At 33.3% G+C, this 115,343-nt stretch carries 86 protein-coding genes and 1 tRNA gene (2 of these 87 running past the window's edge); 61 read left to right on the plus strand and 26 right to left on the minus strand.

What is annotated here, in order from left to right; genetic code table 11:
* Positions 1-1,327, minus strand: partial view of a DUF5689 domain-containing protein gene (locus NBT05_RS04955; RefSeq protein ID WP_265772345.1) — the 5' portion only. The gene continues 77 nt to the left of window position 1, outside the view; the window shows 1,327 of its 1,404 coding nt (coding positions 1-1,327); it begins with the start codon at positions 1,325-1,327; its stop codon lies off the left edge, out of view.
* A 10-nt stretch (positions 1,328-1,337) separates the two neighbouring features.
* Positions 1,338-4,187 (minus strand): TonB-dependent receptor, encoded by a 2,850-nt coding sequence (locus NBT05_RS04960; RefSeq protein WP_265772347.1) that lies wholly within the window; start codon positions 4,185-4,187, stop codon positions 1,338-1,340.
* A gap of 116 nt (positions 4,188-4,303) precedes the next feature.
* Here NBT05_RS04960 and NBT05_RS04965 point away from each other — a divergent pair, with 116 nt between their 5' ends.
* Entirely contained in the window at positions 4,304-5,356 is a 1,053-nt protein-coding gene (locus NBT05_RS04965; RefSeq protein WP_265772348.1) for an endonuclease/exonuclease/phosphatase family protein, read from the plus strand.
* A gap of 285 nt (positions 5,357-5,641) precedes the next feature.
* Here NBT05_RS04965 and NBT05_RS04970 read toward each other — a convergent pair whose 3' ends face one another.
* Both NBT05_RS04970 and NBT05_RS04975 read right to left on the minus strand, forming a co-directional pair.
* Positions 5,642-5,926, minus strand: a complete 285-nt coding sequence (locus NBT05_RS04970) for a hypothetical protein (RefSeq protein ID WP_265772349.1) — start codon at positions 5,924-5,926, stop codon at positions 5,642-5,644.
* 116 nt (positions 5,927-6,042) lie between these two features.
* Positions 6,043-7,911 carry a cation:proton antiporter gene (locus NBT05_RS04975; protein WP_265772351.1) on the minus strand — a complete coding sequence of 623 codons (1,869 nt, stop codon included), beginning with the start codon at positions 7,909-7,911 and terminating at the stop codon, positions 6,043-6,045.
* Positions 7,912-8,187: 276 nt separating this feature from the next.
* Here NBT05_RS04975 and NBT05_RS04980 point away from each other — a divergent pair, with 276 nt between their 5' ends.
* From NBT05_RS04980 to NBT05_RS05005, 6 genes are all read left to right on the plus strand, one after another.
* Positions 8,188-9,045, plus strand: a complete 858-nt coding sequence (locus NBT05_RS04980) for an MBL fold metallo-hydrolase (RefSeq protein WP_265772353.1) — start codon at positions 8,188-8,190, stop codon at positions 9,043-9,045.
* Between the two features lie 4 nt (positions 9,046-9,049).
* On the plus strand, positions 9,050-10,735 hold the full coding sequence (locus NBT05_RS04985; RefSeq protein WP_265772354.1) for a S8 family peptidase: 1,686 nt from the start codon (positions 9,050-9,052) through the stop codon (positions 10,733-10,735).
* Between the two features lie 4 nt (positions 10,736-10,739).
* Positions 10,740-12,569: a M1 family metallopeptidase gene (locus NBT05_RS04990; protein WP_265772355.1), complete on the plus strand. Its 1,830-nt coding sequence runs from the start codon at positions 10,740-10,742 to the stop codon at positions 12,567-12,569.
* Positions 12,570-12,646: 77 nt separating this feature from the next.
* Positions 12,647-13,018: a ribonuclease P protein component gene (rnpA, locus tag NBT05_RS04995; protein WP_265772356.1), complete on the plus strand. Its 372-nt coding sequence runs from the start codon at positions 12,647-12,649 to the stop codon at positions 13,016-13,018.
* A gap of 62 nt (positions 13,019-13,080) precedes the next feature.
* Entirely contained in the window at positions 13,081-14,706 is a 1,626-nt protein-coding gene (locus NBT05_RS05000) for a S41 family peptidase (RefSeq protein WP_265772357.1), read from the plus strand.
* Between the two features lie 205 nt (positions 14,707-14,911).
* Complete coding sequence (locus tag NBT05_RS05005) at positions 14,912-16,621, plus strand: kelch repeat-containing protein (protein WP_265772358.1); 1,710 nt, start codon at positions 14,912-14,914, stop codon at positions 16,619-16,621.
* Between the two features lie 9 nt (positions 16,622-16,630).
* Here NBT05_RS05005 and NBT05_RS05010 read toward each other — a convergent pair whose 3' ends face one another.
* The 3 genes from NBT05_RS05010 to NBT05_RS05020 form a co-directional block, all read right to left on the minus strand.
* Complete coding sequence (locus NBT05_RS05010) at positions 16,631-17,077, minus strand: GNAT family N-acetyltransferase (protein ID WP_265772360.1); 447 nt, start codon at positions 17,075-17,077, stop codon at positions 16,631-16,633.
* Between the two features lie 25 nt (positions 17,078-17,102).
* Entirely contained in the window at positions 17,103-17,537 is a 435-nt protein-coding gene (rpiB, locus tag NBT05_RS05015; protein WP_265772361.1) for a ribose 5-phosphate isomerase B, read from the minus strand.
* 563 nt (positions 17,538-18,100) lie between these two features.
* The gene (locus NBT05_RS05020; protein WP_265772362.1) at positions 18,101-18,283 is read right to left on the minus strand and encodes a hypothetical protein; all 183 of its coding nucleotides are present in this window, start codon (positions 18,281-18,283) and stop codon (positions 18,101-18,103) included.
* Between the two features lie 471 nt (positions 18,284-18,754).
* Between NBT05_RS05020 and rnr the strand changes: the two genes are divergently transcribed.
* The 3 genes from rnr to NBT05_RS05035 are packed head-to-tail and all read left to right on the plus strand — an operon-like array spanning position 18,755 to position 22,386.
* Positions 18,755-20,950, plus strand: a complete 2,196-nt coding sequence (gene rnr / locus NBT05_RS05025) for a ribonuclease R (RefSeq protein ID WP_265772363.1) — start codon at positions 18,755-18,757, stop codon at positions 20,948-20,950.
* Positions 20,951-20,969: 19 nt separating this feature from the next.
* Positions 20,970-21,668: a head GIN domain-containing protein gene (locus tag NBT05_RS05030; protein ID WP_265772365.1), complete on the plus strand. Its 699-nt coding sequence runs from the start codon at positions 20,970-20,972 to the stop codon at positions 21,666-21,668.
* 34 nt (positions 21,669-21,702) lie between these two features.
* Entirely contained in the window at positions 21,703-22,386 is a 684-nt protein-coding gene (locus tag NBT05_RS05035; protein ID WP_265772367.1) for a LysE family translocator, read from the plus strand.
* Between the two features lie 14 nt (positions 22,387-22,400).
* On the opposite strand, the gene NBT05_RS05040 is transcribed toward NBT05_RS05035, so the two are convergent.
* Positions 22,401-22,471: transfer RNA gene (locus tag NBT05_RS05040), tRNA-Cys, on the minus strand.
* A gap of 52 nt (positions 22,472-22,523) precedes the next feature.
* Positions 22,524-22,880: a dihydroneopterin aldolase gene (folB, locus tag NBT05_RS05045; protein ID WP_265773213.1), complete on the minus strand. Its 357-nt coding sequence runs from the start codon at positions 22,878-22,880 to the stop codon at positions 22,524-22,526.
* A 78-nt stretch (positions 22,881-22,958) separates the two neighbouring features.
* Here folB and NBT05_RS05050 point away from each other — a divergent pair, with 78 nt between their 5' ends.
* Together NBT05_RS05050 and NBT05_RS05055 are read left to right on the plus strand one after the other, a co-directional pair.
* Positions 22,959-25,010, plus strand: coding sequence for a glutamine--tRNA ligase/YqeY domain fusion protein (locus tag NBT05_RS05050; RefSeq protein ID WP_265772368.1), 2,052 nt, complete (start codon positions 22,959-22,961; stop codon positions 25,008-25,010).
* 14 nt (positions 25,011-25,024) lie between these two features.
* Positions 25,025-25,573, plus strand: a complete 549-nt coding sequence (locus NBT05_RS05055; RefSeq protein WP_265772370.1) for a GNAT family N-acetyltransferase — start codon at positions 25,025-25,027, stop codon at positions 25,571-25,573.
* A gap of 55 nt (positions 25,574-25,628) precedes the next feature.
* Here the strand turns inward: NBT05_RS05055 and NBT05_RS05060 are convergent, their stop codons facing one another.
* Positions 25,629-26,138 (minus strand): hypothetical protein, encoded by a 510-nt coding sequence (locus tag NBT05_RS05060; RefSeq protein ID WP_265772371.1) that lies wholly within the window; start codon positions 26,136-26,138, stop codon positions 25,629-25,631.
* On the minus strand, positions 26,135-27,085 hold the full coding sequence (locus tag NBT05_RS05065) for an SPFH domain-containing protein (protein ID WP_265772372.1): 951 nt from the start codon (positions 27,083-27,085) through the stop codon (positions 26,135-26,137). Before NBT05_RS05065 ends, NBT05_RS05060 begins: the two co-directional genes overlap by 4 nt.
* 202 nt (positions 27,086-27,287) lie before the next feature.
* Here NBT05_RS05065 and NBT05_RS05070 point away from each other — a divergent pair, with 202 nt between their 5' ends.
* Positions 27,288-28,106 (plus strand): glycosyltransferase family 32 protein, encoded by an 819-nt coding sequence (locus tag NBT05_RS05070; RefSeq protein ID WP_265772373.1) that lies wholly within the window; start codon positions 27,288-27,290, stop codon positions 28,104-28,106.
* Positions 28,107-28,109: 3 nt separating this feature from the next.
* On the opposite strand, the gene NBT05_RS05075 is transcribed toward NBT05_RS05070, so the two are convergent.
* On the minus strand, positions 28,110-28,277 hold the full coding sequence (locus tag NBT05_RS05075) for a hypothetical protein (RefSeq protein ID WP_265772374.1): 168 nt from the start codon (positions 28,275-28,277) through the stop codon (positions 28,110-28,112).
* A complete protein-coding gene (gltX, locus tag NBT05_RS05080) occupies positions 28,261-29,796 on the minus strand; it encodes a glutamate--tRNA ligase (RefSeq protein WP_265772375.1) in 1,536 nt (511 codons plus the stop codon). Before gltX ends, NBT05_RS05075 begins: the two co-directional genes overlap by 17 nt.
* Before the next feature lie 324 nt (positions 29,797-30,120).
* On the opposite strand from gltX, the gene NBT05_RS05085 reads away from it, so the two are divergent.
* The 5 genes from NBT05_RS05085 to NBT05_RS05105 all read left to right on the plus strand — a co-directional run bounded on the left by NBT05_RS05085 (position 30,121) and on the right by NBT05_RS05105 (position 37,967).
* Complete coding sequence (locus NBT05_RS05085; protein WP_265772376.1) at positions 30,121-33,657, plus strand: DUF4175 family protein; 3,537 nt, start codon at positions 30,121-30,123, stop codon at positions 33,655-33,657.
* Complete coding sequence (gene ybeY, locus NBT05_RS05090; RefSeq protein ID WP_265772377.1) at positions 33,650-34,072, plus strand: rRNA maturation RNase YbeY; 423 nt, start codon at positions 33,650-33,652, stop codon at positions 34,070-34,072. Before NBT05_RS05085 ends, ybeY begins: the two co-directional genes overlap by 8 nt.
* A 27-nt stretch (positions 34,073-34,099) precedes the next feature.
* Positions 34,100-35,971 carry a tRNA uridine-5-carboxymethylaminomethyl(34) synthesis enzyme MnmG gene (gene mnmG / locus NBT05_RS05095; protein ID WP_265772378.1) on the plus strand — a complete coding sequence of 624 codons (1,872 nt, stop codon included), beginning with the start codon at positions 34,100-34,102 and terminating at the stop codon, positions 35,969-35,971.
* 381 nt (positions 35,972-36,352) lie between these two features.
* The gene (locus tag NBT05_RS05100) at positions 36,353-37,222 is read left to right on the plus strand and encodes a class I SAM-dependent methyltransferase (RefSeq protein ID WP_265772379.1); all 870 of its coding nucleotides are present in this window, start codon (positions 36,353-36,355) and stop codon (positions 37,220-37,222) included.
* 205 nt (positions 37,223-37,427) lie between these two features.
* Complete coding sequence (locus NBT05_RS05105; protein WP_265772380.1) at positions 37,428-37,967, plus strand: OmpH family outer membrane protein; 540 nt, start codon at positions 37,428-37,430, stop codon at positions 37,965-37,967.
* An 89-nt stretch (positions 37,968-38,056) separates the two neighbouring features.
* On the opposite strand, the gene NBT05_RS05110 is transcribed toward NBT05_RS05105, so the two are convergent.
* Complete coding sequence (locus NBT05_RS05110) at positions 38,057-39,022, minus strand: hypothetical protein (protein WP_265772381.1); 966 nt, start codon at positions 39,020-39,022, stop codon at positions 38,057-38,059.
* Positions 39,023-39,694: 672 nt separating this feature from the next.
* Here NBT05_RS05110 and NBT05_RS05115 point away from each other — a divergent pair.
* From NBT05_RS05115 to NBT05_RS05130, 4 genes are read left to right on the plus strand one after another with little or no spacing between them, the layout of a single operon-like run.
* Positions 39,695-41,782 (plus strand): gliding motility-associated C-terminal domain-containing protein, encoded by a 2,088-nt coding sequence (locus tag NBT05_RS05115; RefSeq protein ID WP_265772382.1) that lies wholly within the window; start codon positions 39,695-39,697, stop codon positions 41,780-41,782.
* A gap of 5 nt (positions 41,783-41,787) precedes the next feature.
* Positions 41,788-45,645, plus strand: coding sequence for a PorP/SprF family type IX secretion system membrane protein (locus NBT05_RS05120; RefSeq protein ID WP_265772383.1), 3,858 nt, complete (start codon positions 41,788-41,790; stop codon positions 45,643-45,645).
* A 29-nt stretch (positions 45,646-45,674) separates the two neighbouring features.
* Positions 45,675-57,215: a T9SS type B sorting domain-containing protein gene (locus NBT05_RS05125; protein ID WP_265772384.1), complete on the plus strand. Its 11,541-nt coding sequence runs from the start codon at positions 45,675-45,677 to the stop codon at positions 57,213-57,215.
* 1 nt (position 57,216) lies between these two features.
* Positions 57,217-58,197 carry a type IX secretion system membrane protein PorP/SprF gene (locus NBT05_RS05130; RefSeq protein WP_265772385.1) on the plus strand — a complete coding sequence of 327 codons (981 nt, stop codon included), beginning with the start codon at positions 57,217-57,219 and terminating at the stop codon, positions 58,195-58,197.
* Positions 58,198-58,205: 8 nt separating this feature from the next.
* Here the strand turns inward: NBT05_RS05130 and NBT05_RS05135 are convergent, their stop codons facing one another.
* Positions 58,206-59,360 (minus strand): ATP-binding protein, encoded by a 1,155-nt coding sequence (locus NBT05_RS05135; RefSeq protein ID WP_265772386.1) that lies wholly within the window; start codon positions 59,358-59,360, stop codon positions 58,206-58,208.
* Positions 59,361-59,545: 185 nt separating this feature from the next.
* Between NBT05_RS05135 and NBT05_RS05140 the strand changes: the two genes are divergently transcribed.
* The 3 genes from NBT05_RS05140 (at position 59,546) to NBT05_RS05150 (ending at position 63,765) form a co-directional block, all read left to right on the plus strand.
* A complete protein-coding gene (locus NBT05_RS05140) occupies positions 59,546-60,733 on the plus strand; it encodes a phosphoglycerate kinase (protein ID WP_265772387.1) in 1,188 nt (395 codons plus the stop codon).
* 210 nt (positions 60,734-60,943) lie between these two features.
* Positions 60,944-62,527, plus strand: coding sequence for a lytic transglycosylase domain-containing protein (locus NBT05_RS05145; RefSeq protein ID WP_265772388.1), 1,584 nt, complete (start codon positions 60,944-60,946; stop codon positions 62,525-62,527).
* A 254-nt stretch (positions 62,528-62,781) separates the two neighbouring features.
* Positions 62,782-63,765, plus strand: coding sequence for a DUF4837 family protein (locus tag NBT05_RS05150; RefSeq protein WP_265772389.1), 984 nt, complete (start codon positions 62,782-62,784; stop codon positions 63,763-63,765).
* A gap of 169 nt (positions 63,766-63,934) precedes the next feature.
* On the opposite strand, the gene NBT05_RS05155 is transcribed toward NBT05_RS05150, so the two are convergent.
* A complete protein-coding gene (locus NBT05_RS05155) occupies positions 63,935-64,126 on the minus strand; it encodes a twin-arginine translocase TatA/TatE family subunit (protein ID WP_322874198.1) in 192 nt (63 codons plus the stop codon).
* Between the two features lie 478 nt (positions 64,127-64,604).
* On the opposite strand from NBT05_RS05155, the gene NBT05_RS05160 reads away from it, so the two are divergent.
* From NBT05_RS05160 to NBT05_RS05275, 25 genes are all read left to right on the plus strand, one after another.
* Positions 64,605-65,474: a M23 family metallopeptidase gene (locus NBT05_RS05160; RefSeq protein WP_265772390.1), complete on the plus strand. Its 870-nt coding sequence runs from the start codon at positions 64,605-64,607 to the stop codon at positions 65,472-65,474.
* Between the two features lie 6 nt (positions 65,475-65,480).
* Entirely contained in the window at positions 65,481-66,977 is a 1,497-nt protein-coding gene (locus NBT05_RS05165; protein ID WP_265772391.1) for a GH3 auxin-responsive promoter family protein, read from the plus strand.
* 197 nt (positions 66,978-67,174) lie between these two features.
* A complete protein-coding gene (locus tag NBT05_RS05170; protein ID WP_265772392.1) occupies positions 67,175-68,839 on the plus strand; it encodes a DUF6909 family protein in 1,665 nt (554 codons plus the stop codon).
* 9 nt (positions 68,840-68,848) lie between these two features.
* Complete coding sequence (locus tag NBT05_RS05175) at positions 68,849-69,835, plus strand: hypothetical protein (protein WP_265772393.1); 987 nt, start codon at positions 68,849-68,851, stop codon at positions 69,833-69,835.
* A gap of 124 nt (positions 69,836-69,959) precedes the next feature.
* Positions 69,960-71,006 (plus strand): hypothetical protein, encoded by a 1,047-nt coding sequence (locus NBT05_RS05180; RefSeq protein ID WP_265772394.1) that lies wholly within the window; start codon positions 69,960-69,962, stop codon positions 71,004-71,006.
* Positions 71,007-71,019: 13 nt separating this feature from the next.
* Positions 71,020-72,225: a glycosyltransferase family 4 protein gene (locus NBT05_RS05185; protein ID WP_265772395.1), complete on the plus strand. Its 1,206-nt coding sequence runs from the start codon at positions 71,020-71,022 to the stop codon at positions 72,223-72,225.
* A 24-nt stretch (positions 72,226-72,249) separates the two neighbouring features.
* On the plus strand, positions 72,250-73,500 hold the full coding sequence (locus NBT05_RS05190) for an oligosaccharide flippase family protein (RefSeq protein WP_265772397.1): 1,251 nt from the start codon (positions 72,250-72,252) through the stop codon (positions 73,498-73,500).
* A 343-nt stretch (positions 73,501-73,843) separates the two neighbouring features.
* A complete protein-coding gene (locus tag NBT05_RS05195; RefSeq protein WP_265772399.1) occupies positions 73,844-75,166 on the plus strand; it encodes a hypothetical protein in 1,323 nt (440 codons plus the stop codon).
* Positions 75,129-76,085 (plus strand): hypothetical protein, encoded by a 957-nt coding sequence (locus NBT05_RS05200; RefSeq protein ID WP_265772401.1) that lies wholly within the window; start codon positions 75,129-75,131, stop codon positions 76,083-76,085. The genes NBT05_RS05195 and NBT05_RS05200 overlap by 38 nt, the downstream gene beginning before the upstream one ends.
* Positions 76,075-76,614 (plus strand): acyltransferase, encoded by a 540-nt coding sequence (locus NBT05_RS05205; protein ID WP_265772402.1) that lies wholly within the window; start codon positions 76,075-76,077, stop codon positions 76,612-76,614. The genes NBT05_RS05200 and NBT05_RS05205 overlap by 11 nt, the downstream gene beginning before the upstream one ends.
* On the plus strand, positions 76,604-77,755 hold the full coding sequence (locus NBT05_RS05210) for a glycosyltransferase family 4 protein (RefSeq protein ID WP_265772403.1): 1,152 nt from the start codon (positions 76,604-76,606) through the stop codon (positions 77,753-77,755). Before NBT05_RS05205 ends, NBT05_RS05210 begins: the two co-directional genes overlap by 11 nt.
* Positions 77,756-78,324: 569 nt before the next feature.
* Positions 78,325-79,041 (plus strand): O-antigen ligase family protein, encoded by a 717-nt coding sequence (locus NBT05_RS18445; RefSeq protein WP_416346192.1) that lies wholly within the window; start codon positions 78,325-78,327, stop codon positions 79,039-79,041.
* 131 nt (positions 79,042-79,172) lie between these two features.
* Positions 79,173-79,904, plus strand: coding sequence for a glycosyltransferase family 2 protein (locus NBT05_RS05215; RefSeq protein WP_265772404.1), 732 nt, complete (start codon positions 79,173-79,175; stop codon positions 79,902-79,904).
* Between the two features lie 98 nt (positions 79,905-80,002).
* Positions 80,003-81,373, plus strand: a complete 1,371-nt coding sequence (locus NBT05_RS05220; protein ID WP_265772405.1) for an exopolysaccharide biosynthesis polyprenyl glycosylphosphotransferase — start codon at positions 80,003-80,005, stop codon at positions 81,371-81,373.
* 161 nt (positions 81,374-81,534) lie between these two features.
* Positions 81,535-82,560, plus strand: a complete 1,026-nt coding sequence (gene rfbB, locus NBT05_RS05225) for a dTDP-glucose 4,6-dehydratase (protein WP_265772406.1) — start codon at positions 81,535-81,537, stop codon at positions 82,558-82,560.
* A gap of 70 nt (positions 82,561-82,630) precedes the next feature.
* Positions 82,631-83,500 carry a glucose-1-phosphate thymidylyltransferase RfbA gene (gene rfbA / locus NBT05_RS05230; RefSeq protein ID WP_265772408.1) on the plus strand — a complete coding sequence of 290 codons (870 nt, stop codon included), beginning with the start codon at positions 82,631-82,633 and terminating at the stop codon, positions 83,498-83,500.
* Entirely contained in the window at positions 83,497-84,042 is a 546-nt protein-coding gene (gene rfbC, locus NBT05_RS05235; protein WP_265772409.1) for a dTDP-4-dehydrorhamnose 3,5-epimerase, read from the plus strand. The genes rfbA and rfbC overlap by 4 nt, the downstream gene beginning before the upstream one ends.
* Positions 84,039-84,893 carry a dTDP-4-dehydrorhamnose reductase gene (rfbD, locus tag NBT05_RS05240; protein WP_265772410.1) on the plus strand — a complete coding sequence of 285 codons (855 nt, stop codon included), beginning with the start codon at positions 84,039-84,041 and terminating at the stop codon, positions 84,891-84,893. The genes rfbC and rfbD overlap by 4 nt, the downstream gene beginning before the upstream one ends.
* A 106-nt stretch (positions 84,894-84,999) precedes the next feature.
* A complete protein-coding gene (locus NBT05_RS05245; protein ID WP_265772412.1) occupies positions 85,000-86,130 on the plus strand; it encodes an oligosaccharide flippase family protein in 1,131 nt (376 codons plus the stop codon).
* A 181-nt stretch (positions 86,131-86,311) separates the two neighbouring features.
* Entirely contained in the window at positions 86,312-87,493 is a 1,182-nt protein-coding gene (locus NBT05_RS05250; RefSeq protein WP_265772413.1) for a polysaccharide pyruvyl transferase family protein, read from the plus strand.
* Position 87,494: 1 nt separating this feature from the next.
* Positions 87,495-88,703, plus strand: coding sequence for a Coenzyme F420 hydrogenase/dehydrogenase, beta subunit C-terminal domain (locus tag NBT05_RS05255; protein WP_265772414.1), 1,209 nt, complete (start codon positions 87,495-87,497; stop codon positions 88,701-88,703).
* A gap of 3 nt (positions 88,704-88,706) precedes the next feature.
* Positions 88,707-89,717: a glycosyltransferase family 2 protein gene (locus NBT05_RS05260; RefSeq protein ID WP_265772416.1), complete on the plus strand. Its 1,011-nt coding sequence runs from the start codon at positions 88,707-88,709 to the stop codon at positions 89,715-89,717.
* A gap of 283 nt (positions 89,718-90,000) precedes the next feature.
* Complete coding sequence (locus NBT05_RS05265; RefSeq protein ID WP_265772417.1) at positions 90,001-91,005, plus strand: hypothetical protein; 1,005 nt, start codon at positions 90,001-90,003, stop codon at positions 91,003-91,005.
* Positions 90,998-92,140, plus strand: a complete 1,143-nt coding sequence (locus NBT05_RS05270; protein WP_265772419.1) for a glycosyltransferase — start codon at positions 90,998-91,000, stop codon at positions 92,138-92,140. The genes NBT05_RS05265 and NBT05_RS05270 overlap by 8 nt, the downstream gene beginning before the upstream one ends.
* A gap of 45 nt (positions 92,141-92,185) precedes the next feature.
* Complete coding sequence (locus NBT05_RS05275; RefSeq protein WP_265772420.1) at positions 92,186-93,409, plus strand: O-antigen ligase family protein; 1,224 nt, start codon at positions 92,186-92,188, stop codon at positions 93,407-93,409.
* Positions 93,410-93,532: 123 nt separating this feature from the next.
* Here NBT05_RS05275 and NBT05_RS05280 read toward each other — a convergent pair whose 3' ends face one another.
* The 3 genes from NBT05_RS05280 to NBT05_RS05290 form a co-directional block, all read right to left on the minus strand.
* Entirely contained in the window at positions 93,533-94,264 is a 732-nt protein-coding gene (locus NBT05_RS05280) for an FkbM family methyltransferase (protein ID WP_265772421.1), read from the minus strand.
* A gap of 331 nt (positions 94,265-94,595) precedes the next feature.
* A complete protein-coding gene (locus NBT05_RS05285; RefSeq protein WP_265770344.1) occupies positions 94,596-95,438 on the minus strand; it encodes an IS3 family transposase in 843 nt (280 codons plus the stop codon).
* Complete coding sequence (locus NBT05_RS05290; protein ID WP_265770345.1) at positions 95,438-95,833, minus strand: transposase; 396 nt, start codon at positions 95,831-95,833, stop codon at positions 95,438-95,440. Before NBT05_RS05290 ends, NBT05_RS05285 begins: the two co-directional genes overlap by 1 nt.
* 107 nt (positions 95,834-95,940) lie before the next feature.
* On the opposite strand from NBT05_RS05290, the gene NBT05_RS05295 reads away from it, so the two are divergent.
* The 7 genes from NBT05_RS05295 (at position 95,941) to purD (ending at position 105,036) form a co-directional block, all read left to right on the plus strand.
* Complete coding sequence (locus NBT05_RS05295) at positions 95,941-97,056, plus strand: glycosyltransferase (protein ID WP_265772422.1); 1,116 nt, start codon at positions 95,941-95,943, stop codon at positions 97,054-97,056.
* Entirely contained in the window at positions 97,053-98,366 is a 1,314-nt protein-coding gene (locus NBT05_RS05300) for a UDP-glucose dehydrogenase family protein (protein WP_265772423.1), read from the plus strand. The genes NBT05_RS05295 and NBT05_RS05300 overlap by 4 nt, the downstream gene beginning before the upstream one ends.
* A gap of 143 nt (positions 98,367-98,509) precedes the next feature.
* Positions 98,510-99,484 (plus strand): UDP-glucuronic acid decarboxylase family protein, encoded by a 975-nt coding sequence (locus NBT05_RS05305; protein WP_265772424.1) that lies wholly within the window; start codon positions 98,510-98,512, stop codon positions 99,482-99,484.
* Between the two features lie 2 nt (positions 99,485-99,486).
* A complete protein-coding gene (locus NBT05_RS05310; RefSeq protein WP_265772426.1) occupies positions 99,487-100,833 on the plus strand; it encodes an exopolysaccharide biosynthesis polyprenyl glycosylphosphotransferase in 1,347 nt (448 codons plus the stop codon).
* A 19-nt stretch (positions 100,834-100,852) separates the two neighbouring features.
* Positions 100,853-102,205 carry an exopolysaccharide biosynthesis polyprenyl glycosylphosphotransferase gene (locus NBT05_RS05315; RefSeq protein ID WP_265772427.1) on the plus strand — a complete coding sequence of 451 codons (1,353 nt, stop codon included), beginning with the start codon at positions 100,853-100,855 and terminating at the stop codon, positions 102,203-102,205.
* Between the two features lie 222 nt (positions 102,206-102,427).
* A complete protein-coding gene (locus tag NBT05_RS05320) occupies positions 102,428-103,708 on the plus strand; it encodes an O-antigen ligase family protein (RefSeq protein WP_265772428.1) in 1,281 nt (426 codons plus the stop codon).
* Positions 103,709-103,764: 56 nt separating this feature from the next.
* The gene (gene purD, locus NBT05_RS05325) at positions 103,765-105,036 is read left to right on the plus strand and encodes a phosphoribosylamine--glycine ligase (RefSeq protein ID WP_265772429.1); all 1,272 of its coding nucleotides are present in this window, start codon (positions 103,765-103,767) and stop codon (positions 105,034-105,036) included.
* Between the two features lie 14 nt (positions 105,037-105,050).
* Here purD and NBT05_RS05330 read toward each other — a convergent pair whose 3' ends face one another.
* Positions 105,051-105,281, minus strand: a complete 231-nt coding sequence (locus tag NBT05_RS05330) for a DUF6341 family protein (RefSeq protein ID WP_265772430.1) — start codon at positions 105,279-105,281, stop codon at positions 105,051-105,053.
* A gap of 178 nt (positions 105,282-105,459) precedes the next feature.
* On the opposite strand from NBT05_RS05330, the gene NBT05_RS05335 reads away from it, so the two are divergent.
* Complete coding sequence (locus NBT05_RS05335; RefSeq protein WP_265773215.1) at positions 105,460-106,314, plus strand: DUF6427 family protein; 855 nt, start codon at positions 105,460-105,462, stop codon at positions 106,312-106,314.
* A gap of 84 nt (positions 106,315-106,398) precedes the next feature.
* Here NBT05_RS05335 and NBT05_RS05340 read toward each other — a convergent pair whose 3' ends face one another.
* The 4 genes from NBT05_RS05340 to NBT05_RS05355 all read right to left on the minus strand — a co-directional run bounded on the left by NBT05_RS05340 (position 106,399) and on the right by NBT05_RS05355 (position 109,671).
* Positions 106,399-107,199 carry a hypothetical protein gene (locus tag NBT05_RS05340; RefSeq protein WP_265772432.1) on the minus strand — a complete coding sequence of 267 codons (801 nt, stop codon included), beginning with the start codon at positions 107,197-107,199 and terminating at the stop codon, positions 106,399-106,401.
* Positions 107,196-108,290 (minus strand): grasp-with-spasm system SPASM domain peptide maturase, encoded by a 1,095-nt coding sequence (gene gwsS, locus NBT05_RS05345; protein ID WP_265772434.1) that lies wholly within the window; start codon positions 108,288-108,290, stop codon positions 107,196-107,198. Before gwsS ends, NBT05_RS05340 begins: the two co-directional genes overlap by 4 nt.
* A 155-nt stretch (positions 108,291-108,445) precedes the next feature.
* On the minus strand, positions 108,446-109,375 hold the full coding sequence (locus NBT05_RS05350) for a hypothetical protein (protein WP_265772435.1): 930 nt from the start codon (positions 109,373-109,375) through the stop codon (positions 108,446-108,448).
* Between the two features lie 41 nt (positions 109,376-109,416).
* A complete protein-coding gene (locus NBT05_RS05355; protein WP_265772436.1) occupies positions 109,417-109,671 on the minus strand; it encodes a hypothetical protein in 255 nt (84 codons plus the stop codon).
* Positions 109,672-109,868: 197 nt separating this feature from the next.
* Between NBT05_RS05355 and NBT05_RS05360 the strand changes: the two genes are divergently transcribed.
* Both NBT05_RS05360 and NBT05_RS05365 read left to right on the plus strand, forming a co-directional pair.
* A complete protein-coding gene (locus NBT05_RS05360; protein WP_265772437.1) occupies positions 109,869-110,474 on the plus strand; it encodes a DUF4254 domain-containing protein in 606 nt (201 codons plus the stop codon).
* A gap of 130 nt (positions 110,475-110,604) precedes the next feature.
* Positions 110,605-111,609 carry a glycosyltransferase family 9 protein gene (locus NBT05_RS05365; RefSeq protein ID WP_265772438.1) on the plus strand — a complete coding sequence of 335 codons (1,005 nt, stop codon included), beginning with the start codon at positions 110,605-110,607 and terminating at the stop codon, positions 111,607-111,609.
* Positions 111,610-111,735: 126 nt separating this feature from the next.
* On the opposite strand, the gene NBT05_RS05370 is transcribed toward NBT05_RS05365, so the two are convergent.
* Together NBT05_RS05370 and NBT05_RS05375 are read right to left on the minus strand one after the other, a co-directional pair.
* A complete protein-coding gene (locus NBT05_RS05370) occupies positions 111,736-112,788 on the minus strand; it encodes a ferredoxin--NADP reductase (protein ID WP_265772439.1) in 1,053 nt (350 codons plus the stop codon).
* Positions 112,789-112,858: 70 nt separating this feature from the next.
* A complete protein-coding gene (locus NBT05_RS05375; protein WP_265772440.1) occupies positions 112,859-113,974 on the minus strand; it encodes a DegT/DnrJ/EryC1/StrS family aminotransferase in 1,116 nt (371 codons plus the stop codon).
* A gap of 436 nt (positions 113,975-114,410) precedes the next feature.
* Between NBT05_RS05375 and NBT05_RS05380 the strand changes: the two genes are divergently transcribed.
* Positions 114,411-115,343, plus strand: the start of a protein-coding gene (locus NBT05_RS05380; protein ID WP_265772441.1) for a tetratricopeptide repeat protein. Its footprint extends 1,761 nt past the window's final position; the window shows 933 of its 2,694 coding nt (coding positions 1-933); it begins with the start codon at positions 114,411-114,413; its stop codon lies beyond the right edge, outside the window.

Here is a 115,343-nt window from a genome sequence, read left to right on the forward strand (position 1 = left end):
CAATTTGTATTTTACCAGTCAAACAGGAAATTGAAATGGGACCTACCGATTCAAATGTTCCAAAACCTTCCGGGTTTCCATCGGGAATGACGGCATCCAACAAGGTCCATTGTGTAGTGGTAATGTCACCGGTAAATTGAGTTGTAATATAAGGTGTCAGAATATTTCCGTTATCAAAACTAGCTTGTATATCCAATATAATATATGCGTTTGTAGTGCCTTCCAAATTAATTTCAGGAGTTACCGCCCAAACTTCAAAATCCGTTTCTTTTGAGTTAAAACCTGATATTTCTAAATAAGAATTACCGCTAAACGAACCGGTATCATATGCTAATTTGCCATCTTTAATATTTCTATTTAACCAACCTTCTTTTAGCAAGCTGTCTATCGATTTTTTAGTGAAATTTTCTTCGTATAAAACATTTTTTGCTACGCTACTATCGGGACAAATCAATACATCCGGGTCACATCGGTTTTCATCGGATAAATGTAGGTCGGTAGGGGTATTAATTTTTATATTATAAACTTCCCCAAAAAAGTTTCGGGTCAAAATTCCGATAACAGAACCTTTCTTTGTTGGAAGGGTCAAAGCCTTAAAATCTGAAAATGTACTGGAACTAACTATGGTTTTTTTATCAGACTCGCAATGTTCCAGGATGCGTTCTCCGTTAAATTCATCTCTGGCTTCTGCAGCATAGGTAAAGATATGGTCTGACCTTACTTGTTTTCGATTAAATTGTACATTTTCTAATTGAATAAAAGTACATAACGGATTCTTATCAAAATCCTCTATTTGAATAGTTTTAGGTTCAATAAGCCCAACTTTTGAGGAGCGTATGATAATTTCTTCTTTTAAAAACTGTGAGATTTTGTTAATTCGGTTATTTTCTAAAATTCCCAAAGTGGGTATTCCATTTTCTATACCTAAGGAAAGGTTATTTAATTTGATGTAAATTTTCCTTCCTTTTTCATACGAAATATATAGAGGACTATCATCAATCAGAATACGCAACCCAGCGTTGGGATTGGCAGGTGTACTCTGAACATATAATTCTTCAAAAAAGTTACCGGCAGCATCATCTGATATTACGTAAGCTTGTAAATACCAAGAAGAATCCGAAAAGGTAAGCGCACTATTTCCTAAATTCACTTCTTGTTCTAACGAACTGAGCAGTGATTTAATTTCTACAATTTCTCCTTCAATTACAGGTTCTTCAATGACCAAAGGTGGAATTTCAAATTCGGTTTGATCCGTACAAGAAAGTAATCTGCTTATTAGTAGCAGTAATATAAAAATTCGTGTAATATTAAGTAATTTCTTAATCATAGTTTGATTGTTAAAAACGAACATAAACGTTGGCAAAATAGGTACTACCATACCCGTAAAAGTATTTGTTACCAAAGAGAGGTGTTTTACGGTTTGCCTCTTCTAAAGCGGTTCTATAACTCACTCTCCGAGATTGTTCATAACCCCCACTTCGGTAGCTTTTGTTTAAAAGATTAGAAACTGTTAGAAAAAACCCTAAATAGTACTGCTTTATACGCCAGGACTTCCCTCCCACCATATTTACCGTCCAGTAATCCGGTAATTTTTCTTGTTGTAAAAAGGATTTAGTAGTAGCTTCTTCATAATCATTAAAAACAGTATTCGACACCGGATCCAAATTAAAGTTGGTTGTTCTTTTTAAAGCACTTGGGGCTACAAAAGAATTTCTAAAATAGTTAGTTGTCATCCCTATCCACCAAAATTTCGGGTCTCTGTAATCAAAACCTACCTGATAAGCTTCCTGAGGTCCTCTGGCAATTTTGTAATTTTTAAGAAAGACTTTACCTACTTTAAAATTCCCCTGGTCAATAGCGACTTGAAGATCAGGATTGTTCTGATACGTAAAACTTCCGATAGCAGCAACGGATTTTAAAGTAAGGGTAGGAACTATTTGGTAAGAGATGCCTAGTTCTAATCCACTATGTACTTTGTGAACTTTTGTCAAACTTTCTTGTACAAAAGCGGCGGTTTCAGCTAGTTCTTTGATAGCTAAAGTTTCAGTAAAATAGAAATTATTTTTAGTTGCATCTTTTATAATCGTATGATATCCGGTCAATTGTAATTTGACTAATGGAGATTGTAAAAAGTAACTACCTTCCATAGCCAAATTTGTCTCGGGTTGTACTTCTGATAATATATGATTGCTTTTACGAATATTAGTAAAGGTTTGCTGTGCCGTAGGTTTTTGTTGTAAATACCCGGCATTTACCTGAACCGAATGACGCCCGTTGATTTGATAAGCAATTCCAGCTTTAAAGGATGGGTGGAAAAAAGAAACTTTTTTGCTTTCACCCAAGGATTGATCTCCCGGAAAATACCCGTTTTCAAAAATTCCGTTACGGCGGTAAACCGTCTGATTAAAGTTGGCTCCTAGGAATGTAGCAATTTTTCCCAGGCGAATTTCAGTCTGTAAAAAAGAGTTATATTGACTTGCATGTAGTTCATAATGATATTTAAACCGTTCTCCTTCTCCAACTACTCTGTTTTGATTTTGTAGATCGCTTTGCGCTTTTGACAACAAATTTTCCTGGTCAGTATTCTTGTCATCTAAAGCAAAAACATTTAGGTCTAAGTATGGGTTTCCCCCTAATAAGCTTTCAACTTTAGCAAAATTGGTGCTTTTCACTCGGCCATAAGACAATCCCCCTAAAAATCTGATATGATCTTTTAATTGATAGGTAAAATTTGAATTTATATCAAGTTGTAAGTCTTCTTTTTGATCATTATATAAAACATAGATAGCATTGTTATTCTTTTGCGCCTGCAATTGATTAGTTTCTATGATTTTATCCCAATTAACTTGTCCGTTATTTTGAAAAAAATTTAGAGCCTGCAATACCTGATGATCATTAAATAAGGTGGTTGAAGTATTACCGAAGAAACTTGGTAAATTAGCCTGATGCACCGGATTGGTATGTACTGACCTGCTTCCTCCCACTACAAAATTTTGATCATCGGTAGTGATTAGGTTTACCCCGGTATTATCGATTCGAGAGTCTTTTTGAATTCCTTTTCTTAATGCTACCGTAGATTGTAGTTGTAGCTTGTGCTTTGCTTCGTAGTTATAAGTTAAAAAAATACTAGGTTCTTCAATACTCCTGGTTTTTGAATTTTTAATTTCACCATTAAAGAATCCCCAGTTGGGATTATAGGTATTTCCTTTAAGATCAAACACTTCTTTAGTGAGTGCACTACTACGACCTCTGCTATTTGGAGTATACCAGGTTGCTAATTGTAAACTATGTTTATTTTTCCACTGATTTTCTACCGAAGCAAAAACAGCATTCGCATCATAAGGAGTACCTTCTACAAACCCTTGTTCCGCAAATCTTTTGGATATGGTAAATGCATAGGCCCATCCGGAAGCAGATAATCCGGAAACATAGGTTCCCATAATTCTATTACGATAAGTTCTGTTTGAAGAGGCATACGATACCCGCCCTCCTTCTCTAAGTTGTGAAGGAGATAAATTGATGGTAGTAATTCCGGCTAAATTTCCAGGATGATTTTCAGCGGTACTTAATCCTAGCTGATTATGCTGATTGCGTAAAACATCATTGATACCTCCCCAAGCGCTCCATTGTGGTCGATTATCATAAATTTTAGTCATAATAACACCATTAAAGCTAAGTGTATGGTAACCAGCATCTAGTCCCCTAGGACGAAAGAAAGCACTACTAAAGTCATATGCGGCAGCCCGGCTAAACACATCTTGGGAAGATTGTAAAAGACCGCCGTTAAAATAGGAAATATCGTTTTCCTCGTTTTCAATAGCATCATCGGTCAAAATAATTAAACCATTATCATTTTGTGCTAATGTTGAGTCTGACTGTAAATAGATTTGAGATAACGCAATAGGTGCATTCGTAAAAACTAGGGGGTATTTTTTAGTCAAAAAACCAGGTTTTTTGACCAATAGAATATGTTGTCCAAACAGTTGGCTAGAAAAGGTCAATAAAAAATTGCCATTCGTATCTGTTAGCGTTTGTAAATCAGTACCTTTTACGACTACCTCTACATTTTTAATAGGTAATTGTGTGGTTTGATTGAGTACTGTTCCGTATAAAGCTTGTGACTCTTCAAATTGTTGTGCTATACCGAAGCTAACGGTAAAAAGTGCAATAAAGAAATAAGTATTCATATTCCATACTGCCCAATTTTAAGAATACTTTGTGAAGTTATTTCCCAGCACAAAATTACACTTTATACGTAATTTACCAAATTTAAAATGTATTTTTATCCGAAATTAAGTTAAAAGTGTCCCCGAAATTAGTTTCTATTATTTGTTTAATCGTCGTAAAATTCGCGGCTATAAGCCAGCGTGAACATGCTTATCGGATTCATACCGTAGCATTTTATAACCTGGAAAACCTTTTTGATATCTACGATAATCCTATCACCTTTGATAACGACCGAACCCCCGAAGGTACGGATCACTGGACGCTAGAAAAATATCAGCATAAAGTAACAAACCTGGCAAAAGTCATTTCAGAAATCGGGGTAGAAAAGGCACGAAATAGTCCTATTTTGATAGGTTTGGCAGAAGTTGAAAATCGGAAGGTATTAGAAGATCTAGTAAATGAGCTAACTTTAAAACCTTTTCAATATCAGATCATACATTATGACTCTCCGGACCGCAGGGGGGTTGATGTAGCTTTGTTATACCAACCTAAGTATTTTAAATTCAAAAAATCCCGTACGTACGAACTAAAGTTGTATGATGAAAATGATCTTTCTAAACGCATTTATACACGGGATCAGTTGGTTGTCAGTGGATACTTAGAAAATGAACTGATCTATATTATTGTGAACCATTGGCCTTCCAGAAGGGGTGGTGAAGCGCGGAGTAGTTATAAACGAGAACAAGCTGCCCGATTGAACCTTCGGATTATGGACTCTATTTTTGACATAGATCCTTACGCCAAAATTATTACTATGGGCGACTTTAATGATGATCCCAATAATAAAAGTATTACTAAAATCCTAAAAGCTAAATACAATAAAAACAATGTTAGGCTTCGCGAATTGTATAATCCGATGGCAAAACTTCATAAAAAGGGTATTGGTTCCCTAGCTTATGGAGATAGTTGGAACCTTTTTGATCAATTAATTTTTTCCAAAAGTTTTGTTGACAAAGATTTTACTACCTATCAGTTATATAAAACTGCCATTTTTAATCCTTTGTACTTATCTAATACTTCCGGAAAATATAAAGGCTATCCTTTTCGAAGTATGGTTGGACATCGTTTTACCGGAGGCTATAGCGATCATTATCCAGTGTATTCGTATTTAATTAAGCGGGTGGATTGAATTTTTAGTTGATTAGGCAGAAGGCACTAGGCAAAAGTTTATTTGTTGTTATTAGTTATTTGGTTATTAAGTTACTAAGTTATTGAGTTTATACTTCACTAAACTCGGAAGGTCAAAAGTTGTGGAACGAACTAAGGGCTGAGGCTCTCGAAGCCCGATTACAACTACATCCGAATAAACCCCAAAGGTTTTGAAAACCTTTGGGGTTTTAAGCTTTAAGTTATCTTAAAATCAAAAAGCGACCTAAATTTCAAGTCGCTTTTTAATTTACAATTCGTACAAAGACTATTTCACTTGTCCAAAAACAGAAGCGCTACATTGAGTATCAGCAAACTCTTCAAAGGTCTGACCTTCTGGAATATCAATATCTTCTTCACTTTTACCTAATCCCGGTATCTCTGCAGAAACCTTAGCAGTTCCATTGCCATTATCACAAATAGTACTTTTGATTCCTAATACTTCACATTCTTCGCAACCCGCTTTTGCTCCATCATCTTCATCATCATCTCCACAAGAAGTGAATCCTAGAGTTACAACTACAAATAAAGCAGGTAAAATAAATTTTTTCATAATTTGGGGTTTTTAGTTTATTTTTCAGATGCGAATATATAACTAAAAACTAATCGTTAACAATAAATTATGTTAAAATTGAGTATTATGTCGTGTTTTAATGTTCTTTATCTGATTTATGAATCTAACACCTCCGTAGTAACTACTCTTTGAACATCTTCTACATCTATAGGTTTTCCTATGTAAGCCAAGAAACAATTTTCGGTAACTTTAACTTTATACTTTTTCTTTTTACTAGCAGATAGAATAGTAATCTTATCGCCTTCTTTTATAAAAAGTGGTACCATTTCTTCATTCTCATAAGATAAACTGAGCAAAGACTTATAATGCTGTTCGTCATCTATTTTAATTTCTAGTATTCCCGGATATTTTTCCGTTAAATCTACTAATCGGTTATAGTCATCCGTATGAGAAAATAAAGCTTCGGCAGGATTCTTAGTAGAATCGTTCATTTCTTCTTTACTAATCAATCGAAACGAACCGTTTTCTCCAAATTGTTCCCTAAATTTATCAATGGCAAACTTGTTGATTTCGCTATTTCCGGTAAGTGCCATTAAATATCCTACATCGTTTAGTTCTATATTATCTTTTAACTGATCATTATAGATACTGGCTTCAATAGCTTCTAGTCCTAAATTTTTTGCCTTTTTTACATTGTTCTTATTACTATCAACTAAAACTACATGACGGTTATTCTCTTCAAGATATAAAGCAATCATCCGAGAAAGCTTAGAGGCGCCGATCATTAAAATCCCGTTAGATTTATATAGAAACACACCTACCAATTTGGCAAACAATCGTGCGGTCGTTGCATTTAGCAGTACCGTACCTAAAACGATCATAAATACCAGTGGCGTAATATATTCCGCTCCCGGTTCTCCTTCCTGTGCCAGGCGTAACCCAAATAAGGAGGCGATACCTGCTGCTACAATCCCTCTGGGACCTACCCACGAGATAAAAAGTTTTTCTTTATAGGTTAAACCGGAATTGATCGAACTTAGAAAGACACCTAGCGGTCGTACAATAAAAACAACGCAGGCAAATAATAAAGCGGCTTCCCAATTATAAACCCGGTATAAATCTACCATATTCATATTTGCAGAAAGCAATATAAATAATATGGAAATTAGCAATACACTTAGCGATTCTTTAAAATATAAAAGTTCATCCAGATTAGGTAATTCCATATTTCCCAAGACCATACCCATAATTACTACAGATAGTAATCCGGATTCATGAGCAAAAGTATCAGATAATACAAAAACACCTAAAACTGTTGCCAGCGTAAAAACGTTTAACAAGTAATGCGGAATTACTTTTTTCTTAATGCAAAAAGCCAACCCATGAGCAAAGGTAAATCCAAAGGTAAATCCAAACAACACAATTTTACCAAATTCAAGCAGTGCTGTTTGTGTAAAGGCCTGCCCCTCTCCTACACTAATAAATTCAAAAACCAATACAGCAAACAATGCTCCGATCGGGTCAATTAATATCCCTTCCCACTTTAACACCGCAGAAATATCTTTTTTTAACGGTATATTTCGTAAAATAGGCGTGATTACCGTTGGACCCGTCACAATAATTAATGCTGAGAATAAAAAGGAAATCGGCCAACTTAAATCAAAAATAAAATGAGCAGCAAATCCAGCTCCAAAAAAAGTGATAATTACAGCAACTGTAATTAACTTTAGAATTACCGGTCCTACGTTAAGTATCTCGCCCCTTCTTAATGTAAGACCTCCTTCAAATAAGATTATGCTAATTGCCAGCGATACGAAATAAAATAAACTTTGACCCGGAAATAAACCGTTTTCTCCATTCCAGATCGGTTGGATTAATTTAGTACCATCTTCTGTATATAACGTAGAGATAGGTCCAACTAGTAAACCTATTAATATTAAAGGTAAAATCGCCGGAATTTTAAATTTCCAGGCAACCCATTGTGCTAATATTCCTAGAATGATAATTCCTGATAATTCTACCATAAATCAGAATTTTAAAATTAATTCAGGAAGATATTGTTTTTTTGTCTTTCTTCCGACTTTAATTGCCATCATTTTGTACTTATTCCGTCTCACGGTTATCAATTAGATCACGGTAGTGTAGAATACTTCTGAAATTTGTTAAAAGGCTTACAAATTAATTTCATTCCATCTACTTTTTTCTATTTTGCACGAATTTCGATAATTATACCTATAAAACGTAGTATTTTTATTGTTCTTAAATGAAAATCAGAAAAATTTTATAATCTTTAAGGGTAAATGAAACTATATCCCATTGAAGCCGGAAACTTTAAGCTTGACGGAGGTGCTATGTTTGGCGTAGTTCCCAAAAGCATTTGGCAAAAAACTAATCCCGCAGACCAAAATAATCAGATACCCCTGGCTACCCGGTGCCTATTGATAGAAAATGGTGATCAGCTTATCCTGATTGATACCGGTATGGGCAATAAACAATCCGAAAAATTCTACGGGTATTACCACCTTTGGGGAGACTTTTCTTTACTGTCCTCTTTAAAGAAAGCTGGTTTTCATCCTGATGATATTACGGATGTGTTCCTAACCCACTTACATTTTGATCATTGTGGGGGTGCTATTATAACTAATAATAACGGTAGTTTACAGCCATTATTTAAAAATGCGAAGTACTGGAGCAATCAGGCACATTGGCAGTGGGCAATAGCACCTAATCCACGGGAAAAAGCTTCTTTCTTAAAAGAAAATATTTTACCCATAGAAGAAAGTGGTCAATTACATTTAATTGATCCAGTTAAAGGTAGTTTTATCGAAAACACGGCATTGAACTTTGGTGTGACTTTTGTTAATGGTCATACGGATAAGCAAATGTTGCCTCATATTCAGTATAAAGATAAAGTAATTGTTTTTGTAGCAGACTTATTACCTACGGTGGGTCATATTCCATTACCCTATGTGATGAGTTACGATATTCGACCTTTAGTAACAGTTGATGAGAAAAAAGAATTTTTAGAAAAAGCTGCGGATCAAAATTGGTATTTATTTCTTGAACATGATGCGCACCACGAAATTATAACGGTAAAACGAACCGATAGAGGAATACGCTTACATGAAACCTATACTTGTAACGAAATATTTAATTAAAACTATGAATTTTAGAGAGTCCATAAAAAGATATATTTTACTTAGTTTACTTACGTTAGCTTTAATTGGTTGTGGGTCACCTGCAATCATTTCTACTCCTATTGAGAGCATTGATAATATTCCGCTTAAAATAACCCCCTTAACTTCACAAGAACTTAAAACTTGGGGAGCCGGAGATCTTATCAAAGATACCATTCCGGGAATGAGTGTAGACCGGGCTTATAAAGAAATTTTAAAAAATAAAAAAGGGCAAACCGTTATCGTGGGTGTCATTGATAGTGGTACTGATATTGAGCACGAAGACCTAAAAAATGTGATTTGGACAAATTCCGGCGAAATTCCGGGAAATAATAAGGATGATGACAATAATGGGTATATTGATGATATTCACGGATGGAATTTTTTAGGCGATGCTGAAAATGAAAACCTGGAATACACGCGTATTATTAAAAAGCTAGGGTCAAAATTCGAAGGAAAAAATATTTCTTCCATTAACCCTGAAGATACTGAAGATTACCAATTATATATCGAAGCTAAAGCAAAACATGCCGAAGAGTTCCAGGAAGCCTCCGCCAGAAAAGAACAATATGAACAAATCTATGAGCAAACTAAAGGCTCTCATGAAAAAGTGACTAAACTCTTAGGTAAAGAAGATTATACCCTGGAAGAACTGAAACAAGCTTATCCTAAAGAACCGGAAATGCAACAACATGTAGGTTTATTAATGCAGATGTATGGATTTTTAGAACCTGGTGAAAGCATTCCTGACTTTTTAAAAAATATTAAAGAAGGAATTACTCATTTTACTGAGCAATTGGATTATAATTTAAACCTGGATTTTGATGGTCGTGCAAAAGTGGGTGATGACGTAGAAGATATTACAGACATAACTTATGGTAATGCTAATGTGATGGGTCCGGATCCTAAAAAGAAAGGTATTAAGCATGGAACTCATGTGGCTGGCACTATTGCAGCAGAAAGAAATAATGGTATAGGAATGGATGGTATAGCTAAAAATGTGAAAATTATGGCGATCCGGGCGGTACCTAATGGAGACGAATACGATAAGGATATTGCCCTAGCAATTCGCTATGCCGTTGATAATGGTGCTAAGGTGATTAATACTAGTTTTGGTAAATATTTTTCAACGCATCCGGAATGGGTCTATGACGCTATAAAATATGCCGCAGAAAAAGATGTATTAATCGTAAATGCTGCGGGTAATGAGAGTGAAGATTTAGATAAAACGGCTGTTTATCCTAATGATCAAACATCGAATACTTCTGAAATTGCTGATAATTTTATTACTGTAGGTGCTTTAAATTACGAGTATGGATCCGGGCTGGTAGCTAATTTTTCAAATTACGGAAAATCAAACGTGGATGTTTTTGCACCTGGAGTCAAAATATGGGCAACAACACCTAATAATTCTTACGAATTTATGCAAGGTACGTCTATGGCTACTCCATCAGTTGCCGGTATTGCTGCATTGATCCGATCATATTATCCTAAGTTAAAAGCTTCACAAGTAAAAGATATCATTATTAATAGTGGTATTTCTACCAAATCGAGAGTGATGGTAGGTGGTGATTTATCCGAAGCCAAAGTTTTTAACGAATTATCAAAATCTGGTAAAATGGTGAATTTGTATAACGCCCTTATTCTAGCAGGAAAAACCTCAAAATCATAAGTATATGAACAAATTTTCATTTTTTATATGTATTATTTGTATACAAGTATGGGGTCAGAATAATACATCCTACTGGCAACAACATGTGGATTATCAAATGGATGTAGAGGTAAATGTTGAAAATTATACTTATACGGGTAATCAAAAGTTGGTGTATACAAATAATTCGCCAGATACGCTTACTACTGTTTTTTATCACTTGTACTTTAACGCCTTTCAACCTGGTAGCGAAATGGACGTAAGATCTTTATCTATTACTGATCCGGATGCCAGAGTACGAGATCGTATTAGCAAACTAAAACCGGACGAATACGGATACTTGGAAATTGAGAGTATACAACAGGATGGAAAGGTGCTGAAGCCTGAGGTATCCGGAACTATACTAGAAGTTCCATTAAACCAACCTATTTTACCAGGCCAAAAGACAGAATTTACTCTGGGTTTCAAAGGACAAGTACCTTTACAAATACGTAGGTCAGGACGAAATAATAAGGAAGGGGTTGCTTTGTCGATGACGCAATGGTATCCTAAAATGGTCGAATATGACTTTGAAGGATGGCATCCCAATCCTTACATCGGAAGAGAGTTTCATGGAGTTTGGGGTAATTTTGATGTAAAAATTACTATTGATTCCTCTTATATTTTAGGAGGGTCCGGATACCTGCAAAACGCAAATGAAATAGGTGAGGGGTACGAAAAAAATGGTGTTAAGGTCAAAAAGAAAAAAGGAAAAACCCGTACCTGGCATTTTATTGCCCCAAATGTTCACGATTTTGCCTGGGGAGCAGATCCTGAATTTTTACACGATAAAATTACCGCTACAAACGGAACGGAACTCCACTTTTTGTATAAAAATGATGATAAAATTATCGAGAACTGGAAAAAATTACAACCCTTAACCGTCAAGCTTCTTGATTATTTTAATAAAAACATTGGTACTTATCCCTATAAGCAGTATTCGGTGATCCAGGGTGGCGACGGAGGTATGGAATATGCAATGTGTACCCTAATTACCGGTAATAGAAAATTTGGTAGTCTGGTGGGTGTTACCGCACATGAACTGGCGCATTCCTGGTTTCAACATATTTTAGCAACAAACGAAGCTAAACATGAATGGATGGATGAAGGTTTTACTACCTATATTTCAACACTGGCTATGGACGAAGTAATGAAACAAAATAAACCGGATCCGTTAGCAGAGATGTACCAAGGCTATATTAAATTAGCTACCTCAAATGTAGAAAAACCTCAGACTACTCATGCAGATCGCTATGATACTAATTTTGCCTATGGTACTTCTGCGTATAGTAAAGGAGGTGTATTTTTAGCACAATTAGGATATGTGATAGGAGAAGAAAATCTTAAAAAAACTATTAAACAGTATTTTAATACCTGGAAATTTAAACACCCTACGCCTAATGATTTTAAGCGTATTGCAGAAAATATTTCGGGTATGCAATTGGATTGGTACTTAACGGATTGGACAAAAACGACTAATGTGATTAATTACGGGATTCGTTCTGTAACAAACAATCAGGATCAGGCGATTGTTACCTTAGAACGTATTGGTTCTATGCCTATGCCTATTGATATCATGGTAACCTATCAGGATGATAGCCAAGAATATTTTTACATTCCGTTGCAAATGATGAGGGGACAAAAAACAAATCCTTTTCAAAATACGAAGAGAACGGTTCTTCCGGATTGGGCCTGGGCATATCCCGATTATCAATTTAACATTCCAACTTCTGTTGATAATATTAAAACAATTGAAATTGATCCGTTACATAGAATGGCAGATGTACATAAAGCTAATAATAAGGCTGTTCAATAGCTTTTGGTCATATCTATAACCATTTATAATTTAAGGACTTGCAGATTATACTTAGATTGTTTTAAAATTTTTCCTGAATGAAAGCTACTTTTTCTAAAAAAGAAAAATTAAAAAGTACTAAAGAAATTGAGCTTCTGTTTCAGGAAGGACAAAGTTTAAAAAAATTTCCGGTGCTTTTGGTATATCGGGAAAGTTCAGATGGTAAAGAAATTGGTATTAAAGCAGCGGTTTCGGTAAGTAAAAAGAAATTTAAAAGAGCCGTAGACAGGAATCGTATTAAACGCTTGTTACGAGAAGCATACCGATTACAAAAAGCAGAAGTTTTAAACGAATGTACCAGAAGTTATTCGCTTATGTTAATTTATATTGGTAAAGAAATGCCCGATTATCATTTTCTATCAAAAAAGATAAATTTTCTTTTAAATGCTTTTGCAGAAAAAGTAAAGTAAAGACTTTTTAGTATCTTACTGTATAATTTAAATAACTTCAATACTTCCATACGAACTGTAATATGAAAAAGAAGATAGTATTGCTTTCCGCCATAGTTGGTATAGCGATCTCCACGGTAAGTTTTAAATCCGATTTTTTTGAAATTGCCAAACAGATAGAAATTTTTACTACCATGTTTAAAGAAATAAACATGAACTATGTAGACGAAACTAATCCGGCAGAACTGATTGAAACGGCTATTAATGCCATGCTAGATGACCTGGACCCATATACCAAATATTGGAATGAACAGGATGTAGAAGCTTCTAAAATTAGAAATGCCGGAGAATATACCGGGATAGGAGCTACGGTAAATACTACCAAGGATAAAATTGTGATCGTTGAACCCTATAAAGATTATCCTACGGACAAAGCCGGGTTAAAAGCCGGAGATGAAATTATCAAGATTGGAGATATCACTGTTTCGGATTTTAAAGAGGATGCCGGAGAGCTATTAAAAGGAGCTAGCGGTACCACTGTAGACATTACTTATATCCGACAAGGTGAAACTAAAAATACGGTATTAACCCGAGAAGAAATTGAAGTAAAAGCAGTTCCATTTTACACCTTGCTGGACGATAATACTGCATATATTGTGTTATCCAAATTTAATAGTAAAGCTTCTAGTGAAACTATTGAAGCCCTTAATGATTTAAAAGCAAAAGGGGCAGATAAAGTAATTTTAGACCTACGAGGTAATCCGGGAGGTTTGTTAAGTGAAGCTATTAATGTAACTAATATCTTTGTACCAAAAGGAGAACTGATTACTACTACTAAATCTTCTATAGAAAAATATAACAAAGAGTATTTTACAAAAAATAAGCCTATAGATACCGAAATTCCACTCGTTGTGTTAGTAAATGGTCGAAGTGCTTCTGCTAGTGAGATCGTCTCAGGAGGTATACAAGATTTAGATAGGGGAGTGGTGATTGGTGCCAGAAGTTTCGGAAAAGGCCTGGTACAACGCCCAAAAAAGCTTACCTACGGAACTCAGATTAAAATTACTATTTCCAGGTATTATACACCATCCGGAAGATGTATACAAGCCTTAGATTATTGGAACCGGGATAAAAATAACGAAGCTACCCGAATACGGGAACAGGACTTTAAGGCTTTTACCACTAAAAACGGAAGAACTGTTTATGACGGGGGAGGCATCCAACCGGATATTGAAATGGAAACGTCAAAATATAGCAATATCACCAATACCTTATTAGGTTCCGAAGCTATTTTCAATTTTGCCACTAAGTACTATTATAGCCATCCGAACATGACTATGGATAAATTTAAATTTACCGATAATGATTATCAAAAGTTTAAAGAATTTGTCAAGAATGCTAATATCAAATACGATACTAAAACGGAAAAAGCTTTAAAAGATGCCTTTGAAATTTCCAGAAAAGAAAAGCTAGACCAGGCGGTTAAAAAGCAATACGATGCACTATTAGCTACCATTAAAAGTACTAAAGAAAAAGATTTGGATACGTATAAAAAAGAAATTAGTACGTTGTTACAAGATGAAATTATTAAGCGTATTGCCTATCGAGAAGGTTTGTATACGTATTATGTAAAAAATAACCCCGAAATTAAAAAGAGTAAAGAAGTTTTAAGTGATGCGAATACTTATCAGAAAATTTTAAAGGGTTAAAATAAAGTCAAACCAAATCTATCATTACTCTTATGTTGAATAGATAGCTATTTGCTATGATGTAAGAATAGAAAAGTATAAAGAATTTTGATTTATTGGAAGCAGATACTTTGATAAAAATATTAGATCTAATTTTGAAATAGATGAAAAAAAACAATTGATTTAGTTTATGTTCTCTAACCCAAAATATCTTAATTTTCGGTATATGTCGTATAGGATTTTACATACCAGTATACTTTTTTGCTTTGTAGTAAGTGTTCAGTTTCAGGTATTAGCTAATCAACATTATTTAAAAGAAAGTAGTCGTTTCTATATATCTCAACAGGTAAAAACGCAAAATTTTGAAATAGAAGAAGGTAGTACTTCCGGTACCTTCATTGATAATATAAAATTGGAAGATCAGAAAATTACTGCTGTTTCTTTTATCCTTCAGCAAGCCGAATTTCTAGGAATTTCTCAATTTCCTAAAGGGGATTCTGAAGATGATCCGGAGTTTGATTCCATGCAAGTAGTGAAGGTAGATGCTACTTCAGGTGAAATTAAAGTTGATAACCCCAAGTATTTGTTAGCAGTTTTAAGTCCGTTATTTTTAAATGTTCAAATTACAGATTCGGAAGGAAAACAATATGACGCTGAGATTAATATTACCATTAACGATAAAGAAGTTGCAATCTTCAAAGAATACGAATTGAACTGGTCGCGCTTAGCCGACCATCCTAATGAGTTGTTTGAAGGTGCCGGAGGTTTTGTTAATAGTACCTTTTATACCTTTGGTAGTTTTACCCGTCGTTTTTCTCCGCGACCGGATGTACATGGTTACAATATTGATTTAAATTCCTGGATTCCTTTTAAAAATATGCCCCCGATGGCTGATGATTCTGGTAGCGGAGGGGCTACTCATATGGGATGGACGCATGATACTAACGGAAACATATACATTGCTGCAGGTTTTGCGGCAAATGCTTCTGGAACCGGGCAACAATTTGGGTCTAAACGGGTATATAAGTATGAAACTTCAACGGATGAGTATCAGGAATTACCATCGCTACCTATTGATCGATCGGCAGGTGCTTTACACTATGTTAATAACCGGTTGTTCTATATAGCAGGTACTAATAAGCCCAGAAATACAGATCAAGGTGATGTATTAGTTTTAAACCTGAACGATACGGAAAAAGGCTGGGAGTACCGTTCACCCATGCCCAATCCCAGGCATCATAGTGGTTCTGTACTCTTAAATGGAATGATCTATATGCTAGGGGGGCAAAAAGAACATGATGGTAAATTAGTACCACAAGATGATGTACATCGTTATGATCCGGAAACTGATACCTGGAGTTTTGTCACTGATATGCCCCAGGCCTTCAATCATATCCATGCTTCCACTTTTACTTATAAAGATTATATTTTTACGGTTGGAGGTCAGATTGAACATAATAAGGGAGGATATAGAGAAGTGTATGCGTATCAACCTTCTCAAAATGTTTGGGTACAATTTTCAGACCTACCTGTAGCCAGGTACGCCATGGTGGCAGATACTTTTGATGACCAAATTTATGCGGTAGGGGGTAATTTTTCAAAAAATATGTATGTAGCTTCTCTACCTGAAGCATTTATAAATCAAACCTTATCAACTCTTGAAACCACCCGTTCTACAATTACTATTTATCCCAATCCTGTAGAAACTGTACTTTCGGTTGATTTAACGGAGCAAAATCAATTAGGCATCAAAAAAATCAGTATTTCTGACCTGCAAGGAAAACAAATAACACTTCCCATCGAATTATATAAGCAAAATAAAGCTGTCGACGATCGTATTTATATAAACCTTCAAGATTTAGCTTCCGGGATGTATATTTTAGGAATTACTACTAAAACTGACCAGTTATATTATTCTAAAATTCTTAAAAAGTAACGTTCAATTTTAATCTTTATTCATTCTAATATGAGGAATACCATCTTCCAGGTATTCCTGAGAAACCTGTTTAAAACCTAAGGAAGCATAAAAATCATATAAATAACATTGTGCTGAAATAGTAATAGGTTGCTTACCAAATAAGTCATAAATACTTTGTATACTAGCATTCATAATTTCTTTTCCGAATCCGAATTTTCTTTTGTTCGGATCCACTACAACCCTTCCAATACTCGCTAAATCCGAGTAATCTCCCGGTTTAAAAATACGGGTATAAGCTGCTAATTCGTTCTGATAGTAACCAATAATATGTACCGCTTTTTGATCTTTATTATCCATGTCCTGGTATACACAATCCTGTTCAACTACAAATACTTCGGTCCTTAGTTTTAATATTTGATATAACTCTTCAAGTTGTATTTCACCAAAGCTTTTTATTTGAGTTTTTAAGGACATAGGTAAGTCAGATAGAATTTATAAGTTAAAGGCAGGAAGTAATCTTATCAACCCGATTTTGATGACGGCCACCTTCAAAATCAGTCGTTAAAAATGTTTCTACCATCTGTAAAACCTGTGGTATTGCGGTAAAACGAGCTGGAATGCATAAAATATTGGCGTTATTATGTTGCCGGGTTAAAGCAACAATCTCATTCGTCCAGCATAATCCTGCGCGGACTTCGGTATATTTATTTGCGGTCATACAAACACCATTACCACTTCCACAAATTAAAATTCCATAAGCTACTTTTTGATCCTGTACATCTTTTGCCACCGGATGCACAAAATCCGGATAGTCTACGCTTTCTGAACTATTTGTTCCATAATTAGTAACTTCATACCCTTTTGAATGTAAATACTCCACAATACTATCTTTATATTCCGTACCCGCGTGGTCGTTACCTATAGCGATCTTCATAATATTTTCAATTTATCTGCAAATATACTATAAAGGTTTTAGGTTAAATATTGGTAACAGTTCTACATGCACAATTGTTTCTGTTGACAAGTTGTTCTTAACCTAAGAGCTGTTTTGTTTATATCTTTTATTTAAAAATGAAAAGGTTTTTTGGAAATGAACATAATTATATTAGGTATAAAAAGGATCGATTTATCCGGTTCTTTTTACTTCTAATTATTGAAATGTTATTAGGTAAGGTAGAAGCATTATTCACATTAAAAATTGAAACTATTTATGACAAACTATTAATCAAATAGCTTTATCAACAATTGTTGATTATAATCTATATTACACAGATAATAAGTGTTTTAAAACATGTATAACCTGTTTATAAGAATGTAAAAGAACTAGGTAACTTAAAATCCAAGATTTTTGATAAAAAGATATACCGCTATTAACACTATATTATCATCATCATTTTTAATTTTTTTAAAAAGAAAGAAAAAGAATATATAGTAATAAGTGTTGATAAGATTAAAAGGTAGATGAAATTTGATTTTAAGAAAGTAACTTATATGTACCTACTTTTCAATCTGAAAAACCTTAGGATCCGATGTGCTATTAGAATCTTCTGTCATAGTCAATCTGGTTGAAGTTTCCTGATTGATAGTTTTATTAATATTCTTAGAGAAAATAAAAAAGCCTGCTAAAAAGATAATAGCAAAAAGGAATATAATTTTATGTATTTTCTTTACTTTCTTCATATACCAGCAAAGCAATGTACCAAATGCTTATAACAAATTTAAGTATTTTTTAAGAAACTAAACGTTCTTATGTAACATTCATGGAATTATTTTAATTTTAACTTTAAAATTGTGGTAAAAATAATTGAAGTATAAGAAATTTAGAAAGTGTCAAATTTGGTAGCAATAGGCTTTCGGTTTTCTTACTTTTAAATTTCATATTTATAATTTCAAATTATATTTTAATGGTCTACTTCTTCACTATTACTAACTTTTCTCATATTAAAATTACTTCTGTTTATAGCATGAATCTATCAATTATTACTCCTATATATAACTTAAATTCCCCCACTTCAGTTACATAAAAAAATGTTAAATAACTTCCTTTATTAGATTTAAAGCTCGTAAGTAAAGAGTACTTTAAAAGAAAGAAACCTTTAAAAACCCGTCCTTCTGAAATTTAGCTGTAATTTTATAGCATATAAATTATGAATGAGAAGAAAGAACAATAACCGGAAAAGAAGAAGTTCATCAAAAATTGAAAATATCACCTTAAGTATTCTTAAAGTCTTAAGAAACGAACCTGACAAAAGTTTTAACTATAGACAACTTGCTGCTAAATTTGGCGTAGATGATGCCAGCAGTAGAAATCAAATTATTAAAAAATTGGCGCAGCTTGCAGCAAAAAAAGAAATTACCGAAGTCGATCGGGGTAAATTTCAGATAGTTGCTAATAGAAATACATATCAAGGAGTCTTGGATATGAATTCCAAAGGGAACGGATATGTAAAAATCGAAGATTTTGAAGATGATGTTTTTATACCAAAAAATTGTTTAAATAAAGCCTTACACGGAGATCAAGTTGAAGTATACCTCTACAAACGAAGGCGAAAAGGAAAAAGTGAAGGCGAGATCACCCGAATCATCGAAAGGAAAAAGAATGAATTCGTAGGAATTATTGAAATACAAAAGAAGTACGCTTTTGTAAGTATTCAAGATCCTAAAATGTACACAGATATCTTTGTAGCAAAAAATAAAATTGGAGAGGCTAAAGATGGGGATATGGTACTGGTACGCCTTGACGAATGGCCCGATAAAGCTGACTCTCCTTTTGGTACCGTGCTTAAATTTTTGGGTATTCCCGGAGAACAGCAAACCGAAATGCACGCCATATTAGCGCAATACGGTTTGCCTTATGAATTTCCGGTGGAGGTAGAAGCTTTTGCCGATGAAATTGATACTTCTATAAAAGAGGACGAAATAAAAAAACGTAGGGATATGCGTAAAACCCTTACGTTCACCATTGACCCTAAAGATGCTAAAGATTTTGATGATGCTTTGTCTTTTGAAATTTTAGATAACGGAAATTATGAAATTGGGATTCATATTGCCGACGTTTCCCATTATGTAAAGCCCGGAACCATTTTGGATGAGGAAGCCTATGAACGGGCAACCTCAGTATATCTTGTAGACAGGGTTGTACCCATGTTACCGGAAGTTCTTTCCAATAATGCCTGTTCACTACGGCCGAATGAAGAAAAATATACGTTTTCCGCAGTGTTTGAAATTAGTGAAAATGCAGCGATTAAAAAACAGTGGTTTGGGAGAACAGTAACCTACTCGGATGCCAGGTTTGCTTATGAAGAAGCACAAGAAATTATTGAAACCGAAAATAATCAAATTTCAACAGAAGTTTCGATAACGGGTAAAGCTTATCAAACTGATCAAAAAATCGCGGATGCTATTCTTAAAATGAACCGGATTGCAAAAATCCTTCGTAAAAAAAGAATGCAGGAAGGGGCAATTTCTTTTGATAAGGTTGAGGTTAAGTTTAATCTGAACGAAGAAAATAATCCAACTGGGGTATATTTTAAAACATCAAAAGATGCTAATAAGCTAATAGAAGAGTTTATGCTATTAGCAAACCGAAAAGTAGCCGAATTCATTGGTAAACAAGATCCTAAAAAGACGTTTATTTACCGGGTTCATGATGAACCAAACGATGAGAAACTAGCTGATTTGCAAAGTGTTATTAAAAAATTTGGGTATAGCTTGAACTTGAAAGATAGAAAGAGCACCACGAAATCTTTAAACGGTTTGTTAAAAGATGTGATTGGGACTAAAGAGCAAAACCTGGTAGATACGCTGGCCATACGTAGTATGAGTAAAGCAGAATACACCACTCATAATATTGGACATTACGGATTGGCTTTTGATTACTATTCACATTTTACGTCTCCGATCCGACGCTACCCGGATGTTATGGCACACCGATTGTTACAACATTATCTAGATAAAGGTAAATCTGCTCCCGAAGAGGTGTACGAAGAAAAATGTAGCCATTCAAGCGACATGGAAAGCCTGGCTGCTAATGCTGAACGCGACTCTATTAAATACATGCAGATCAAGTTTATGATAGATCATAAAGATGAAGTTTTTCTAGGGGTAATTTCCGGAGTAACGGAGTGGGGAATTTATGTAGAAATCATTGCCAATAAATGTGAAGGTATGATTCGTTTAAAAGATATGAAAGATGATCATTATGTGTTTGAAGCTTCTGATTTTTCGGTGATTGGGCAACGTTCTAAAAAGGTTTATCAGCTTGGGGATGAAGTACAGGTAAAGGTAAAAAATGCAGATCTGGTAAAACGTCATTTGGATTTTATCATCATTCCGGAAGAAGATTAGTAATTAAATAAGGGCAACAATGAATACAGTAAAAGCTTCGACAAAGTTAAATATCCTATTTTTTATATATACGCTTATCATCACATCAGCTTCTGCACAAAAAGCTATAAATAGGGAAGTAGATGATTTTTATGAAGTAAAAGTCTTTGACCGTATAGAAGTTATCCTGGAGCAAGATATTGAAAACGGAGCTTCTATTACCGGAAGTAAAAAAGATGAGGTGGTTATGGTCAATAATGACGGGGTTTTAAAGATTAAAATGAACCTGGGACATATCTGGGACCCTAGTAATACTAAAGTAAAACTGTATTACAAATCCATACGCGTAATTGATGTAAATGAAGGGGCTTCTATCACTAGCAATACAATTATTGAAGAGGATAACTTGACGATAAGAGCACAAGAAGGTGGTAAAGTAAGAGCTGAAATCAAAACAGATAAACTGGACGCCAAAGCGGTAACTGGAGGCGAATTACAATTAAAGGGCTTAGCAAAAATACAAAAGGTTTCCGTACAGGCAGGAGGGCAGTACTTATGTAAGTATTTAGATACTGAAAACACCGAAGTAAAAATAAGTGCCGGAGGATTTGCAGATGTAAAAGCCTCTGAATTTGTAAAAGCCAATACCACGGCAGGGGGTGTCATTGAAATTTATGGAAATCCCAAAGAAATTGAACGTAAAAAGGTTTTTGGTGGAAAAATCATTGAAAAAAAATAAGTTGTTTCCTTAAATTTGTATAAATCCACCTGTCATGCTACAAGATATACAAGGAGCTATTGTTTTAGGAATTCTTCTTGCTTTCCTGATTGGCCCTGTATTTTTTGTTTTGTTAGAAACAGCTGCCCTTAAAGGATTTAGAGCAGCGATAGCCGTAGATCTCGGAGTTATTTTTGCAGATATCATTTTTATCCTGTTAGCTTACTTCGGAACCAGTAAGATTTTAGAAAAAATTAAAGATGATCCGGCTTTATTTATTTTTGGTGGCATGTTATTAGCTACCTACGGGGTTATTTCTTTTCTGAAAGAACGTAAAAATTACAACCGGGTAAGAGATACCAGTGTGGAAATCATCAATAAAAATAACTACATCAGATTGTTTATAAAGGGTTTCTTACTCAACTTTATTAACATTGGGGTTTTAGCTTTTTGGATTGGTATCGTGGTGGTAGCCGGGCCACAAATGGATATGAATACCAATCGGATTATCTTCTTCTTCTGTTTAGTATTAGGAACTTATTTTGTAGTAGATATTATTAAAATTTTACTGGCCAAACGTTTAAAAGAAAAATTAACTCCTAAACGAATCTACTTTGTTAAGAAAATAGTAAGTGTGGTAATGATTATTTTTGGTGGTTTTTTAATTGCCAAAGGTCTGATTCCGGATACGATGGAGAAGAAATTACAAGATCGATTTGAACAAATACGACCGGAATAATAAGAAAGTTGTAGAGGTGTCGAGCGGATTCGAACCGCTGTAGATGGTGTTGCAGACCACTGCCTAGCCACTCGGCCACGACACCCTTTTTCAACTAAGGGCAAAAGTATAAAAAATAATGACTTCGTACGGTCAATTTATCTTTTTTTCACTCTTTTGATCGTAACCATTTCTACATTGCCCCCTATAGGTGGGTTAATTTTTGAAACTTTAATGGTCACTTTGGTGATTAATTTCAATTCCTTTAGGATTCGGTTTAAAATACGTTCAGCTACATGTTCCAGTAGTTTGGACCTTATCGCCATTTCTTCCTTTATGATATAATTTAAATGTACATAATCCACCGTATCAGCAAGTTTATCAGAAACGGATGATTTCGATAGATCCGCTTTTATCTTTAAATCCACCCGGTAATCCGAACCTATTTTCTTTTCTTCTACCAGGCAACCGTGGTAAGCATAGACTTTGATATTTTGAAGAAGTATGGCACCCATTTTTTCTACAAATATACTAGATAACATAAGTTGTGCAAGCTTAAAATAATAGGTAATTTTGTGGCTTATACATCATTTATGGCTACCGAAAAACCGTTGAATTTTATAGAACATATTATTGAAGAAGACCTGAAGCTGGGAATGACTAAGGAAGCCCTTCGTTTTCGGTTTCCTCCGGAACCTAACGGATATTTACATATTGGTCATACCAAAGCCATTGGTATCAGCTTCGGACTGGGAGTAAAGTACAATGCCCCGGTAAACTTACGATTTGATGATACCAATCCTGCTAAAGAAGAACAAGAATACGTAGATGCAATCAAAGAAGATATCAGCTGGTTAGGCTATCAATGGGAAAAAGAATGTTATTCTTCAGATTATTTTCAGCAATTATACGATTGGGCAGTGCAATTAATCAAGGAAGGAAAAGCCTATGTAGATTCACAAACCGCTGAAGATATTGCCGAACAGAAAGGAACCACTACCGAACCCGGGGTAAATAGTCCGTATCGAGATCGATCAGTTGAAGAAAATATCAGGTTGTTAGACGAGATGAAGAAGGGGATGTATGAAGAGGGAGCGCACGTGTTACGAGCTAAAATTGATATGGCGGACCCAAATATGTTAATGCGTGATCCCCTAATGTACCGAATCCTTAAAAAAGAACACCATAGGACCGGAGATCAATGGTGTATCTATCCTATGTACGACTGGACACATGGGGAAAGCGATTACATCGAACATATTTCTCATTCCTTATGCTCGTTAGAATTTAAGCCACATAGAAAACTATACGACTGGTTTTTAGACCAGGTATATACCGGAAACTCTATCCGTCCGAAACAACGGGAATTCGCACGTTTAAACTTGAATTATACCATCATGAGCAAGCGTAAATTGCTAAGATTGGTAGAAGAAAATATTGTTTCCGGGTGGGATGATCCCCGAATGCCAACCATCTCAGGATTACGGAGAAGAGGCTACACACCAGATGCTATTAAAAATTTTGTGGAGGCCGTAGGTGTTGCTAAACGCGAAAATAGTATTGACGTTTCTTTGTTAGAGTTTCATATTCGGGAAGACCTAAACAAGAAAGCACCTCGGGTGATGGTCGTTCTTGACCCAATAAAATTAGTAATTACGAATTACTCGGATGGTCAGGAAGAGTGGTTACAAGCAGAAAATAACCCGGAAGATGAGGTGCAAACCTACCGGGAAGTTCCTTTTTCTAAAGAATTATATATCGAAAGAGAAGACTTTAAAGAAGAAGCTAACCGAAAATTCTTTAGGCTTACAATCGGAAAAGAAGTGCGCCTCAAGAATGCCTATATTATCAAAGGGGAGAAGGTGGTTAAAAACGACCAGGATGAGATCATTGAAGTTCATTGTACCTACGATCCAGAAAGTAAATCCGGAAGCGATACAGCGGCTGCAAAACGTCAGGTAAAAGGAACGCTACATTGGGTAAGTATACCACATGCCATACCTGTTGAAGTCCGTTTATATGATCGGTTGTTTAAACATGAATCTCCGGATAGCGATCCTGATCATGACTTTTTTCATTATTTAAACCCTGATTCCCTATCTGTAATTATCGGTTATGCGGAACCTAGCTTAAAAGAAGTAAAGCCACTGGAGCAATTTCAGTTTCAACGATTGGGTTATTTTAACGTAGACCCGAATACTACTGAAGATCATATTGTTTTTAATAAAACCGTAGGATTACGGGATACCTGGGCAAAAGTAAAACCTAAAGAAAACACTGTTCAAAAAAATACAAATAAACCGAAGTCAAATCCACAACAACCTGTTTCAAAAATAAGCACGCTAATCAAAGCTGGAAAGAAGTATACCAACCTTCCTGAAGAGAAGCAACTGAAACTTCGTAATCAAATTGTGAATGATGTTAAGGAAATAGAATTCTACGAACTAGAATCCTTATATAATACTTCGGTTAAAAAAACAGGTACCCGGATTGCCACGGTAATTGCTCTGGATGCCAAATTAGATATGGAAAATAATACACCAAACGAGGTAGCACAAGATTTTCTTAAAACAGCAGCTTCAGATAATCATGAATTGTTGGTAATAGAAGCAAAAAGGGTTTTAGAAAAGCATAAAATTTCGTAAAATAAGTGTAAACTATGAAATTGGAGGTAAAAGAAGCAGAAATAAATGATTTTGAACGAATTATTTCTTATTTCCATACGTCAAATAATGCTCATTTTAAGCTAATGGGGGCGGACAAATTGAAATTGCCAAACCCTGAAGATTGGAATACTATCTTAAAATCAGAATGTAAAAAACCGAACACCGAAAAAAAATTATATTATATAATCTGGTTATTGAACAACCAACCCATTGGACATAGTAACATTAATAATATTAATTACCGGAAAGAAGCTAATATGCATTTACATGTTTGGGAAGAGGAAAATAGAAGTAAAGGCTTAGGCTTTCAATTTTTAGAAAAGACTATTCCATATTATTTTATAAACTTTAAATTACAAAAACTACTTTGCGAACCTAACGCATATAATAAAGCGCCTAATAAGACTCTTATAAAATTGGGATTTGACAAAATCAAAACTTATGAAACCATTCCCGGATCTATAAATTTTAAACAGGATGTTACCAGGTATGAGCTAACCCATGATAGATTTAAGGAAATATGGGGAAGTAGTGGTATTTAATATTGAATCCTGATTTTTGTAGCGCAGCGATCCTGGTTCTAATAACCAAATGTTACTATTCCTCAATCACTTGTTCATCTTCCGGAATTTCTAACGAAGTTTTAAAGTCAGAAAATAGATTCTGAGTTTCCGGGTCTTTGGTAAGCTTTGAGGATTCTATAAAATTCCATTGTTGGTTACCATCATCATAAAATCCAATCATGGCGCTTTTTATGGCTACGATTTGATTAGAAGCACTCATTCGTATCTGATTTTTAACCAGGCATCGATATTCACCTTGCTCTTTTACGAGTTCAGAAACTTCAGTTACCTCAGACTTTTCAATACGAATATGACCTTCTTCCATCGCTTTAAACACATCCGTAATTAGGCCTTTCAGTTCTTTTTTACCGTATTTTTTTAGAATTTTAGGATGTGTAAAGCGCAATAGGGTAGGGGCATCCTGGTCGATGGTGGCATCTAATACCTGCTGAGCCTGTGATTGTGCTAGAGCCTTTAAGTCCTCCTTATTTTGAGCGTATGTGCTATGATAAGCTAATAATAGTAATAATAGTATTATTCTCATTCTTCTTCCCTTTTAGGCTTGGTATGTCCTATTCCTTTTTTTGCGTTTTGTTTTCTCATTTCTTCCCCAATTTGGTTAGAAGCGGTAAAAGAAGCAATCATATTATTTAACATATCACTTCCTGCCTGTGGAGAATTCGGTAATAAAATAAGATTGCTGTTCGTTTCTTCTCCTATAGATTGTAAAGTGTCGTAATGTTGCGTAACTACAATAAGAGCAGATGCTTCCTGAGAATTGATTCCTACATTATTTAATACATCCACACTTTCTTCCAGTCCGCGCGCAATTTCTCTTCGCTGATCCGCAATACCTTGTCCTTGTAAACGCTTACTTTCTGCTTCTGCACGTGCTTTGGCTACAATTTTAATTCGTTCTGCTTCTGCTTCATATTCCGCAGCTACTTTTTCACGTTCGGCGGCGTTGATACGGTTCATTGCTTCTTTCACTTGTAAGTCCGGGTCAATATCTGTTACTAGTGTTTTAATAATATCATAGCCATAATTTACCATGGCTTCGTTTAATTCCTGTTTAACTGCAATGGCAATATCATCCTTACGTTCAAAAACATCATCTAATTTCATTTTAGGAACTTCAGCACGTACCACATCAAAAACATAAGAAGTAATCTGGTCATTAGGATTTTCTAATTTGTAAAAAGCATCGTATACTTTCTCTTTAATCACCTGGAACTGTACGGATATTTTTAGGCGTACAAAAACATCATCCTTAGTTTTAGTCTCAACAATCACATCTAGCTGTTGAATTTTTAGGTTAATTCGCCCCGCAATCCGATCAAATACAGGTATTTTAAAATGCAACCCGGAATTACGAATGCTATGAAATTTTCCGAAGCGTTCTACAATTGCTGCTGTTTGCTGTCTTACGGTAAATATTCCGGACAAAAGAATAATAATAGCAAATATGACAAAAGGTATAAATACAAACATAAAATTAAGTTATTGATAATTAATTTAATCTTTGAGTAAGATACTTAATATTTGGGTGTAAAACAGCAACTTTCCGGATTCAAAAAGATATCTTTTAGCTGGAAAACTAAATTATAAAGTTCAATTCTGTAAATACGTTACAAACTCGTCTAAAAGGGAAAGATAGAATTAGTTCATTACTTTAGTCACACAAAACTTACCAATGGTTGTAAAGTTAGATTTATCAAAGCACGAACCCATTCCAAAAGTGATTCACATCAGTTGGAAAACCAAGGATATTTTACAAAATCAAAGTCCGGTTATTTTAAATGGTTTAATCAATCTTAAAAACCTAAACCCGGAATATTCATTTGAGATCAGTGACGATCAGGATATTGAACATTACTTGAAAAACCAATTAGGAGCTTGGGATTATTTTAAAATTAAAAACAAAAAAATTGTTGAGAAAGTTGATCTATGGCGACTTCTTAAAATTTATAATGAAGGTGGAGTTTATGTTGATATTGACAGGTATTGTAATATCCCTTTCGATCAGATTATTAAAAAGGAAACCAGATGTATTCTACCAACTCACGGGGATATTGATTTTTCGCAGGATTTGATAATTAGTTGTAAACACAATCTGTTGTATAAAACTGCAATTAAAGATAACTTAAAAGCACGCTTTTTTATCAACCCAAGAGGTGTTTTTCATCTGGGACCGCCATTATATATGAAAACCGTTACAAAAGTTGTTTTCGGAAAAGCTAATAGACGACGACCGGGTAAGGAGGTGATGGAAAGTTATAGAAAAGCATTGCAAGATTCTCCGTATTTTCAAACTTATAAAGAAGATTTACCAAATAACTCTTTGATTTTTAAATACGATAAAAATACTTTTCAACTAGGGAACGGCATGAATAAAGTTGAGTTCTATCAATCCCAAAATATAGTGCCATGGAATAGGGGAAAAGATAAAAACACGCTTATTCTTATCCTATTCATAATTGGTGTTACGATATTTTTATTTCTTTTTCTTTAAAACTTACTTTGATACTATGATCATTGCAAGATAAGAACCACTGATGTAATCAATAGATTCCAGTTTCCAACCCTGTTTAGACAATGAATTCAAGGTGGTTTCAATTTCTGCCCTAAATTTTTCTAACGACCAGTGATTAATAACTTTTACAACTTTAAACTGTTTGGTCATGGGTAGAAGCGTTTTTAGAAATAGCTGTTTGAATCCTATTGATGCTTTCTTCTTTACTAATAACACTCATAATTTCAAAAACATCTACACCCTGTAAAGAACCTACCAATGCAATCCGAAGGGGCATCATTACTTTACCAAAACTAATTTCCTGAGAAGCGATCCATTCTTTTACTCTTTTATTTACAGTATTTGCCGAGAAATCTTGTATTTCGTCAATAACAGGAAGTAGTTGTTCTAAAAGCTCCCCGGTATCCGATTTCCAGGATTTTTTAATGGCTTTTTCATCGTAAGTATCAGGACTTTTAAAAAAATAAATGCTTAAATCCCAGAGGTCCTTTGCAAAAATTGCACGTTCTCTAACCAAATCAACAATTTTATTGATATCAAGATTAGTTTTTATGTTTTTTTCGTCTAAGATCTTTTTAAACTCTTCTAGTAAATAAGAATGATCTGCCTCGTGTAGATACTGTTGTTGAAACCACTTGGTTTTATCCGGATCAAATTTTGCTCCTGCTTTAGTTACCTGTTCTAACGAGAAAAGTTGTATTAATTCTTCCGTTGATAAAATTTCCTGATCAGATTCGGGATGCCAACCTAGTAAAGCTAGCATGTTAACAACCGCTTCGGGTAGATAGCCTTCTTCCTTATAGCCATTAGAAACCTCACCGGTTTTTGGGTCTTTCCATTCCAACGGAAAAACTGGGAATCCCATTTTATCACCATCCCGTTTACTTAGTTTTCCTTTGCCCACTGGTTTTAGGATTAAAGGTAAATGTGCAAATTTCGGACTTTCCCGTTCAAAAGCCTGGTATAACAAATGATGTAAAGCCAGAGAAGGTAACCATTCCTCTCCTCGGATAACATGAGAAATTTTCATTAAGTGATCATCTACCACATTAGCCAAATGGTACGTAGGCATCCCGTCACTTTTAAATAGTACTTTATCGTCCAGGGTATTACTATCTATTTCAATGTCACCCCTTACAATATCATCTAATTGTAGAATTTTGTCTTTAGGAACTTTAAAACGAATTACATAAGCTTCGTTAGCTTCCATTTTTTGTTGCACCTCTTCTTTAGAAAGTTTAAGGGAATTATTTAGTTTCTCCCGGTTGTGCCAGTTATAGATAAAGGTTTTTCCTTTAGCTTCATGATCCTTACGATGTTGGTCTAAAGCTTCAGGAGTATCAAAAGCATAATATGCTTTCCCATTTTCAATTAATTGATCCGCATATTCTTTATAAAGATCTTTACGTTCACTTTGTCGATAAGGTCCAAAGTCACCCAGTTGCTTTGCACTTTCATCCGGATGAATACCACACCAGGACAGTGCTTCATCAATATATTGTTCAGCACCTTCTACAAATCGGTTTTGATCGGTATCTTCTATTCTTAAAATAAAAGTACCCTGATGTTTTTTAGCAAATAAATAATTAAACAGGGCAGTTCGTACCCCACCGATATGAAGGGGGCCGGTAGGACTGGGTGCAAATCGAACACGTATATCTTTTGTCATAATCTTACTTAAAATAGTTCACAAAGATATAGGGATCAGTCGAACATCCGTATGGAATCCGTAAAATAATGTGCTTAAACTACCATTTTCTGCATCTGTGGTAGCACAGTGTTATTCATAAGCCTATTCTTAACACAAGTAGCAATTGGTATGGTATATGCTGCTATAATATTTAAACCTATCTTTTTAAGAAATAAATTGATTTGAATTTTACTTTTTTGGTCAAATAAAGCTAAAACAAGAGATTAGCATTCACAAACACCTTTTAGAAACTCAGAAATTCCAGTAACTTTATAGTAATATTTTAAAGCGTCAAAAAATAGCATGGAGAACTTTGCAAAAATAAAAGAAAAGTTAGAAGGCTTTATTAAAAAGTTTTATGTTAATGAGTTGATAAAAGGGAGTATATTATTTATCTCCCTGGGGTTGCTATATTTTTTAATCACTCTACTTATTGAGCACTTTCTATGGTTAAGTAGTATGGGTAGAACTATTTTATTTTGGGGTTTTATTGCGGGCGAACTTTTTTTACTGTTTCGATTTATTATAATACCATTAGCAAGGTTAAATCGGTTGGCAAAAGGTATAGGCTTTAAAGAAGCATCCACTATGATTGGCGCTTATTTTCCGGAGGTTCAGGATAAATTAATTAATCTCTTACAACTTGCCGAGCATAGTGATAATTCGGATTTGGTGATGGCGAGTGTAGATCAGAAATCGGTACAGTTAGCACCGGTACCTTTTAAGATTGCTATTGATTATAAAAAGAATACTAGGTTATTTTGGTTAGCGGGTATTCCAATTTTATTGTTTTTACTGATAAGTCTTTTATATAGTACTAATTGGTTTACAGAAAGTTATACTCGGGTAGTAAACTACGAAACGGCTTATCAACCTCCGGCTCCTTTTCAATTTTTAGTAGTAAATGATAACTTACAGGCTTTAGAAGGTGAGAATTTTACAGTAGAAGTTCGAACGGAAGGTACTACCATTCCTGAAGCGATGAGTATTCAATTTGAAGATCAATCCTATATTATGGATACGAAGGGAATAGGTGTTTTTCAATATACGTTCAATAATCTGGAGACTTCTAAACAATTTCAATTAGAAGCAAATGCAATTCTTTCCGGTAAATATAATTTAAAGGTGGGTAAAGTTCCGGTGCTGTTGGATTTTGAAATGCAATTAAATTATCCAAAATATATAAATAGAAAAAGTGAAGTTCTTAAAAGTACAGGGAATGCAAACATTCCCGAAGGAACTCAGGTAACTTGGAAAGTTAAAACCAGAAATACGGATAATGTAAAACTTATTAAGCGAGATACAACCATACAATTCTTAAAGAACGCATCTGATTTTCAAGCGATGCAAACTATATACTCCGGTTTTAGCTATGATTTATCAACTTCTAATAATATAGTGAATGACTATGATAAATTAACCTTTACTATAAAAGCAATTAAAGATCAATACCCGGAAATTAAAGTGGTTTCCAAACAAGATTCGATATCAGAGTTAGAAACTTTCTTTCTAGGGAAAGTAAGCGATGATTACGGGTTAACTAAAGTAAACCTGGTATATTATGATAGAAATCGACCTCTACAAAAAAGTATAAAAACACTTTCCGTTTCTAAAGATAATATAGGTGAATTTGTTACTTCTTTTCCTGGAGCATTACAATTAGAAGAAGGAGTAGATTACGAATTGTATTTTGAAGTGTACGATAATGATGTGCTTCACAATTATAAAAAATCCAAAAGTAAAGTATATACTTTTAGGAATTCTACGGAAGATGAAAAGCAAAATCAAAACTTGCAACAACAAAAGGAAGCAATATCCGGGTTAAATAATTCATTGTCTAAATTTAAAAAGCAGCAGGAAGAATTAAAGGCAATTAATAAATTACAGAAGGAAAAGAAACAGTTGGATTATGAGGATAAAAGAAAATTAAAAACTTTTTTGGAACAACAGGAGCAACAAGAGAAATTGCTAAAAAAGTTTAATGAGCAATTAAAAGGTAGCTTAGATAAAACAAAAAAGAGTAAACAGGAACCTTTTAAGAATGCCTTAAAAGAAATGATGGAACGTAATGAAGAGCGATTAAAAAAGAATGAAGAATTACGTAAAGAATTGGAAAAGTTGGCGGATAAAATTCGAAAAGAAGAATTTTCTGAAAAGCTGGATGAGCTGGGGAAAGAAAATAAGAATATTGAAAAGAACCTGGATCAATTGTTAGAATTAACAAAGCGTTTTTATGTAATTGAGAAACATGAAAAATTGGGAGATCAACTTAAAAAATTGAGTAAAGATCAGGAGAAACTGGCAAATTCGGATGAGCTTGAAAACACAAAAGAGAAGCAGGATAGTATTAATAAACAATTTGATAAGTTTCAAAAGGAGTTCGAAGAACTACGCAAAGAAAATAAGAAATTAAGAAAGCCTATGCAACTGGATCAAAAGAAATCTGATGAAAAAGAAATTGAAGAAGAATTAAATAAAGCGTCAGAGAAATTAGGTCAGGAAAAAAAGGAAGATGCAAAAAAGAATCAAAAAAGCGCCGCAGAAAAAATGAAGCAAATGCAACAGCAGATGCAACGAGAAATGCAAATGAATGGCGAAGCGCAGCAAGCGGAGGACGTAGAAATGTTACGCCAGATTTTGGACAATCTTGTGGATTACTCCTTATGGCAAGAAGGGTTAATGGAGAATTTTAAAGAAATGGGTGTAAATAATCCTTCCTATTCTCAAAAGTTAAAGCGGCAAAGCGTTCTGAAGGAAAACTTTATCCACATCGATGATAGTTTATATGCTTTGGCGTTAAGGACTCCTCAAATTTCGGATAAAGTGACAGAAAAGGTGACGGATATTGAGTACAATATGGATAAAGCATTGGATTACTTATCACAAAACCAATTAATGATAGGTGCATCTAGTCAACAGTATGCAGTAACCGGGGCTAACGAACTGGCATATATGTTAAGTCAGGCCTTAGACCAAATGCAGAATGGTATGCCTTCAAAAGGAAGAGGAAAAAATTCAAAAGGTTTTCAATTACCGGATATTATAAAAAAGCAACAAGAACTTTCTGAAGAAATGAAACCGGGTGGTAAGGAAGGAAAAAAGAAAGGTGAGGAGGAAGGTCAGGGAGAAGAAGGCGAGAAGGGCAAACAAGGAGAACAGGGACAAAAAGGGAAGCAAGGTAACGAGGGTCAGGAAGGTCAGGATGCTGGTAAAAAAGGTAATCAAGGACAGAATGGAGAAGAGGGTGAAGGCACTGATGGAGATAAGGGTAATTCAGGTAAAGGCAAATCTGGGAAAGGGAATCAAAATAAATCGGGTCAAGAAGGGAAAGACGGTAATAAAGGAAATTCCAAGACAGGTGATAAAAAAGGTAGTAAAGGTAGCAAAGAAGGTGGTGAAGATGAAGGGGAATTCGGAGAAGAAAGGGAGAGTGAGCAAATTTTTGAAATCTACAAACAACAACAGGAATTAAGAAACAAGTTAAAAGACAAGTTAGAAAGTGCAGGTTTTAAAGATGAAAAAGGAAGCCGTATTTTACAAAAAATGGAACAGGTAGAACAAGAGTTGTTACAAAACGGATTGAACGAATCAACTAGGAAGAAGATGGTAGATATCAAACATGAATTAATGAAATTGGAAAAAGCAGATTTGGAACAGGGAGAGGACAATAAGCGTGAAAGTAATACCAATCAAAAAACATTTGATCCGGCGACTAGCATTGATGAAAAAGGGATAAAACAATATTTTAATTCGGTTGAAATTTTAAACAGACAAACCTTACCTTTGCAACCCACTTTTAAAACCAAGGTGCAAAAGTATTTTAAGGTAGGTAATGATTGAGTTTTTTTATCATGATGTCGATTTTGAATTGAATAATACGAATGAGTATGCTTCCTGGATTTTGGAGATTGGTAAAAGCGAAGGCAAGGAAATTGGTGATATAAACTTTATTTTCTGTACGGATGAATATCTTTTAAACATCAATAAGGAGTTTCTTTCGCATAATACCTATACAGACATTATTACTTTTGATTATAAAATGGGCGAAGAACTAAATGGTGAAATCTATATATCTATAGAAAGGGTTCAAGAGAATGCTGAAGTTTATAATATCGATTTCACTCACGAATTGAAAAGAGTAATGTCTCATGGAATTCTGCATATGTGTGGATACGAAGATAGGACTGATGATGATAAATCGCAGATGAGAAAGTTAGAGAATGATAAAATTAATTTGTTCCACGTGGAACTATAAATAAAATGTTCCACGTGGAACTTTATTATGTTTGATAGGATTTATGATGTTATAGTTGTTGGAGCCGGACATGCCGGAAGTGAAGCCGCCGCCGCCGCCGCCAACATGGGATGCAGTACTTTGTTAATTACGATGAATTTGCAAAACATTGCACAGATGAGTTGTAATCCGGCAATGGGAGGTATTGCAAAAGGACAGATTGTTAGAGAGATTGATGCCTTGGGTGGATATAGCGGTATCGTAAGTGATCGTACCGCTATACAATTTAAAATGCTTAATAAGTCAAAAGGACCCGCAATGTGGAGTCCGAGAGTGCAAAGTGATCGAATGCGCTTTGCTGAGGAGTGGCGTTTACTTTTAGAACAAACTCCTAATCTCGATTTTTACCAGGAAATGGTTAGCGGACTTTTGATTGAAAAAGATAAAGTGGTAGGAGTTAAAACTTCTCTAGGAATTGAGATCAAAGCTAAGTCCGTAGTCTTAACTAATGGCACTTTCTTAAACGGACTTATTCATATTGGTGAAAAGCAATTTGGAGGCGGTAGGGCAGGAGAAAGAGCTGCCACCGGAATAACAGAACAATTAATTAATCTTGGTTTTGATGCTGGCCGAATGAAAACCGGAACACCTCCCAGGGTAGATGGCAGATCTTTGGATTATTCTAAAATGGTGGAACAACCTGGTGACGAACAACCGGAAAAGTTCAGTTATTCTAAAATGACCAAACCCTTAACTCAGCAGCGATCCTGTTACATGACTTATACTTCAGAAAAAGTACATGACACCTTACGTACAGGTTTTGATCGTTCTCCTATGTTTAATGGTAGTATTAAGAGTATAGGACCTCGGTATTGCCCTTCTATTGAAGATAAAATCAATCGTTTTGCGGATAAAGAAAGGCATCAATTGTTTGTAGAACCCGAAGGATGGAATACTGTCGAAGTTTATGTCAATGGTTTCTCAACTTCTTTACCGGAAGAGGTTCAATTTGAATCTTTAAGAAAAGTGGTTGGATTTGAAAAGGTAAAATTTTTTAGACCAGGGTATGCGATCGAATATGATTATTTTCCACCTACTCAATTAGCTCATACCTTAGAAACAAAAGTAGTATCCGGATTATATTTTGCAGGTCAAATTAACGGAACTACCGGGTATGAAGAAGCAGCTTCGCAAGGATTAATGGCAGGTATCAATGCGGCTCTAAAAGTACAGGAAAAAGAATCCTTTACACTTCAAAGAAACGAAGCTTATATTGGTGTTTTAATTGACGATTTAATTACTAAAGGGACCGAAGAACCCTATCGAATGTTTACCTCACGGGCAGAATATAGAACACTTTTACGTCAGGATAATGCAGACTTTAGGCTTACGCCAAAATCTTTTAAAATAGGTCTAGCTTCTAAAGAACGGATGCAACTTATGGAAGAGAAACAAAAATCATCGCATGACTTTGTAGAATTCTTTAAGAAAACAAGTGTAGCTCCTGAAGAAATTAATCCTATTCTTAAAGAAAAAGGTTCTTCTCCGGTTTCACAAAGTGGTAAACTTTTTAAAATATTTGCCCGACCACAAATTACATTGGATGATTTAAAAGAAGTAATAAAAGTTGCTGAATATATTGATGAGCATAACCTGGAACGAGAAGTGCTTGAACAAACAGAAATCCAAATTAAATATTCCGGTTATATCGAAAAAGAAAAGAATAATGCTGATAAATTAAATCGATTAGAAAATATTAAAATCCCAAAGAATTTCGATTATACCAAACTGAAATCCCTTTCTTATGAAGCTTGTGAAAAGATGTCCCGAATTAAACCGGTAAGCATATCTCAAGCCTCCCGAATAAGTGGTGTTTCGCCTAGTGACATATCTGTTTTATTAGTGTATATGGGACGGTAAATGTAGTTTTACTAGTAATATAAAATTGTAAACTGGGAGTAGTGTAATAAAAATTAGTTTAATTGTAATTGTACTCATTTAAAGTTTGGAAAAAATTACCCAATGGTTCAATTAGTAATAAACATTTCTACATATAGAAGTGGTTTAAATTTTTCTGATTGAAGCGAAAAATAGGTATTTTTTGCTTAATAAAATCATTTTCAGTTGCATAGCCGTAGCTACGGAACTTAAAAATGATAAAAAGTAAGTGAAAAAGTATGTTCTAAATTCAGTTTGGGAAATATTTTGCAGCCAATTAATGAAAGTTTAAACAACTTCAATATAAAAACATCATGTTTCTACGTAAAACTTTAATCAAATTCTAAATTTTTCATTTTTCAAATGAGTGTTGAGCAGAAAACGTACATTATTACTAAAGACTATACAGTCAGTAATAAAGAATTTAGTTTGCAATATGACGAAGAGACAGATATCCTGTATACTTCTCCAAAACCTGAATTACAAAGCCTGTCCAAATATTACGATAGTCCTTCCTATATTTCTCATACGGATAATCATAAAGGTTTGTTTAATCAAATGTATCAACAAGTTAAAAAACTGGCATTACATCATAAGGTTAAGCTTATCCGGAAATGGAATAAAAATGGTGGAGTGCTATTAGATATTGGAGCGGGTACGGGTGATTTTTTAGTAGAAGCAAAAAAAAAGGGATGGAATGTTCAGGGTATTGAACCGAATGTAGTAGCCAGAGAAAATGCTTTAAAAAAAGAAATAACCCTACATACAGCATATACTAGTTTTAAAGAACGTAGTTTTGATGTGATTACCATGTGGCATGTACTAGAGCATATTTATAATCTGGACAATCAAATCAATTTGATTAGTACCTATTTAAAAAAGGAAGGGACTTTAATCATAGCAGTTCCTAACTATAAATCTTTTGATGCAAATTACTACAAAGAATTTTGGGCAGCTTATGATGTTCCCAGACATTTATGGCATTTTTCAAAAAAATCAATATCTATTATATTTGAAAAATACGGGTTTGAAGTTCAAAAAGTAAAACCCATGTGGTTTGATTCTTTTTATGTTTCTATTTTATCAGAGAAATATAAAAATAGTAAAATTGCCTTATTAAAAGGTTTAGGTATTGGCTTATACTCAAATGTAGAGGCAAAATGGAAAACAAAGGAGTTTTCATCTCAAATTTATATTTTAAAAAGAATGAAAAGCAAAAATAAGCCTATTTAAAAGCTTTTTTCTTTTAGAAAGATAGAAACCTAGTACTTACAATTTTTGTTCGCTATAAGGGCTTATAAATAACAGTTTTCTAATAGACATCCTCTATTAATTTAAGAATACTATTTATTTTACTAATACTTGTGAAATAAGAAGAATATAAATTTAAATATCCCTGATCTTTAATACTTTTGCATAAATTTTTAAAAAACCAGAAATGAAAAAATATTTAGGGATTTTAGTACTAAGCATATTTTTTGCTTCATGTAATCAGTCCTCAGAAAAAACAGGCTATGTAAATAATACTAAAATTGTTTCCGAATATTTGGAGATGAAAGCGGCTCAAGATAAATGGACTAAAATGAATGATGATTTAAGAACCGAATTAGAAGGTAAGGCAAAAGAATTTCAACAGGAGGTTCAAGGGTATCAAAGTATTATGAAATCTATGACCAAAGCCAATAGAGAGAAGAAAGAACAGGAGTTGATGGCAAAGCAACAAAACTTACAGAGAGAACAGCAAGTAAAAATGCAAGAAATCCAGGATGGTAGTAAGGTAGAAATTGATTCTATTATCAACAAAGTAAAAGATTTTGTAAAAGACTACGGAAAAAACAATGGCTATACGTACATCTTTGGAGAAACCGAAGTAGGAAACATCTTTTACGCAAAGGATAATCTTGATATTACTGAAGAAGTACTAACTGAACTCAATAAGAATATTGATACAGCCAAAACTTCCTCTACTGAGGAATAGAAAATTTTAATAAAATGGTATAAAAAAAAGGTCATTTTGCAGAATGACCTTTTTTAGTTTTATTGATTGTTTTGCAGTAGGATTAAAAACTACTGATTTCGTCTTCTTACCACTATTAATGAAGCATCCATAGAACCTCGGCTGGTGGTATTAATAGGTAATGATTGTGCATCTAATCGACTATTATTTTCAGTACGTGTAAACAACCTATTTGCATACCAACCTTCACTTGCAGGATTAATTTTAAAACCAGGGCAAGTTCCTAAAAAAGTTCCACCGGGACCAACTAAAGGAAATGCTTCAGTATCACTACATGAATTATTAACACAACTTCCAGTAAAATCATTTAAAACATATTTTTCAATATTACCAAAATTAGGAATTTCCTTTTTTATCCCAATCGCGAAAGCACTTAACTTTGATGCTGCAGGAAAGATATAAGATCCACCTGATGCAATCCAGGTATTACCCGAAGGATAAGATTCTTTAAGCAGTGCCCCATTTTTTGAAACTTCTCCAAAACCTAAAAAATCTAAATTTGCCCCACCCCCTATTAATTCATAGTCGTTTGGTAATGTAGCACTTGTCCTATTAAACTTGGCAAAACTAGAATAGCCTCTTTTAATTAGCATATATTCTTTTAATTTGGATTCAGGTATATACTTCCCATCATTATCTTTAAGTCGTAACCCAATTACACTTATAGTAACAGGAAAGCCAATTTTGGGAGAGTTATTACCATGATATTTAGCAGCAATTGTCCAACCCTTATATGCATCATTTCTACCAGAGGAAGGATAGGATTCATAAATAAAAGCTCCTATTCCTGGAATACTAACAGATCCTCCAATACATATATAACCATCAGGCACTAAAGTAGTTTTCTTAAAATCAGCAGGGTCGCCTTCATCCTCAGAATTATATCTTTTTTCTATATAAATAATTTCAATTTGCCCCGAACCATCAGTATACGTACGTACAAAATCAGTAGAACTTTTTGTCTCATAGTTTCCCGTTTCATTAATTGGTTCAGTTTCACAGGCATTAAATACCATACAAATCGCTAATAGTAAAAGAATTTTTTCATTTTAAAAGATTAAAGTTAGTAATTGTTTAGTAAGGCTTAAAAGTATAAATTTTGGTTAAACCGAAGGGAAATTTAATTATACTTTTAGGTTAAATATAGGTTTTAGTACCCTGTTGTATTACTATTAGAAGTTGGTATTAAGTTATAATTAAATGGAATGGAATTAATTTAACATATAAAACTTTGTAAGGAAACTCCTTATAAAATGAATTAGATAATAAAAATACAGGCTAAAATCATTAGAAAATTTACACTTAATCGGAATAATTGACGTTTTATATGCTTTAGGAAATTATTAATTATTTCTAAATTTAGTACCTTTGATCTAAACTAACAATTGTTAAATCGGAATTATTGGAGAAATATTAACAGTTATAAGAAAAAATTTTCATAAAATTGTAATCCCAATTTTAATTTAAAAGCTTGATAAATAGAAGTTTATCTTTATTTTTAAAGAATGGATTGGATACTAAAACAAACGTATGAATTATCTTAAAATGATCGTAAGAATATTATTACAAAAAAAAACGAAAAATTACGGTATTATAATTTAATTATTTATAATTTTATGTCATTACGATAAATATATTAACAAGATTATTAACATGCGCCCCAAACGCTACGATTTAATATGAAACTAATGACATCATTATCACAAAAATATGATGCTATGAATGGTAAAACATTACTATCATTGTGGGTACTACTTTTTGTAGTATCTGCAAATCTAATATACGGACAATCTCGCTCTATTCAAAAACCCGAATTGCAAAATTTTTCTAGTGCGTGTGCTACTACTAGTAAAAATGAATTTACGGTACTCGCGTTGTTGTCACCCGGTGCCGCGCTTCCCAATGGAAATGAGTTTATATTACAGCGATCAGATCCTAATGGAGATTTTAGTAATGCTATTGAATTGGCTAGAGCCAATGGTCCTAATAATGGTACCTCAAGCGAACAAGAAATAGAATTTGAAAATTTTTCTATTCCTACTACGAGTAGTAGTGATACCTATAAATTACGAGTGATTGCTTCCCTTGATGATAAAATCATAAGTGAGATTTCGGATGATACACCTATGCATTTTTTTAGGGATAGCATTGATCTTCGATTAAATGATCGTAAACCGGTAATTTTTTGTAATGTAGAAACCATCCGTAAAGAATTGGTTATTGAAGTATTGGATAAAGATAAACAACCTATTGATCCGGAACAGTTTGAATGGGAATGGTTTCGGGTAGAAGGGGTTAATAACGATATATTAATACCTGGAGAGAATGGAACCAGTCTTACCGTGACTAGTGAAGGAACTTATGTTGCTAAAATACCACTTGGTGACTGTCAAAATATTTTTAGACGTGCTAGATCTAATGAAGTAACCGTTTCTAAAGTAGAAGTAGATGAAGTTCAAATCATCACTGCTGCTCCTGATTTTTCTTTTTGTCCTGGAGAAGACAAAGTTTTAACCTATACCAATTCCAGCTTTAATTACCAGCACCAATGGTTTAAAGACGGAGAACCTATTGATAAGGCAACCGGCCCTAATATTCGATTATCAGACAATGACTTTGGAGGGGTTTATAGGGTACAATTAGCTATTAGTGATGAATGTAACCAGTTACTGTCAGAACCCGTAACCGTTGTTAATGAAGGTTCCAGTATTACCAAACCCTTACCGGAATTTTTAGTACGTCTCCCACGAGAGGTATTAAACCTTGAGATTGAAACCGATGCACCGCTTGGTAGTACCATTCGCTGGATTGTAGATACTAATATTCAATCTTCGGGCCCTTTACAGAGTCCGACTTCTTCGTTTGATGCACCTCTTATTGCAGTGTATAGAGTAGAAATTGACGCAAATGATGCTTGTAACTCTGCATTGTTTTCACAAACTGAAATTTTAGCCCCAAATAATATTATACCAGTCATCGGTACGGATGATATTATCGATTGTAGCGCAGAAATAATTACGCTAAGAGTTATAGAGGTAAACGGAATCACTAACGTAGGACCCGTACCTCTAACTGAAGATCAGTTAACCAGATTGAATTTTGAATGGTTTAAAGACGATGTCAGCACCGGAGAATTTGGTCGGGAATTTGAAATAAACCGTGGAGATTCAGAAAGCATCTATCGGGTAGAAGCAAGTTTAGATACCGGTGAGTTCACAGCAAGGACTTCAGAAGAATTACCTATTCTATTTTTAGATAACAATATAGAATTAACCGCGGTTCCGGCAATACTTTCAGTAGAAGACGATGCTACGGTTACTATAACCGCTCCGTCTAATGAAAACTTTAGCTATACCTGGTTTGAAATTGTTGGCGGAGAAGAGCGTTTAATAGATGGAGAAACCATAAACGAATTAATAGTGAGTGAACCCGGAATATATCTTGCCAGGATTGCTACCGACCTTTGTGAGGTACCAACCTTGCCTATAGAAATCGGTAAAGAAGGTGAAGTAAGTATTTCAGAGTTAATTCCTAACATTATTACTCCCTTCGGAAGTCCTGGAATTAATGACCGATGGGTGCTTCCCGCACGATTTAGCAGTGCAGATGTAGAAGTAACCATATACAATGTAAACGGTCAACCGGTATTTAATAAAACAGGAGGTTATAATAGCGAGTGGCCGGAAATGGAAGAGGTCAAAGAAGAATTGTACTTCTATATTATCAAAGAAAATCAGGAAGTAACTAAAAAAGGTACGATTACCGTAATGCAATAAACCGTATGAGTCAGAAAGTACGTATCATTTTATTATTATTTGCAATCACTAAGATTTCCTTTGCCCAGGTAGATCCGGGTGTTGCTACGGATAATAGTGCGCTTCCATCTGATTTTATTTCATTACACAACTCCGTTCAGTACAATCGGTTTTTATTCAATCCTACTTTTTCCTTCGTAAGAGAAAATAATACCTATGTAAATATATTCAATCGTAATATTAACGCCACGTTTACAGACAATACCCAAACCTATTTATTAAACTATAATAATGTTATAGCAGAAAAAATGGGGGTAGGAGCCGGTTTATTTCAACAAAATATTGGCGTGATTGTCTACTCGGGAGCAGATTTAAACTATGCCTATAATGTAGAACTAGATCGGGATATGAACCTTACCTTCGGTACGAACCTTAGTTATTCACAAAGTAGGTTAAGTAATACCCGGCTGGATGAGGTGAATACAAACGATCCTGTTTTAAATAATTTTCCCGAAAATTCAGTAATGTTTCTACACCCCGGGGTGAATTTTAATTACCAGGCGTTTGACGTAGGGGTTTCTGTAGTAAACGCAGTAGCCTATAATTTTACCAATAGCGAACTACTTACGGATCAGATGATATATAGTGGTCATGCCATGTATACTACAGAATTAAACTGGCGGGAGGATACAGAATTACGTGTCATGGGATACGGACAGATGCCTGCCGAAGGTGATCTGCGGTATGGTGGTAATGTCCTTTTTGAAATTCCGAAATACGGCTGGGCACAAACGGGCTATAATAGCTTTTTTGGTGCTTCTATTGGTCTGGGTGTAAACGTGACCAAATCAGTTTCTGTTGCCTATACTGTAGAGCCGGGTATCGGGGGTACAGGTACAGCAAATGATTTTGGTGCTACGCACGAATTCGGGTTGGCATTTAACTTTGGTAAAGGAAAAGTAACTGCGAGAAGACCGATTGCTTCTAAGGATGAGGGCTATATTAAAAGGGATTCTGAAATCCGAAGGTTAAAGAAAGAAATTCTGGAACAGAATAAAATTATTCGAAGCTTACAAGCCCAGGGAGATTCTTTAAACCAGGCGCAACGTAGTTTAAGTAGGTTAGAAAAATCCATTGCAGACGCAAAAGCAGAAGAAGAAAGTAGTGCACGTAAGCTAGAACTGCAAAGAGAAGATGAAGTGGAATTGCTAAATGCACAAGGAAAAGACCAGCTTCAATCTGAAAAAAGATTGGCAATGGAACTGCGGAAACAGGAATTAGAAGAAGAGGAAGAGCGTCTTCGTGCACAACGTACACTGGAAAGAGAAGTAAACGAACAAAGACTTGCCCAGGAAGAAGCAGTTGCAGAGGAAGAAACACAGAGTGAGCCGGAAATTGAAGTGGTTGAAACCAATACTTCTGCTAGTGGTAATGATGCAGAAACAGAAGAGCAAAAAGCTATTAAGGAAATTGCAGTAGCCGAAGCAGCTAGAGAAGCGGAAGCAGCCAGACAAGAGGCAGCCGTAGCAGAAGAAGAAGAACGCGAACGATTACAACAAGAAGCCCTTGCCCTTGAAGAACAAATTGCTAAACAAAAAGAGGCAGAATTAAGCGAAGAGGAGCAATTAGAAATAGAAATGGCAGCACAAATTGCCGAAGAAAAAAGATTAGCAGCCTCTCAAAAAGAATTAGAACAGATTGTAAGACAGCAAAATGCTGAAGGTCCCGTACAATCACAAAAAGAACTTGAACAACAATTAGCACTACAAAAAGAGGAAGAAGAACGATTGGCGTCCTCTAAAAAGCTTGAACAGGAAAATAACCTGATTAATGATCCGGCAGAAGAAGCCCGGAAGTTAGAAGAAGCTCGCTTAGCAGAAGAAGCCGAAGCAGCGCGTTTAGAAGCAGCAAGAATTGAAGAAGAAGCACGATTAGCAGAACAAGCCAGAATTGAAGAGGCCGCACGAATTGCCCGGGAAGCAGAAGCAGCAGAAGCAGCACGATTAGAAGAAGAAGCACGTATCGAAAGACAGGCAGCAGAGCAGGCACGTATTGCCGAAGAAGCTAACGTTGCAGAACAAGCCAAAATAGAAGAACAAGCCAAAATAGAAGAACAAGCACGTCAGGAAGCTGAAGCCGCCAGGTTAGCAGAAGAATCCAGAAAAGCCGAGCAAATCATTACCGCAACAGAAACTGCCGTAGCCGCAAAAAATGTAGAAGAATTACGTAGGAGTTCCAAGCTGATTGCCGAGAGTCAGTTTATTCCTCAAGCTAAAAAAGAGGAATTAATCGCTACTATAAACCAAACCATAGCCGATAAAGAAGCTGAAGAAGCGGAACAAGCTCGACTAGCAGAAATTGCGGAACAAGAAAGAATTGCAGAAGAAGCAAGACTAGCTGAAGAAGCAGAGGCAACCCGATTGGCTGAAGAAGCCGAACAAGCACGTCAGGAAGCCGAAGCGGCACGACTGGCAGAAGAATCTAAGAAAGCCGAGCAAATTATTACGGCTACGGAAACTGCCATTGCTGCAAAAAATGTTGAAGAATTACGAAGGAGTTCTAAGCTGATTGCCGAGAGCCAGTTTATTCCACAAGCTAAAAAAGAGGAATTAATTGCCACCATAGACCAAACCATAGCCGATAAGGAAGCTGAAGAAGCCGAAGCAACTCGATTAGCAGAAATTGCAGAACAGGAAAGAATAGCTGAAGAAGCAAGGCAAGCTGAAGAAGCAAGACTAGCAGAAATTGCAGAACAAGAAAGAATTGCCGAAGAAGCAAGACGGGCAGAAGAAGCAAGATTAGCCGAAGAAGCCGAACAAGAGCGTATTGCCGAAGAAGCAAGAAGAGCCGAAGAAGCACGCTTAGCTGAACAAGCTCGTATTGCCGAAGAAGCAAGATTAGCCGAAATTGCAGAGCAGGAAAGAATTGCCGAAGAAGAAAGACAAGCGGAAGCAGCAAAAAGAGCAGCCGCTGCCGAAGAAGCTAGGTTGGCCGCAGAAGCCGCGGAAAATCCGGAAGATATTGAAGAGATTCAGAAAGAATTGGACAATAGCAGTAGAATTACAAATAAATTAATTGCGACCCGGGATTCTTTATTGACTTCCAGTAACAATGTAGATAAAAGAGATTTTACAAAGCTTTTAGAATCCCTGGTAAATATGGATAATCAGGCTAAAGAAGTTAAAAAAGAAAGAGACCTGATTAGCTCTAAGCGTTTAACTGCAGATAATCGGTTTATAAAATTTGCTGAAGCTACCCGTCCGGAAGCCAAATATGCCACTAAGTTTTTACCCGGGTATGAAGAAGGCTTTTATCTGATAGGAAATGTTTTTAACGGAGGAGAGTATGCAGATAAGTTTACCAGTACTTTAAAAGGTCTGGGTTTTGATAATGCAGAAGTTATTGAGAATCGAGAAAACGGGTATCAATACGTAGCTATTGAAAAATTTAAAGATAAAGACGAAGCCGCAGAGAAGTATTTAAATAACCTGGACAACCGATATTTTGGAGATATGTGGATTTTACAAGTGGCAAAAAACAGGGTAGAATCTATGAAAAAACTAGTTCAGGAATCTCGGGTAATTATGGGATCGCTTAAAGATGACTCGGTGATTAAAGATAATTTATCATATATAGCCGGTCATGATATCAAAAACGGATATTACCTGATTACCAGTATATTTAAAAGAGAAAATTATTTCGAAAGAGGCATGCAACGTCTAAGGGATCGTGGACTGGAACCTAAGTATTTCCGTAGTCCTAAGGATAACTATTTGTACATCTATATAGATCGGTACGAAACCCTAGATGAAGCAAAAAAAGATTTATTTTCTAATGTAGGTGGTGCATATGACGGAGATATGTACATAATGAAAATTGAATAGCCTGTAAAGGTGCCCCAAAAAGCAGAAATATGGAACAAAAAACTACGCAACAAAGATTAATCTTTATCCATACAAGGATACGTAAGATGATGTTTGCCATGCTATATCTTTTAATAGCAGGGGCAACTTCAACTGGATTTGCACAGGAGTTGATTCCTTTTGGACCACGATTTACACAAGATAATGTACGGGGAAATCTTACCATAACGGCAAATGACATTGTAGGAATTGTTAATAAAGACGGTGCGGATTTAGATCCCAATGCTGCATATAATGCTCCGTTTCAAGCAAATGGGGAGTATATTACAGCATATATTGATGTCGATGGTGACCCAAGTACCTTTAGTTCCAGTAGTGCAAATTTAACGGTACCTGATGAAAACTGTAGTAGAATTGTATATGCAGGTCTATACTGGTCTGCTAACTATTACATGGCCAGAACAAGAAATCCAAATAATTTAGATCCTGCCCTTATTACTGCGAATGCTATTGATGATGGGAATAATACAAATACAAGGACGGTATTAATTGTAAATAATGGTCCTTTTGCCCAACAATATACGGCAAGGTATTCCCAATTTAGTAACGATAATTCAAACATAAGGTTTAGTCCGGTAACTTCTTACTTGGTAGTGGCACAACCGGAAAACGGATGTAATATCACTAACGGTGCCGCTTTAAGTGGTAATATTGCGGTCATCCGAAAAGGAGGCTCTTGTGATTTTAGGCAAAAGGTGTTAAACGCGCAACGTGCAGGAGCGGTAGGTGTGGTATTGGTAAATGATACAAATCAACTTCCAAAACTGGAAGGAAATAGTGGTGGAGGAACCATTAATATTCCTTCCGTATCCGTAGGTCGTTCCATTAGAGATGCTCAAAATGATTTTAATGGGGATTTAATTAATTTATTAAATAACTATAATGGGGTTGTTTTAGGTACACTTTCTACTACCGGTGGCGGGCAAATAATTGATCTACCAGCTACAGATCCCCGAAAAGCAGGTCCTGCAGATTTTAGAAATATTAAGTTTAAAACTCCGGCAGGAGGAGCATATATTGATATAACTGCTGATAATGTGGTTTGGGACGGTTATGCAAATACAGCAACAAATACCCAGACGGATGTATTTGACCGTGACCGTGATGGGGATAGGGCGGAGTTCTTAGCAAATGATGAAGTGCAGTATGTTTGTTATACAGATGTAACTAATTTGATTGACCCGGCCAATCCTTTTGGAACTTATACGGTTGCAGATATGAATGCAACTCAGGGTTGGACTTCAGTAGGCGACGGGGCTTGTGGGGGTTGGACCCTGGTAGTGATTTATGAAAATTTATTAGAATCTAATAAATATATTAGTGTACAGGATGGATACGTACAGATTTTTCCTGCAGCTACCGGAGCACCAGCACCACAAGTTGATTTTAACTTTAGTGGTTTTCGTACTCTTCCAGGAAGTCAGCCTATCGACGTTACATTTGGGGTTGCAGGTTTAGAAGGAGACAAACGTTGGTTAAATGACCAGCTTTTGATTGAAAGAACCCCTCCGGGATCAAACAATTATGTAGCATTGGGAGCAGGTTTTGATAACCAGAACGATATAAATCCGATTACCAATTTCTTTAACAGTTCTATTACTGTAAATAATATGTTCATTACCCCAAGAAATCCGGCATCTCAGAATACTATGGGTTTTGATTCGGATTTATTTGTACTTGGAAACGACCGTAATCGATTGATAGGAAATAATCAGACTAGTGCTAATTTTCAATTACGAACTGGTGGTGACCGGTATTCGGTGTTTTTAGGAACTTTTTCCGTAACCGTAATTGAACCTGAATTAAGAATTATCAAAAGGGTATTTGACCTGAGTGGCACGGAAATAACAAATGGGAACGTACGATTGGGTGATGAAATATTTTATGACCTGGAAATTCAAAATATAGGTAATGAAGATCTGGTAAATGGTACGGTATTAGTAACCGATATATTACCAGCCAATACGGATTTTATAAATATCGAGTTTGTTCCTCCGGGGGTTACTTTTACAGAACCTACTCCGGGAACTGTCATTTTTGATATTCCAGCGGATTTAGTAGAAACCTCCGCAGATGGAGGTAATAATGATAGTCCTATCAGCATTCGTTTTAGGGCGCAATTGGTATCTAGTTGTGAAGAGTTAAGAGATGCCTGTTCAGATATTATACAAAATAGCGCAACAGCTACATATACCGGGGTACTTTCCGGAAATTCGGGTAATACTATAAGTAGTAGTACCATAGACCCGGCCTGTCAAACGACTGGAGGAGAAGCTTCTAATATTTTGGTAGAAGTGCCTCCTTGTAGCCAGGATGTTACTTTTTGTAACAATAATTTGACACTAGTAGCAGGAACCGGATACGACCGATATACTTGGACCGGACCTGGAATAGGTACTCCTATTGTACAACTTACTTCCAGTAACCCTAATGCAAATGTACTGGTAGTACCCAATCCACAAACCGGAGTCTATCAGGTAATAAAAGAAGATACGAACCCTGCGGATGGTACCTGTATGACGCTAACAGAATTATTTGATGTAGAGGACTTTAGGGATATTACTAATCCTATTTTAGATTTTGTAAATGGTGATGATGTTATTACTACTAATTGTACCGGATTAGAAGTTCCTCAAATTTTATTATGTGGGGATAGGACTTTCGATTTATCTACTTCCTTTAGTGATACGAACCTAATCAGTATTTCCTGGCAGGAATTAGTTCCTTCCGGTAGTTGTGTTTTAGACCCTAATGACTCTTGTTCTCTACTTTCAGTAGATTGTACAAATAGTAACTGGGTACAACTTCCTAACGGGGATACAGCCAATTTTACGGTAGAAGATGCCGGAGACTATAGAATCTTAGCAGAATTTGACGGAGGTTGTGTACTTCCCTTTTATTTTAGTGTATTTAAAAATAATTACCAACCCTTATTAAGTGCCAATCCCATTGAATGTGGAAATGATGGTAGTGTAACCGTAACGAATGTTCCAAGTAACTTTGGATTTAGTTTAAACCCTAACGGACCTTTTACAAATACCTCAGGTATTTTTGCAATAAGTACTCCCGGTGATGTAGATGTTTATGCTAAAGATTTAAGTTTTGCCAGTGGCTGTACGTATCAAGCTACTATTAACGTACCTTCTTTTGACCCCGTTTTTGTAGCTACATCCATAAATCCAAGTTGTATTAACGATGATAACGGAACCGGAACCGGAGGCATACAAATTAATATCACCGGAGGTACTCCAAGATATCAATATACTATCTCAGGAGGAGGACTGACAAATCCTATTGTTATACCAAATAGTCGGGCTAATAACGGAAGTTACTTACAGGATAATTTACTACCAGGAACTTACCAGGTAGAAATGATTTCTAACCGTCCCAGACCTGCTTGTATAGCGGATACTACTGTAACCATCAATTCAGCTACGGATATTCGTGGACGGGCAACTTTAATTGCACCACCTACCTGTGATACTCAGGCTATTGTGGAGATTACCGTAACTCCTCCCGGAAACTATGCATATAGTAATGGTAACGGAAGTTTTCAAACCAGTAATCGGTTTCAAATTGATCCTACGGTAACTCCCGGACCTAACTATACCTTTTTTGTAAGTGATCGAAGTATCCCCAGTGGTACCCCGGCTTGTATTATTGAAGTACCCTTTAATGCGGTAATACCGGATTATGAACCTATTGTAATTGATGCGGTAACCCCTATAAATCCTGCCTGTCCCGGCGATGAAGCCAGGATCCAGGTAGATGTTTCCCCTTCGGTTACCGGTAGGGAATATACCTATGAACTATTAACAGGAACCAGCGCCACAGATACACTCTACGTAAACCAACAAACTATTGTATCTCCGTTAGAAACAATAACTTTTACCGGGGTACCGGATAATGATTTTTATACCGTACGGGTAAGTCATAACAATACCACCCCTCCCGGAACCACCCCACCTACGATTTGCCCGGTACTATTTGGTACTTTTGCAGTTGACACTCCGGATGGGATTGTAGCAGATATTGAAATAATAAGACCTTTAACTTGTAATCCTGGAGATGCAGGAAACGCGGCAGTACGTATTAATTCTATTACCGGAGGTTCCGGAAACTATGCCTGGAGTTTTAATGCAGCTTCCGGATACACCAACATAACCAGTTTACCATTAACTATAGATGAATTTCCTAACGACGGAACTTATACCATCTATGTAGCAAACCAGGGATCTCCAATAACCTGTCCGGTTTCTCAGCAGATTGACATAGAAGAACGCCTGGAACCTGATAGTATTGTATTCGCAAATGAGCGTGATTCAGATTGTGTGAATCAGACTATAACAGTTGATGTTTCGGCAACTCCCGCCCTAACTAACGCTGATATTACTAATAATAATGCTAGTTATGAATTTACGATCACACCTGCTCCTGCAACAGGACCTGCAAATTTTACGATAAACACACCTACCGGAGTTCAGGCTATCACCTTTACCCGAGGTATACCTTATTCGGTAACCGTAGTTCGGAATGATAATTTTAATAATAATTGTGAGTTCACTACATCATTTATAAGAGATGAAATCGAGGAAATTGATATTACCAGTGCTTCGCAAACACGTCCGGTAACTTGTGTTGGTGATACGGATGGGGCTTTTCAATTTACAGTAGATGTAACTCAATTCGCGTCCTTCTCGTACGAAATATTTAATCAGGATCCGGTAGCAAATCCTACTGCGGTTGCTCTAGCTGGACCTACTACCAGTACTACAAGTCCGGTGGTAATTAATAATACCATAATTCCTGCAGGCATTCCCGCAGGAACTTATTGGATTCGGGTAACTGACCCGTCAACCGGTTCAAGTCCGGCAAATGCCTGTTTTTCTATTGAAAGTGTAGTGATAGATGAACCGGCAACTCCTCTTTCCTTTACCGTGGATATTGATGAAGCGGATTGTGGCAACAATACTGGAATTATTACAGTAACGGCAACAGGAGGTAGAAGCAACTACCAATATGAATTAACGGGTACTGCTAGTGTAGCCTATAATTCAAACAATACTTTTGCCAGCTTAGCTCCCGGATCCTACACGGTTTCGGTTAGAGATAACGGAGGTATTGATCCATCTTGTGTAGTTTCTCAAACAATTACCTTGGATCAAACTCAGGTACCAACTTTAGCTTTAGCAAACGGAGGTGACCCTTGTTATGATACTACAAATTTAGCTTCTCAGTGGATACAAATTATTCCTGGCGGAGGTGGTGCTTTAACGGGTCCTTATGAATACAGCATAGATAGGGGAGCATCTCAAACAGTAACTTTTATAGGAGGTACTACAGATACGTTTGAAGTACCTAATCTTACACCAGGAACATACACCGTATCTGTAACGAATATAGCGAGTACTTGTTCTGCAGATATCACTGTAGTAATTAACCCGGAATTAGTAATAACTGCCGGATTAACTAAAGAGTTAGATTGTACGCCAAGTCCGGATGCAACTATTGTTTTTAATGCCAATGGTGGAGATGGAACTTATACTTTTGATTTAATTGAACTTACCACTGGTACGGGTTCTCAAGCAGGAGTTACTTCTCCTGTATCAGTACCAACGGCTGGAACGTATCGAATTGATGTACGAGATGGTTCAACTCCAAATTGTATTGCACAATCAAGAGAAATTATAATTCAACCGGTTGTAGATCCTTTAATTACATCAGTTGATGTTGAGAATGTGGAATGTGCCGGACAAGATACCGGAATTGTAACTATTAATATAGATAGTTCTGTAGGAACAGGACCTTTTGAATACAGTATTGATAATGGGGTAACATGGCAGTCAGGGAGTAGATTTTCCGGTTTGACAGGAGCACCTTCCCCCGGACAAACATATAATTATTCAGTTCGTGATGCTAAATTTTGTAGAACCGACGGAACCATAAATGTTCTTGCTCCTCAACCTATCAATGCAACTATTGACGCAGAAGAAACTTCATGTTCTGGAAGCACATTCATGTATGGATCTGTAAATGTTGCAAATACAACTGGTGGTACAATTACAGGTACCGGATATACCTATACTTTGTTTTTTAGTAATGGCACTATCGTACCGACTGGAACCGGAGCAGGATTTACGACAACCGCGAATCCAACTATAACTACTGCGGACAATGTAGAATTTGAATTTGACGGCTTGAATTTTGGCTCTTATTATGCTACTGTTACAGATGAAAACGGATGTGTTTTTACTACAGCTATTGATGCGGTACAGTCGCCACCTAATGGTATTGATATAGAAATAGGTGCGGTTACAGCAGACTGTACTGTCTCCGGTGCTTTATTTGATATCTTTATTTTAAATGGTTCCAGAGATTTTGAAATAAGAGTTGTCGGTATTCCGGGATTAGATAATTTTATTCAAACAAATGGTACTGTAACAAGTACTACCTTTCCACCTGGATTTGTATTAGATAATACTCCACCTGCCGGAGGTAATGTACATCAATACCCGGCAGGTACTTTTACCTACGGAACTCCTTATATAATTGAAATTAGAGATAGTGGAAATTGTATTTATCGTGAAACCATTACTACACCACCAGCCCCTAACGGTATAACGGCTTCTGCTACTACTAGTGATGTACTTTGTACCGGAGATAGTACGGGTGAAGTTAATTATAACGTTAGCAATTTTGGAGGAACGGGTATCGAATGGGATGTTTTTAATCGAGATACAGGTGCTCCAATACCTTCTTTGGATGGTAGTAGTGCGGGATCTGCACCAAACACAGGAACTATTAACAACTTTCCTTTTGGACGCTATAACATTGTTTTTACAGATCCATCAGAACCCTTTTGTGCAGTTACTGTTCAGGTAGATATTAATGAACCTTCAGACTTAGAATTAGAACCAGGTGGAGTACTACCTCAATTATGTGATATCGGAGGATCTCCAAGACTAGGAAGTATTACGGTAATTGCAAGGGGAGGAACACCACCTTACACGTATGGAACGAATCCAACACCTACGGGTCCTTATTTGAACACAACCGGAACCTTGAATTTTGTTGCAGGGTCATACGATATTTATGTTAGAGATGCAAACGGTTGTATACAGGGACCAATTAATCAAACTATTGATCTAATTGATTCACCTACTTTTACTACTACTCCAATTCCGGTTTTTGATGATTGTACTTTTAGCGGTATATATTCTTTTACGGTTACTGCAGATAAAGATACAAGTGTAGGTCAATTACAATTTGGAATTGATGATGGAAACGGTAGTTTACCTAATTATCAACCAGATAGTGATAATGATGATGCTTTTACCTTTACACTTGGAGCTGTTAATACTGTTACTACTTACATATACTATGTACGTGATGAAAATGGTTGTTTTGATACAGGTACATATACCGTATATCCGGAACTAAATGTTACCGCTACCGCTACCGAGCCTACCTGTAGAGATGATGACGCAACTATAACTGCAACAATTTCAGGAGGATCTGAAGTTTTTACAAATTTAACGTTTAGATTGCTTGATAATGTAGGGACTGCCATAGGAATTGCGCAAAACCCTTCTCCTGCTACCTTTGAAGTAACTTTTGGAAATAATACTCCGGGGGCTGGATTAGCACCAGGAACTTATACCGTAGAGGTAACTGATAGTGGTGTAGGAACAGCCCCTGGTTGTATGGATACTTTTGAAATTACCATTGAAGGATTTACGGATCCTGTAGCTACCGCAGTAGGTACGGATGTAAGCTGCAATGGTGGTGATGACGGTATAATTACGGTTACTTTAGACCCAAGTACTACACTTAATCCGGATACACCATATACCTATACCATACATACAGCAGATGGAGCACCGGGTATATCAACTCCGGTTTTGGCAGGACCTCAAACAAGTCCAATCTTTAATAATAGCATCATACCCTTACCTGCCGGTAATTATGATATTGTGATTACATCTGATAAAGGTTGTACTACTGTTCTTGATGATATAACCATAGGCGAACCTAATGAGTTAGTTGCAACTACAGCTCAAAGTGGATTTTCCTGTACTACAGGTACTAATAATCCGGTTTTTTCAGTAATTACTGTTACTATTGAAGAAGGTACTGCACCATATAACGTGAGCTACACGGGTCCAGGAGGAATATCCGGAAACGAAATTAACATTACAGATGAAGATGCAACTGCCACTGGTGTTCAATTTACACTGGAGGCACCTATAGATGGAGGTTATGACTTTACAGTTACAGATAGCAATGGATGTGTAACCAATCCGGCAATTACTACAGAAACCATAGCACCTTTGCCAATTTTAGAAGATCCGACTTTTGTTGTAGATAGAAGTACTTCTTGTAATACAAGTTTACCTGAGCAGGTTACAGTTACAGCAGTGGGAGGTACTGGAGATTTTACCTTTACATTATTAGATAATACCGGGGTAGTACTTTTGACACAAAATGAACCTGCAGGAACATTGACTTCTCAGTTTACGTTTCCTTTAGTGACAAATGCGGGAGATGTTTTTGAATTAGCGGTAACTGATGATGCTACCGGATGTACGGAATCTATTTTCCATACTATTGCACCATTTGATTTCATAAATATTACTGCGGTTGAACAAACCCCTGAAAATTGTTTTAATCAAATGGACGGACGCGCTACTTTGACCATTACGGATTACGAAGGAGGTTTTGATTATACTATTGTAGATCAATCAGGTACAATAGTTTATAACAGTGTTACTTCAGGAACGACATTAGCTACTGATGGAAATATTGCTACCACCTCCGAAGACTTTATTGTACCACCTACTACGGGCACTGGTTTAGGTGTTGGAACATACACCATAAATGTTCAGGAAAATGATTTCCCGGAATGTACTGCTGCAACAACCGTTAGTATTTCCGGTCCGGATAGGCCTTTGGAAATAATACTCTTTACAATAAATGATCAAGAGTTTTGTGATCCGAATAATAATGGAGCAGTTCAGGCAACAGCAACTGGTATACAAGGTGTTGCAACATATATGATCTCACCAGCACCTTCTGTTGGTTCAGCTACAAATAGTACCGGTTTATTTACAGACTTAAGTGCAGGTCTATATACCATTTCTGTTACTGATGTTTTAAGTTCTGGTGTGACCTGTTCTCCTGTTACTGAAACTTTTGAAGTATTACCTCCAACGGATGATGTTGCGATTACAGCTACGCCTACTCCAATTTCTTGTTTCCGTGAACAGGACGGAAGTATTTCTGCCACTGCGACTGCTACTGATGTAGATCCAATCAATACTCCTATCCAGTATACAATTACTCCGGTAGGAGGTACAGAAAGTGCACGAGTTGATTCCGGTAATTTTGGTGGTTTAGCAGCTGGTGACTATATCATTACAGCCTATGATAACTTTAACTGTTCGGCTGCAACTGCGCCTATTCAAATTATCGAGCCAGCTGAACCTACAGTTGCCATTGATGCTATTTCTTTATTGGATTGTGGAGATACACAGGCGACTATTACTATATCCGGTACTGCTGATGCCTCGTTAGGAAGAACAGTAGCAACCTATTTTGCAGTGGATTCAAATGATAATCCGGTAGCTAATAATACTACAGGTAATTTTACTTTAGGAGTAGGAGAATATCGTTTTTATATAGAAGATAATACGGGTTGTCGTTCTCCTTTTTCAAATCCGGTACCCGTTATATTACTGGAAGATATCACTTTTGAATTGGATTTAGTTCAAGCTGTAATTAATTGTAGAGATGAAGCTACCGGGTCGGTAGATTTACTTCGGGTAAACGGACAAACACGTCTTTCCGGAGGTTTTGGAACCTATAATTTCAGACTAGTAAACAATAGTACCGGTCAATTTTGGCCGGGTCCTACTCTTACAGATACCAGGGATGCTCCTTATCCGGTGGATGGAGTCGATGTGCCTCCAAGTTTCTTTAATGGATTACCTCCGGGAGATTATACCTATTATGTGAGTACGGATCGAAGTTGTGAAGAGGATTTCTCCTTTAACATTGCAAACCCACCTTTATTTGAAAGGATTGAACCTGAAGTAACGAATGTACTTTGTTTTGGAGAAAGCAATGGACAAATTAGGGTATTTGCACAAGGAGGTACTCGTCCGTATTCTTTTGCTATTAGTTCTCAACCAAATGTGAACTTTAGTGATGACTCGGATGGAATTAACGGAGAACATGTTTTTACCATGTTAGCTCCTAATGATCCGACCACACCTTATGAAGTACAGGTACAGGATGCAAACGGATGTTCTGAGGTATTTGAAATAAATATTCTCGAACCTACGGAAATCATGGCGGGTATTGTTGGAACTGTGATGCCTGAAACTTGTGCGGGAGATATGGATGGGTCGGTAACCGTAGAGATATCCGGAGGAACGGCGCCTTATGAGTTTAATATTACGAATGAAGATTCGGATTTTCAACCTGTTGTTGATCCTACGAACCTATTTATAGATAACCTTCCGGGCGGACAGACTATTGTATTTATTCGGGATGTAAATGATTGTCGTATTGAATTACCGGTAGAGGTCTTACCGGGAGTGGATATCAACGGAAATCTACAACCAGATCGGGATTGTCCTATTTTTGATCCGGTTACCGGAGTTGAAATTCAGGCCTTAACCTATTATGTGGACTTTGACGCCTTTGGAACAGATGTGCTTGATAATAATGTTGATATTTTATACATCCTGGAAGCAGTTGACCCGGCAAATCCGGCACCAATTCAATCGGCAAATGACCCCAGACGTTATATTGTACAACCTGGTATCGAATACCAAGGTAGAATGCTTCATAGCCGTGGTTGTGAAAGGGATTTAGGTGTCATCACGGTAGATGAATATATACCTCTTACAAATTTAAGAGCTGAGATGACCGGAAACACCAGTGATCCTAATGAATATGAGCTATTTATTGACGGGGGCGCTGATGGAAATTCTGATGACTATACTTACATTGTTATCCGACTAGATAATGTACGATTAGATGATTCGGATACGGTGATTCAGGATGCGATTACTAATTTAACGAATGAAGATTTTGAAGACGGTTTACTGGAAGAGAATATCTTTGTAATTAGAAGAACTGGTCAATATTATGTTCAGGTAATAGATAATGTAGGTTGTGAATTTACTGCGGTAGTTCCTCTTACTTATATTAATTTAAGAGTACCGAATTACTTCACTCCTGGTAAGGATGATCCAAATACGCCTGACTTTGAAGACTACTGGTATCCAAGACAAATCACACCGGATCAGGATCCAAATACTCCGGAAACCTTCTTCTTTGAGAATATGGAAGTTCGGGTGTTTGACCGATACGGCAGATTATTAGCTGAATTTAAAGGGTTCCAAAGGGGATGGGACGGAATCTATAAAGGTCAGGAATTACCTTCGGGTGACTACTGGTATACGGTGATCTTAAATGATGCTGAAAACAAAGAATTTACAGGGCACTTTACGTTATACAGATAATATGAAAAACTATATAAGATATATATGTGGGGTGTTGCTGTTCTGTAGTTTAGGAATATCCACACCCGGTTTCGGACAGGAACTTTTTGCTCCTGTCCAGAACCAGTACCTGGCGGATAACCCTTATTTAATTTCGAGTGCTTATGCCGGTATTGGAGATTGCTGGCAGGTGAGAGGTACCGGGTTTGAACAATGGGTACAGGTTAAAAACGGACCTAGTACACAGAATTTGTCCATTGACGGACGTATTTCTGATCGTTCCGGGGTAGGAGCTATTCTTTTTAATGATAGTAACGGTGCTACTTCACAAAGGGGGGCTCAAGTTTCTTTTGCCCATCATTTGACTTTAAGTGAATACAATAATCAATACCTTTCTTTTGGGTTAAGTTATCGGTATACGCAGTTTGGCATTGACACTTCGCAATTTAATAATGGAGATCCGGATAATCCAATTAGTCCCTCTTTACAGAGTATCAACTACGGTAACAGTAATTTTGACCTAGGAATATTATATCGGTTAGGGCGTTTTTTCTTAAGTGCAAATGCTGTTAACCTTATTGATAAGCAAATTGATGATTTTGGTGAATTAGAACCTACTAAACTGCAAAATTATTATTTATATACCGGGTATACCTTTTACAGAAGGTTTGGTAATCTGGAGATCGAACCTTCTATTTTATACCAAAGCTTTGCTAGTGATGGTCGAAGTGCAGCGGATATCAATATAAAAGTTCGTAAGTTGATGCGTCAGAATTATATTTGGGCTGGTCTTACTTTACGTTCTATTATTGACCAGGAGTTTAAACCCCTATCGGTTTCTCCCATGATCGGAATCAAAAGAGCAGGTTTTTATGTGGCTTACGGATACCAGGTTGGGGTTAACGAAAGTTTGGAAAACTTAAGTACCGCAGCAGGTTCTCATATGATCACTTTAGGTTTTGATTTTGCCTGTAGGCAAAGTAAATGTGGGTGTACGTATTAAGCCTAATTTTACTCTTCCTTTTTATGTAACAAACGGGTAAGGTTGATGGAAAGGTCGGTAAAGATGATTTTAGCGTTACCATTGCGTTCTACGTGGAATAAGGCAGACTGGATTTCTTCAAAAATCTGCTGGATATTGGCTCCGTGAATAAAAGGCGCAAATTTTTCCAGTTGAAATCCGTTGGCGTCCGATTCGTAGTAGACTAGAGGTTTAGCTTCATAATTAAACACTAAAGCCTGGCGAAAAAAGTCAATACAGTAATGTAAAAATTTCTTTTGGGTTTCACGACCGGTACCTGCTACGGATTCGCTCCAGATGATTAATTCGTTGATTGCAGCTTTGTTTCCTTTGGCTTTAAAAGCAGCCCGAACCCATTGGATAAACCATTCTTCAAATTGGTCAGCACCTCCGTCATGATGGACTAAATGCAATGCTTTGTTATAGTCGCCATTTGCCTGATGTGCAATTTTAGAAGCGAGAGGACTTGCTAGATTTTCTTTTGCCATTAATGCTTCGGCGATTACTTTTTCGCTTAAGGCGGGAAAATGTAAGGCTTGACAACGGGAACGTATGGTTTGTAGGATATGTTCTTCTTCTTCGGTAATTAAAATAAATACTGTTTTAGCCGGAGGCTCTTCAATAAGTTTCAAGAGTTTATTAGAAGCTGCGATATTCATTTTATCTGCCATCCAGATGATCATTACCTTATGTCCACCTTCATAACTCTTTAAGGAGAGTTTTTTTACGATTTCTAAGGATTCATCAACACCAATCTGACCTTGCTTTTTTTCGATACCAATACGCAGGTGCCAATCAAACAGGCTTCCATACGGGGTTTCTTTAATAAAACTTCTCCACGCCCCCAGGAAGTTATCAGATACAGGATGTTTTTTAACTTCTGTATTGGTAGCTACCGGAAAGGCAAAGTGAAGGTCAGGATGTGCTAAATGATCAAACTTTACATTACAGGCTGCGTTCCCATCTTTATTTTCCTGATTTTTGTTGTGGCATAATATATATTGTGCGTAAGCAACGGCCATAGGTAAGGTACCGCTACCATTAGCTCCTACAAATAGTTGTGCGTGAGGGATACGACCTTTATCAACACTGGTAGTCAGGTGTTTTTTAAGGTGATCCAAACCAAGAATTTCTGAAAAAAGCATGGGTTATGATATAAGAAAGGTAAAAGTATAAAAAGAAGCAGTTTCGGTTGAGTCGGATAGTCTTTAATTTTAGAAATTAAACGACTAAGCCAAGGTTAATTTTATAGGTTTTATATTTTTTTAACCCAAATTAGTTCAAATATTTAGTGGTAAGAAGTATTTTCGCAAAACAATCACAATCCTTTATGAAAACAATTGAAGATTTTAATTTTGAAAATAAAAAGGCCTTAATCAGGGTAGACTTTAATGTTCCGTTAAACGATACTTATGAAGTTACGGATACCACCCGAATTGAAGCTGCAAAACCTACGATTATCAAGATCCTTGAAGATGGGGGAAGTGCGGTACTAATGTCACACCTGGGCAGGCCCAAAGGGAAGCAAGAGGAATATTCACTCAAACATATCATGAATAAGGTATCTGATATCCTGGGGGTACAGGTGACGTTCGTACAGGATTGCGTGGGATCCACTGCCGAAGAGGTAGTTACATCTTTAAAAGGTGGTGAAGTAGTACTATTAGAAAATCTTCGTTTTTATAAAGAAGAAACAGAGGGGAACCAGGAATTTGCAGAGAAACTATCAAAATTAGGGGATGTTTATGTTAATGATGCTTTTGGAACGGCACATAGAGCGCATGCATCCACTACGGTAGTAGCTCAGTTTTTTAAAGACCAAAAGTGTTTTGGGAAACTTCTGGCAAAAGAAATTGAAAGTATTAATAAGGTTCTAAAATCGGGAGAACACCCGGTCACGGCAATATTGGGAGGGTCTAAAGTTTCTTCTAAAATTACGATTATTGAAAACATACTGGATGCCGTGGATCATTTGATTATAGGCGGTGGTATGGCCTATACTTTTATTAAAGCAAAGGGAGGTCAGATTGGTAATTCAATTTGTGAAGATGACAAGCAGGAACTTGCGTTGGAAATTTTAAAGAAAGCTAAACAAAAGCAGGTAGAAGTGCATTTACCGGTAGATGTTATTGCAGCAGATGCTTTTGACAACGAAGCAAATACACAAACGGTGGCTATAGATCAAATACCGGACGGATGGGAAGGTCTGGATGTAGGTCCTAAGAGTTTAGAAAAATTCCATGAGGTGTTGCTAGCTTCAAAAACTATTCTTTGGAACGGTCCGCTAGGGGTTTTTGAAATGGAAAATTTTGCTAAAGGAACGATTGCTTTAGGAAATTCTATTGCAGAAGCTACAGAAGCAGGTGCTTTTTCACTAGTAGGAGGTGGCGACTCGGTTGCAGCGGTTAAACAATTTGGTTTTGAAGATAAAGTAAGTTATGTTTCTACCGGAGGGGGCGCTATGTTAGAAAGCCTAGAAGGAAAAACCTTACCAGGAATTGTGGCTATAACATCGTAATATCAGTAAGAATATTCTTATTAATTGATGTTTTATAGATAAAATCAGTCTTTTGACTGATTTTTCTTATTTTTAATCTATTGATTATTTGTCATTTAAATAAAAAAACACGATTTTCGTACTGTTTTTTAGCATTAATTTTTTGTTTTCATTAAAAAAGGAATACGACACGTGAGGATAACCCAGTTATATATATTATTTTTTAGTTTTTTGACAAGCTTCGTACATATACAAGCTCAAAATGATTCCCTTAGTAAGCCGTCTATCCATCGAGTTAGCACGATTATTTTAGACACCTTACCGATTCTTAAAAAGGATACGGTTCAAATTACTACGCAGATTCAAAAAGTTCAGTCGAAGGGCGAATTTATAGCAGATACTTTAGTTACGGAAGTTTTAAAAGATACGGTAATGTACAATCCTCAAGATCATCATCGACTTGCGGATCTGGATGCTCGCTGGAAACAGGAATTATATAGTTCCGGTCTCTTTGATACAATTTATAGAACTGTTACGGAGCAAACTTATGAAGAGGTAGTGTATCCTGAATTAAGTACGGATACTTTAAAAGCCCGTTTGGCAAGGCTAAATCAGCGCACACCTTTTAATATCGCATATAATAAATCCCTGGAAAGTGTTATTAAAAGTTACCTGAAAAATCGTAGGGAACACCTGGAACGTTTGATGGGACTTAGTCATTTCTACTTTCCATTGTTTGAACAGGAATTGGATAGGCAAAATATTCCGCTTGAAATAAAATACCTGGCAATCGTAGAATCTGCTTTAAGGCCCAGGGCGAAATCCAGGGTAGGAGCCACCGGGTTATGGCAGTTTATGTTTGGTACCGGTAAGCAGTTCGGTCTGGAAGTGAGTTCTTATGTAGATGAACGTATGGATCCTATTATGGCTACTAAAGCTGCTTGTAAATATCTGGCTAATTTGTATAAAATTTTTGGAGATTGGGATCTGGCACTGGCTTCTTATAACTCAGGCCCGGGAAATGTAACTAAAGCAATTCGGCGAAGTGGTGGCTATAAAAATTATTGGAATATCAGGTCTTATTTACCCAGGGAAACTGCAGGGTACCTGCCCGCTTTTCTGGCAACCATGTATATTTTTGAATTTGCAGAAGAGCATGACCTTCAACCGGTAAAGCCAAAGTTTGCTTACTTTGAAACAGATACGGTAAAAGTGAAACAAACCATCCGATTAGAACATGTATCTGAATCGATGAACATTCCTATTGAAGAATTACAATTTTTAAACCCTTCCTATAAATTGGATATTATTCCTTTTGTAAAAGATGAGGATTATGTGTTACGTCTTCCGCTAGAAAAAACTGGAACTTTTGTGGCAAATGAATCCCAAGTTTATGCTCTTGCAAAAGCCGAATTTGATAAACAAGAAAAGCCGTTACCTAAGCTATTTGAAGCTGAATCCAAAATTCGATACCGTGTGCGTAGCGGAGACTATCTGGGTAAAATCGCACGTAAGTTTGGGGTGCGGGTAAGCCAACTTAAACGTTGGAATGGTTTACGAAGCAATAATTTGCGTATTGGACAGCGCCTTTCTATCTTCCCTAAAAAACCGGTAACTTCTTCTTCTTCAAAAGTAGCTGCGGCTAAGAAACAAGACTTTTCGAATGCCAAAATATATACGGTACGATCCGGAGATACTTTATGGAGTATTTCTAAAAAGTTTAGTGGTGTATCCATCGAAAACTTAAAAACCTGGAATAATATCAGAGGTTCGGGAATCAAGCCCGGAATGAAACTAAAAATTTCTAAATCTTAAGTAGAGCCACGTCAACACTTATTAAGAGGCTTTAGCTATTTTAATTCTTTGTTAAAGGGTTATATTTCAATTTTCGGTAAGGTCTTTGCTCTAGGTCTGGTAGTGGTTTACTTATCTATATATCAGCTGCCTGTTTTTTGAACTAATATTAAACTTTTAGGGTTTACCTGATTGCATTTTTATTATAAATACGGTTAGTTGTTTTGTTTGTTAAACCCTATAATATTTAGAACTATATTTTATAAGTTTGAAAAATGAATAAGCTATTTCTATTACTTTCTGGCCTATTTTTACTGATAGGATGTGCATCAGATACTAAGGATAAGAAAAAAGAACGTCAGGGGGCTATGGCTCAGTCCGTAGGGCGAATTAACGAACTCTCTGTCGTCATTGAAACGGAAGCATGGAAAGGAGCTCTGGGAGATACGATCCGTAAATATTTTGGAGCAGAGGTACCCGGATTACCCCAGGAAGAACCTTTGTTTTCTATGCGACAGATCCCTCCTTCGGCATTTTCAGGAATTGCCCGAAAAAACCGAACATTTTTAAAGGTTGAAAATGCATCGGTTACTAAAGTAGATTATATATCGAACAAATTTGCTACTCCGCAATTAGGTGTTGTTATTACCGGTAAAAATCTGGCCGAACAGAGTGCGATAATCCGGGAACAAATAGAACAAATTTCTGAAAAATTAAAAGCAGTAGAAACTAAGGAAAAGCAACGACGTATTGCCAAGTCTCTGGAAAAGCTGCCGCAGCTGGAATCAAAATTTGGGTTAAGCTTAAAAGTTCCTTCAGCCTATCGGATTGCAAGGGAGGATGATGATTTTCTCTGGTTACGAAAAGATATTCCGAATGGTGATATGAACTTAATTATCTACGAAATACCTATTGATAATACTCTATCTGATACTAATACGATTGCTGATATTATTAAAATCAGGGACTCTGTAGGAAGCCTGAAGATCCCTACGGATACGGGTAGTTTTGTTACTGAAGAAGCCTACGCTCCTTATTTATATCATAAGGAAGTTGCTAAACGTCCAACTTTTGTAACTAAAGGTACCTGGGAAATTAAAAACCGATTTCTTGCCGGACCTTTTGTAAATTATATGATAAAAGATACAGATAAGAATCGCTATGTGGTTCTGGAAGGTTTTATCCTGGCCCCCTCAAGTTTAAAAAGAGATAATATGTTTGAACTGGAAGCTATTATTAAGTCCTTGAGGTTGTTGTAGGTTTTGTAATAGAACAGTGTAGTTCAAAACTTCCTAAATTGGCATCAAATATTTCTAAAGCTGGCTTTAGAGCAAGCTTTTTTACCTAAATTTATAATGGGTATATCATGCCATGCCGTAGTGGAAGACAAGTGAAAGCTGTTTTTGATTGATAAAACAAGAAACCTACTTACTTCTTGTCTTCGATTTTTCCTGGTTCGTCTTCTTCTTTGGTAGCGTCTTTAAATTCTTTGATGCCACTGCCCAGTCCGCGCATTAATTCAGGAATTTTCTTACCTCCAAATAATAAAAGCACAGCACCTACGATTAAAGCAATCTGCCAGGGGCCTAACATTCCTAAAAATATAGTTGAAGTCATCATATCGCTCTATTTTGATTTACAAAGGTACTAAGAATTTTGCCAAATTTATTTTTACAGCGTTAAAATTAGATTATAGAACGTTAATTCTGTTCGTTTTACTAATCTATGCATAACAAATTGAATGCTCAATCGTTATGTACGGAAGATTATAGGAAATCATTAGTGTCCGGTAAAGATTCAAGACCCGCCTGCAGACGGGCAGGTCGCTATCGCTTCTAGAATTACGAATCAAGACTGATTATTATAATATTGAAAATTAAGATTATAGAATAGTCACGTAAAAAACAAATTACTTTAAAAAAGTAGCTTCCAAATAATTCAAATCTTAAGATTACCTTATTTTACTATGCTTTCTAAACTTTTATTTATTTCAACCGGACTCTAATACTAGAAATGTAATTTTTAAAAGGTAAAGTAGAAGACATACGCAGTTCTATGTATATTTGTCTTAAACCCTAATCAGACGTTCCGGTTTTACATGGCTAAAAAGAAAAAAGAACCTAAAAGAATTACCCGAAAGCTTTTAAATAAGTATCGGCTAGTCATTTTAAATGAGGATACTTTTGAGGAGCGTATTTCTTTTAAACTTACCCGTTTAAACGTATTTGTAATCGTAACGATCGGTAGCATATTTTTAGTTGGGTTTACAACAGTCTTAATTGCTTTTACCCCACTTAGAGAATATATTCCGGGTTATTCGTCTACGGCTTTGGATAAAAAAGCAAATGACCTGGTGACGACCGCTGATTCTTTGCGTACGGTATTAACTATTAACCAACAGTATTATAGTGCGATTAAGCAGGTTTTAGAAGGAAATGTAGAAACGGTTGAATTTGATATAGACTCGGCTTTACAGGCGCAAAAAGTAAATCCGGAGCAGGTCAATTTACAACCTTCTGAAGAAGATATAAAGTTAAGGGAAGAAGTATCGAAAGAGGATAAATACAGCTTGTTTGAAAAAGAGAAGGAAAGCGCAGGATTTTCTTTCTTTCCGCCGGTAAAAGGATCGGTTACTTCTTCATATAACTTAAAAGAAAAACATTATGCCATAGATGTTGCAGTTGAAAAAAACACCCCGGTAAAGGCAGCCGCTGCGGGAACGGTGATATTTGCGGAATGGACTTCAGAAACCGGGCATGTCATATTGTTAAAACACGCTAATGACTTGATTACCGTGTATAAACACAATGCTTCGCTTAGTAAAGAACAGGGGGAACAGGTAAAGGAGGGAGAAGTGATTGCAATCGCCGGATCTACAGGAAGTTTAACCACTGGCCCTCATTTGCATTTTGAAATCTGGAGGGACGGATTTCCTATGGACCCTCAAAAGTTTATTGATTTTAATTAATCGGGTATGTCTTTAAAATCCATAGCAGCAAAAGTCTTTGCAAAATATGTTACAAAAAAGATTCAAATATGGGCTAGTACTCCTCATCAAACACAGGAAAAGGTCTTTCAGCAATTAATTAAAGAAGCAAAGCTAACTGCTTTTGGGAAAGATCATGATTTTCAAAATATTACTTCTTACCAGGATTTTACGGAGCGTGTTCCTATCCGGGATTATGAACAACTCCGTACTTATGTAGAACGTGTGGTTGCAGGAGAAGAAAATGTATTATGGCCCGGCAAACCTTTGTATTTTGCAAAAACCTCAGGAACTACCAGTGGGTCTAAATACATTCCGCTAACGAAAGAATCCATGCCGACCCATATTCATGCGGCACGAAATGCGATACTCTGTTATATTGCTGAGACCGGGAAAGCTTCTTTTGTAGATGGTAAAATGATTTTTTTACAGGGTAGTCCGGAGATGACCACTAAAAATGGTATTGGTCTGGGTCGCTTATCGGGTATCGTAGCGCATTATGTGCCTGGCTATTTACAAAAAAACCGGTTACCTAGTTGGGAAACCAATTGTATGGAAGACTGGGAAAAAAAGGTAGATGCGATTGTAGCAGAAACAATTGACCAGGACATGAGAGTAATTAGTGGTATCCCGCCCTGGGTTCAAATGTATTTTGAACGGCTCAAAGAGAAGTCAGGAAAACCAATAGGAAGCTTATTTAAAAATTTTGAACTCTTTATTTACGGCGGGGTGAATTACGAACCTTACCGACCTATTTTCCGGAAACTAAATGGTAAATCTATTCCTAGTATCGAATTGTACCCGGCTTCTGAAGGGTTTTTTGCTTTCCAGGATTCGCAAAAGGACAGTGGTATGTTATTACAGCTAGACTCCGGAATATTTTATGAGTTTGTCAAATCCGAAGTGTTTTTTGATGAAAACCCACCCAGGCTTTTGTTAAAAGATGTAGTTATAGGAGAAAATTATGTGATGTTAATTTCTACAAACGCCGGACTTTGGGCTTATAACCTGGGGGATACCATACAATTTACCAGTACTTCTCCTTACCGGGTAATCGTTTCCGGTAGGATTAAGCATTTTATTTCAGCTTTTGGGGAACATGTTATCGGAAAAGAAGTGGAGCAGGCTTTACAAGCTGCGGTACAAGGAGAAAATATTTTAATCAATGAATTCACTGTTGCTCCTCAAATAGAAGTTAAAGAAGGGCAACTTCCATATCACGAATGGTTTATCGAGTTTAGTCAACCAGTAGAGGATGTATGTTCTTTGGCTAAAACTATTGACGATAACCTTCGGAAACAAAACTCATATTATGATGATCTGATTACCGGAAAAATTCTAGAACCTTTACATATCACGCCAATTAGAGTAGGCGGTTTTACTGAATATATGAAATCTATTGGTAAATTAGGCGGACAAAATAAGCTTCCGCGGTTAGCAAATGATCGAAAAATTGCAGATCAATTACAATCTTTTAAGATATAACACTAATTTCACCGGTTAATATTCAATCTGTTTAATTAGCACTTATTTTTTCCCGGATAACGAAATATTTATCTTTAAAATTAGTAGCTTGCCACTTTACTGGCAGAAGGAAGTTCGTATAGAAGTATTAAAGTTTTAGTTTACTTTTATAAATAGTTGCCTTCTATTTTAATATTGGATTATACCAATTTCTATTAATGAAAGAACGAATAAGAACCCGGGCGCAGGAGAGCTCAAATGCAATTGAACGTATGTACATTACGATGCGGCACTTGTTTAACCGGGGATTTTATAAACCTATGGGGGTATCCGGAGAAACCTTACGGGAATCCTTACTGATCTTACGCCCCGAAATTTATGGGTCTATTGCGGATGCTAAGATAGAACTTAATGGTTTATTGTACGTAATGGACCGATTGCCCTTAGGTATTGAAGAATGTCGTTATATTAACCTTACTAGTGAGGAAGGCTATAAAGATTCGCATTTTGAAACGATTATTCCGCCAAAGAGGAGAAGAAATTGTTACCGTATCGATGCGGAACAAATGAATATTGAAATCACCCGGGGCAGGTCTGATATTTATGATATTTTAACCCACCTTACTTATCTTTTTATTGAATCCCATAAAATTAAAGACCGGGTTTTAATTAATGAGGAAGGGAGTGTTACCCGGGATTGGAAACGCTTAAAAAGTGTGGTTCTTAGTAAAGCGGAACTTTCTAAAATCGAAGAGGAAGTAGCTTTAACTCATACGGCAAGTGTATTGGGAAGAACCTTTAGTGAAGTTTCGGAGATCTATAATAAATTTAGCTGTGCAGAAAATAAGGATCGGTTTTTACATATTGTTTATTGGTTGGGTTCTTTGGCCCTTGAAGAAACCTTAGATAATAAGAAGAGAATTGTTACCTTTAGCCCGGTATTAAGAGAACGTTTAGGACACCATATACATGGAGAAATCTGGGCTCGTACGATTAAGCAGCAATTAGAAAAGTTGGATTTACTTACCCGGCCTTTGCACATTATTAGTGCAAATATGCATAGTGTGATGAATACGTTGTATGCTAAAGAAGCGTTACAGTCTGAGAAAAAAAAGTCCGAATTTGAGTTGTACGAAGCCTTAAGCCAAAAAGTAAATGGTAAGTTGCGAACTAAAGTGGAAAAGTGGGCCGTACAAAACGGAATGACTTTTTTAAAGGATCAAAGCGGGACTAATATTGATGTTCAGATTTTTGACTTGTCAAAGGATGCTAGTTTTGCAAAAGATACTGCCGAAGATAAAAGTAAGATACCAGTACTTATTGTGATGGATTATGCTTTTGGAGAACAGGCGTACGAAACGATGGATGAATTGTTAAAACCTTATATAAAACCGAAGCATACGGCTTACCTGGACGTAAAATCCATTTCGATCATGGGTAAAGCAGGTATATTGGATGGTGGAAAAGGAGATGTAATGATTCCGTCCGCACATGTTTTTGAAGGTACGGCAGATAATTATCCGTTTGATAACCAATTAAAGAAAGCAAATTTTAAGAATAAAAATATTGATATTTATGATGGAGCTATGATTACGGTTTTGGGTACGTCTTTACAGAACCGGGATATCCTGAAGTTTTTTCATGAAAGTACCTGGAATATCATTGGGTTGGAAATGGAAGGAGCCCATTATCAAAAAGCCATACAAGCTGCCTCTAAAATCAGGGGGAGTTTAAAATCAGATGTAAAAGTGCGTTACGCGTATTATGCCTCGGATAACCCTCTAGAGACAGGAAGTACCTTAGCATCGGGGGGATTAGGTACTTCAGGGGTGAAGCCTACTTATGTAATTACAAAAAAGATTATTGAACAAATTTTAGATTGAGTTTAGTTTATGGATAAGCAATATAGCAATGATGATGATGTTGATTTAAGGCAGATATATAAATTTTTAAATGCTTTTTTTAAGAAGCTATTTAGATTAATATTAGAGATCTTAATATTTTACAGAAGAAGGGCTATTGTTATTTTAGTGCTATTAGTTTTAGGACTAGTTTTGGGCTATTTTTACGATCAGAGTTCAGGAGTTTATAAAAGATATTACCAAGAAATTATTCTAGAACCAAAATATGGATCAACTCAATACTTGTATGAATATATAGATAATCTTAAAATAAAAGCTAGTAACAAGGAGTATGATAATTCTCTAGGTTTAGATTCTATATGGATGAATAATTTACATTCTATAACCTTAGAGCCTGTTAAAATATTAGAGGATGTTATCGATCAATTATATGCAAAATATGAAAAACAAAATTTTGAGGTAGTAGTTGAAAATTTTGATAATGAAGAAGAAGAAAGTACTTACCGAAACTTTTATAAATTTCATAAACTAATAATTGAATTAAAAGGTACTACTCAAACAGGTACTAATATCGCAAATGGAATTTTAAATGCTATAAATAGTAACGATTATTATCTTAAATATTTTAATACCATTCAAGATCAGGCTAGAACAGATATTGAACAAAGTGAGAACTCTATTAATTTTATAAATCAATATCTAATTAAACTAAATAAAACAGAAAATGAGAATGATAATAAGGTTGTTGTAATTGCAGATGAATCAAAAACAATAACTATAGCCTCACTACTAAACCAAAAAGAAATTTTGTTAGAAAAAGTTAAAGAAATGAATGAAATTTTAAACTTACATACTGCGGTATTGGTTAAAGTTAGTGATACTGGAATTATTAAATATAAGGTTGAGCTGGGAAAACAGGCAATACTATTAGTTCCTTTAATACTGATATCAGTTTTTTCCCTAATATCTTTTTTATTTTATTTATATCGACAAATGATTCGGTTTGTTCGTGAGTAACTTATTTAATATAATCAATTTATTCAGTATTATTTTAAAATTTTAGATTCATATTATATCTAGATTTGTTTAATATAAACTTATTAAATCTATCAGTTAGTAACTTAAATTATTTAAAAAAATCATGAGCCAACAGGGTAATTCTCAAAAAGAAATAGATTTAGGTGAACTATTTGCTTTGATTGGAAAGGCTTTTTCAAATTTTTTCAAGTTTTTAGGAAGTATCATTAAAGTAGTTTTTAATGTCTTTATTTCTTTTTTAATTTTTATTCAAAAGTTTATAGTAGTATTTGTCGTTACTATCATTTTGGGAGTGATTATTGGTTGGTTTATTGACAACTCAAAGGATAAAATATATCGTTCTTCTATGATTGTTGAACCTAATTTTAACAGTGTTCAGCAGCTATATAATAATATCGAATTTTATAACGAATTAGCACAGGAGAAAGAATATGAAGCACTATCCGAAGCTTTGAAAATATCTAAAGAGCAAGCAGAAAGTATTAAAAAAATCATTATAGAATCTTTCTCAGACCAGACTCAAAAAATAAGACAGTTTAGTGAATTTATTCAGGAATTAGATACAGTCTCACGTAAATTAATTACTTACGAGGATTATCTGAAGAATTTTAACGATATCAATTCGAAATTTCATAAAATTACTATTGAATCTAAAAACTCAATAATTGCTAAAAAATGTCAACCGGCTATCGTAAAATCTATAGAAAATAATGATTATTTTAAATTACAGAAAATAGTTAATGACCAAAATTTGGCACTTCAGGATACTATAATAGAAAAGCAGTTAGTTGCAATTGACTCTCTTCAAAATTTATATCAAAAATTGCGTATAATCGAAGCAAATAAATCTAATAATGCTTCAACTAACATAAATTTGTCAGAAGGAAATTCTAAGACAACTACTGAAATAGATTTGTTAAAAGAAAGCAGATTACTTAAAGAATCTCAAATTAAATTAAATTCTATAAAGGCTAACACAAAAAATACAATTAATATTATCTCTGATTTTCCGCGGAAAGGAGTACTAATAAATGATTGGATAACTAAGTGGAAATTTTTTCTTCCTTTAGTATTAATTATTACTGCGTTTTCAACTCTTTTATTGTTAAGGTTAAATAAGTTTTTAAAAGTGTATTCTCTCAATAAATAAAAAACGAAAATTAATGAGACAACTTCACCTAATTAGTGCAATGTACTCTTCTAAAGGTCATGGTCGCGAGTATATTGAAGAATTTTGTTTCAGATTGAAAGATAATTTTCAAATAACTTTATATCTCGCATCAAAAATTAAAATAGATTCTTTTTCAAACGATATCAACATTGTGACTATTGATGTTGATTACGAAAAGACTAATGCAGAAAACTTTAGAAAATATAAATTTTTTGCGCCTTATATAAGATCTTTATCAAAGCAAAAGAAATCTTACAACTACTATAAAGCAATAGTAGCTAAGCAACTAATAAAAAAAGATTCTATAGTATATATAATGGATTACGATGTTTTCCCTTTACCTTTTCTTATAAAAGGTTTAAAAAAATTTGAAGTAGATATTTATTTATGGATACATAGTGCGAAATTAGATTCTAAAGATTTTCTTTATAATGCCTATAAGCGTATTTTCATATACATATTTAATAATAAAATTCTTAAAGGAGTTAATGGTGTAATAGTTAATGGAGTAAAAATAAAAACAGTCCTAGAGAACCATTTAGATATTTCAAAAGATAAAATTCATGTTATTCAATATCCAAGCATATTGAAGTATAAAAAAATCGAGAAAAAAGAGGCACGTAAACAATTGAAATTTAAAAAAGATGAAAACATTGTTTTATTTTTTGGACTTTTAAGGAGAGATAAGAATATCGAAAAATTAGTTAGAATAATATCAAAATGTAAGAGCCAACCAAAATTGATAATAGCTGGAGCTGAAGCTTCTATAACTAAAAAAGAAATTATTGGATGGGTTGAAAAATATAACTTGGAAAATTTTTATTTAGATATTGATTATATATCTGAAAGAAAGATAGCTTTATATTATAGTTGCAGCGATTTATTAATATTGACTTATGATTTAGAATCAAAGTCTCAAAGTGGTCCTTTATCGTTAGCTAGAGAATTTACTTTACCTGTAATCGTTTCAAATTCTGAAGAAATTGGATATTACGTTAAATCAAACAATGTTGGTGTGGTTATTAATAGTTATAATGATGAAGATTTTTCAAAAGAAATAGATAGTTATTTTATAAATTTTAAGGAAAATAATAGGTATTATCATCAAAAGATAAATATTGCTAAGGAAAAATTTTCTTGGGAAGTCGCTAGAGAATTATATATTAATATTTTTACAAAGCAAAATAGAAATGTGTAACTTTTTGCAAAAAAAGACTATTTTATGCTAGAAAAATTCAAGATTAATCCAAATTATTTCGGCATTCTTAAAAATTTTAGTTATCTATCTCTTTTTCAAATTTTAAATCTTTTTGTTCCTTTGATTATTTATCCTTATCTAATTAATCAATTAGGAAAGGAAAATTATGGTATTGTAATTTACGCTCAAGCCATAACTGCTTTTTTTGCTGTAATTGTTAACTTTGGTTTTAATATAACAGGAACGAAGGATGTTTCAATCTATAGAAATAACATCAGAAAGTTAAGTCAGATTGTATGTACAATCTTGTTAATTAAAGCAGTATTATTTTTAATATCTATAATACTTTTATTAATTTTCATACATACAATTATAGACACTAGAGAACAAGATCTACTTTTTTTATTTAGTATTTACGTAGCTGTAAATGAATTTTTATTTCCATTATGGTATTTTCAAGGAGTTGAGAAAATGAAATTTATAAGTATTATAAATTTTATCACTAAATTTTTATCAATAATTCTTATTTTTCTTTTTATTCATAGTTCTAAAGATGGAACTACGTTACAATTTATTTTCTTCATTACTTCAATTCTTGGAGGGGCAATCTCTCTTTTTATAATTTTTTATGTAGATAAGATAAGGTTAATATTATTACCTAGAAATGAAATAATTATATTGATTAAAAAAAGTTTTTATGTATTTGTTTCTAAAGGATGTTTCTTATTCACCGAAAGTATAAGTAAAATTATAATAGAGAAGAATTTTGGTACAGCAGATCTAGCCGTCTATGATTTAGGAATAAGAATCATGGCAATATTAAAAAAACCGTTCTTAATATTAACTCAAGCTGTCTATCCAAATTTAAGTTCGACAAAAGATATGACTTTTTCAAAAAAAATATTAATAAGATCAATTATTACAAGTTTTATATTGTATGGAATTATAATTTTACTATCAAACCAAATCTCTTTATTTTTTCTTTCTGAAGAAAATTCTTTGCTAAACTTAACAATCTTGATAATGGGGCTTTCTGTACCTCTTACTGCAATTACATGGGGTTTAGGCGAAAATATGTTAGTTGTTATGGGCTTTTATAAAGAGTATAACATTAGTACGATTTTACAAATGATAACATTTTTTATATGTATACTTATTTATTATACAGTTTATAATTCTATTTCTTTTAATTTTATTTTAGTTTTATACATTCTACCAATCTTATCAGAAGTAGTTTATAGGTATAAATCAGTTAAATCTTTTAAATTAATCTAAGACAATTTTAAATTGATTTATTGGGTTTTGATGCTCATAATAAGTAACAAAAGTTAAATAAATTTGAATATAATTTTATTTATAAGAAAATTCTGCTAAAAATGGTAGATAAGTTAAATGCATAAATTATAGCTAATATTATTTAAGCTAATTTTAATAAGAATATATATTAAGATATTTTATAACTAGTAATATTATCACATTCTTTGCAAAAAAATCCATATTAAAAACTAGTCAATATTAAATTGAAAAAAGAAACATACTATTCTGCTAAGTTCACCGGTTCAATATTAAAGTGAATATTGTATTAAATACTACAACTACTTCAAGGATTAAAATCTTTATGATTTTAACTCTTGCTTATTCTTTTCTGAACTCCGGATTGATATCTTATATGCTATTAATTTTCTGGAGCTTTATATCCGTAATATTTCTACTAAAAGGGGATAGATCGATTTTTTATGCTTTGATATTAGCTAATGCTTATCAGGTTTATGGTAATTCTATTTATCAAAGTAACTTTATATATATCTCTATAATTTATTTTTTAATATTAACATTTTTTAGTTTAGAATGGAAAAAATTATTAAAAGCACCGTTAATTTTTTTGTTCTTAATTTTATTTCTAATGGTTAGAATAGTGATTGGGGCAATAGATGTATTTAGTATTTACTTCTTTATTGTTGAACTTGTTTTGTTTTTTACTCTATTTTTATTTGCTATCTACTTTTTTAACAGCTCGCTTAAGGAAAGTCAAATTTTTATTAACGAACTGAGGAACTACACCCTTATATATTTTCCTTATTATAGTATAATATCTCTTACTAAAGGAGAACTAATCAATCTTAAACCTTTCTATTTAGACGAATTTGGTCACTTTTATTTAATTAGCATTCTACCCATAATTTTTCTTACAATAAAAAGTAAGAAAACAATTGTATTTTTAATAATTTTTCACTTATTATTTATAACTATTCGTGTTAAATACTTGTTTATAAGTAGTTTTGCTTTTATTGGCGCCGGTATTGCATTAATTATTATCACTATTTTCTATTTGAAAAAGTTTACTAAAATTTTGATTCCAATAATTTTAATATTAGGAATATTAACTTATATAGTTCAAAATAACTCTAGCGTATTTGGTAATCATAAAATAGATCAAATTAGTAAGACTTTAAAGAAATTACCTGAACTATCCAATTTAAGCCAATTAAACAAGGTACCTAATTCACCAAGAACTAGAATATTGGAAGTGCTCAATATACATGCAGATTTAAGTAATAGCGGACTTCTTTTTCTTTTTTTTGGCAAAGGGATAGGTGGGTATTTTACAGATAGAGAGTTCCCATTTCGTAATTATAATGTCAGATTAGATAAGTCTGCTTTTTCTAGTAAAGAAATTTTGGAGAGTAAATTTATAAAACCTCATAATACCATACCATACGTTCTTTTAAAGCTTGGATATCTAGGTGTTTTATTTATTCTGTATGTTTGTTATCTAAGTTTGAAATATCTTCCTAAGGATTATTGGATAAGATATGTAGTTACCGCTTATATTCTTATATTGTTTGGAGCAGGATTTAAGAATTTCATAATTATTGGAAGTTTAATTGGAATAGTTTTTAGTTATGAAGCAAAAATTAATAGTAGTAGACTTTCTGGCTGAAATAGGGCATGTAAAAATGCTACAGAATTATATTTCTATATTATCAGAAAAATACGACATCTGGTTTATATCATCTGTTAAATATTGTGAATTGATAAATACTTCAAATTATCATACTATTAGTAATAAATATTTTGATTGGAAATCTAAGTTCGAATTTGTGAAGAATCAAGTTCAAATTATTAAAAAAGTTAAAGGTTTTATAAAAGTTACTGACTTGGTTTTTATTACCTCTTTTGAAAATATATCTTTTTCAATTTTTTGGAAACATGAAAAGACCTTTGCATTAATACATAATAACTTGAATAAAAATAGAGTTAGTGACTTTTTCTTTAAAAGAATAAAAACTGCTATTTCATTCTTTGTTTTTGAAGACTATATTAAAGAATACTTAGTTAATATTGTAAGTAACAAAACCTACACGTTACCTCATACCCTAAATTGTATTTCTGAGAATAATTTTAAAGGAAAAAGTAATATTGTTTTTGTGCCTAGTGCTACCGGAATTTCTTCTTCTTTTTTTGAAACAGTCATAGCTTTTGTAAAAAAAAATAACCTTGTACTTTACTACAAGGATAAAAGTGAAATAAGTTCTGATTATGTAGTTACTAAAAATTATTTCTTAGATTACTATGAACTACTAAAAAAATCTGAATTTATTATTCTAGATTGTCCATTTGACTACAGAGTCAGTGGAACTTTTTATGAAGCAATGAATTTTAATAAAAAAATTGTCATTCTTGAAAAAGAAGGTATATTTATGAAGGAAATGAAAAATCAATATCCTAACTCAATTAAAAACTTTACTGATGAAAAAATAAAATGGAAAAAAACAGAAGTTGATTTTAGTCGCTTTATTTTAAAACATTCATCTGCATCTATACTAAATGCTTTTATAGAATCACAAAATGAAAGTTAAAGTTCAAATTTATTATTTAGTCAATAAACTAAATAATATTATATACAACTTATTGCCTTTCTTCTGGATGCGAAAACTTTATTTTTCTTCATTAGGAAATAAAATTGGTAAAAATTCTTTTATACACTCAAAAGTTCGCTTCTTTTGCGTTGGGAAAATTTTTATAGGTAATAATTCTACTGTTAATTTTAATTGCTATTTAGATTCCAGATGTGGCCTACATATTGGGAATAATGTGATGATAGGGCATAACTCAAAACTTTACACATTAGGTCATGATGTAAATTCTGCTATTTTTGAGTCTAAAGGGGAAAAGATAATTATCGAAGATAATGTTGTTTTATTTTCAAATGTTTTAGTAATGCCTGGTTCAGTTTTAAAAGAGGGTTGTGTGGTTTATACAGGAGCTATTGTGACAGGTGTCTTAGAACCTTACACAATTTATGCTGGTGTTCCAGCAGAAAAAATAAATATTCGAAATAGAGAGATTAATTATAAATTAAACCACGGGTTCTGGTTTGGAAATTGACAATACGGTAACAATATTTGACCCTCTATCTATTGATGGACTTAGTGGTTATACTGCGGGACTTTGCGAAGGTCTTTATAACAATGGAAAGAAAGTAGATTTAATCTGTAATAAAAATTATCCATTTTCATCTGATAATTATGTGATAAAGCGATTTTTCTTTAATTACACTCAGAATTTTAAAAAATCTAAAATCAGGACTTATTTAAGAGGTTTAGAATATTTCTACAATTGGATAAAAGTCTTGCTTTATTTGTATGAGAAAAAACCAAGTACTTTACATATTATTTGGTTACTTCATTATAGAATAGACCGTTTTTTTTTAAAAATTTTACAATTATTTTTTAACAAAATTGTAATAGTTTATACTGCACATAATGTAATACCACATAATGCTACACCTATTCAAATAAAACACTTAAAACAGATATATTCTAAATTTGATACAATAATTGTTCATGGAACTTATTTGAAAAAAAAATTGTTAGAAATTTTTCCTAGAATAGACAATTCCAATATTATAATTTCTAAGCATGGGATAAAGAAAGAATTGAAAAATGAAGAAGGATCAATAGATATAAGTATTAAAGAATTTCTATCTCAAAAAAATAAAAAGATCGTATTATTTTTAGGTTTGTTAAATTATAACAAAGGTGTGGATCTTTTGTATAAACAATGGATTCATTTAAAAAAAGATAATGTCTTATTAGTAATTGCAGGTCAAAAAAATTCAGCATATAGAGAATTAGCTAATATTGAACATCAAATTAGTAGCGATAAAACTGTACTATATCTACCAAAATATCTAACTAATATAGAAGTTTCTTATCTATTCAAAAATTGCCATTGTGTTTTGCTTCCCTATAGGCACGGAAGTGTTAGCGGAGTATTATTTGATGCCTCTTTTCACAAAAAGCCAACATTTTCTACAAATTTTGGAGCTATTAGAGATTATATAATAGATAATAAAACAGGTTTTGTCAGTTTTAAAGGTTCGGAAGGAATAAAGGAACTACTCAGAATAATTAACGATTTATCTATAAATGATCTTGAGAACATGGGGAAGAACGCTTTTGTACATTTTAAAGAAAACTATGATTGGGATAATATTTGTCAGAAGCTTTTACCTTATTATAAGTAGCTATATTATTAATTTCTATTGAAAATAAGTTATCAATGCAGTTAGGTTATTTTAAAAAATTTAAATTCGAATTAATAGGAAAAAAATTACTGTGCCTTTCTCTCTGCTTATTTTCAACATTTCCCTTATTAAATTATGGATTATTAACAACTATCAATATAGTTTTCTTGACAGTTTATTTAACTAACTCTAAATCAACTAATTTTCTACATAGTAAGGAAAATTGGATGCGCTTTCTAGGAATAACATTATATCTATTTATTATATTTCTTAGTCTAGCCTATTCAGAAAATGTAGAATTAGGCTTGAAGATTATTAAAAAGTCTCTTTTTCTTTTAGTATTTCCCTTCATTTTATTGTTTTTTGAATGTAAAATACCAAAAAGACATATTAAATTGGCCTACCATTCGTTTGTACTAGTTTCATTTTTAATAGGGTTATATGTGTTTTTTGAATCGGTAAATAAAGTTGGCATTATTAAAATTTTTTATACCTCTGAGGTTAGAAGAACTATATCTAACTTTAAATATTTAGACTTACATCCTACATATATTTCAATGTATTTTTCCATGTCAGGATATATTTGTAGTTATTATTTAAGTAGTAAAAAAAATAATCTAATTAGAAAGATTTGTTACCTTGTTATAATCATTTGCTTCATTTTATTTATTGTAATTTGCGCTGCTAGAATTATTATTATAGCCAATTTTTTAATTCTGATTAGTTATTTTTTAATAAAGTCGTCAGCAAAGGTATATTTTAAAGTACTTCTTACTATATTCATGATTTTATTCTTTTATTATGCGTCAACAAATGTTTTTATAATAAGTTCAAGATTTACGAACTTTAATTTTGAATTACCAACAACCGACCAACCATCTTCTATAGAAATTCGGACAGGAATCTATAGTTGTTCTTTTGAAATTGTAAAAGATAATTTATGGTTAGGTATTGGAATTGGTGATGTTCAAAGTAGCCTTGACAAATGTTATAGTAAATTTAATTCGAGTTTTTTTGAAAAAAATAAAGTGGATACGCATAATTATTATAGTTATTTATTAATATCGGGAGGTATTCTTGCGTTATCCTCGTTTTTTGTATTTGTAGTAACAATCTATAGAGAAATTCTAAACTCTTTAAATATTATAAATTTCAGCTTCGTACTTTTGTTGATTGTGGGTTTACTTACTGAAAACGTGTTGTTAAGGGCATATGGGATAGTTTTTTTCTGCTTTTTTCTAACTACTATTCTCACAAGAGAAAATATTAAACCTTCGATGTCATAATATCTATATTTTTATTAAAAACTAGATTAGTTTAATTGGAAGAACTTAAATAAGTCCACTTAAAGATGTTTATTTTTACTACCTAAGTATTTCTAGTAAAATATTTTAAAAAAATATAAAAGCTCCCAAAATTGATTTCAATTATTACTCCCGTATACAATTCAGAAAAATTTATCAAGAAAACAATTCTTTCCGTCCTAAACCAATCCTATAAAAACTGGGAACATGTATTAGTAGATGATTGTTCTGTAGATAATTCTAAACAAATCATAAAAGAATATGAGTATAAGGATAAAAGAATAAAGTATTTTAAGTTGGATAAAAACTCCGGAGCAGCAGTAGCTAGAAATAAAGGTATTGAATTAGCAAAAGGAAGATATATTGCCTTTTTAGATAGCGATGATTCCTGGCACCCCAATAAATTAGAAAAACAGCTACATTTCATGACATCAAATCATTATAGTTTTACGCACACTGCTTATAATCAGATTTCGGAAAGTTCCGGAAAGGTAGTTAAAACCATAACTCCAAAATATATGATAACCTACAATGAAGCCCTATATTACAACCCTATAGGATGTCTTACGGTTATGTATGATACCAAATATTTAGGTAAATTATTCATGCCACTTATAAGAAAACGTCAGGATTACGCACTATGGCTTAAAATTCTTAAAATTACGAATGCGTATTGTTTAACAGAAAGTCTAGCTAACTATTTAGTAAGAACAAATTCTATCTCATCTAATAAAAAAAGTCTTTTAACGTATCAATGGAAGCTTTATCATAAAATTGAAGGTTTATCCAAATTTAAAAGCGGTTATTTTATCCTAATGAATATTCTTCATAAATTTAAATGGTAAAGAATATTTAAATAGTTAATAATACTTTATTCCCGTAAGATTATAATTCTATATTTGTAAAAAGTAAAAATACTATAGCACAAAAATACACTTAAAGCATGAATAAAATTTTTACTCTCAACATTGTTGAAAGAAAAATTTTTTTATATATCGGTGACTTAATCATTGTAGTTTTCTTTCTATTTCTTATGACAAGATATACATTAAAAGGTACTTTTAATGTTGATCGGTATGAAGTGCCAGTAATTGTTCTAGGCATAGCTTTGTTTACTATAATTGCTTATATAATTGATATTTATAATCTAGAACGTGCTGCAAAAGCCGTACATATTTTTAGATCTTCCTTAATTGTCGGTTTACTTTATTCTTTTGGAATTTTCTTTTTGACTATCATAATTATAAACACTACTATTAGTCGACCTTACTTAATTGCTTTTTTGACCTTAATGCCATTTTCCTTAACAGCATGGAGATTAATAAGTAGTAATTTTTTTATTTCTACCCCATTTTTAAAAAAAGTTATTTATATCTACGAGAATCAATTTGAAAGTGAGGTAAAAAAAAACATAAAAAATATTCAGGGACATAAAAATTCTAACGGTTTTAAAGTAAAGTTCAAAATTTCCACTTGTCATAAAACGTTTACGAAAAATTCGGATCGATTAATTAAAATACTTCCAAAAGTAGATACTATTATCCTTAGAATTCAAAACTATCAAGAAGTGTCAAAAGAATTAGAAAGTTTTTTGACAAGGGCTATGTTCATTGGTAAAGAAGTCTTTACATATACTTCTTTTTATGAAACTTCTCATGAAGCACTTCCCATTCATTTGGTCGGAAATAATTTTTACGAAGTACTTCAACTAAAAAACTCCAAAACACATTACATATATGTCTTGTTCAAAAAATTAATTGATATAATCTTATGTACTACAATAGGTATTCCTTTTATGATAATTACACCAATAATAATTTTTATAAATTTATTTTTTAATAAAGGTCCTCTTTTTTATAAACAAAAACGTTTAGGTAAAAAAGGTAAAGAATTTTATGTATATAAGTTTAGGTCTATGGTTACTAATGCAGAAAAGGATGGTGCTAGAATGTCAACTATGAATGATTCAAGAGTAACCCCTTTTGGTAGTATAATGAGGAAATTGAGAATTGACGAAATACCGCAAATTATTTCTGTTTTACAAGGTAATATGAGTTTTATAGGACCTAGACCAGAACGAAAATTTTTTGTTGATCAATTAGATGAAATGAATCCTTTTTATTCAGTGAGACATGTTATAAAACCTGGTATTACAGGTTGGGCTCAAGTAAAATATAAATATGGGGAAAATTTGGACGATTCCTTAAAAAAATTAGAATACGATTTGTACTATATAAAAAATCGATCTGTTACTCTAGACTTAAGAATTTTATTTAAAACTATAACAACTGTTATTTTTTCAAGAGGAGTTTAGCTTTTTTAGTTGCGGTTATCTATTTGCCTAAATTTCTTAATTGCATAGGTGCATTTAAAGATCAAACAGGATTGATAAATGGTATCATCTTTATATAACTCGTAGTAATAGTCTTATCTTTAACCAATTTTAGTTAGTAGTTATTATTTGAATAAATATCTATGTCAGAAAGTATTCTAGTCACCGGGGGAGCAGGTTTTATAGGTTCCAATTTTATTTCTTACTTATTAGAACAACAGCCAGATATTAAAATTATTAATATAGATAAATTAACCTATGCCGGAGATAAGCAAAATCTTAAAGAATTAGAAAATAGTAAACAGTATAGTTTTATTCAAGGAGATATATGCGATAGAAACCTTATTGAACAATTATTTAGAAAGTATAATTTTAGTGGAGTCATACATCTAGCGGCCGAATCACACGTTGATAATTCGATATTGGGCCCTGATATTTTTATCAAAACTAATGTGAACGGAACATTTGTGCTTCTGGATGTAGCCAGAATTCATTGGATGAGCGCTCCTTTTCAATATAAAAAAGGTTGTGAGAAAAATCGATTTCATCATGTTTCTACAGATGAAGTATATGGAACTTTAGGAAAGACAGGACTGTTTAAAGAAACAACATCATACGCTCCTAACAGTCCGTACAGCGCTTCAAAAGCAGCATCTGATTTTATAGTTCGAAGCTATTTTCATACCTATGGAATGAATGTGGTTACTACGAATTGCTCAAATAATTACGGACCTAAGCAACATGATGAAAAATTAATTCCAACTATTATCCGAAAAGCTATATCCGGACAATCCATACCTATCTATGGGGATGGTAATAATATTAGAGATTGGTTATATGTAAAAGATCATTGTAAAGGAATTGCATTAGTCTATGATAAGGGTATAGCCGGTGAAACTTATAATATAGGAGGAAAAAACGAGCGAAATAATAATTATATTGCACAAAAAATATGCAATATTTTAGACACTAAATTACCTAGAAGTAATAAAAAGTCTTATTTAGATCTAATAACGTATGTTAAAGATAGACCAGGTCATGATGCAAGATATGCTATTGATGCTACTAAAATTGAAACTGAACTGGAGTGGAAAGCAGATGAAAATTTTGAAAGTGGTATAGAAAAAACAATTGATTGGTATTTAAAAAAATATAACACGTTTACCTAAAGGTGAGTTTTTAATTATAATATTGAATTAGAAATTCATCTCTAATGATTGGTTAAAATTTAATGGATAGATGAAGGGTATCATATTAGCAGGAGGTTCAGGAACAAGATTACATCCTCTTACATTAGCTATAAGTAAGCAATTAATGCCTGTCTATGATAAACCTATGATATATTATCCGCTTTCTACTTTAATGTGGTCAGGGATTAATGAAATTCTTATTATTTCAACACCACATGATCTTCCATTATTTAAAAAACTGTTAGGAGATGGTAAAAAATATGGCTGTCGATTTGAGTATGCTGTTCAAGAACATCCTAACGGACTAGCAGAAGCCTTTTTAATTGGAGCTGATTTTATTGGTAATGATAAAGTAGCACTAATTTTAGGAGATAATATTTTTTATGGTACGGGGTTATCAACCATTTTAGAGGCTAATAATAACCCTGAGGGAGGGATTATTTATGCCTATCATGTGCATGACCCGGAACGGTATGGAGTGGTAGAATTCGATAAAGATGGAAAGGCTATTTCTATAGAAGAAAAGCCAAAGTTTCCAAAATCTAATTATGCCATACCGGGAATATACTTTTATGATAACGAAGTTATTAAAATAGCAAAAAGTATTATACCTAGTCATCGGGGTGAATTGGAAATCACAGATATTAATAAAAAATATCTTGAAGAAGGCAGACTTAATGTAAGTATTTTAGATAGAGGTACGGCTTGGCTAGATACCGGTACATTTAATTCTTTAATGCAAGCTTCTCAATTTGTGCAAGTCATAGAAGAAAGGCAGGGTTTAAAAATTGGAGCTATTGAAGAAGCTGCCTATAAAATGGGTTATATATCAAAAGCAAAATTGGAAAAATTAGCAAAACCTTTATTCAAAAGTGGTTATGGTAAATATCTTACAAATATTTTAGAAGAAAATAGATGATTGCAGAAGAAACTCATTTAAAAGGTTGTTTTATTTTAAAACCTTCGATTTTCGAAGATAAAAGAGGATATTTCTTTGAAAGTTATAATCAAAAGAAGTTTGAAGATATATTGGGAGAACAAATAACCTTTGTACAGGATAATCAATCTTTGTCAGATTATGGAGTATTGAGAGGTTTACATTTTCAAAGGGGTCAACATGCTCAAGCAAAACTTGTTAGAGTATTATCTGGGAAGGTCTTAGATGTTGCAGTTGATGTGCGTGAAAATTCAAGTACCTTTGGCGAACATGTAGCGATAGAACTTTCAGAAGAAAATAAAAAACAATTTTATTTACCAAAAGGTTTTGCACATGGGTTTGTAGTATTAAGTAAAACAGCAGTTTTCAGCTATAAATGTGATAATTATTATAATAAAGCCTCAGAAGGTGGCATAATTTATAATGATGTTAATCTTAATATTGATTGGCAACTACCAAAAAATAAAATCATAATTTCTGAAAGAGATAGTTCATTACCTAAATTTGAAACCACCGAACTATGAAAATTTTAGTTACTGGTGGCAAAGGTCAATTAGCTTCTAGTATTAAAGATATAAGCAAGCAATTTGATACATATAGTTTTTTCTTTCCTTCTTCAAAAGAGTTGGATATTACTAACAAGAATCAGGTAATTGAGTTCTTTAAAGAAAGAAATATTGAGTTTTGTGTAAATTGTGCTGCATATACTGCTGTAGATAAAGCTGAAGAAGAAGTACAGAAAACAATTCAGGTCAATGAGATAGGAGCAAAAAATCTAGCAGAAGTATGTAAAAAACATGACACAACATTAATACATATTTCCACTGACTTTGTATTTGACGGTAGGAAACAATCACCCTATCTTGAAGATGATGTAACTAATCCTTTGGGGGTTTACGGTAAGACAAAATTGAATGGTGAAAAACATATTAGTACTATCTTAAAAAAGCATGTAATTATTAGAACTTCCTGGTTATATTCTCAATATGGGAATAATTTCTTAAAAACAATGCTAAGATTAGCGTCAACCAGAGATGAAATTTCTGTGGTTAATGATCAGATAGGAACTCCAACTTATGCAGGTGATTTAGCAGAAATTGTTATGTTATTTGTGACTAGAGACATAATAAAATATGGAATATATCATTACAGTAATGAAGGTATAGCTAGCTGGTATGATTTTGCAAAAACTATTTTTGATGAAAGTAATATTAAAACTTTAATTAAACCCATTTTAACAATTGATTACCCCACACCTGCTAAAAGACCTAGTTATAGTGTTTTGAATTCTTCAAAAATTAGTGAGGAATTAGATATTAAAATTCCTCACTGGAAAACAAGTTTGAAAAAAGCAGTAATTTCTCTGAGTAGTTAGTTAAAGTTATGAATTACAAAGAACATTTAGTAAAATATCTAATTTTTTAATTCAATAAATGTTCACGCTATCTAATCTTATAAAAAGAGGAGCTAATTATCTTCTAATGGTCTTATTAGCCAGAAGTATTCCTCTCCAGGAAATGGGTGTTTTTTCATCCTATATTAATATTATAGGGATACTTTTATTAATAACTAATTTCGGTTTCAGCGAATATTTATTAGTTAATTCCAAAGATAATATTACTGGAAAAGATAACTTTAAAAAATTCTCTAATCTTTCCATACTCATATTTATAGCGATTACCTTAGGAAGTATCTTTCTTCCAATTGAGAACATAAAATTATTCATACTGGTACTTTTAAAAATATATTTTGAAGTTCATCTTTACAATATTCTTCTTTCCTATTATCAAGCAATTAATCAAATTAAAGTTATTACGGTAACCAATATAGTATCCGGAGTATTGTTTATTGTAATTTCTTTACTCTGCTATTATTTTGATAGCAAGATATATAGTTATTTAATATTTCTTAATATAGCCTATATTGTCGTAGTATTAATCCACTCTAGGTACGTAAAATTTCAAATAAAATCAATAAAGTCAATGGTATTGTTGTTGAAAGAAATAGGCAATGATTTAAAATACTATGGATTAACTACAATCACAGTCCCTATATACATGATGGCGCCTACCGTGATTGCTTCGTTACTTCTGTCAGAAGAAGTATTAGCACGGTATCAAGTAGCTTTTTCCATTTCTAATATTGTAACTTTAATATCCGTTTCAATTTTACAAGCTAACTATCCACAATTTTTAAGTATTCGAGATGATATTAGAGCTTTAAGAACAGCCCTTATTAGAGTTGGGTTTAAAATTATAAGTTTTAATATAGTTATCTTTCTTATTTTCATCACTGTTGGTAAAGATTTACTTCTTTTGGTTTATAAAAAAGCAGCCTATGCTGATGCATATCTACCAATCCTGATGCTCTTAATTGCTTATACCATATTCATATTCGCATCAATTCTAGCTGTTATAATGGTAGTACATAAAAGGCAAAAACAAAAATCTAAATTTCATATTGAATTTATTATTATATCCCTATTATCAGGGCTCTGTTTAATTCACCTTTATGGCATTCTGGGAGTTACAATTTCATATATAGTACTTTATACTTATACAGCTGTAAGATACCTATATATGTATAATAAAATACATAAATCGTTACTTTAATAAATCTGGTCAACTTATATTCATAGTTTTATCTTTTGTAAAAATAAATGACGACTTTTGTTTTTGTTAGGATTAGTTTACTAGTACATTTTTATTAAAAAATAGTAAGTGTGCTAAGAATTAATTCTCCGTCAAAATAAAGAATTGAAAATTTTTTGACAAAGTTGATATAACTATTACAATGAAGAAAAAAAATGTAATTTTATTGGGAGCATCTCTAGAAAGTGATAATAAAGGAGTTAATGCCTTAGGGATAGGAGCCATTACTTTAATAAGTAATACTTGGGATGCTACTATTAATTTACTATGTCTAGGTGATGGAGTTTCAAAAAGTATTACAGTAAAAGTTAAACAAAAAGAAGTTGTAGTTCGTATAAATTACTTTTCAAAAAATGATATCAAGCGAAGTATAATTGAGGCTTATAAATATAAGTTATTTAATAGAAAACCTACTTCAAAAATTTCGCTTCTTATAAATTCACAAGATATAGCGTATGATATTAATGAAGGGGATAGTTTTAGCGATATATATGGGCTTAAAAGGATTCTCAGGCATTTTAGCGATTCAAAACTAATGTTATTATGGAAAAAGCCGTTAATATTTTTACCACAAACTATTGGACCCTTTAATACTTTTTTAGGACAAAAACTAGGTGGGCATATTATTAAGAAACTGGATAAGCTTTACGTACGGGACACAAAAGCATTTGAATTTATTGATAAGTTAAGAAAGGAAAAGACTTTAGCTATTGATATGGCAGTTTATATGACTCCGAAAGAAGTTGATTTTGAAGTAGCATCAAATACTATAGGTATTAATGTTAACGGACTTATGTATTTAAAGAATTATAAAAGTATGGAGGGGAAATACGATAATTATGTTGAACTGCTAACTGTTATCGTTAATAAAATAATAACTAGTAATTATAAGGTTTTATTAATTCCCCATACGTATAACAAGAATACTCCGAATGTAGAGGACGATCTCGAAGCTATTAAATTATTCTTAAATGATAATAAATACGATTCTAACAAAATATCATTTTTAAATGAGGATTATGATGCACAAGAACTGAAATATGTTATTTCACAAACTGAATTTTTTATAGGATCTAGAATGCATTCTTGTATAGCTGCATTATCAACCTCAGTGCCTACGATCGGTCTGGCATATAGCTACAAATTTGAAGGAACTTTTAAAATGTTCAAACAACAAAATAATGTTTATAATGTAAGCGAAATTAAAAAAACCGAAATTGAGGTATTGTCTGATAACATCTTAAAAAAAATAAACTTACGAGAAAATACCAAATTAGATTTAATAAAAGAAAACACTAGGGAATTACTTAAACTACAATCTTAAAATGGAAATAGAAAAGATGGTTTTGAAAGACAATCTTTGTGCCGGATGCGGTTTGTGCGAATCTGTATTTGAAACAAAAAAGATTTCTATTTCTTTCGATGATAAAGGTTTTCTAAGACCTACTTTTCACGACAAATTATCCTTGAAGGAGCAAGATCGTTTTAAAAATATTTGTCCTGGAATTAAAGCGGAACATCCTAATATTGATCACTACAGTACTTTATGGGGACCGTACTTACATATGACGTCTGGTTTTGCTAAAAATCCGGAAGTAAGATATTCAGGGTCTTCAGGAGGTGTATTAACCGCCTTGGGATCGTACTTACTAGATTCGAAAAAAGTAGAATGTTTGTTGCATATTGGCGCTTCAGAAGAGTTACCCTATCTCAATGAGCCTAAAATTAGTTATAGCAGTAATGAAGTTCAAAAGAATACAGGTTCCAGATATGCTCCATCTGCCACTTTACAACAAATCAAAAGAGCTATTGAGAACCATAATAGTATTGGTATTATAGGAAAACCATGCGATATATTAGGAGTAAGAAATTATATGAAGGTAGATGAAGTTGCAAATAAAAAAATAAAGTACCTACTTTCATTTATGTGTGCTGGTGTACCTAGTCAGAAAGGTACAGATCATATTATTAACAATTTTAAATTAAAAAAAGAGAACGTAGTATCTCTTAAATATAGGGGAGAGGGATGGCCAGGCTATTTCAAGATTGTAGATAAAGAAGATAGAACACATAAAATCACTTATAACGAGTCTTGGGGAACGGTTTTGAATCGTTATTTACAATTCCGATGTAAAATTTGTGCTGATGGTACCGGAGAGTTCGCAGATATCACTTGCGCTGATGCATGGGAATCTTCTGAAAATGGATACCCCTCCTTTGAAGAAAAAGAAGGAAAAAGTCTCATTATTATAAGAAATAAGAATGGAGCTGAACTTATAGAACAAGCTCAAAGTGCCAATTATCTTGTAGTGGAAGATAAAATAATTACTGAAGAGCAACTTGGTAAAATGCAACCCTATCAAAAGTCCAGAAAACAGAATATTTTATCTCGTATCTTAGCTTTATATCTTTTTAAAAAATCAGTTCCTATCTATAATAAGAATTTACTCTTAAAAGCTGCTTTTAAAGAAAATCCGATATATCTTTTTAAAAATTTTTTAGGAATGATAAATAGGTTATGGAGATTAAAGTAACTTATGGAAAGAGAAAAAGTTTATATTATAATTTTAAATTATATAAATTGGAGAGACACTATTGAATGTCTAGAAAGTATACTTAAAACTGATTATAAAAATTATCAAATTATAGTCGTAGATAATTCTCCTAATGAAGAATCAATAATAAATCTTAAAAAATGGGCCAAAGGTGAGGACCATTTAAAAATAAAAACGTCATTCAATAATTTAATTTATCCTCTAGTGGCCAAACCACTTTCATATAGCTACTTGTCTGAAGAAGAGAGTAAATTTCGGTTCCAGGATGAAACCTTATTAGTAATAAAAGCCAATGAGAATCTTGGCTTTTCTGCTGGTAATAATGTAGCTTTAAGATATATTTTGAGAAGAAAAGACTTCAAATTTTGTTGGTTACTAAATAATGATACGGTAATAAAGGATAATACTCTCAATGAACAAATCAATTTTTTTAATGATCATGCAGATCAGAAAATAGGTATTTTGGGAAGTAAGCTTTTGTATTATTATAATCCGGAGATAATACAAGCAGTTGGTGGAAAATTTAATAATAAATTATTTGTATCCAAACATATTGGGGAAGGAGAACCTGATTCAACCCAGAAAGAAATGTTTCCAAATATTGATTATGTAGTTGGCGCATCTATGTTTGTTACAAATTCTTTTTTGGAAGATGTTGGTATATTGAGTGAAGACTATTTTTTATATTTTGAAGAACTAGATTGGACTTATAGAGCAAAAGAGAAAAAATGGACTATTGATTGGTGTCCGGGAGCAGTTGTTTATCATAAAGAAGGAGGAGCTATAGGATCTTCGTCAAACTATAGACAAAGAAGTTATTTTTCTGAAATTAATATTTTTAAAAGCAGAAAAATTTTTTACAATAAATTTTTTAAAAACACTACTTCTTTTTGGATAGGTAGTATTATAATTATTAGTAACAGATTAAGAAGATTTCAATTTAGACTGACATATAATTTTTTAAAAACCTTAGTAAAGAAAAATGAATCTTAGAGCAATTTTAATTTTTCTATTACTTCTGTTATCAGTATATCAAGATTTTCCTTTAGTCAATATTTTTGGAGAAATCGCGAGATCTCCCATTGTTTTCATTTCCCCTTTCTTATTACTCTATTTGTTATTTTCAAAGAAAATAAAGATCTCTAATTATACTAAGTTATTTATTACGTACATTATATATTTAATGGTAATCTCAATTATTCATATTACATACATTTTAATAGTTCAAAACCAGCTAATTTTTTTAGGAGAGAACCTTATAATTAAAACTATTAAAATGATGACATATCCTATAGTTGCACTAATTTATTACCAATTTTTTTATACTTTTTTAGAGAAGAAAGATTTTAGGTTTGATACGTTCTTCAAATCACTTTTTTATTTACAAGTTTTCCTAATAGTATTTATAATTTTTGAAGCTTTTTACTCTAAGAAATTAGATACATTTATGGATTATATACATTCCAATGATTTAAAATATTGGAGAATTCGATTATTAACTTACGAAGAAAGTTGGGTTGGTAGTATTATCACTATAATTTCTTTTCTAAATATGTATCTTGTTACTTATTTGGATAAAAGAAAAATAGTGATGCTAGTTACCTATCTGTCATCAATCTTTTTTATTATTTTCTACAGTATAAGAAGCGAGTCTAAAGGTTACCTTTTAGTTTTTTTAATATCTGCGTTACCTTTATTAATTCAATATTTATATAACAATAAAAAAACCAGGAAATTTTTAATAATAGGTATTGTTTGTATTTTTTCCTTGGGAATAACCTTATTCTTTTCATTAAAAGAATTTGTGTTTCAACAATTATATTCAAGTATAACTTTTGGCACAAGGTTTTCCTCTTATTTATCTGCTATTAGTACGTTTGCTTATCACCCTTTGGGTGTTGGTTGGGGTCCTTATCTTTGTTTTTATCCTAATAATTTAATAGATGTGATTAATTCTGATATTATGAGTCCTTTTAATTTGGAGGAGGTCAAATTATACTTAAATGATACTAAATCCTTATCTTCAAAGACTTATTTTTTTGATAATTTAGTTTTCGGCGGTATTCCATTTCTGTTATTTTATTTTATTTTTTTTATAAAGAGATATATTTATTTTTCAAAACTAAAAATTCAGCAGTTAGCATTTATTCGTATTCCTTTATTATATGTAATATTAAGTAGTTTATTGTACGTTACATTTTCTATTAAATATGAAGTTTGGTTTTTCATGGCTTTTTTAGATGTATTACAGAAAAAAATTAAAAGTAAAGTCCTTGTTTGATAAAAGAATTTTAATTGTTTCAGGTTATTTTCCCTATCCTACGTTATTTGGAGGAACATTTGATATATGGGAAAGAATCAAGGGAATAAAGCAGCTAGGTTGCGAAGTTGATTTAATATATACTTATAAATCCCTACCAAAGAAAGAAGACCTTTTAGTTGTACAAAAGCATGTTGAAATTATTGGAAACGTAAAGCGGGTTAATAATCCATTTTATTTATTGCATAGAAAGCCTTTACAAGTAGTTTCCAGGAAAGAACTTAAAAGTATACAATTCAAAAGACATTATGATATTGTAGTCCTAGAATCAGAAAGCGTCGGAGAAATCCTAGAAAATAAGACTTTAAAAAGAAATAAAACCATTCTTAGAGTTCATAATAATGAAGCAAAATTTTTTAAAAACTTGGCAAGAAGTACTTCTAATTTTTTTAAAAAATTTTATTATCGGTGGGAAGCAAAAAAATATGAATCATATTCCAAGCATATTTACCGGGAATCTAACAAGTTGTGGTTTATTTCTTTAGATGAATTAAATAATTATTTACAGCAAGGTGAAAAATCTAAAAGTGTACATCTCCCCCCCCCAATTAATGATACCTTTTTAAAACAAAGCTTGGGTAATCATACTGTTTTGTACGTAGGCGCCTTATTTATGGATAATAATCTTTTTGGTATTTTATGGTATTTGGAAAATATACATGATAAGATTAGTAATATGTATTCAAATTATAGATTATTAATTTGTGGTAGTACCGGAAATCGTTCAGAAGATTATTTCAAAAATAAATTTGGGAGATACAATAGATTGGATCTTTATTTAAATTTAAAAGATATTACAAAAATATATACATTGGCTTCAGTATTTATAAATCCTGTTTTTCATGGAGCAGGAGTTAAATTAAAGTCAATTAATGCTATAGTTAAAGGTTTACCACTAGTTACCACATCAATTGGTGCAGAGGGGATAGGTTTGGTTAAAGAAGAAATGTTTTTTCTTGCAAATAATAAAGATCAGTTTATAGAAAGCATAGAAAAATCTTTTGCAAAGGATAATCAAGAAATGGTTGAAAAGGCACAAAATCATTTAAAATCCAATCATTATTTAAAAATTTTGAAGGAACAAATACAAAATTAATTTATAGAGGTTTTAATTTGCATAAATAAATGTAAAACAAAAATTTTGGAAAGAAGTAAAAAATTTTTCAACATACTATTAATTGCTATTGCTACTTTTCCAATAACGGGTTTGAAATTTGCTAAGTTTACAATGATATTTTGGACTTTAACCGCAATTTTTTTTATTATTAAATATAAACGTTATCGTCTTAGAAAAAATGAAATTCTTACGGTAGCTTTCGTTTCTAGCTATTATTTATTATGCGTTTTTTCTTATTTCTTTTTCTCTGATTATAATGATGAAGGAGCAAAAGATTTAATTTTAAAATTACCTTTTATAATTTTCCCAATTGCTATTTTTCTTCTCAGAGATTTTATTTTAACAAAAAATACGCTACAAATTTTAGTTTTTTTTACGGTAGCAACTATTTTTTCCGCAGTTCATGTTTGGATGTACATAATTGATACAGGGTTTAGTTACATGTTAGATGTAGATACATACTACAATCCAATATTTAGAAATATTTTCAGTGATGTTACGGGAATGCATTTACCTTATCTAGGCATTGTGTATGGTTTCTCCTGTATTATAATATTACACCTAATTTTAAAAAAGGATTATACTTTAAAGTTCAAAATGGTTTTAATGTTAGGTATTGTTTTTTTAATTTTTTCAATAATATTATTTTCTGCAAGGATGGCAATATTCTCTACAATTCTTGCTTTTTGCTATTATATATTTAATTCTATAGAAAGGAGAACTTCAATTATGGTAGTTCTTATTATGCTTCTTTTTGTCACTGTAACATCTATGCTTTCTCCAGTACAAAGAAGATTTGATGAATTAAAAGAAATGAAATTCAGCATGCCAGAGTTTAACGAAAAATCAGACAAAGTAAATTTCAGATATGGAATTTACTATTGTAGTTATAAAATATTAGAAAAAAAATGGCTTTTGGGCGTTGGTTTAGGTAATGTCCAGAACGAATTAGATCAATGTTACCAAAATTTTAAATATAGTAATTACGATGATTTTTCAAAAGTTAAGTACAATTCGCATAATCAATTCTTACATGAATGGATGTCGAAAGGTATTTTTGGTTTCGTAATTTTCATTACTTTTTTACTCTATTTTTTTGTAAATAACGACAAAATGTATATATCTTTTCTGATAATAGTTGTTCTTGGATTATTTACAGAAAATTTATTTGAAAGGGAGGTTGGAGTAATATTTTTTAATTTCTTTAATTCCTTGTTTTTTATCAAATCAAGTTTAGGCAATAAATGAGACAATATTTGATCCTGCATCTATTGATAAAAGAGTGAAGCAAAAAACTTATTATTTTCAAATTACAAGCTACCTAACATATATAAACCTTTCTTTTTAAAATATAACCATATAATTAAACGTTTAAGGGGAGGCGATAAAATAATATTCATCATTTAATTTATAATGGTTTTCAAAGTTTTGTAGAGTTAAAGCCGGTCTTGATTTTATAAAAGCATTAAGCGTAAAAAGACTTAAACCAATTTCTTCAGATAGGAAATTGTAAAGTTCAACTGGACTAACATTATAAAATTCACTTGCACCTAATCCAAACTCAAAAATTACAATGGGCTTAAATTTTTTTAATGTCGATTCAGCACCTTTCAGAACATTGAACTCTGCACCTTCCACATCTAATTTAATTAAATCAATTCTAGTTTTCCCATTCAAAATTGTATCCAACATTTTGACTTTAACTTCAATTATTTCTATTTCAGGTTTTTTTACCTGGTAAGACCTTTGTTTTAGACCACTATAACCTAGAGCATTTTTAACAACATTGAATGTTGTATTCTTTTCAGTATTTGATAGCGCATAAGGTAAAAATTCAACATTTCTGTTATCAAATTTCTCAACTAATTTATCGTATAAAAATGGAATTGGTTCCAAGGCTACGTGAGAACCTCCAGGCGAATGTTTACAGATTATTTCTAAAATTTCTCCTTCGTGACACCCTATATCAATACAATTGGATTCATTAGTAAGAACCTTTTTTAAAATTTTTTTTGTTAGCCTATCATATTTTAAATTTTTAGTTAGGTCTAAATGAAAAAATATCAGTAAAGATTTTAAACTTTTTTTAATTCTTGTGTTCAAATTTTCAATTTATTATTCAATACTAGTAATGTTTACTAACTCTAATTCTTTACAGTTTTACGACTTTTAAGATAGAGCTAAAATGAATTTTATAAACTTGGTAAAATGTGCAAACTAAAATAAGGAAAATAATTAACGAATAATGGCGTACAGATAAAATTCTGATTCAATAGTTTGAGAACTTCAAAAATCTAAATATACTAAAAATAATTCCGTTATGAATTGCGAAATATCCTTATCAGGTTACTATTAAGAATTTCAATATTTTTACGTTAAAAATACACTTTACCAAAAATTGTACATCCCTAAATAGTGTTGACCGCTTTTAGGTTTATATTTCATTGTTAAAAATAGTTATTGTTTTCCTTTGATCTTTGTTTATTGAAGGAAAGTTTTCTTCAAACTGGACTGGCGTTTTCTTATCGATGTTGTTATGTGTCCTTACATGGTTGTAATGGTTGACAGCTTGCTTCATTCTTTTCTTTAGTTGATCAAAGGTTTTAATCTCCCAGTAGTCAAGATAATCCCTTTTGATAGTCCTGTTGATACGTTCTGCATAAGCGTTATCTTGGGCAGATTGTGCCATACTGATCCTACAGTCATGTTGTTCTAAAAGCTTGATATAGGCTTTGTAGATATATTGACCGCCCCTATCGGAGTGATGTACCTTTGGTGGTTTATGGTCCTTTAGTGCCATTTGTAAAGCTTTTAGGTTAGCCGTAGCACGCATATGGTCCGATAGGCAGTAACCTACAATTTTCTTTGTATAAACGTCAATGATAAAGACTGCATAATAATGCTTCCCACAAATAAGAATGTAAGTAATATCACTTTGCCAAATTACTGACGGTGCAGCTACTTCCATCCCTTTAATTAAATTAGGGTAATACACCTTAGCGGCAATAGTCGTCCTTTTATAGTTCTTCTTGATCTTGAGCCTATAGCCCAATAACATCATAGTTTCTACAAACCTGTCCCTACCAATAAAATTAGGTTGTAGTATATCGTACATCTTTTCTACCCCACAACCCGGAAAGTCTTTGCGCAACTCATCTACCTCTACTACTAAGCCCTCAATCTTCCGATCAAAGACTTCTTGGCGCTTAGCGTATTGGTGTACGGCTTGTTTGCTAATACCTACAACGTTATATAGCTTATTTAATGAATAACCCATTACTTGCTGATGCTTTTGGAACCACCTAATTGTGGGGTGTTGAAGTTTTTTTTAATATCGATGTTAAGTTCATCTTTGGCTATCTCCACCACCTTCTCCAGATAGTCAATCTTGATTTGTTTACGCCCCAGGGCAGCTTCCAACTCTTTAACCTTTTTCTCTAATTCTTTTAACTTCTCCGAACTACTGTGTTTCATCTCTACAACTCTTGATCCATGCTCGTTAAAGGTAGAATATTTATAAATCCATTTGTAGATATTTGAGCGGGATATCTTATGTATCCGCTCCAATTGTGGGACACTGAACTTACCCGATTCAAAGTCACTGACCAATTGTTTTTTAAAATCCTCAGAATATTTTCTTCTCTTCTGAATACTCTTTAAATTTGCTCTCATATATTAATCACTTTATTTAAAAGTGGTCAACCTATAGCAGGGATGTACAAATAGTTTTTTGTTATTTGTGTTAATTTCTAAATGTTGAAAATGTCTATTTTTATTTCATGAAAAAAGCACTGGTGCACGATTGGTATTATGTAAATGGTGGTGCAGAAAAAGTTATCCATTCAATAAATAACATTTGGTCAGACTTAGATCAATTTGCATTAATCGATTTTCTTTCAGAAAAAGACAGAAAATATATACTTAATAACAAGAAAGTTAGTACTAGTTTTATTCAAAATTTACCTACTGCCAGGAAAAATCATCGAAAGTTTTTACAGTTATTTCCGTACGCGGTAGAACAATTGGATCTAAGACCGTATGAACTAATTATTAGTTCTTCTGCCTCTATCGCAAAAGGTATACTAACTAATCAAAATCAATTACATATTTGCTATTGTCACTCTCCGATGCGATACGCCTGGGACTTTTATCATGAGTATTTAGAAGAAGCTAATCTTACTACAGGGATTAAAGGAATGTATGCAAAATATGTATTAAATAAAATCCGAATTTGGGATGTTATTAACTCAAACAGAGTTGATCATTTTATAGCTAATTCAAAGTACATAGCTGGTAGAATTAAGAAAGTTTACAATAGAGAAGCTACCGTTATTTATCCTCCGGTTGATGTAAAAGAATTTGAATTTAGCGACCAGAAGCAAGAATATTATTTTACTGCATCCCGGATGGTATCTTATAAAAGAATTGATTTAATAGTCAAATCATTTTCAAAGCTAAAAACTAAAAAGTTAATTGTAGCCGGAGATGGACCTGATTTTGAAAAAATAAGAAAAATCGCAGGTGATAACATTGAATTTGTTGGATTTACTAGTTTAAAAAAACTTAAAAACTACTTAAAGTATGCAAAAGCTTTTATTTTTGCAGCCGAAGAAGATTTTGGGATTATTCCGGTTGAAGCACAAGCATGTGGAACACCAGTAATTGGATATGGTAAAGGTGGATTAAAAGAGACGGTTATAGAAAAAGTTACCGGAATATTTTTCAATGATCAAAGTGTAGATAGTCTTATTAATGCTGTAGAAGAATTTGAAAAACTAAGTTTTGACTATGCAACGATAAGAAAACATTCTCTAAAATTTTCTAAAGAACGCTTTGAAAAAGAAATAAAACAATTTGTAGAAGATAAATATCAAAAATTTAAAAAGCAACCATGAAAATATCAGTAATAGGAACCGGATATGTAGGCTTAGTAACAGGAACATGTTTGGCAGAAACAGGTAACGAAGTCATCTGTGTAGATATTGATAAAGAAAAAGTAGAAAAAATGAGGAATGGGCAAGTTCCTATTTATGAACCTCATCTGGACGTACTCTTTGAAAGAAATATTAAAGCCAACCGTTTAAAGTTCTCTACTTCCCTTGAAGAAGGTCTGGATCACGGGGAGATTATTTTCTTGGCACTGCCTACTCCTGATGGTGGAGATGGAGCAGCAGATTTATCTTATGTTCTGGGAGTTTCAGAACAAATAGGGAAATTGATTAAAGAATATAAGGTCATTGTAGATAAAAGCACCGTTCCGGTAGGTACCGCAGATAGAGTGAACGAAGTGATATCTCAAAATGCTAAAGTTGATTTTGATGTGGTTTCTAATCCTGAATTTTTAAGGGAAGGTTTTGCTGTTGATGATTTCTTAAAACCTGAGCGAATTGTGGTAGGTTCAAGTTCTGAAAGAGCAACTGATTTAATGAAAAAATTGTACAAACCCTTCGTTAGGTCCGGAAATCCAATTATAATTATGGATGAAAAATCTGCCGAACTTACAAAATATGCAGCCAACTCGTTCCTTGCAACTAAGATTACGTTTATGAACGAAATTGCAAACTACTGTGAGAAGGTAGGCGCAGATGTAGACAAGGTAAGAATTGGAATGGGAACCGATTCCCGAATTGGAAAACGATTCTTGTTTCCAGGGATAGGTTACGGAGGTTCTTGTTTTCCAAAAGACGTAAAAGCACTTCATAATTCCGGGAATCAGGATGGCTATCATTTTCAATTATTAGAATCCGTGATCAACGTGAATAAAGCTCAAAAAGTAGTTTTATTACCTAAAATAAAATCCTACTTCAACGGAGATATTAAAGGTAAAACTTTTGCAGTTTGGGGATTAGCGTTTAAACCGCAAACTGATGATATAAGAGAAGCACCAGCATTAGAAATCATTGACAAATTGCTGGAAGAAGGAGCTAAAGTAAAAGCTTTTGATCCGGAAGCTATGGATAATGTAGCTAAAAAATATACCGGTAAAATTACTTTTGTAGACACTATGTATGAAGCTTTGGATGAATCAGACGCTTTGATTATCTGTACAGAATGGAGTATTTTTAGAACTCCCGATTTTAATAAAATCAAGTCAAAACTTAGCAATAATGTAATTTTTGACGGACGTAACCTATACGACAACTTAGATCTGGAAAAAGAACAAATTTCGTACTTCTCCGTAGGTAGGAAGAACGTTACTGTTTAAATTTAATAAAATCTAAACGTTTATTAGATAATATTTAGACTAAACTTACCATAGATTCAAAGTATTTTTGGTAAGTTTAGTCAATAGAAGGTATTGCTATAAGAGTACAGGTCTAGCAGTATCAGAATTTAAAATAAAATTATTTGAAAAAAGTTTTAATTACCGGAGCCGCCGGGTTCTTGGGATCACATCTCTGTGACAAGTTTATTCAGATGGATTACAAAGTAATTGCCATGGATAACCTGATCACAGGAGACCTTAAAAATATTGAACATTTATTTAAATTAAAAAACTTTACTTTTTATGAACATGATGTAACTACATTTGTTCATATTCCGGGTAAACTAGACTATATTCTTCATTTTGCGTCACCGGCAAGTCCTATTGATTATTTAAAAATACCAATTCAAACCCTAAAAGTTGGATCACTAGGCACACATAACTTATTAGGTTTAGCCAAAGAAAAGAAAGCTACCATTTTAATTGCATCAACAAGTGAAGTATATGGAGATCCACTAGTTCATCCCCAAAACGAAGATTATCTGGGAAATGTAAATACTATCGGCCCTAGAGGCGTTTATGACGAAGCCAAACGTTTTCAGGAATCCTTAACCATGGCATATCATACCTATCATAAGTTAGAAACAAGAATTGCCCGTATATTTAACACCTACGGACCTAGGATGCGGCTAAATGATGGGAGGGTAGTTCCGGCATTCATTGGTCAGTCCTTAAGAGGAGAAGACTTAACCGTTTTTGGAGACGGTTTGCAAACAAGGTCCTTTTGCTATGTAGATGATTTAATTGATGGAATATGTAAGCTACTATTCAGTGATTATGTAAACCCTGTGAATATAGGCAACCCAAACGAGATTACTATTTTAGATTTTGCAAAAGAAATTATTAGACTGACAAATACTGATCAAAAAATCATTTACAAACCATTACCTGTAGATGACCCGATGCAAAGACAGCCGGATATTACCAGGGCTAAAACTATTTTAGGTTGGGAACCAATGACAACCAGGCAAGAAGGCTTATTAAAAACACTAGCATATTTTAAATCTTTATCAAATCAAGATCTATATAAAAGTGAGCATAGAAGTTTTGAAAGTTAAGAATGAGAACCAAAGTTGGGAGATACTCCATATATATTAAACCCCTATTTTATATTATTGACCTTACAATAATTAATCTTTTAATATATTACTTTCAAACTAACCTTTACGAAAAAGCAATTTTTGCGATCTACATTACTATCATGTGGATTGTACTTTCGATAAAAAACAAATTTTATGAAGTATACCGCTTTTCCAAATTCACTCAAACCTTTGCTTTATTGATCAGACAGTTTCTGGTTTTCCTTCTCATACTTTACGCATTTATAGGAGTATTTAAACAACCGGAAATAAGCAGGATAGAAATTGCAAAATATTATATAGCCTGTTTTTTAAGTATTTCCATACTTAAATACGTATTACAAAATTTCCTGGCAAAATATCGTATAATCTTCGGTGGTAATCTTAGAAAAGTAATAGTAATTGGAGATAATAAAAAAACAAGTCAGTTAATAGAAATTTTTAAAGAAGAAGAAGAATTTGGTTATGTTTTTAAAAAGAAGTTCAATGTAAACGATCAGGATTTTACCTTAAAAAGCTGTTTTGAATATGTAATTGAAAACAATATTGATGAATTATATTGTTCAGTAGCAGAATTATCTAACAAACAATTAGAAAAGATTGTAACCTTTTGTGACAATAATTTAAAAGTATTAAAATTTATTCCGGATAATAAAGAAATTTTTACAAAAAAATTAAATTTTAATTATTACCGATACGTTCCTATCTTATCATTTAGAGAAATTCCTTTAGATGATCCAATAAATTTTATAACAAAACGCGGATTTGATATTGTACTTTCACTATTTGTTCTTTTATTTATTTTAAGTTGGTTAACACCCTTATTATTTATTTTAATGCAATTAGAGTCCAAAGGACCAATCTTCTTTAAACAACGTAGAAACGGATTAGATTACAAAGAGTTTTACTGTTATAAATATCGTTCTATGAGACCGGGTAATGATCAAAAACAAACGACTAGGCAGGATTATAGAGTGACCAGAATTGGAAGGTTTATTAGAAAAACCAGTATAGATGAATTACCTCAATTTATTAACGTTCTCAAAGGAGATATGTCAGTTGTAGGTCCTAGACCGCATATGGTAAAACATAATGAAAACTTTATTCAAAAAGTTGATAAATTTATGGTCAGGCACTTTGTAAAACCAGGGATCACAGGGTTAGCTCAGGTGAGTGGTTTCCGTGGCGAGATAGAAAATAATCAGGATATAGTAAATAGAGTAAAATATGATATATTTTATATAGAAAACTGGTCGATTCTTTTAGATATTAAAATAGTGGTTTTAACCGTTATAAATGCAATCAAAGGAGAAGACAAAGCATATTGAATGAATTATTTAATAACAAATGCACCCAACTCGAAAAGGATACTCTTATTTAATCAGGCCAATCTCTATAAGCATTGACCTGCTTCTGGTTGTTGGACTAGCGTATTACTTTCTTCACTTTATTATTAACATCAAATTCTTAGGATATCTTATAGGTGCCTGGATTGTTTCTACCGTATTATTGCGCTTTTACGAAGTGTATCGATTTACCCGGATATTAAAAATTATATCCTTATTAGTAAAACAAGCCATCTTTTTTCTAATACTGATTTACGCTTATTATGGCTTATTCCGGGTACGAGAAGTCAGTATTACCACTACTTTTAATTACGTAAGTAGTGTTATCGTACTGGTCGGATTGTTCAAAATACTGGTCTATAATTTACTAAGAAGATATCGCTCCTATCTGGGAGGTAATAATCGCCAAATTATTATCATCGGAAGCACAAAAGGAGCCAGGCAACTCGAGACTTTTTTCAGAAAACGCAGGGATTTAGGATACCACGTAGCAAAAGTCTTTTCTGATAAGCTTTCAAATACGATAAAAGACAGTTTTCAATACTTAAAGAATGAAAGAGTAGACGAAATTTACTGTGCCGTAGATGAGGTAAGTGATAGCGTAATCAATAAATACGTAACCTATGCCGATCAAAAACAATGTGTGTTAAAATTTATACCCAACGATCAGCAAATCTTATCTAAAAAATTAAAAACTGACTATTACGAATATCTACCTATATTATCCATACCGGAAATTTCTTTAAACAACGCAAACAATCGCTTCTTTAAAAGACTATTTGATATCCTATTTTCATTAATAATCATTATTGGAATTTTATCTTGGTTAGTTCCCCTGTTATATATCCTAATAAAAATAGATTCAAAAGGTCCACTTATCTACAGTCAAAAACGCAACGGAATTAACTATAAAGAATTCGTTTGCTATAAATTCCGGTCTATGAAATCAGAAGAATTTGACGACCTGGATCAGGTAAAAAAATCCGATCAAAGAGTGACAAAACTAGGAAAGTTTTTAAGACGAACCAGTATTGACGAACTTCCGCAATTTATTAACGTATTGTTCGGAGATATGTCCGTAGTAGGTCCTAGGCCACATATGTTATCGTATACCGAGATGTATGCTAAAAAAATTAATAAATATAACTTCGTATTTCGTCATTCCGTAAAACCAGGGATAACCGGTTTAGCACAGGTTAAAGGATTCAGGGGAGAAGTAGAAAATGATGAAGATATTATCAACCGTATTAAATATGATATTTTCTATATAGAAAACTGGTCCCTGTTATTAGACCTTAAAATTATCTTTGATACCACGGTACATTTAATTAAAGGACATGAAAAAGCGTATTAGCAAAGCTTTATCACTAAAGGAATAGGAACGCATTGAGGAGTGATAAAGAAAAAATTAAAGATTAAAGTAAAAAACAAGTATAGCCCATAGTTAAGACAAGGCTTTTTAACGCGAGGATTCAGGTTATTTAATGTTAATTTAGCATACAAACTAAACAACTTCAATAACAACTATTCCAATAGTAGAAGAAAAATAGAGATATTTCAACGGTAAGAATTACCTATGACTTTTAGAAATTATATCAATAACTTTTCAGAAATATTTTACAAAGATGAAAACGATTGGGTACTTACTACTTTCTGGAATTCCTTATTTATAGCTTTCTTTTTATTACCCTTAGGGATAAACCTCTCAAACCCTTTCTTTATTATAGCAATTATTCTAGGGGTATTACATATTCTTAGGAAAAAAAGCAGTTCCATAAAAGAAAATAAAAGTATTCTATTATTTCCCCTATACTTTACGATACTCTGTATAAGCCTTATTTATACTGAAAATTTAAAGGACGGTTTAAATTTGATACAGCGATCTTTATCGTTGCTTTTATTTCCTATGATCTTTTTATACGTAAAAGAAGATGCAACAACCGTTAAGCGACTATTTAATTTTATGCTCTGGGGGTTAATGCTATCCTTTTTTATCAATAGTAGTATGGTTCTCTACGATAAATTGATAATTTTATTTAATTCCGAAAATAATGTATTTCAAAGTATTGTAAATAGTAATTGGCAACATATAACCCAATTTAATTTTTCAAGGTTAATTGAATCCAATTATACATCGCTTTACATACTCCTTGTTTTAAGCTTTTATCTTAAAAATAAAATAGAAAGTAAAACCAGGCTACTCATTTACCTGTTATTATTTACCTACCTCTTTTTACTTTCTTCAAAAACAGCTTACTTAATACTTTTTATAATTTCAATAATCTTAATTGGGGGAATAAAACAAAAAAAACATAGATACCTTATTACCATTATATTTCTTCTGACTGCAATTATATTTCTTAATAATCCAGGTATCTCCAGGTTTTATCACCAATTGTTTGAACTGAATACTTTAAGTAGTCCTAATAAAGTTTCCTTAGAAAAAACAAGAGTTATCAGTTGGAAAACTAGTTTAGGGCTCATTAAAGAAGCCCCACTACTGGGCTATGGAGTAGGAGATGCTAATCAAGTATTACAAGAAGCTTATAAAAAAAACGGATTTAATTATAACTATAAAAAGGGGTATAACGCACATAATCAATTTTTGCAAACAGCATTACAAACTGGCATATTAGGGCTTGTTACCTTGTTTGTCATTTTTATAGTATTAGGCTACCAGTTGCGCCGTAGTAGAAACGAATTTTGTGTATTTCTAATTCTATTTCTCTCCCTACTATTTGAATCCATGTTAGTTCGTTTCAATGGTATTGTTTTTTTATCTATCGTTATTCCGTTATTACTTAAAAAACGAAGCATATTGAGTAGCCGTATTATTAGGAACTATTCTAAAAAATAATTAGCAAAACAAGAGTCAAAATTCTATTTTTGGCGCTTCTAATCAGCAAGACAGCAATGAACATTCTAGTTTTAGGTTCCGGTGGTAGAGAACATACCTTCACCTATTATCTTTCTCAAAGTACATTATGTACCAATCTATATGTGGCTCCCGGTAATGCAGGAACCGATCAGATTGCAATAAACCTCCCAATCGGAGTAACAAATTTTAAAAAAATAAAAGAAGCTGTACTCAAATATCAAATAGAGATGGTAGTAATAGGACCTGAAGATCCTTTAGTTAATGGTATTGTGGATTTCTTTCAGGAAGATGAACAAATCAATCATGTTAAGGTGATCGGACCCTCAAAAGAAGGAGCACGACTCGAAGGAAGTAAAGAATACGCAAAAAAGTTTTTAATTAAAAATAACATTCCTACCGCAGCATATCAAAGCTTTTCAGTAGAAAGTATTACGGATGCCAAAGAGTTTTTAAAGACTCTTACACCTCCCTACGTCTTAAAAGCAGATGGCTTAGCTGCCGGTAAAGGCGTTTTAATCCTTGATAATTTATTAGAGGCTGAAAACGCATTGGATGAAATGTTGCTTGACAAAAAATTCGGAGAAGCCAGTAGCAAAGTAGTTATTGAAGAATTTCTAGACGGCATAGAATTAAGTGTCTTTGTTTTAACTGATGGTAAAAATTATCAAATTTTGCCTACAGCCAAAGATTATAAGAGAATAGGAGAAGGAGATACCGGTTTAAATACTGGGGGTATGGGAGCAGTTTCACCGGTGCCTTTTGCTAACATTGAATTTATGTCAAAAATTGAAGAAAATATTGTAAAACCTACCATAGCAGGATTATCTGATGATCAAATTGATTACAAAGGTTTTATTTTTATTGGTTTAATTAAAGTTGATAACGAACCCAAAGTAATTGAATACAATGTTAGAATGGGAGATCCGGAAACCGAAGTAGTTTTACCCAGAATTAAAAATGATTTAGTAGCTCTGTTAGAAAGTACTGCAAATCAAACCTTAGATAAAGTAGAATTAGATATCGATGACCGTAGTGCAACCACGGTAGTCGCCGTTTCAGGTGGATATCCCGAAGCTTATCAAAAAGGAAAGGTTATCTCCGGCTTAGATGTAGAAAGTGATAGTATTGTTTTTCATGCAGGGACAAAACAAGAAGAAGAAAATGTACTTACCAATGGAGGAAGAGTACTGGCAATTACCTCCTTAGACAACACATTTCAAGGCGCACTAAAAAAGTCATATAAAACCTTAAAACAAATACAGTTTGAAAATATAAATTATAGAAAAGATATAGGATTTGACCTGTAGATTAAAAAAACGGATTATCCTAAAAAAGAATGTGCTTTGGGATCCCTGTTTTCTTCATTATTATCATTAAAAATTTTCAATTGTTTCAACCAGTAAAACAATGCAGCAAAACCAATAAGCACAAATAACCAGTTAATAATATTTGCAAAAAACCAGGTATCTAATTCCATAGCTCTTAGACTATCAAAAGGCTTAAAAAGAACATCAACAAATAAATACTCAATAGCTTCAAAAAGATCTTGCATAACCAGAAATGTTTATTTTTAAAATTAGAACTAAAACATTATATAAATTCGTTGTAAATTCTAATTTTTAAGATTTAAAATTTTCATTGCAAAAATATAAAAATTAAAGGTGTTAACAAGCTTTTTTAATCAATCAAAACCTATAAATTTTATCCTGGTAAGTTTTTATATGCTTATTATGTTTATCAGTTCGGTGGTGCAGTATACAACTAACTTTGAACCCGATACGGTTATAAATTTAATAAGCAGTTTTTTCTGTTACTTGTTAGCAATGATTTTAGTAAATAGGATGGTAAAAAAGAACGAGATTACTTCTTATAATACCCTAACCATTGTATTATTTACATTTTTAATTTCACTATTTCCATATGGATTAATTAATCCGGCAATAAGTATAGCTAACCTTTTTATGGTTTTAGCAATCTATTTTATTACTAGTTTGTCCAACCTTCGCTATCATAAGAGCAAGATCCTTAACGCATCCATTTGTGTTGGGATAGCAACCTTAGCATACTCCTGGTGCATTTTTACCCTTATTTTAATCTATGTAGGAATTTGGTACTACGGTCGTAAAGAATATCGCAACTGGCTCATTCCTTTTGTAGGCCTGGGGGTAGTAGCTATGATGTCGCTCTGTTTTCACTTAGTAGTATATAACGATTGGACGGTATTTGATGTTGCCTCACTACAAGTTTCCGCTAGCAGTGTAAACTTTCAATTTTCAGCACAAGAAATTTTTGGAATTGCCAGCTTTATTCTTTGCAGTCTATTTTTCTTAGCAATATATATATACCGCTTTAAAAAACGCCTTACCCGGTTAAAACCAATACTAGCCCTTTTTATCTGGTATTATATAGTCACCCTTCTAATCGTACTCGTGTTTGCAGAACAGAAGTCGATTAGTATTCTCTTAGCTACCCCGGCATTAGCGATAATAGGCACTTCCTATTTAGAATTAAAACAGAACAAACTAATAACCGAAACTACTTTATGGGTTATTATGTTATTACCATTTTTCGGGTATTTAATTTAGAAAAATATGATTTACTGTTCTTACTAAAATATATAAATATTGATAAAAAGACAATTATACTTTGGATTTGAAATATTTAATCTATTAATTTTTCATTTTATATTTATTGAATCTTAAAGTCATTTCTTCCTTCACTGAAAAGTTTTTACTTAATCCTCTTATTTTAGGAATAATCTCTATATATTCCTTACCTAGGACTCCATAGCAAACTAGCTTTTTAATTTGTTCTTGTTCAACAATATTTCGACCTCTTTGTTTAACATGAATAATTAATGGTGCAAAAGGTAAATTATTAATGTTATTATGTTGATCTAAAAAATATCCGATATTTTTTTCTATGGGTAGACCATAATTATTCAGTACATTTTCTAGTGATTCGGCGATATAAGAAGCTCGCTTAATCATTTCACTTAATGTTAGTTCTTCTTTACCAGCTCTCCATTTATGAAAAGATTTATTAAAGTTTCTATCATCTTCTATAATTTCTATAATTTTCTTTTTAAATTCTATATTAAAGCTACTCCTATATATTGAATCATATATATAGAATTCTTTATTAAATTCATTATACCAATTATAAGAAGAGTACCTTCTAAAATATTTTTTAGGAATTCCTCCTTTTGCCAGTATAATGGAAATAGAATGAATAAATTCGATATCTTTTGTTTTCTTACTTATATCAATGGCATATTGTAAATGACTAGATAAGGGAAATTGCACTATTTCAAAAACCCTTTTTAAAGAATCGTTGATTGATTTTAATTTCTTAGAATTAACCTTTTCAGATACCTCTAATACACCTTTATATTCATTATAGGGACAGTTTTGACTAAGAGTCTTATTTGATATAATAATTAAAGCTAATGATAGAAATACAATTTTCATTGGGAGAGATCTAATTCTTTTAGTTTATAGTATAAAATAGATTTTTGTTTCAAAATATTTTGACTCCAATCTTCCCATATATTAGTAGCTGGATTATATCCACATTTCAATGGTTTGGAATATTTATTATTAACATCTTCTAAATAAGCTCTACAGTCGGTACATATATGCCTAAATTCACAATTTTTGCAAATCTCTATCTTATTTTTAGAAATTTTCCAATATTTCTTAAAATCTTTTTTCTCTACAACGTCTTCTAGATCTGTATTGTTAATATTACCGAAACTCATTTCCATAGATGGACAATTTTTAATATTACCATCTTTGTCAATAGCTATCTTTTTGTTTAAACAAGTGTTATATTTTTGCGATTCTGTAAATAAACTGATATTTGATGTAAAGTATTTAGCATCAATTATACCACAGTTTCTTTCATCAATAATATTTTCTTTTATGTAATGAATTTTATTTGACAGTATAATATTTTTAAGTTTGTGTACAGGAGCTTTATAAAGAGTAATAGATTTCATCCTTGGATATATTTTTCCAAGATTCTTTAATTCTTCTATAAATTCAAGATTTTTATCATCGTAAGGTAGTAAAAATTCCAAATTAGTTATAACTAATTTTTTATCATGAACAAACTTTAATATTTTTTCAATTTCCTTCAATTGTGTATGTCGAAAAAATCTAATTTGAACGTTTGCACATGATAAGTTTTCTAATTCTTTTAAGATTTTCTTATAATTATGTTTAATTTCTTTAAAATCAATTATTGAATTTTCTATTTTGTTTGGAGAATGCCAGGCTAAATCAATTTCCGGGAAATATTTCTTAGTTAAATTTGTAAAAAAAATTAATTTCTTTTCCACTAAAAATTCAAAATATTCTGATATTATTTGATTGTTCTTTTCAGAAAATTTTTTGTAAATAATATCTAAAGTCAATCCATTAAATTCTTTTAGTATATAATATAATGAATTAGGTATTAGATAAAAATAGTTATTTCCTAAGTCGCATATAGTACTACGATTTTTACCTTTTACGAGAATACAATTAGAAAATAATATAAAGTTTTTACTCGTATTCAATCTAAATAATTTTTGATATTGGTTTATAGTATTTCCTAATACTACAATATGAGTTTTGAAATTTATTTATAGACACCAATGGAGAAGAATCTAATATAATTTGTTTTGCTTTTGTCGAACCATAAATATTAACAGGATTTAAATTTGAATTATTTTTACTCATTTTGTGATAAATATTTCGCTATTTTTCTTTCTAAATAAAAATTACAGGCTTTATTTATAAAATCAATTTGACCAGTAGGATTTATTTCTAGGATATAATAGTCTTTTCCATCAAAAATTAGGTCAATGGATGCATAATTTAATTTTAAAGCGCTAAGCAAAGATTTAATTTTAATTTCTAGATCTTTTGGAAGGTTAAATGGAATAATTCTAATATTATTTTGTTTTTTGATTATTTCTATCCTATAATCTTCGTAACCCTCATTACAGTGAATAGAGGCAGAATAAAACTCTTGGTTAAAATAAATTGCTCTTACTTCAAATATTATATTTAGTTTTTTTTGAAAAAATGATAAACCAAAATTTTCAGGAATTTTTTTTAGAATTTTGTTAGTGATTTTAAAAGTAAAAATTATATCATAGATATAGTTGTTAGTTTCATAATAAGTATCTTCTGTTATCCGCTTACAAATAATGCCTCCGGTAGAATAAAATTTTTTATAAAATTTTAACAATAAAGATTTTGATGAAGTTAATAATGAAGGGGGAATATTTAATTCATGTTTTCTTGCTTCGATTAAAAAATTAATTTTATTAATCTCAGTTGTATTAATAAAATTTCCAATTTTCTTTATCTTTTTAGTATTAACAAAAGATTCAAAAATTATTTTTTGTGATTGACTAATTAGTTTATTTTGTAGTTTATAAATATTTCCCCCATTAATCCAAATACTTGATACATCATCAGATAAAGTACAACTAATAAATGGAGTTTGTACTTTTATAAAAACATTATTTTCTAAAATATTAAATTCTGATATGTTGATTAATTCTCTTTCCCCAATTCTTACATAACTATCATCTATCCAATTAATAACATCATTGATAAATTGATCTGATTCTTTACAATATAATATTATCATATTCTGCAAAATCTATTCAATCCAATTTATTAAATTGAATTTTACATTGCATCTGATAAACATGGAACTGTACAAAAATTACTTCGATTGTGAAAAGTTAGTCTAGTTGTTCCATCACCATTGTCTCTTATAGCATCATAACCATAATCGAACTGAGTCAAAGCACCGTTGGCGCCATGAGGAGCTTCCGTTCGTCCACCAGCAGTAGCAATACCATTTGCTTTTATATTTTCCATTTGCTTTTTGTTTAAGGCCTCTTCTTGAAACTTTTTTATTTTTATACTCTCAAATTTCATATATAGTATTATTTTATAAGTTCAATTGTAAATATACAAAAAGTTTAATCAGAATATTTTCTATTATTAAATTTCTCTATTAACAGATTTTCTATACAATCTAGTCATTTAAGTTTTATGTAAGTATAGACTAAAACAATACCTTTGTATATGATAATTGTAAGTGGTAAAAAGAGTACTACTTTAAAGCAAATTCTATGTTTACACAAACGGCAAATCATATTTTTAAAGAAGTGATAGACACCTACCATATAAAAAACAATATCACCCAGGAACTTAAGAACCCGTATGAAAAGCAAGATTTAATAGAGCATTTATTATATAAAAAATGTTGGATTGATACCGTTCAATGGCATTATGAAGATATTATTCGTGACCCCGAAATCGATCCTATAGCCGCATTAAAATTAAAAAGGCAAATTGATGCCTCTAATCAGGATCGTACCGATATGGTAGAATATATTGACAGTTATTTCCTGGAAAAATTTAAATATGTACAACCCAAACTAGATGCGACGATAAATACAGAAAGTCCGGCCTGGGGCATTGACCGGCTTTCCATCCTGGCATTAAAAATATACCATATGCACGAAGAAGCAAACCGTCCCGAAGCTTCGGAAGATCATAGAAAAACTTGCCAAAGTAAATTAGAAATTTTGCTGGAACAACGTACGGATTTATCTACAGCTATTGACACCCTTCTTAATGATATTCAAAAAGGTGAAAAATACATGAAGGTATATAAGCAAATGAAAATGTATAATGATGAAGAGTTAAACCCCATACTCCGAGGTGAAAAATAAGCCTGTCCTCAACTTGACGGAGGAATTCCAGAACAGCTTTTTAATTTGAAATTTACACCAGTTATTTTACTAAAGTTATAAATTCATCAATACCAATACGTCCCATATATTAATTATCCGGCTCTCCGCTATGGGCGACGTAGCAATGACTGTTCCTGTCATCAAAGTACTACGTGATACCTATCCCAAAATTAAAATTACCATTTTAACCAAAGCGTTTTTTAAACCACTATTTAAAGTTATAAATAACGTAGATATCAAAATTGCCGAAATTGAAGGAGAGCATAAAGGGGTTCAAGGGCTTTATCAACTTTCCAAAGATTTAAAATCACAGGATTTAACCCATATCGCTGATTTACACAACGTATTACGGTCTAATATTTTAAAAACTTTTTTAAGTTTTTCCAGGCTTAAGGTGGCAACTATTGATAAGGGTAGGTCAGAAAAAAAACAAGTAATAAAATCTTCAAAGAATAAAATCAGATTCTTAAAAACCACCTGTCAACGATATGCCGAAGTTTTTAACCAATTAGGCTTTCCGATAGAATTAAACACCTATACCTATCCAAAAAAATTAGCAGTACCATCTGAAATAAATACCAACTATTTAAAAGGTTCCGAAAGGAAATGGATAGGAATCGCACCTTTTGCCCATTATCAAAGCAAAACCTATCCATTTTCATTATTAACCGAAGTTGTTGCAGAATTGGACCGGAAAAATGAATTTGATATTTTATTATTTGGTGGTGGAACCAAAGAAATTGAACAATTACGGCAATTAGAAAAAACCTTTAAAAACTGTACGCTAATTTCCAATAAAATAAGCTTTGCCGAAGAAATCCAGGTACTATCAAATGTGGATGTCATGGTAGCGATGGATAGTGGCAATGCTCATATTGCTGCAATCTTTAAATTACCAGTGATTACGCTATGGGGAGTTACGCATCCCGGATTAGGTTTCGCACCTTTTAAACAACTTCTGGAAAATTGCCTCCTCTCTGATAGAAACCAGTATCCACTAATCCCAACTTCTGTATATGGCAATAAAGTACCTAAAGGATACGAAAACGCAATGCAAACCATCCCCCCAAAAACAGTAATAAACAAAATCCTAGAAGTAATAAAACAAAAATAAGCAAAGCACACAACTCCACCCTCACTTCCCTATCAGTGAGCAAAGCGAACAAATACAATCTCTCTTCTCTATCAGTAAGCGCAGCGCACGGTCTAATATCTAACATCTAGCAGCGAAGCGGTCTATCTAGACATCATCAAAATCCACCTTAATCCCCGCCGTAACCGGATGCGCCTGGCAAGCCAAAACCAAGCCTTCTTCAATCTCACTATCTGTCAAAATACTATTCTTTTCCATTACCGCTTTTCCCTCCGTGATTCTACAAATACAAGAACTACAAACACCCCCTTGGCAAGAATATGGAGCATCAATATCCTGTTCTAGAGCAGCATTAAGAATAGTTTGGTCCTTCGGCATGGTAAAATCAAAAGTTTCATCATCCACCAGAACTGAAATCGTCGTTCTTCCACTTAAGTCTGCCTCAAGCGAAACTGGTTCGCTACTACTAGTAAACAATTCGCTATGCACCTTGTCCGTATCAACACCATTTTCATTTAGAACCTCCTTAGCCGTATCAATCATTGCCTCTGGCCCGCATAAATAATAGGCGTTAAAATCCACATCTTTAAATCGGTTTTTAATGATATAATTGATCGTAGATCGTTCAATACGTCCGAATTTCGCATTTTCCTCTTGCCTACGGCTATAAAAAAACTCAATATGTAAACGCTCAGGATATTCTTGTACTAGGGATAAAAGCTTATTAGCAAACATGGTCTCATTAAAATTCCGGTTTCCGTAGACCAGTACAAAAGAACTATTAGGCTCACTCGTAAGAACTGAAGTAATCATACTCAAGATAGGAGTGATACCGCTTCCGGCGGCAAAAGCCGCATACCAATGTTGATGATCCGGGTTGGTTTCTAGTAAAAAAGAACCTTCCGGCGGATGTACTTCCAGCGTATCCCCTTCCTGTAACTCCCGGTTGGCATAAGTAGAAAAAGTACCGTTTTCAACTTCTTTTACCGCAACACTTAGCTGTGAATCAAGAGGCGAACTACAAATTGAATATGCACGTCGTACCGCTTCCCCTTTAATTTCAGTTTTTAAAGTAACATATTGACCGGGGATAAAGGTAAAATCATCTTTTAAGGTGCGCGGAATCTCAAAATCAATAACCACCGCCTTTTCCGTTTCCCGGGTTATCTTCTGAATCTTAAGAGGATGAAAATCTGGCATAACAACTTTTTTGCAAAAATAATAAATGAGACCAGATTAAAACTCCTTTTAAAAAAATTAAATGTGCTCTTTACAACTCCTTATAAAAAGTGCAAATAGTCGCTACCACATGAGCTAATTGAGGTTCAGTAAGTTCTGCATACATAGGGAGTGATAACACTTCATCCTGTAATTTTGAAGCTACCGGAAAATCCGAAGCCTGGTGTCTAAAACGTTGATAAGAAGGTTGAAAAGGTATAGCCTTGGGATAATGGACTGCCGTTACAATTCCATACCCACGTAAATGCTCCTGCAAGCCTTGTCGATGCGTAGCTCTAATCACAAACAGGTGCCAACTATGCTGGTGATTACTACCCGTTGGTAACATAGGAAGTGAGATTTCCTTTACATCCGCAAGTTTTTCCAGGTAATAAGCAGCGTGTTCTACCTTACGTTTGATCCATTTCTCTAGGTAATTCAACTTAACGGATAAAACTGCAGCCTGCAGCGTGTCTAACCTACTGTTTCTACCATGAATAAGATGTGTATGTCTCTCCTTTTGACCGTAATTAGCAATCATTCTAATTTTATCAGCCATGTCTGCATTTTTGGTAAAAACAGCCCCTCCATCTCCGTAACACCCTAGGTTTTTAGTTGGGTAAAAACTATAACTGGCTGCATCTCCATATGTACCTACATATTGAGAATGCAATTTGCTACCATGGGCCTGCGCACAATCTTCAATTACCTTAAAATGATGACATTTTGATAAATTAATAATCGCTTCCATAGGTGCCGGGTAACCGTACAGGTGTACAACAATGACCGCTTTGGTTTGTGGAGTAAGTTTCTTTTTAATTTCTTCGGCTTCTAGACAAAAAGTAGTAGCATTCACATCTACAAAAATTGGGATGGCTCCGGCATTTACCACTACCTCACTAGTCGAAATCCAGGTATGCGCAGGTACAATCACTTCATCCCCGGGGCCAATTTCCATAGCTTGTAAAATGAGTTCCATACTATCCGTTCCGTTTGCACAAGAGATTACAAAACCTTCCCCGGTAATCGCTTTAAACTCTTCTTCAAAATTCCTCACAGGATCTCCGCCAATAAAAACACCTTTATCTAAAATTTTTGATATAGCCCCATCAATTTCAGGTTGAATAGATTGATATTGCGCTTGTAAATCAAAAAGTGGAACGTGCATTGCTAAGATATTTGGTTATATAAAAAAGTTTAAACAGCTTCAATTATTTAAAACAAATTAATGTTCGTAAAGCACAGCAAAATAAGGTAATTCCAAACTTTAAAAGATTTGGAGGTTGTTTTTTAACGTGAATAATTTTACAATATTGAGTTTCAATTTCATTATAATTAATCTTGGTTCTTGATTCCAGAAGCGCTAGCGATCTTGGATCCTTCCCTTAAACCATTGATTTAAATATACGATAAACCGTAATTGTTAATAACTACAAAACCATCTGTAAAATATACAGTTTCTCAAAGAAAGTATTGTTAATAAAGTAAAATTCCGATAAAGAAACGTATTTTTACAATATACTCCCCAAATAAGGTAATTTTGAACTTTTTTATACACTAAATGACTTGTTTTTTAGTTAGTAAAAGGATAAAAAGTAAAGTTTTTGAAAAATTTTAGTTCGAACATACTGATCATTATAAGCATTGCTCTAATCGGTTTAAGCTGTTCCCGTAAAAAGGATAAATGGGTAAATCGTAACTGGCATAGTTTAACTACAAAGAATAATACCCTCTACAACGGTCGGGTAGCTTTTGACGCGGGTAAAGAAGATATTGTAAATACGTACAGGGATAATTTCTGGGAAGTACTTCCCGTAGAACGTTTAATTGTAAGTGAAGACGTTCGTTTACCTAACGAAGTTCTTAATGAAAATTTCGATTTAGCAGAAACCAAAGCTGCAAAGTCTATCCAGAAACATAGTATGTTGATAGATGACCGCGAACGTAATACTAAAATAGACGAATCCTTTATGTTACTGGGAAAAGCCCGGTATAATGAGCAACGCTTTATACCTGCCCTTGAAGCATTTAACTACATTCTATATAAATATCCTAGTAGTAATAATATCAATCTGGCAAAAGTTTGGCGGGCAAAAACGAATATCCGCTTAGATAATAATGAGAAAGCTATCAAAGACTTAACCCGGATGATTTCTCAGGAGATTATGGCTCCACAAGATTATGCGAATGCCGCTTCCATGATTGCGCAGGCATATTACAACTTGAAGTTAAAGGACTCTGCGGTAACTTATATTGATAAAGCTGCAGCTCAAACGGAGGACTATGATGAAAAAGGTAGATATTATATTATCAAAGGACAATTACTAAACGAACTAGGGTTTAAAGACAGTGCAAATTTAGCTTTTGATAAAGTAATTGAACTAAACCGAAGGACTCCCAGAAGGTATTTGTTAAATGCCTATATGGCTAAAGCCCGTAATTTTGATTACGAAGAAGGAAATAAAGAAGAGTTCTTAGAATTATTGACGAAGCTGGAAGAAAACCGTGAAAACCGACCTTTTTTAGACATGATCTAC

Source organism: Aquimarina sp. ERC-38, assembly GCF_026222555.1.
Lineage (GTDB): Bacteria > Bacteroidota > Bacteroidia > Flavobacteriales > Flavobacteriaceae > Aquimarina.

What these genes read in the sequence shown, in the direction of transcription:
- rnpA (WP_265772356.1), top strand. Translation starts at nt 12,647, where the DNA reads ATGAAAGCTACTTTTTCTAAAAAAGAAAAATTAAAAAGTACTAAAGAA.
- NBT05_RS05370 (WP_265772439.1), bottom strand. Translation starts at nt 112,788, where the DNA reads ATGCCAGATTTTCATCCTCTTAAGATTCAGAAGATAACCCGGGAAACG.
- gltX (WP_265772375.1), bottom strand. Translation starts at nt 29,796, where the DNA reads ATGACAAAAGATATACGTGTTCGATTTGCACCCAGTCCTACCGGCCCC.
- NBT05_RS04975 (WP_265772351.1), bottom strand. Translation starts at nt 7,911, where the DNA reads ATGGTAGAATTATCAGGAATTATCATTCTAGGAATATTAGCACAATGG.
- NBT05_RS05295 (WP_265772422.1), top strand. Translation starts at nt 95,941, where the DNA reads ATGAAAAAAGCACTGGTGCACGATTGGTATTATGTAAATGGTGGTGCA.
- NBT05_RS05065 (WP_265772372.1), bottom strand. Translation starts at nt 27,085, where the DNA reads ATGTTTGTATTTATACCTTTTGTCATATTTGCTATTATTATTCTTTTG.
- NBT05_RS05315 (WP_265772427.1), top strand. Translation starts at nt 100,853, where the DNA reads ATGCACCCAACTCGAAAAGGATACTCTTATTTAATCAGGCCAATCTCT.
- NBT05_RS05255 (WP_265772414.1), top strand. Translation starts at nt 87,495, where the DNA reads ATGGAAATAGAAAAGATGGTTTTGAAAGACAATCTTTGTGCCGGATGC.
- rnr (WP_265772363.1), top strand. Translation starts at nt 18,755, where the DNA reads ATGAGAAGAAAGAACAATAACCGGAAAAGAAGAAGTTCATCAAAAATT.
- NBT05_RS05000 (WP_265772357.1), top strand. Translation starts at nt 13,081, where the DNA reads ATGAAAAAGAAGATAGTATTGCTTTCCGCCATAGTTGGTATAGCGATC.
- NBT05_RS05160 (WP_265772390.1), top strand. Translation starts at nt 64,605, where the DNA reads ATGGCTAAAAAGAAAAAAGAACCTAAAAGAATTACCCGAAAGCTTTTA.
- NBT05_RS05375 (WP_265772440.1), bottom strand. Translation starts at nt 113,974, where the DNA reads ATGCACGTTCCACTTTTTGATTTACAAGCGCAATATCAATCTATTCAA.
- NBT05_RS05150 (WP_265772389.1), top strand. Translation starts at nt 62,782, where the DNA reads ATGAATAAGCTATTTCTATTACTTTCTGGCCTATTTTTACTGATAGGA.
- NBT05_RS05010 (WP_265772360.1), bottom strand. Translation starts at nt 17,077, where the DNA reads ATGTCCTTAAAAACTCAAATAAAAAGCTTTGGTGAAATACAACTTGAA.
- NBT05_RS05265 (WP_265772417.1), top strand. Translation starts at nt 90,001, where the DNA reads ATGATGACATATCCTATAGTTGCACTAATTTATTACCAATTTTTTTAT.
- NBT05_RS05205 (WP_265772402.1), top strand. Translation starts at nt 76,075, where the DNA reads ATGAAAGTTAAAGTTCAAATTTATTATTTAGTCAATAAACTAAATAAT.
- NBT05_RS05250 (WP_265772413.1), top strand. Translation starts at nt 86,312, where the DNA reads ATGAAGAAAAAAAATGTAATTTTATTGGGAGCATCTCTAGAAAGTGAT.
- NBT05_RS05165 (WP_265772391.1), top strand. Translation starts at nt 65,481, where the DNA reads ATGTCTTTAAAATCCATAGCAGCAAAAGTCTTTGCAAAATATGTTACA.
- NBT05_RS05320 (WP_265772428.1), top strand. Translation starts at nt 102,428, where the DNA reads ATGACTTTTAGAAATTATATCAATAACTTTTCAGAAATATTTTACAAA.
- NBT05_RS05260 (WP_265772416.1), top strand. Translation starts at nt 88,707, where the DNA reads ATGGAAAGAGAAAAAGTTTATATTATAATTTTAAATTATATAAATTGG.
- NBT05_RS05115 (WP_265772382.1), top strand. Translation starts at nt 39,695, where the DNA reads ATGACATCATTATCACAAAAATATGATGCTATGAATGGTAAAACATTA.
- folB (WP_265773213.1), bottom strand. Translation starts at nt 22,880, where the DNA reads ATGGGTGCCATACTTCTTCAAAATATCAAAGTCTATGCTTACCACGGT.
- NBT05_RS05220 (WP_265772405.1), top strand. Translation starts at nt 80,003, where the DNA reads ATGAATAAAATTTTTACTCTCAACATTGTTGAAAGAAAAATTTTTTTA.
- NBT05_RS05175 (WP_265772393.1), top strand. Translation starts at nt 68,849, where the DNA reads ATGGATAAGCAATATAGCAATGATGATGATGTTGATTTAAGGCAGATA.
- purD (WP_265772429.1), top strand. Translation starts at nt 103,765, where the DNA reads ATGAACATTCTAGTTTTAGGTTCCGGTGGTAGAGAACATACCTTCACC.
- NBT05_RS05140 (WP_265772387.1), top strand. Translation starts at nt 59,546, where the DNA reads ATGAAAACAATTGAAGATTTTAATTTTGAAAATAAAAAGGCCTTAATC.
- NBT05_RS05135 (WP_265772386.1), bottom strand. Translation starts at nt 59,360, where the DNA reads ATGCTTTTTTCAGAAATTCTTGGTTTGGATCACCTTAAAAAACACCTG.
- ybeY (WP_265772377.1), top strand. Translation starts at nt 33,650, where the DNA reads ATGATTGAGTTTTTTTATCATGATGTCGATTTTGAATTGAATAATACG.
- NBT05_RS05190 (WP_265772397.1), top strand. Translation starts at nt 72,250, where the DNA reads ATGCTAGAAAAATTCAAGATTAATCCAAATTATTTCGGCATTCTTAAA.
- NBT05_RS05075 (WP_265772374.1), bottom strand. Translation starts at nt 28,277, where the DNA reads ATGACCAAACAGTTTAAAGTTGTAAAAGTTATTAATCACTGGTCGTTA.
- NBT05_RS05355 (WP_265772436.1), bottom strand. Translation starts at nt 109,671, where the DNA reads ATGAAATTTGAGAGTATAAAAATAAAAAAGTTTCAAGAAGAGGCCTTA.
- rfbB (WP_265772406.1), top strand. Translation starts at nt 81,535, where the DNA reads ATGTCAGAAAGTATTCTAGTCACCGGGGGAGCAGGTTTTATAGGTTCC.
- NBT05_RS05050 (WP_265772368.1), top strand. Translation starts at nt 22,959, where the DNA reads ATGGCTACCGAAAAACCGTTGAATTTTATAGAACATATTATTGAAGAA.
- NBT05_RS05245 (WP_265772412.1), top strand. Translation starts at nt 85,000, where the DNA reads ATGGTCTTATTAGCCAGAAGTATTCCTCTCCAGGAAATGGGTGTTTTT.
- NBT05_RS04980 (WP_265772353.1), top strand. Translation starts at nt 8,188, where the DNA reads ATGAAACTATATCCCATTGAAGCCGGAAACTTTAAGCTTGACGGAGGT.
- NBT05_RS05360 (WP_265772437.1), top strand. Translation starts at nt 109,869, where the DNA reads ATGTTTACACAAACGGCAAATCATATTTTTAAAGAAGTGATAGACACC.
- NBT05_RS05330 (WP_265772430.1), bottom strand. Translation starts at nt 105,281, where the DNA reads ATGCAAGATCTTTTTGAAGCTATTGAGTATTTATTTGTTGATGTTCTT.
- NBT05_RS05130 (WP_265772385.1), top strand. Translation starts at nt 57,217, where the DNA reads ATGAAAAACTATATAAGATATATATGTGGGGTGTTGCTGTTCTGTAGT.
- NBT05_RS05100 (WP_265772379.1), top strand. Translation starts at nt 36,353, where the DNA reads ATGAGTGTTGAGCAGAAAACGTACATTATTACTAAAGACTATACAGTC.
- NBT05_RS05005 (WP_265772358.1), top strand. Translation starts at nt 14,912, where the DNA reads ATGTCGTATAGGATTTTACATACCAGTATACTTTTTTGCTTTGTAGTA.
- NBT05_RS05310 (WP_265772426.1), top strand. Translation starts at nt 99,487, where the DNA reads ATGAGAACCAAAGTTGGGAGATACTCCATATATATTAAACCCCTATTT.
- rfbD (WP_265772410.1), top strand. Translation starts at nt 84,039, where the DNA reads ATGAAAATTTTAGTTACTGGTGGCAAAGGTCAATTAGCTTCTAGTATT.
- NBT05_RS05335 (WP_265773215.1), top strand. Translation starts at nt 105,460, where the DNA reads ATGTTTATCAGTTCGGTGGTGCAGTATACAACTAACTTTGAACCCGAT.
- NBT05_RS04990 (WP_265772355.1), top strand. Translation starts at nt 10,740, where the DNA reads ATGAACAAATTTTCATTTTTTATATGTATTATTTGTATACAAGTATGG.
- NBT05_RS05060 (WP_265772371.1), bottom strand. Translation starts at nt 26,138, where the DNA reads ATGAGAATAATACTATTATTACTATTATTAGCTTATCATAGCACATAC.
- NBT05_RS05290 (WP_265770345.1), bottom strand. Translation starts at nt 95,833, where the DNA reads ATGAGAGCAAATTTAAAGAGTATTCAGAAGAGAAGAAAATATTCTGAG.
- rpiB (WP_265772361.1), bottom strand. Translation starts at nt 17,537, where the DNA reads ATGAAGATCGCTATAGGTAACGACCACGCGGGTACGGAATATAAAGAT.
- NBT05_RS05170 (WP_265772392.1), top strand. Translation starts at nt 67,175, where the DNA reads ATGAAAGAACGAATAAGAACCCGGGCGCAGGAGAGCTCAAATGCAATT.
- NBT05_RS05155 (WP_322874198.1), bottom strand. Translation starts at nt 64,126, where the DNA reads ATGATGACTTCAACTATATTTTTAGGAATGTTAGGCCCCTGGCAGATT.
- NBT05_RS05070 (WP_265772373.1), top strand. Translation starts at nt 27,288, where the DNA reads ATGGTTGTAAAGTTAGATTTATCAAAGCACGAACCCATTCCAAAAGTG.
- NBT05_RS05195 (WP_265772399.1), top strand. Translation starts at nt 73,844, where the DNA reads ATGATTTTAACTCTTGCTTATTCTTTTCTGAACTCCGGATTGATATCT.
- NBT05_RS05185 (WP_265772395.1), top strand. Translation starts at nt 71,020, where the DNA reads ATGAGACAACTTCACCTAATTAGTGCAATGTACTCTTCTAAAGGTCAT.
- NBT05_RS05055 (WP_265772370.1), top strand. Translation starts at nt 25,025, where the DNA reads ATGAAATTGGAGGTAAAAGAAGCAGAAATAAATGATTTTGAACGAATT.
- NBT05_RS05120 (WP_265772383.1), top strand. Translation starts at nt 41,788, where the DNA reads ATGAGTCAGAAAGTACGTATCATTTTATTATTATTTGCAATCACTAAG.
- NBT05_RS05125 (WP_265772384.1), top strand. Translation starts at nt 45,675, where the DNA reads ATGGAACAAAAAACTACGCAACAAAGATTAATCTTTATCCATACAAGG.
- NBT05_RS05085 (WP_265772376.1), top strand. Translation starts at nt 30,121, where the DNA reads ATGGAGAACTTTGCAAAAATAAAAGAAAAGTTAGAAGGCTTTATTAAA.
- NBT05_RS04970 (WP_265772349.1), bottom strand. Translation starts at nt 5,926, where the DNA reads ATGAAAAAATTTATTTTACCTGCTTTATTTGTAGTTGTAACTCTAGGA.
- NBT05_RS05200 (WP_265772401.1), top strand. Translation starts at nt 75,129, where the DNA reads ATGAAGCAAAAATTAATAGTAGTAGACTTTCTGGCTGAAATAGGGCAT.
- NBT05_RS18445 (WP_416346192.1), top strand. Translation starts at nt 78,325, where the DNA reads ATGTCAGGATATATTTGTAGTTATTATTTAAGTAGTAAAAAAAATAAT.
- NBT05_RS05030 (WP_265772365.1), top strand. Translation starts at nt 20,970, where the DNA reads ATGAATACAGTAAAAGCTTCGACAAAGTTAAATATCCTATTTTTTATA.
- mnmG (WP_265772378.1), top strand. Translation starts at nt 34,100, where the DNA reads ATGTTTGATAGGATTTATGATGTTATAGTTGTTGGAGCCGGACATGCC.
- NBT05_RS04985 (WP_265772354.1), top strand. Translation starts at nt 9,050, where the DNA reads ATGAATTTTAGAGAGTCCATAAAAAGATATATTTTACTTAGTTTACTT.
- NBT05_RS04960 (WP_265772347.1), bottom strand. Translation starts at nt 4,187, where the DNA reads ATGAATACTTATTTCTTTATTGCACTTTTTACCGTTAGCTTCGGTATA.
- NBT05_RS05020 (WP_265772362.1), bottom strand. Translation starts at nt 18,283, where the DNA reads ATGAAGAAAGTAAAGAAAATACATAAAATTATATTCCTTTTTGCTATT.
- NBT05_RS05340 (WP_265772432.1), bottom strand. Translation starts at nt 107,199, where the DNA reads ATGAAAATTGTATTTCTATCATTAGCTTTAATTATTATATCAAATAAG.
- NBT05_RS05285 (WP_265770344.1), bottom strand. Translation starts at nt 95,438, where the DNA reads ATGGGTTATTCATTAAATAAGCTATATAACGTTGTAGGTATTAGCAAA.
- NBT05_RS05110 (WP_265772381.1), bottom strand. Translation starts at nt 39,022, where the DNA reads ATGGTATTTAATGCCTGTGAAACTGAACCAATTAATGAAACGGGAAAC.
- rfbA (WP_265772408.1), top strand. Translation starts at nt 82,631, where the DNA reads ATGAAGGGTATCATATTAGCAGGAGGTTCAGGAACAAGATTACATCCT.
- NBT05_RS05180 (WP_265772394.1), top strand. Translation starts at nt 69,960, where the DNA reads ATGAGCCAACAGGGTAATTCTCAAAAAGAAATAGATTTAGGTGAACTA.
- NBT05_RS05035 (WP_265772367.1), top strand. Translation starts at nt 21,703, where the DNA reads ATGCTACAAGATATACAAGGAGCTATTGTTTTAGGAATTCTTCTTGCT.
- NBT05_RS05105 (WP_265772380.1), top strand. Translation starts at nt 37,428, where the DNA reads ATGAAAAAATATTTAGGGATTTTAGTACTAAGCATATTTTTTGCTTCA.
- rfbC (WP_265772409.1), top strand. Translation starts at nt 83,497, where the DNA reads ATGATTGCAGAAGAAACTCATTTAAAAGGTTGTTTTATTTTAAAACCT.
- NBT05_RS05300 (WP_265772423.1), top strand. Translation starts at nt 97,053, where the DNA reads ATGAAAATATCAGTAATAGGAACCGGATATGTAGGCTTAGTAACAGGA.
- NBT05_RS05365 (WP_265772438.1), top strand. Translation starts at nt 110,605, where the DNA reads ATGGGCGACGTAGCAATGACTGTTCCTGTCATCAAAGTACTACGTGAT.
- NBT05_RS05350 (WP_265772435.1), bottom strand. Translation starts at nt 109,375, where the DNA reads ATGATAATATTATATTGTAAAGAATCAGATCAATTTATCAATGATGTT.